This window comes from Rugamonas sp. FW305-51, from assembly GCF_058786935.1.
This window is the reverse complement of record NZ_JBYSZG010000010.1, coordinates 1-115343: the sequence shown is the minus strand read 5'-3', so window position 1 is coordinate 115343 and position 115343 is coordinate 1. Positions and strand designations below refer to the sequence as shown.

Below are 115343 nucleotides of genomic sequence, written 5' to 3'. Positions count from 1 at the left end.
CGCCGCGCCGTAGTTGCTGGCCAGCGTGCTGACGAACTCCAGGCCGCGGCTGCGGGTATCGACCGCATTCGAGAAGATGTTGATGCCGGTCTGCGACACGGACGGGTCCAGCACATTGCCGTTGGCCAGGATGGCCGCCACCACGGCCGGCGAATTGACGGCGTTGCCGGAACCGTAGATCTGGCCGCTGCCGACGATGCGGTCGCGGATCTTGATCTGGTAGGCGTCCAGCGTCATGGTCAGGTTCTTGAGCGGGTTGAGCACCAGTCCCAGCGACAGGTTGGTCGAGCGCTCCGGCTTGAGGCCGTTGATGCCCACCAGCGCGGCGCCGGCCGAATTGGGCGCCAGCTGCACGAAGGCGCTGCGCGGCGACACGTTGGTGGCCGAGTAGAACGATTCGGCCAGCGTGGGCGCGCGGAAGCCGTTGCTGAAGGTGCCGCGCAGGCCCACGTCGGGCGTGAAGTCGTAGCGGCTGGTCAGCTTGCCGACCTTGGCGTTGCCGAAGTCGCTGAAGTGCTCGTAGCGCGCGGCGAAGTCCAGCAGCCACTCCTTGACGGGCGAGGCGGCGAAGTCGATGTAGGCCGCCTCGTTGGTGCGGCGGTGGCTGCCCGCGTCCGTCAGCGAGAAGCCGGGATAGGACTGCGAGCCTTCCTTGTAGCGCGAGGCGGCGTCGCCGGCCACGATCTCGTACTTGTCGATGCGGTGTTCCAGGCCCATGGCCACGTTGAGCGGCGAACTGAGGCCGACGGCGAAATCGCGGCTGCCCTCGAGCGAGGTGGTGAGCTGGCTGGCGTGGAATTCGCCGGCGCTGAACTGGGTGGGCGTGTAGCCCGTGTCGTTGTACAGCGAGACGTTGCCGGAATCGGCCACCCCGATCTTGCTGGTGTCCTTGCCGTAGGTGGAGCCCAGGTCCCAGGCCCAGCCGGCCAGCTTGCCCTTGACCCCGGCCGTGAACGCATAGTCCTGTTGCTTGATGGTTTCCTTGGGCGAGAAGCCGAGCGGATAGATGGCCGGCAGCTTGCTGGGCATGCGGTAGTTCTCGTAGGCGCGCGCATCCTTCTTGCCGAAGGTGGCGATGCTGTAGACCGAGGTGTCGTCGTCGATGTCATAGCCGAAGTTGGCCGCCAGCGTGTTCAGGTGGTACTGGGCATCGCCCGAGATGTGGTTCAGGTTGGGGTAGCCGGGCGCCTGCAGCAGCGGCATGGATTTGATATTGGCCGGATCGCTCACGCGCGGGTCGATGCCGCCACGGTCGCTGAAGCCGTGGTACTTGGAGTCGGCCGTCAGGCTCAGGTAGGCCCGCTCGAACGGTTCCACGCCCACGTTGACGGAGGCGCCGCCCGTGTGGCCGCCGCCGTCCGGATAGCCGCCGCCCGTCACGCTGGCCGTGCCGCCATGGCTGTTCGACTTGAGGATGATGTTGATCACGCCGGCGATGGCGTCCGACCCGTACTGGGCCGCCGCACCATCCTGCAGCACTTCGATATGGTCGATGGCCGCCACCGGGATGTAGTTCAGGTCGGCTGCCGCGCCGCCCTGGTATGGCCCGCCCAGCACGGCCAGGTTGGCCGTACCGTGGCGGCGCTTGCCGTTGATGAGCACCAGCGTGTTGTTGGGGCTCAGGCCGCGCAGCCGGGCCGACAGGGTCAGGTTGGCCGTGTCGCCGCCCACCGCCTGGGCCGTAAACGACGGCAGGTTCTGGGCCAGCGCCTGGATCAGGTCCGGCTGGCCGGTGCGCTGCAGCGAGGACGAATCGAGCACCTGGATCGGCGAGGCGGAATTGGCCACCGTCAGGCCGGTGGAACGGGTGCCGGTAACGATGATGGCGCCGGCCGACGCCATCACGCCGGGATCGGCCGCATCGGCCGCGGGCGCCCCGGCCGGCACGGGCACCGGTTCATCGGCGGCCAGGGCATGGCCCGTGTGCAGCAAGGTTTGCAGCAGGACGGCAGCGGCGCCGGACTTCAGTATGGCCTTATGCATGGAGTTCCTCTTCAGATTAAAAAATCAAAACGGGAGCCGCCGTACCAGTGACGGATAACGGGCGACGGGAAATTTGCAATGCGTGCCGGAGGCGCCGCGCGTGCGCATCCGCGCGGCTGTGGGCACGAGGGCTGCGGCCGCGCACTGGCGCACGCGCGGCGGCGCTATTTTTTGGCGGCGACCACCTCGATCTCGATCAGCCATCCGGGGCTGTTGAGCGCGGCCACCTGCATCACGGCGCGCGCCGGCAAGTTGGGTTGGCTGCCACCGAAGTACTGGGTGTAGCCTTCCATGAAGCCCTTGATGTCGGCGCGCCCGCCCTTGGCCGGATCGCCCACCAGGAACACCTGCATCTTCACCACGTCGGGGATGTCCAGGCCCATGCCCTGCAGGACTTCGCGGATTTTCTTCAGCACGCCCAGGGTCTGTGTTTTAGTGTCGCCGTAGGCGGCCAGGGAATCGGGCGGCGCCGCCTGGTCGATCACGGGCGGCACCTGGCCGCTGATGAAATGCAGCGTGGTGCCGGGCGGGATCGTCACCGCCTGCGCGATGGGAAAGTCGGAACCGGGAATCTTGTGGCGCACGATGCCCTGGGCGCCGGCCGAGCCGCAGGCCAGGGCCAGCGCGACGGGAATCAACATGGCGGTAATGGTCTTTTTCATGGTTGCTCGCGGTAGTGGAAAAGGAAATCGGTGCCGTATCAGTGCTTGTTCGACAGCTCGCCGTTGCTGTAACGGGCCACCTGCAAGGCATCGCGCTGGGACAGCACCTCCTGCTCGGTGAGCGGCTCGGCCGCATTGCCCCAGCTGCTGCGCACATAGGTCAGCACGGTGGCGATGTCGCGGTCGCTGAGCGTGTCGCTGAAGTCGGGCATACCGCCCCGCCCCTTGAGCAGCACCGCCGCCACGTCCGCCCCCTTGCCCCGCACCAGCGCGCTGCCGGCCAGTGCGGGAAAGGCGCCGGGGATGCCGCGCCCGCTGGCCTGGTGGCAGGCCGCGCAGTTTTTCAGGAACAGGGCCCGGCCCGCGTCCTGCGGCCAGACGGTGGGCGTGGCGCACAGGCCGACGGCGGCCAGCAAGCCGGTCACGGTACGGGCGAAGGTGGCGCGGAGAGGCGTCGTCATGCGCTGGCCCTTTCATGGATGCGGGCGATCTGCTGCCACGCCGATTCGATGGCGCCGGCCTGCCAGCCGGTCAGGTAGCTCAGGTGCTCGCCCGCCAGCAGCACGCGGCCTTCCCCCTCCACCAGCACGGGGTAGGCCTGGGCGCGGGTCTTGTCGGTCCATTCGGCCCAGCCGCCCAGGTTGTACTGGATGCGGTGCCAGGCCACCGAGAAGGCCGATTCGAACGAGGAACGGTAGGCCGGGAAAATCTGCTCGCCCGCCGCCAGCGCGAATTCGGCCCGCTCCCGCGGCGACAGCCCGCTCACTTCGATGGCGGCGGTCTGGTAATTGTAGTAGCCGAGCAGCACGCCCTTTTTCTTCTGCCATCCGGAAGAAGGCAGGGAGATCGTATTGATGCCTTTGAGGTCGGTAAGTACGTGGCCGCCATAGATGTGGTCCTCCTCTTCCCAGAAACGGCGCTTCATCTGCAGGCCGATCTTGCCCACCGGCGCGTAGGCCACGGCCTTGACGGCCTGCTGGAAGCGGTCGGAAAAGTCGGTATCGATATTGCGCAGCACCGACAGCGGCAGCGCGCACAGGCAGTAGTCGGCGCGGATGGCGCCAGCCTTGCCGGTGGCCGTGTCCTGATAGGTCACGGTCACGCCTTGCCCGTCCTGGCGTAGGGTGCGCACTTCCGCGTGATAGCGGATGTGGCGGCCCACGCGCCGCTCGAACGCCTTCGCGATCTGGTCCATGCCGCCCACCGGCTGGAACATGGTGTTCTGCATGGGGAAGTCCTGCACGGCGCTGTAGACGTTGCCCACCTTGGACGCCAGCAGCTCACGCAGGCCCAGCGGATCGGATGGCGTGCCGGGACCGGGCACCACGCCGGCGCCAGGGTTGACGGCGTAGCCGCGGCCACTGCGGCCCTTGTAGCGCAGGTCGCTGCCCGACAGCTGCCCTTCGTGCGCCAGGTAATCGAGCAGCAGGTGCTGGTCGTCTTCCGTCAGCTGCTGGTCCAGCTGCTTGCCCTGCACCGACTTGGCCAACAGTTCGGCCACGTGGCCGCGCAGGTCGGCCTTGATCTGCGCCGGCCGCAGGCGCTGGCGCGACAGCGGGCCGCCGTTTTCCAGGTAGACGAAGGCATGGTCGTTATCGTTGACCATCACTTCCAGCGGCACTTCGAACTCCCGCGTGTAATGCAGCGTGGACTGGTGGTGCAGCGGGATGCGCCACGGACCGTGGTTGATATACAGGCCGTCGTCGAACTGGCAGGTCTGTTTTTCGCCGCCCAGCTCCGTGATGGACACCCCCTTGCGGGCCGTCTGGCAGCGGCCGCCGGCGAAACCGCGCGCCTCGAGGATCTGGCAATCGTAGCCCAGCTTGCCCAGTTCGTAGGCGGCAGTCATGCCGGCCAGGCCCGCGCCCAGGATCACCACTTTCTTTCCTTTGCCGCTGCCGCTCAGCTCCGGCGGGCCCGATGCCTTCGAGGTCATGCCCATGCCCCAGGCGTTCATGGTATTGAACAGCAATCCCGTGCCGCCAACGGCGGCGGCGCGATACAAGAAGTCCCTGCGTGTGATCGGCTTTGCGTTTGCACTATCCATCTGCTTCCTCACCATTTGCTGATAAAAAGTCGGCGGGCGATTGCTGGGCCCATGACTTCCTTCTAGCAATCCGCATGCCACAATCGCGGCCGATTACAGCCTTTTTTTTGCGCAAACAAAGATGGTTCATCGTTAAAGCGCACCTTATGGCATATGGCCTTCTTTAAATTGAACAAAGTCCGTTCCGCGTCCGATCACCGGCCGTTGCGGCGCCGCGCGGGAAGCGCCAGGCTATGCCGCCAGGCGGCATCCGGGACGCACTTTATTCAACCCCGACAGACTTTGTTTTGAGCGTCACTGAAAGCGGCTTGTAAGCTGCCAAGGCATGCGTCCCGACACGTGCCGGCTGTGCGCGCAGACGAAATGGTGCATCGCACCGCGAGGATGCGTGCACCGGAAAATGCGGGGGGAGGAAATGCACGGTGGCGGGCACCGTGCGGAGGACTAGCTGGTGACGGCGGGCAGGCGCAGGCTGGTGCTGCGCCGCAGGTCGTCGGCCACGGCCTGTTCGATGCGCTCGCGCAGGTAGCGGCGCCGTTCCTGCTGCAGGATGATCTCCAGCGCCGACAGGCGGCGGTGCGCGAGGCTGCGCTCGAGCAGGTGGCAGGCATGGAAATGCAGGGCGGCGCCGGTATCGGGCAGATAAACCACGTCCATGTCGGCCGGGTCGTAGCCGACCGTGATGCTCCACTGGCCGCGCAGGCGCGCCCGCTCGAACCAGCGCTCCTCGATGGCGCGGGCGCAGGTGTAGTAATTGCCGTGCAGGTGTATGCCCTCGGCCGTCACCGTCGCCACGGTGCGCGGCAGCAGGCAGCAACGCACCATCTGCTCCGGATACGGCCTGATGGCGGCACCGTGCTGCGCCACGCCCCATTCCCACAAGGCGGCGGGCGCCAGGGCCGGCGTCATGTTCGCAGCATCGGCATGGCCGACGGCGCCGGCCCCGCCAGGCGGCACGTTGTTGTGGAACAGCGCGCAGTCGATGACGATGCGGGTGAATTCCTCGAGGTCCAGCATGCCATCGAGCAGGCTGCCGTTGCCGGCGCCGGCGGCATCGGGCGCCAGCAGGCGAAAGCGCCGTTCCAGCGTTGCCTGCCACGCGGGCGGGACGGCAGTCGCCACCGCGCACCGCACATTGAAGTTGTTGAGCAGCGTTTCGCCGTTCCAGCTGCGTGCCAGCGCCGGCGGCGCCAGCAGACGCGCCGGCAAATGCCGCCCTGGCCACTGCGCCGGTTCGATGGCGCGGCCGTGGCGCTCGCAATAACGCTGCTTGTCGGCGCCGCTGTTGGCCAGCGCCAGCAGGCCTTCCGGTCCCGGCTGCGTCGCCAGGCTCACCGACAGGCCGGTGATCATGCCGCTGTAGCGGTCCACCGTGGCGTACACCAGGGGCCGCCCCAGCAGCTGCGCGCGGTCGGTGCGCGACACCAGCAGCACGTCGGCGCGCACCGCATCGAGATAATAGACGTCGCCGGGACGGCCCGGCGTCGCGCCGGCAGCCGGCTCGGCCAGCCGTGCGGGCGCGGCGGCAGCCGGTGCCGCCCCAAGTAATGGCAGCGGGGCGAACGGCGCCGCACCGCCGGCGGCAGCGTTGGCGACTTTGGCGGCGTTGACGGCGTTAGCGACTTTGGCGGTGTTGGCGACGTTGGCGGGTGCGCCGCCGGCATCGGCGACATGCGCGCTGCGGCGCGAGACGCGGCGGGCTGCGCTGGCGGGGCGGTCGCGATCCTGATCGAGCCAGTAGCTGAACTGGCCGAAGGTAGGCGCCGGCAATGGCGACGCCTCGCTCACATCGTGGACGCGCCCCGCCGCCACGTCGATGCGACGCGGGCGGAAGAATTCCCGCACCATCTGCTCATAGGCGGCGCGGCGCGAAAAGCGCGGGTTCTGGTCGGCGTAGCGCGCCGCGGCCACCCTGAACACGCGCCGGATCTCCTCGTCGGCATTGACGCCGGGATCGGTGCCGTCCTTGCGGGGCCGTCCGCGCTTGACGCCAGCCGATGCGGCCCGCACCTTGCCACGCGCGCCGGAGTTGGCGTAATCGGGCAGCAGTGCGTTGGGGGTCTGGCCCCGTTGCCAGTAGCGGCGCAGGTAGCGGTAGATGGTGGGGTGGGATACGCCATGCAGCTGCGTATAGCGGGCGATCAGCTGGCCGCGCCGGCGCGGTTCGTAGATGTCCGGCTCGTGCCGCACCAGCGGCTCGACGATGGACCAGGCGCGCGCGCGCAAGGCCAGGTGCTTGGCCGGAAGGCGCTCGTCGCCCTGCAGCACCAGGTAAGGGTCGGCGGCGAGCCTGCGCGCCCGGCCGCTGGCCAGGTCCTCTTCCAGCGCCGGCATCGGCACGCGCTCCACCTCGGCCGATGTGGCGTGCACGTCGAACACGCAGGCATAGCCACGGTTGGGGGCAATCCACAGCACGCGCACGGTGCGAGGCTGCGGCTGCTCGTAATGCAGCAGGTCGTTCCGAAGCAGCATCAGCGGCCCTCGCACGGGCACGCGCGCGGGTGCCGCGGCAGGATGGACAGGGACATTTCACGGGCTCCTAGGTGAAACCGGCATGGTGCAAGGCCGACAATCAGCGCATGCGTCATCCCGGCATGCCCCCACTCCGATGCAATATCCAGGCCAGCTCGTGCCAGCCGGCCCTCCCCTATGGCACGGCGGCGGCAGGCGCCTGATGGCCCGTCCGGCAAGCTTGGTTGTGGTGCAATGTGGCGCAGCGCGCACCGCCCCCGTGCGTCCGCACGGCACGCAGCGCATCGCGGCCGGCGTCCACCAACGACAACAGGGCCCGCAGGCCCTGTTGTTCGGTTCAGATCATGTCGCCGCCGGCACGCGGCCGGCACCAGCCGTCCAGGCTGCGGCGGCCCGTGGTGGCCCTGGCAGCCCTGGCAGCCCTTGCTGGCCCTTAGTAGCCCTTGGGGCCTTTGTGGCCCGGCTTGGCCTTGAACTTGTCGCCCTTGGCGCCCGGCGCCGGCTTCTTGGGCGGCGTGGACTTGCCCGATTCCGGCGGCATGCGGTCGGCGTGGCTGATGCGCAGCTGGGCGCCGCCCACCCACACCTTGCCCAGGTGCTGGAAGATATCGTCCGGCATTCCGGCCGGCAGCTCCAGCATGCTGTAGCTGTCGAAGATCTCGATGCGGCCGATATGCTTGGCCTCCAGCCCCGCCTCGTTGGCGATGGCGCCCACGATATTGCTCGGCGTGGCGGCTTGATTGCTGCCCACCTCGATGCGGAATGCGCTCATGGGCAGCTGCACCTTGCCCGGCTTTTCCTTTTTCTTCTTGGCGGGCGCCGCCTCCAGTTCGACCGGCGCCACCTGCACCGCCTTGGCCAGCGGCGAAGCCTTCTTCGCGGGCGCCGGTGCTGCCGGAGCTGCCGGAGCTGCGGCAGATGCGGCTGGCGCGACGGCCGGCGTCACACCGCCGTCGTCGCGGCTGATGCGCAGCTGCTGGCCCGCCACCTTGATCGAGGCCAGGTGCTCCAGCACGTCGGCCGGCAGGTCCTGCGGCATATCGAGCACGCTGTAGTCGTCGTAGATCTCGATGCGGCCGATATGCTTGGAATCGACCCCGCCTTCGTTGGCGATGGCGCCGACGATGTTGCCCGGCTTGACGCCGTGCTGGTAGCCCACCTCGATGCGGAAGGTCTGCATGCCGGGATCGGCGGCGCGCACGATGCGTTCCTTTTTCGGGAAGCGCTCGCTGCGGTCCGGCCGCTCGCCGCGCTCGGGACGGTCGAAGCTGGCCTGGCGCACGGGGCGCTCTTCCCACGACGTGGTGGCCTGCTGCTTCTTATCGAGCAGCAGCGGCACGTTCCCGCGCGCCATCTTGGCCAGCGCGGCCGCGATTTCGATAGCGGGGATGTTCTGTTCGCGCTCGTAGTCCTCGATCAGGCTCTGGAACTGTTCCAGCTCGCCCTGCGCCAGCGTCTCGGTGATCTGTTCCTTGAACTTGGCAATGCGCACGTCGTTCACGGCCTGGATGGTGGGCAGCTCCAGCATGCCGATGGGCTGGCGGGTGGCGCGCTCGATCGACTTGAGCAGGTTCTTTTCGCGCGGGGTGATGAACAGGATCGCCTCGCCGCTGCGGCCGGCGCGGCCGGTGCGGCCGATGCGGTGGGTATAGCTTTCCGGGTCATGCGGCACGTCGTAGTTGACCACGTGGCTGATGCGGTCCACGTCCAGGCCGCGCGCGGCCACGTCGGTGGCCACCAGGATGTCGATCTTGCCGTCCTTGAGCATCTGGATGGTGCGCTCACGCTGCGCCTGCTGGATGTCGCCGTTGATGGCGGCGGCCGAGAAGCCGCGCGCCTGCAGCTTGCCCGCCAGTTCCTCGGTACCGAGCTTGGTGCGCGAGAAGATGATCATGCCGTCGAAATTCTCGGCTTCCAGGATACGGGTCAGCGCGTCGAGCTTGTGCATGCCGCTCACCAGCCAGTAGCGCTGGCGGATATTTTCGGCGGTGCCGGTCTTGGCGGCCACCGTCACTTCCTTGGGCTGGCGCAGGTAGGTGTTGGCGATGCGGCGGATGGCCGACGGCATGGTGGCCGAGAACAGCGCCGTCTGGCGCGATTCCGGCGTCTCCTGCAGGATGCGCTCGACATCGTCGATGAAGCCCATGCGCAGCATTTCGTCGGCTTCGTCCAGCACCAGCGTCTTCAGCTTGGACAGGTCGAGCGAACCCTTGTCCAGGTGGTCGATCACGCGGCCGGGGGTGCCCACCACCACGTGTACGCCGCGGCGCAGGGCCGACAGCTGCGGGCCGTAGCTCTGGCCGCCGTAGATCGGCAGCACGTGGAAGCCGGGGATATGGGTGGCGTAGGTCTGGAACGCCTCGGCGACCTGGATCGCCAGTTCACGGGTGGGCGCCAGCACCAGCGCCTGCGGCGTGGTCTGCTTGATATCGATGCGCGACAGGATGGGCAGCGCGAAGGCGGCCGTCTTGCCGGTGCCGGTCTGGGCCTGGCCCAGCACGTCCAGGTTATCGAGCAGGAGGGGAATCGTCGCGGCCTGGATAGGCGACGGCGACTCATAGCCGACCTCGTTCAGCACCTTGATCAGCGGGGCACTCAGGTTCAGGTCGGAGAATAGGGAAACAGGGGTTGCAGACATGGCGTCACTCACAAGTATTGTTCGAATCGCCTAATTGCGAAAGAAATAGGTGCGTAGTTTACTCCCTCCCGGCCATTCAAGCCGAATTAAGGCGTTTTTTCAGCCCCATCCCAATACGCCGTCAAGAATCGCCCCCCCAATTTCAAAACCGCGTTACGTTCCCGATTTCCGAAAACCGTGTTACGTCCCCGTTTTTTTGCGCCCCTGTCTTCAAAGGCGGAGGGGGAAAAAGGGGTACGTCCCCATTTTTGAAAAAGGGGTACGTCCCCATTTTTGCTTTTTTGGAGCAGCAAGAAAAAAGGACAGGGTGCGAACCCTGTCCTGCTTCACTGCGATGCCGCTCTGCTTACTTGGTGGCGACCTGTGCTGCCGGCGCCGCAGGGGCGGCCGGTGCCGCTTGCGCTGCTGGTGCTGCCGGTGCCACGGGAACAGCCTGGGCGACCGGCGTGGCGGGGGCCACTTTCGCTGCGGGCGCTGCCGGCGCTGCCGCATCGCTCACCTTGGCCGCGTCCTTGGTCTCGGTCTTGGCCTTGGCTGCCTTGGCGGCCTTGTGGTGGTGCGCCTTGACCTTGGCTTCCTTGGTTTCGGGCTTGACGGCCTCAGTGCCGGCACCGGTCGCGGCGCTCACCTTGGTGTCCTTCGCTTCGGCCTTGACCGCGGTCTTGGCTTCCGTGGTGGCGACCTTGGCGGCAACCGGCGCGCTGCTGGCGGCATGGGCGCCGGTGGTGCTCGTTACCGGCGCCGGCGCCTGGGCGAAGGCGGCGGTGGCGAACAGGGAGGCGATCAGGGTGGCGATAATTTTGCTCATGGCGATATTCCTTTAAACTGTTATGGGTGCGTATTCGCGTGTCGTTGCGGGACGGTTCCCGCATATTTGTCTGTGCTGCGTTCGAATCCGGTGCTGCTTATTTGGTGCTTATTTGGTGCTTATTTGGTGATAATGGCTTCCTTGGCGGCTACCTTGCCTGCTTCGGCGGCCGGTTTGGCCTTGCCTTCTTCTGCCTTCTTGTGTTCCTTGGTTTCCTTGGCCTTCTCAACCTTGGCTTCGGTCTTCACTTCGGTCTTGGCGGCCTTGACGTCGGCTTTCGCTTCGGTCTTGGCGGCGGCCTTGGTTTCCTTGGCTTCGGTCTTGGCGGCCACCGTGGTCTGCTTGACTTCGGTCTTGGCGGCGGCCTTGCTGTCTTTCGCTTCGGCTTTCACCGCCACTGGCGCGCTGACGGCGGTGGTGGTGGCGCTGGCGGTTGGCGCTTGTGCGAAGGCTGCGGTAGCGAACAGGCCGGCGATCAGGGAAGCGATAATTTTGGTCATGATGTGTAATCCTTTTCTGGTTTTCGGCGCCGGGACAATTCCCGTGTCACTGAGCAGAAAACGGCGCCCGCCACGGTTCAGTTGACGGGCATTACAACCTCTTACCGAGTCTTACATTCGCTTACATCCTGAGGGAGACGAGAAAAACGGGAAAACGGATCGCGGCCAGCCCGCCGCGATCCGCCGGCAACACGGCAGCGGCTCAGGCGTGCGGCTTGACGTCGTCCTTCAGCGCGGCCAACGCCATGTTCTCCACCAGCCCCGGTGCGATCAGCTTGAGCCAGCGTCCCAGCTTGCCCTTGGCCGACATGACCACTTCGCGCTTGCGGCGCTCCATGCCCCGCACGATCAGGCCGGCGCACTGCTGCACCGACATGGCGTCGTCCTCTTTCAGGCTGCTGCTACCCAGCGCCTGGCCGGCCGCGTTGAAGCCGCGATGACGGATCTGGGTCGCCACCACGCCGGGATAGGCGATCGTCACGCTCACGCCGGCCGGCTTGAGCTCGGCCCGCAGGCCCTCGAAGAAGCCGCCCATGGCGAACTTGGTGGCGTTGTAGGCCGTGCGTCCCGGCACCCCGATCAGCCCGGCCAGCGACGACACGGCCACGATGCTGCCGCGCGACTGCTTCAGGTAGGGCAGCGCCGCATGGGTGCACCACACGCTGCCCCACAAATTAATCCGCATCAGTTCCTCGTACCAGCCCAGGTCCTGCACCTCCTCGAACAGCGCATGGGCCGAGCGGCCCGCGTTGTTGACCAGCGCGTCGATGCGGCCGAAGCGCGCCACCGTTGCCTCGACCAGCGCCTGGCACTGGGCCTGCACCGACACGTCCGTCGGCACCACCAGCGTCTGTGCGCCCAGCGCGCCGCACTGGCCGGCCACCTGTTCGAGTTGCGCGCGGTTGCGGGCGGCCAGCACCAGCGCCACCCCGTCCTTGTGCGCGGCGGCCAGCTGGCGCGCCATTTCCGCTCCGATGCCGTCGGAACTGCCGGTGATGATGATGACTTTCATAGGTCTCCTTGTTTTTCCGTTATCGCAAGATGCTAACTGAAACCGGCCGCGCCGGGCCAGTCGCCGCGCTGCCGATGCAGTAAGATGGCTGCCCATATCAACCACTGCACTGGAGTTGCCATGCGCCTCACCCCGTTCACCGTCGCCGCCGGACTGGTTCTGGCATCTGGCGCTGTCCACGCCCAACAACAGCAACAGCCGGTGGTCAGCGAGGCGCCGCTGCGCGCCCACCTGGCGTTCCTGGCCGACGACCTGCTCGAAGGACGCGGCACGGGCCAGCGCGGCGGCGAGCTGGCGGTGCGCTATCTGGAGACGCAGGCCGCCGTCATCGGCCTCAAGCCGCTGGCCGGCGCCGGCTACCGCCAGCCGGTGCGCATCGAAGGCAGCAAGCTGCAGGACGGCAGCGTGCTGCGCTTCGACACGGGCCTGCAGGTCATCACGCCGGCCATCGGCAGCGAGATCGTGTACGGCACGGCCAGCGGCAAGAGCGAGGTACAGTTCGATGCGCCGCTGGTGTTCGTCGGCTACGGCGTGCGCGCCGAGGAAGAGCACTGGGACGACTACAAGGGCGCCGACCTCAAGGGCAAGGTGCTGGTCATGATGGTCAACGACCCGCAACCGACCGCAGAGGAACCCAACCGCTTCGCCGGCAAGGCCTACACCTACTATGGCCGCTGGCTGTACAAGTACGAGGAAGCGGTGCGCCAGGGCGCGGCCGGGGTGCTGCTGATCCACACCACGGCGTCGGCTTCCTACCCATGGAGCGTGCCGGCCAACGGCTTTAGCCATGAACGCTTCCACCTGGCCGGCGCCGGCAATCCGGTCGAAGGCTGGCTGCAGGAAGACACGGCGCGCGCCCTGTTCGCCGCCGCCGGCCAGGACCTGGACGCGCTGCGGGCCCGCGCCGAAACGCGCGCCTTTGCGCCGGTGGACCTGAACATCAAGGTGCACGCCGAAGTGCGCAGCGCGATCCGCCAGATCGAGCAGTTCAACGTGGCCGGCGTGGTGCCCGGCACCGATCCCAGACTGAAGGCCGAGGCGGTGATCTACTCGGCCCACTGGGACCACCTGGGCATGGATGAAGGCGCGCGCCGCGACGAGCCCACCGACCATATCTGGAACGGCGCCATCGACAACGCCTCGGGCAGCGCCGCGCTGCTGGCCATGGCGGCCGAAGCGGTCAAGCATCCGACCCGCCGCAGCCAGATTTTCCTGTGGCCGGCCGCCGAGGAACAGGGCCTGCTGGGCAGCGCGGCCTACGTGCAGCAGCCGCTCTGGCCGCTGGCCGGCACGCTGGCCGACCTCAACCTGGACAGCATGAACTTCGTCGCCCCCACCCGCGACATCGGCGTGGCCGGCGCCGAACGCAGCAGCCTGATCGACACAGCCGGCCAGGTGGCGCGCAAGATGGGGCTGAAACTGGCGCCGTCCGTGCCGGACCTGTCGGGCGCCTACTTCCGCGCCGACCACTTCAACTTCGCCAAGGCCGGCGTGCCGGCGTTTAACGTCGGTTCGGCCGTGTTCTCGGGCGATGGCCACTTCGAGTTTGTGCGCGACCAGGAGCGCTCGAGCGCGAAGATGGTGGCCTTCAAGAAGGACTACCACCAGGTCAGCGACGAATACCATGCCGACTGGGACCTGTCGGGCATGGTGCAGCAAGCCCAGTTCACGCTCAACCTGGGCTATGCGCTGGCCAACGGCAACGCCATGCCGGTGTGGAAGGCCGGCGACGCGTTCGGCAAGGTCAAGCGCTAGCGCAATCGGGCGCGCGTCGTGTCGCAAATGCCACAGGGCAACGTGGGAATCAGCCTATAATCTGGGCAGGCCAGCCCACACGATCCCAACATGCTCCCATTTCTGTCCCGCGCCGTCCCGCGCGCGCTGTCCCCGGCGTTGCGCCTGGCGCTGTTGCTGGCGGCCTTGTCGCTGAGCGGCGCCGCCTACGCTGCCACCGATAGCTACGACGGCGGCGCCGTCGCCGGCTGCAGCTTTGACGGCGCAACCAGCACCTACACCTGCGGCACCCTGCCGAGCACGAACGACGCCGCCATCGCCAGCGGCTACACGGTCATCGTCAACAACACAATCAACATCGACTCGGCCCGGACCCTGACCATGGCCAGCGGCGCCAGCCTGCAGATCGCCGGTTCGCTCACCCTGGCCACCAGCAATCTGGCGCTGTCCGGCGCCAATCTGGCGGTGGCCGGCAGCCTCACGCTGAGCATAGGTGCGGCCAGCCCCACGGTCGACATCAGCGCCGCCACCGTCAGTATCAGCGGCAGCACCAATGCCGTCATCCATGGCAAGCTCACGGTGGCGGGCGCGCTCGCCTTCCAGTCCAGCATGCGCGTCACCGGCCTGGTGACGGCCGACGACACCAGCGTCGGCCAGAACATTGACGCCGTGGCCAACGTGCACACCCGCGCGCTGTACGTTGGCAAGCAGGCCAGCCTGACGGGCAACATCGTCGCCAGCGGCGACGTCGACATCGACAACCACGGCGCCGTTTATGGCGATCTGACGGCCCACAACGTGGTACTGGAAAACGCCTGCGCCTACATCAGCGGCAACGCGGCCGTCAACGCCATTTCGCTCGGTGCGCAAGGCTCGGTCGGCCAGACCATTACCTGCACCGGCCCCGGCGCCAGCGGCAGCAGCTGCGTAAGCGGCAAGAGCCACGGCAACGGCAACGGCAACGGCAACGGCAACGCCTGCCACCACGGCGGCGGCGGCGGCAACATCAACCTGGACCACATCCTGATCAGCCATACGGGCAGCGCCCTGACCTGCGAACCGCAGGCCGTCACCATCACGGCCTGCGCGGACGCGGCCTGCTCGGCCTACTACAGCGATCCGATCGACGTGACGCTGACGCCAGGCGGCCAGGCGTTCACCATCAGCGGCGGCGTCAACGACAACGCCACCGTGCAGCAGAGCACAGCGGGCAACGTTACCCTGTCGGCCAGCACGGCGGAGGCGGCCAATCCCAGCACCTGCTACAACCTGGTGACCGGCAGCAGCAGCTGCACCATGGTGTTTTCCGACGCCGGTTTCAGCTTCACCATCCCCGACCACCGCGCCGAACAGAGCCAGAGCTTCACGCTGCGCGCGCTCAAGGCCGGCAGCACCGGCAACGTCTGCGTGCCGCTGCTGGCCAACGTCACGCACAACGTCCAATTCACCTGCAGCTACAACAACCCGGCCACAGGCCCGATGCCGGTGCGGGTGAACGGCGTGCCACTGGCGGCCAACACCACATCGAGCTGCAGTGCCGGCGGCGCCACTGTCGGCCTGCGGTTCGACGACCAAGGCCAGGTCCAGGCCTCGTTGCAATATGCCGACGCCGGCCGCATGACGCTGAACGCCAGGCTGATCCCGCCCAGCGGCCCATATGCGGGCCTGGTACTCACCGGCGCCAGCAACTTCATCGCGGCGCCAACCAACTTCGGTTTCACCGTCAAGAGCAGCGATGGCAGCAAGACCAATCCGGCTGCCAGCGATTATACGGGCGGCGCCTTCATCGGCGCCGGCCAACCGTTCCTGGCCACCATGACAGCGCTCAACGCGGCCGGCGCCGTGACCGGCAACTTCGGCAATGAGTCGTCGCCGGAAAGCTATACGATAAAACAGACTCTGGTGGCGCCCATCCCGGGAGCCAACCCTGGCGTCGGCGGCAGCCTGGGCGCGATAACAAAAGGCACCACGGCGGAAGCCACCATGAACTGGGACGAAGTGGGCATCATCAATTTCGCCGCCACGCTGGCCAATGCCAACGGCTACCTGAATTCCGGCCTGGGCGTGACGGGCAATGTCAATATCGGCCGATTCATTCCCGACCATTTCGACACCGCCCTCAACGGCACGGTGCCCATGCCCTGCCCGCCCGCCGCCGCCAATCCCGCGATCGGCAATCCCTGCCCGGCGGCCGGCACGGGCAACAAGTTCGTCTACTCGAAGCAAGCGTTCGATGTTACCGTCAAGGCCTACAGTGCACACGACACCGCGACCACGAATTACGCGGGTTTGTACGCCAAGCCGGTCACGCTGGCCGCCTATAACGGTCTGGGCAGCGCCGGCACCACCCTCAATCCCAACGCCGACACCAGCGTCACGCCGCCCGGACTCAATTCCCCCACGGTCGCCGCCGCCCGCTTCGTCAAAGGCGTGGCCACGGCTGACCCGGCCGACGCGACCAGCCTGCATGCCTATCCGCTCGCCGTCGGCTACACGGCCCCCGTATCCGGGCAGCCGTTGCCGCCGGCGCCGACGCCGCCCACCAACATCTGGCTGCGCGCCAGCGACGCCGATGGCGCCACCTCGCTGCGCGTGGGCGTGCCTTCGAACGAGGCGCGGGTGACCGTGGTCAACGGCCGCCAGCTGGTAGGCAACAGCTACGGCTCGGAAGCGCTGCCCATGCCGGTGGTGGTGCAAGCCCAGTATTGGGGCGGCACTCATCCCGACGGCACCCCGATCGGCTGGCTCAACAATCCGGCCTACGGCAACGCCACGGCCATCCCGCTGAACGGCAAGGTCACTTTCAGCAACTGCCAGAAGAACCTGGCCAACAGCGGGACCAACACTTGCGCCGTGGCGTTCACGCTGGCCAACGACAAGCTCAGCTTCACGAACGGGGTCGGCAAGTTCATCGTGGCCGCACCCGGCAAGAGCGGTTCCGTCGACATCACACTGAACAAGAACGGCACGCAGGCCATCCCCTTCCTGCCCAGCACCACCGGGCGCGCCACGTTCGGCGTGTACCGCGCCGGCCCCGTGGTCTACCTGCGCGAAGTGTACTGACGCCGCACGCCGATCTGCGGTAGCATGGCCGCTTTCCAACTCACGGGAGCAGCCATGGACACCACTTCCAGCTGGATTGAGATACAGGCCGGCGACGGCAAATTCGGCGCCTACCTGGCGCTGCCGCGCGGCGACAAGGGACCGGGCATCGTGCTGTTGCAGGAAATCTTCGGCGTCAACAGCCACATCCGCAACGTGGCCGACCAGTACGCGGCCGACGGGTATGTGGTGCTGGCGCCGGACCTGTTCTGGCGCAGCGGCCCGCGCATCGAACTCGGTTATGACGATGCGAGCTGGCAACGGGCCGTCGAACTGATGAACGCGACGGACGTGGAAAAGGCCCAGGCCGACATCGGCCTGGCCGTGCATGCGCTGCGGACCCAGCCCGGCGTGCAGGGCAAGGTAGCTGCCATCGGTTATTGCTTCGGCGGCCGGCTGGCCTACCTGACGGCCGCCAACGGCCAGGTCGACGCGGCCGTGGCCTACTACGGCGGCGGCATCCACAACGCGCTGGCGCGGGCCGGCCAGGTGCGCATCCCACTGCAGATGCATTTCGGCGCGCTCGACGCCCATATCCCGGCCGAGGCCGTAGCCCGCATCGCCAACGCCTTCGACGATAACGACGCGGTGGAAATCCACGTCTACGACCAGGCCCAGCACGGCTTCAACTGCAACCAACGGGCCAGCTACCAGCAACGGGCGGCGGCCCAGGCCCACGGCAACACGCTGGTGTTCCTGAGCGAACACCTGTAGCACGGCCGTGCGCTCGACTAAGGGGGCCCGGTGCGACGGGGCGCGACGGCGCCGGGCCTGCTCTACAATGACGTTTTCCCCTCCACGCTTCCATCATGGCCCGCCTCGTACTCGACTTCCCTGCCCACCTGTTTTGCTATAGCACCCAGCTGACGGTGCGCGTCACCGACATCAACGGCGCCAACCACCTGGGCAACGACTCCATGATTTCCATGCTGTCGGAAGCGCGCGCCCGTTTCCTGTACGACGCCGGCGTGCCGGAAGTGCAGCAGGATGGCACCGGCATCATCGTCACCGACCTGGCCACCACTTACCGCGCCGAGGCCCATGCGCGCGACCAGTTGCTGTTCGAAGTAGGAGTGATGGACTTTAACAAGTACGGCGGCGACATTATCTTCCGCGTCACGCGCCCGCGCGACCAGGCGCTGGTGGCCATGGCCAAATACGGCTTCGTGTTTTTCAACTACAGCAGCAGCCAGGTCGTGCCCATGCCCGACAGCTTCCTGGCCCGCTTCCCGCAGGCCAACCGCCTGCCCTAGCCGGCCTTGTTGGCCGGGCCGAACTCCTGCTTGAACCAGTCGTCCATCATCTGCTTCTCGTAGCGCAGCGGATCGTCGCTGGCATAGCGGTTCATGCGCATCTGATAGCTCATGTTGGCCAGCTGGCTGTCGCCGCTGCGCACCACCTTGCCATTCTCTTCCAGCGTGAAACGCAGATGCATGTGCGGCCAGTCGGCGCCGCCGCGCAGCACGCGGATGTTGTCGGGACCCCAGCGGCGCGGATAGACCCAGCCCGCCAGGTCGACGTCGAGCACTTCCACCTTCAGCGTCTGGCCGGCCGGCAGCTGGCGGCCCAGCTCGTTGAAATGGGCCGTCAACTCCTTCATCACGGTTTCGCGCTCGCGCACACCGTAAGGCACGTCGCTGAACTGGTCCGGCTTGACGTAGGTGACGCTCACTTCCGCCTGCGCGGCCCCGCAGGTGGCCAGGGCCAGCGCCGCCGCGGCCACGATACGGTAACGGATAAGCATGATGCAGTTCCTTTCACGGTGCGGGGCGGCTGTCCCGCATGGTTTCAATATAGCGCGTTTCAACGCGACCGGTGCGAATTGCATAATCTTGTTACCAATGTCACGCCCATGTCATATCCGATTACTATCATCTCGCTCGTTGAGGCGCGCCACCGCCTCGCATGATGCCGCCGGCGCTGTGCAGGGCGGCACATGGAATGGCTTAACCACTACAGGATGCTTTTCATGAGCGAGTCTCCCGATCTGTCCCGCCGCCGTCTGCTGCAATTCTTGTCGAGCGCGCCACTGCTGCCGCTGGCCGGCGCGGGCAGCGCCTCCATGCTGCTGTCGGCCTGCGGCGGCGGTTCCTCCGCAGCCGACGCCGGCCCGGTCGCCCCCACTGTCAACCTGACTTCCGTGACGTTCTCGTCCATGCCGGCCCTGAGCCTGGCCGACGCGGCCAAGATGGCCACCACCACGGTCGGTTCGGCCCTGCAGGCGACCTACAGCGACGGCAGCAAGCGCAGCTACGACCTCAAGTACGAAACCTTCTTCATCACGGGCGCCCAGGTGCCCAACGGCAGCGGTGGCACCATCCTGTCGGGCGGCTACTACGACATCAACAACAAGCCCATCATCGACAGCACGGACGCTGGCAAGCGCCAGTTCTTCTCCGACTGCCCGGACGGTACCTCGCTGCTCAAGCTGGACGCGCCCACCGTGCCTGGCGTGAAAGGCAACACTGTGTTCGCCGTGGTGCAGTTCGAATACACCACCCGCAACGTGGCCGGCGCCTCCATGTACGGCATGCTGCCGTCGCCGATCGCCGTGCTGACGCTGGACCAGGACAAGACCACGGGCGCCCTGACCCTGGTCAAGTACCACAACGTCGACACCAGCGCCGTCAACGGCCTGTGGATCACCTGCGGCGCCAGCCGCTCGCCGTGGAACACCCACCTGTCGAGCGAGGAATACGAGCCCGACGCCAGCGCCATCGCCACCAACAGCCAGTTCGCCTCGTTCAGCACCAACCTGTTCGGCGACGCCACCCGCGCCAACCCCTACCACTACGGCCACCTGCCGGAAGTGACGGTCAACCCGGACGGCACCGGCAGCATCAAGAAGCACTACTGCATGGGCCGCATCTCGCACGAGCTGGTGCAAGTGATGCCCGACGAGCGCACCGCCCTGATGGGCGACGACGCCACCAACGGCGGCCTGTTCATGTTCGTGGCCGACCGCGCCCGCGACCTGTCGTCCGGCACCCTGTACGTGGCCAAGTGGACCCAGAAGACGGCCGACAACGGCGGCTCCGCCGACCTCAGCTGGATCAAGCTGGGCAGCGCCACCAGCGCCGAGATCAAGGCCCTGGCCGACAAGCTCAAGGCGGCCGACATCCTGTCCGTCAAGACGGCCGACCCGAGCGACGCCAGCTACACCCAGATCCCGTTCAGCGGCAAGAAGAACTGGATCAAGATCGTGCCCGGCATGGAAAAGGCCGCCGCCTTCCTGGAAACCCACCGCTACGCCGCCTTCAAGGGCGCCAGCATGGGCTTTACCAAGATGGAAGGCACCACCGTCAACGCCAAGGACAAGATCGCCTACTCGGCCATGAGCTACATTAACGGCGCCATGAAGGACGGCTCCGGCGGCATCAAGGTCACCGGCCCCAGCGCCGGCATCGTCTACGGCCTCAACCTCAAGGGCGGCCAGAAGGACACGGGCGGCACGGCCATCGACAGCGAATGGGTACCGGTCGACATGGCCGCCGTGCCGGCCCTGGTGGGCGAGGACCTGGCCACGCCGGACGCGCTGGGCAACCTGGCCAACCCGGAAAAAGTGGCCAATCCGGACAACATCAAGTTCTCGGAAAAGCTGCGCACCCTGTTCATCGGCGAAGACAGCGGCCTGCACGTCAACAACTTCCTGTGGGCCTACAACGTCGACAGCAAGAGCCTGACCCGTCTGCTGTCGACCCCGTCGGGCGCCGAATCGACGGGCCTGCACGCGGTGGACGACATCAACGGCTTCGCCTACATCATGAGCAACTTCCAGCACCCCGGTGACTGGGAAGTGAGCAAGGATGCGGCCGGCAACGTCACCGGCGGCCTGCACTCGAAAGTGATGACCACGCTCGATCCGCTGATCCGCGCCAACTACCGCGACCGTTACGGCGCGGCCGTCGGCTACCTGACCGGCCTGCCCGTGCTGAAATAAGCGCATCCACCCCGCTCAACCGGGGACGGAACACGGTTTTCCGGCCAGCTGGCCGGCACCCCGTGCTCCGTCCCCGGTTTTTTTATGGGCGTTCGCCACGCCAAAAATAGTTCAATTTAGGATAGCAATATTGCCAAAAACGAAGTATTGTTGCACTTGCATAGAGCAACAGAATGTTGTCATAAATAGCAAGTAAATAGCCAGTAATGAAACTTCTCCGGCGGCCATTGTTGTATGAGCAGCGGGAATCATTATTGCTTGTTGTTAATGATGACAGGTTGGGACTACAATCGAAAAAATGTGCCTTGAAAATGCACATGACAGAGCAGTGCCTGGTAGTGAAACGTCCTATAGGTCAGCGCCTTTAGCATTGAGTCAGTTGTGCCAATTTGCGGAACTCGTTCTTATGTCTTTTTTGTCTTCAGCATCGCCCAAGCTGCCGCCGTGGAAAATCCTGCTGGTGGACGATGAACCCGATATCCATGACATCACCAAGCTGACCCTGACCCGCTTCCGCCTCGAGGGGCGCGGCCTGACCTTCGTCCACGCCTACAGCGGCGCCGAAGCGAAACAGGTGCTGGCGCGCGAGAGCGACATCGCGCTGGTGTTCCTGGACGTGGTGATGGAGCGCGAAGATTCCGGCCTGGAAGTGGCGCGCTGGATGCGCGAAGAGCTCGACAACCAGTTCACCCGCATCGTGCTGCGCACGGGCCAGCCCGGCCAGGCGCCAGAAGAACGGGTGATCGTCAACTACGACATCAACGACTACAAGGAAAAGACCGAACTCGACCGCACCAAGCTGTTCACCACCACCTTCGCCGCCCTGCGCGCCTACCGCGACATCATGAAGGTGGAAGAAGCGCGGCGCGCCCAGCTCAACTACCGCGAAGGGCTGGAGCGGGTGATCGCGGCCTCGGCCCACATCTTCCAGCAACGCAACCTGAAGGACTTCGCCAGCGGCCTGCTGCAGCAAGTGGTGGCCCTGCTGCGGCTGGAAAACAGCATGCTGCTGCGCCTGCGCGGCGCCACCGCCATCAGCGGCGAACATGAATACGAAATCCTGGCCCAGATCGGCGACGAAGGCAGCGCCATCCTCAGCCCGGAAGTACTGGCCCAGCTCGACGAGGCCGAAAGCAACAAGATTTCGCGCGTGCAGGGCGACACCTACGTCGGCTACTTCCCCAACAGCAGCGGCAAGGCGTCGCTGCTGGTGCTCAAGGGCGTGGAGGAAATCTCCGAGATCGACGCCAAGCTGTTGGAAGTGTTCTGCTCCGGCGTGGCGATCGCCTTCGACAACATCCTGCTGACCCAGGAGATTACGGACACCCAGGCCGAGCTGATCCTGCGCCTGGGCGACGTGGTCGAATCGCGCTCGAACGAAGCGGGCAACCACGTGCGCCGCATGTCCGAGATCTGCCACCTGCTGGCCACGGCGGCCGGCATGCCGGACGAGGAGACGGCCGTGCTGCGCCACGCGGCGCCCATGCACGACATCGGCAAGATCGCCACTCCGGATGCGGTGCTGCTCAAGCCGGGCAAGCTCGACGCGGCCGAATGGGAAATCATGAAGCAGCACCCGGCCGTCGGCCTGTCCATCCTGGACGGCTCGCAGCGCCCCATCCTCAAGGCGGCCGCCGTGATCGCCCACCAGCACCACGAGAAATACGACGGCAGCGGCTACCCGCAAGGCTTGAAGGGCCAGGACATCCACCTGTACGCCCGCATCGTGGCCGTGGCCGACGTGTTCGACGCCCTCATGCACAAGCGCTGCTACAAGGATGCATGGCCGGTGGACCAGGTGGTGGCCCACCTGCGCGAAGTGGCCGGCCAGCACCTGGACCCGGTCTACGTCGAACTGCTGTGCAAGAACATCGACAAGGCGCTCGCCATCAACGAGCGCTTCCCCGACTAGCGTCGCGCCCCGTCAGCCCGGGCCAACGCCGGCCAGGGCGGCCGGCGCCGCGCTCAGCTCGGCCATGAGGAAGCGCTTCCACTGCCCTTGCCCGCCATTGCGCAGGTAGAGCGGCCCGAAATAGCGCCGCAGCAGCGTTTCCAGTTCCTCCCGTCCCGTCAATCCCAGGTCTTGCCACAGGAAGCGCTGCCCCAGGCAGGCGGCCGCCAGCGCGCGCGCCAGCCAGTCCGCGTGGCAGGGGTCGGCTTGCGCGCTGCGCCGGGCCAGCAGCAGCCCATGCAGGGCGCGGAACTGGGGCGGCGCGCACGCCATCAGCGCGGCGTATTTGCGTTCCGGGATGGGCTCGTGATAGTCGAGGGTGGGAAAACAGCAGCCCACCATTTGCAGCAGCGACGACTGGGGCATGCCGAGCGTGCGCACGAACAGGGGCAGCAAGCCGTCCTGGGCGCTGCGCAGCACGCCGGCCAGCGCGGCCAGGGCCAGCGGTTCGGGCTTGAGTACGGGGGCGGACGGCAACAGCACGGCGGCCACGAAGGGGATGCTCCCCGTCATGGCGCGGCACGCTGCGGGGTGGCGCGTGGGGTCATGGTGTCTCCTTTATTGTTGTCGCTCCATATATGCAGCCACGTATCAGCTACGTAGCGGATGCAGATTGGATGCGTTTCACAATCTTAATATACTTGCCACATATTTCGCGTAAAACGTGAAGCTTGCAATTGTGAACACAATCAAATAAACAACAAATGGCGGCCGCAGCCGCCACGGTCCGCTATATGCACCCGGCCATGTCGGGGCGCAACGGGAGCGGGAGCGTGCCTGGCAGCGGGCCCGGGAGCGGACCCGGGATCAGGCCTGGTCCGCCGCGTCTGCCGTGTCTGCTGCATCAGCCATCCCGGCCGCGCCCGGCTTGCGGCGGGTGCGGGGGAAGCGCAGCTTGTAGTGCAAGCCCATGCCCGGCGCGCTGACCACCTTGACCGTGCCGCCCAGCGGCCCCGTCACCAGGTTGTACAGGATGTGGGCGCCCAGCCCGCTGCCGCCGGAACCGCGCTTGGTGGTGAAGAACGGGTCGAACAGCTGGCCCAGCGTGGTGTGGTCCATGCCGATGCCGTCGTCGCTGTAGTCGAACAGGACGTAATCGTCCTCCAGCCGGCCCGTGATGCGGATCTTGCCCTCCTGCCCTTCGCCGTAGCCATGCACCAGCGAATTGACCACCATGTTGGTGACGATCTGCGACACGGCGCCGGGGAACGATTCCATGTGGATGTCGGGCGCGCAATCGATCTCCACCGCCACCGGCTTGCCCTTGAGCTTGGGTTGCAGCGACAGCAGCACTTCGTCCAGGTACTTGCGCAGGTTGAAGGAACGGATCTCGTCGGACGACTGGTCCACGGCCACCTGCTTGAAGCTGCGCACCAGGGCTGCCGCGCGCTGGGTGTTGGTGGTCATGATGCGCAGCGACTGGTCGATGATGTCGAAGAAGCTGTGCAGGCCATCCTCGTCCAGGGTGCCGGCTGCCAGGTCTTCGCGCGTCAGCTTCAGTTCCTGCACCAGGTGGCTGGTGGCCGTGACGCAGATGCCGAGCGGGGTGTTGATCTCGTGCGCCACGCCGGCCACCAGCCGACCCAGCGAGGCCAGCTTTTCCTGCCGCACCAGTTCCGACTGGGCTTCCTGCAAGGCCGTCAGGGCCGAGTTCAGGGCCGCGTTCTGTTCCTCGAGCGCTTCCTTGGCCTTGCGGATGGCGCGGTCGGCTTGCATGCGGGCGATGGCCACGGCCACGTGGTTGGCCATGAAGGCCAGGATGTCGAGGTCGGCCTGGGTGTAGAGCACGGCATTGTCGTAGCTTTGCACGATGATGACGCCATACACTTTTTCCCCCAGCAACATGGGCGCCCCCATCCAGCTGGCGATGTCGACGTTGCCCATCGGTTCCTGCATCTCGCCGCTGGCCACCAGGGCCGCGTAGCCGGCCCCGTCCAGCAGCACGGCCTGGCGCCGCTGCAGCACATAGGAACTCATGCCCAGGCCGTAGGCAAAGCGCTTGACGGGCGGCTGCGTGTCCTTTTCATCGACAAAATAGGGGATGGTCATTTCCTGCCGGTCCGGGTGGTACAGGGCCATGAGGAAGTTACGGGCCGGCACCAGCTCGCCGATGATCTCGTGCAGGCGGCGGTTCAGGGTGGCGCCGTCGGCCGTCGTGGCCGACAGGTCGGCCAGCTGGTACAGGCCGTGCTGGATGCTTTCGGCGCGGCGCCGCTCGGCCACCTCGTGCGCCAGCAGGGCGGTGCGCTCCTGCACCGCCTTTTCCAGCCGGTCCACGCTCTGCAGGCCCTGCAGGGCGCTCGACACGTGGCCGGCGATCAGCTCGAACAGGGCCTGGTCTTCCGCGCTGAAGGTATGTTCCTTGTCGTAGCTCTGGATTACCACGGCGCCCAGCGCCTGATGGTCCTGGTCCAGCAGCGGGCAGCCCATCCAGTGCTCGGCCGTCGTGCCCACGCCCCAGGTGCTGCCGGCGAACGACTTGGAGATGGCCTGCTCGGCCGTCATCACCAGCGGCACCCGGTGCAGTATCACCCACGCCGTGGGCGACTGCTCGGGCGACGCCAGCTTGAACCAGGTGTCGCGGTCGGGCGACGCGTCCGCCTCATCGACGAAATAAACAAAGCGCACCATGCTGGCGTCGCGGCCATGGCCGGTCAGCGCCACATAGAAATTGGCGGCGTACATGATGCGTCCCAGCGCCGCATGCACGCCTTCCAGGAATTCCGTGACATTGGTACAGCGGCTGGACAGGCGCCCGATTTCGAGCAGCATGGTCTGCACGGCTTCCAGGCGGGTGAGGCGACTTTCCATCGTTTTTCCTATGTTTGCAAATGCACACAGGAAATACTAGCAGGTCGCCGGAAAGTTGGGCCAGGAATCTTGCCCAGGCCGGCCGCCGCTTGACGCCCATGCCAAAAAAATATTTCCCAAAGAATAAAAAAATATCTATATGATAATAAATATTCTAAGAAAATACAGGCAACTGGGGGGGAGACGGATGAGCACAGGCAGACAGCGGTTGATGCGCCGCACCACGCGGCTGCTGGCCGCCATCAATGGCAGTTTCAGATTTACCATCGCGCCCCTGGTGCTGCTGTTTGCCGTTACCTACGGCAAGTACCGCTGCGGCTGGCTGTCGCTGCTGTTGCTGACGGCGGTGGTCGGCCTGAAGGCGGCGGAAGTGTGGCTGGACTTGCGGCCGGCCGCCACCGCGCACGCGCGCGACCGCCGCAGGGCGACGGCCGGGCGTTATGGCCGGCGGTAGTCGTTGGCCACCCACGCCTCGGCGCTGGCCACGGTCAGCTTGAAGGTGGGCGCCACGCGCACGCTGGCCAGCTGTTCGCCGTAGCCGTCCCACGCACTCAGGGTAGCGTAAGGATCGTCCTCGTCCGGCACGATGTCGAGGTTGACCTTGAGCTGGCCCGCCTCGCCGTTGACGAACACGCTCTTGTGCAGCTGGGCGTGCAATTGCTGCTCGTGGCGGCGCAGCACTTCGTTGGCCGTCTTGACCAGGGTATTGAAGGCGTTCACATCGAGCGGCTTGGGATTCTTCTTGTCGCGCCCCATGGTCCACGGTCCCACCAGGGCCGGTTCCGGCTCGCCATCCTTGATCATGGCCACGGCCCAGCCCTCGTCTTCCTCGTTCTTGATGACGCGCGCCGTCCAGCCATTGCCCTGCCACAGGCGGGCTTCCTGCACGGGGGTGTCATCGGGTTCCTGGCATGGTGCGGCATCGGTGTGCATGGCTTGCGGCTCGTGAAAAAAGTGAAGGGCAGCCATGATAGTCGAAATCGGCCGCCGCTGCCGCCGCCGGATGCGCCGCGCCGTCCCGTTGTCGCGCGCGCACGAACGCAGGATCAGGCCGGACGGCCTGGTCCTGTCGTGCCACCCGCGAAAGGATGTCGGTGCCGGTTCAGGCGCGGCCGCGTCTGCCCGCACACGACAGCGCGGGCCGGGGCGGCGGCGTGATCGGCGGACGCAAGGGCGTCACATGCGGATCGATGGCCGGTTCCGGCATCTGGTAGCTAAAGGGATTGATGATGATGGGCGGTATCGTGGGCGGCGCCGAAGGCGGCCCCTTGGGCCCGTTGGAGCAATACTGTGCGCTACGCTGGCGCTGTGCCCGGTTGCACATCGAGGATATCGATTGACCCTCGCTGATCTCTAGCCATGCCATGTTGCCCTCCCTAACATTAGTGAGACTTTTAGTATAGGCAGACATGTCATTAGTTCAAGGGAATATCCGGCAGCCCTGTCGCAGATCAAACCCCGGGCCGCGACCGCTGGGCGCCGCCCGGATGCCGTCCATCCCGCCAAAGCGGCACTTTGTCGCATGCCGCTGGCCCGCCGCGCGGCGCCGGCCTACAGTGGTGCCATGCCTGACGCGGCGCATGCCATCAGCGCACCGACCACCCAACGACCAGAGGACCGCCATGACCCCGACCGCCAAGAAACTGCTCCCCCTCGCCGCACTCGCCCTGCTGGCGGCCGCCGCCTGCTATGTGTTCGCCACGGGCGAGCTGCAAGTGAACGTGGACGGCGACCAGATCGACGGTCCGCTGGGCGCCCTGCTGGCCGTGCTGTTCGGCGGCGCCGGCATGGTGATCGGCGCCATCGCCTTGCTCTGCGCGGCCGTGTTCGTGAGCGTGCTGTGCGCCGGCCTGGGCGTAGTGCTGGTGGTGGGCCTGGCCCTGCTGGCGCTGGTGCTGGTGGCGGCCATCTCACCCCTGCTGCTGCCGCTGCTGATTCCGGCCGGCATCTTCTGGTACTGCTCGGCCCGCCAGCGCAAGCAGCGCCAGGCCCGGCTGCTGGAACACGCCGTCTGAGCGGCGACGGCCCGCCGTCAGGCCGCCGGCGGCATCCGCTCCACCCGGTTGCGCCCGCCCCGCTTGGCCCGGTACAGGGCCTGGTCGGCCCGGATCAGGGCCTGGTCGGCATTGCTGTCGGCCGCGCTGAGGGCGGCGATGCCCACGCTGACCGTCACCGGCAAGGCTTGACCATCGAGCTGCAGCGGGGTGTCGGCGATGCGCTGGCGCAGCCGCTCGGCGAAGGCGCCGGCCGCGTCCAGGTCGGCGCCGGGCAGCAGGATGGCGAACTCCTCGCCGCCCACCCGCCCCAGCATGTCGATCTTGCGCTGGCTGTCGCGCATCAGCCCGGCCAGGTGGCGCAGCACGGCGTCGCCCGTGGCGTGGCCGTATTCGTCGTTGACGTGCTTGAACAAGTCCAGGTCCAGCATCAGCACGGCCGCGCAGCCGCCCACGTCGCGCTGCAAACGGGCTTGCTCCTCGTCCAGCCGGCGCATGAATTCGCGCCGGTTCGGCAAGCCGGTCAGGAAGTCGGTGGTGGCCAGCATCAGCAGCTCGTCGTTCATGCGGCGCCGCTCCGTGATGTCGACCGTCGAGACGATGATGAAGTCCAGGCTCAGCGTGTGGCCCGGCATCACCAGCAAGGTCAGCTCGTTGAGGCGCGCCTTGCCATCCAGGCGCTGGAAACTGCCCTCGCAGGCGAACAGTTGCTGGCCCCCGGCCAGCGCCGCCACGGCCCGCGCGAAGGCCGGCATGGCGTCGCCGTCGAACAGCTGGGCCAGGCTGAGCGAGGCCAGGTCCTTGCCGCCCGGTAGCGCGCCCACCTGGGCCAGGGCGGCGCCGTTGGCGTCCAGGATGCGCACCAGGCCGGCCAGCCGGCGCAGCTCGCCCGGGTGGGCCAGCAAGTAGCGCGCCGGCTCCTCCGATCCGCCCAGCGCCAGCTCCGACAAGGCCGTGCGCACGGCCGACCAGTCCTGCTCCCACAAAGCCACGGGCGCGTTGTCGTACAGGCTGCGGAAGCGGGCCTCGCCGGCGCGCAGCGCCTGGGCCGCGCGGGCTTGCTCGATGGCGATCCCGGCCAGGCGCGAGGCCTGTTCGATCAGGGCGATGTTGGCCAGGCTGGGCCGGTGCGGTGCGCGGTGGTAGATGGCGAACGTGCCCAGCACCTTGCCGTTGGCGCCCAGGATGGGGTCGGACCAGCAGGCGCCCAGCCCGGCGCGCGCGGCCAGCGCCGCATGGCCGGCCCAGGACGGGTCGCGCCGGATGTCCTCCACGATCACCCGCTGGCCGGTCTGGGCCGCGCGGCAGCAGCTGCCCTCGGCGCTGTGGATGGACATGCCGTGCACGGCCGCGTTGAAGAAGGCCGGCAGGCTGGGCGCGGCCCCCACCAGCAAGTGCTCGCCCGCCTCGTCCAGCAGCAGGATGCTGCACAACATGCCGGGATGGTCCGTCTCCACCCCCAGCACGACGCTCTCGAGGATGGTTTGCAGCGGTGCCCCCGTGGCCAGCAGTTCCAGCACCTGGCGCCGGGTCTGCTCGCGCTGCTCGGTGTGGATGCGCTCGGTCACGTCGCGAAACGACCACAGCCGTGCCGCCTCGTTGCCCAGCACCAGGCTGCGCGTCACCTGCTCGATCACGCGCCCATCGCGGGTGCGCAGCAGCGTGCTGTGCGGGCCGCGCTGGTCGTACAGCTGGCCGCCCGGCGGCGCGCCCGCGTGGCGCAGGGGAACATTGTCGGCCAGCTGGGCCGCCATGTGTTCCAGCAGCACGGCGCCGTCGGCCTGCCAGTCCAGCTGCTCGGGCAAGTTCCACAGTTCGCGGAACCGCCGGTTCGAATCGAGCACCTGGCCCTCCAGGTTGTCGACCAGGATGCCGTCCACGGTGGCATCGAGGATGCTGCGCAACATGGTCTGGCTGCGCTGGGCCCGTTCGGCCAGCTGCTTCTGGGCCGACTCGCCGTCCTGCAGCTCGCTGGCCAGGCGGTGGGCCTGGGCCAGCGCCTCGCTGGCCCGGGCCCGGCTGCGCGCCAGCAGCCAGGCCAGCGCGGCCAGCAGCACGGTCAGGGCGGCGCCGCCGCCGCCCACCAGTGCCGCCTTGCCGCTGCCGTCCGCCACGGGCGCGACGGCGCCGATGCGCAAGGTCCAGCGGTGGCTGGCCAGCCGCATCGGCCGCACGGCGCTGTGCCGCCAGGGGGCATGACCGGCCCCGTTGGCGTACATCAGGGCGGCCGGCGCCACCGCCTCGCCATCGTAGATTTCCACTTCCAGGCCCAGGTCCCGGTCCAGCTCCCCCATTACCTCCACCATGCGGAACGGCGCGTAGACCCAGCCCCGGATGGCGGCCTGGCGCTGGGCCGGCGTGGCGTGCGGCAGGTGGTTGTGGTAATCGGGCAACATCACGACGAAGCCGGACTGGCCGGTGCCTGCCCCCTCCTGCAGCAGGCGGATGCGTCCGCTCATGGCCGGCTGGCCCGAGTCGCGCGCCTGCACCAGCGCCGCCCGCCGCACCGGTTCGGACCAGGCGTCGTAGCCGAAGGCCAGCAGGTTGTTGCCGCTGAACGGTTCCAGATAGACCACCGGCGCATACAGCGCGCGCGCGCCGGGCGGAAACAGACTGTAGTCGGGAAAACCCTCGCTGCGCACGGCCGCCACGTGGGCCGCCCGCTGGGAGCCGGCCACCAGCCGCATATAGCCCACGCCGTGGATGCCGGGCAAGTGCAGGCTCAAGCCCTGGCCGTCCAAATAGCGGTGGAATTCGGCCCGGCTCACCTCGTCGGAACTGACAAACAGTCCCTGCACGCCGTACAGCACTTGCACGTAGGCGTCGAAGCGGCGGGCGATGCTGTTGACCAGCTCGCGCGCGCGAAAGTCGAATTCGAGCCGGGCGTCCCGCTCCGCATCGGCGCGGGCGTCGCGCCACAGCCCGGCGGTCAGGGCCGTCCCGCCGGCCAGGATGACGCCGGCCAGCACGGCCGGACGCAACAAGGCCTGCAGCAACCGGCCAACGCCAGGTCGGAAAGCGGGAGGAGTCATCTGCGATCGTCGCCTCAGGTTGGGAGCGGGAGCAGCACGCCAGGGGCGGCCCTGGCCGCCCCGTTACCGATAGTACGTGAGAGACTGCCGCCATGCAACGCACTTAAACGCTGCCGGCGGAGATAGCTGGGTCAGGCGGCCGGCGCCTCGGTGCCGGCGAACTGGCGGTAGCCGCGCGCGCGCAGGGCGCAGGCCGGGCAGGTGCCGCAGCCATAGCCCCAGTCGTGCAACGCGCCCCGCTCGCCCAGGTAGCAGGTGTGGGTTTCATCGCGGATCAGCGCCACCAGGGCGGCGCCGCCCAGCTCCTGCGCCAGTTCCCAGGTCTGGCGCTTGTCGCGCCACATGAGCGGCGTTTCCAGCTTGAAGCGGCTGTCCATGCCCAGGTTGAGGGCCACCTGCAGCGCCTTCATGGTATCGTCGCGGCAGTCGGGGTAGCCGGAAAAATCCGTCTCGCACATGCCGCCCACCAGCACGCTCAAGCCGCGCCGGTAGGCCACCGTGGCCGCCACCGTCATGAACAGCAGGTTGCGGCCCGGGACGAAGGTGTTGGGCAGGCCGTTGGCCTGGGTTTCGATGGCGATGTCGTGCGTCATGGCCGTCTGCGAAATGGCCGAGATCAGCGACAGGTCGATCATGTGGTCCTCGCCCAGCCTGGCGTCCCAGGATGGATTGTGGGCCCGCAGCCCGGCCAGCACGGTCGGGCGCACGGTCAGCTCGACGGCGTGGCGCTGGCCGTAATCGAAGCCTATGGTTTCCACCCGCGCGTAGTGCTGCAGGGCCCAGGCCAGGCAGGTGGTGGAGTCTTGTCCGCCGCTGAAAAGCACCAGGGCGGTATCGGTAGGGAGCATGGCGGTCTTTCTGTCGAACTTGCGGTCGATGATAGGGTCTATGGGGTGGCGGCGCGGGACGCGGCGCAGTCAGGTGCAACATTATAAGTACGCCATCGGATTAGGCAATCCGGTAACATGCGCATAGCGCACATCCCGATGGAGTCCCATGTTACCGGCACCGCCCGCCCGCACTGCGGCAGGATCACGAATTTTGGCACAAGTGGCCGCAAAAGTATCGCCCCCGCCGGCGCGCTGCGCGCTGCTGCTGGCGGCAGCCGTGCTGGCCTGCGTGCCGGCCGCGGCCGAGGGCTTGCGCTACCGCGTGCGCATCGAGGCGCCGCGCCCGCTCGCCACGCTGCTGGAACAGAACCTGGACCTGGAGCGCTTTCGCGGCAATCCCCACATCGACCGCGAGCAGCTGCAGCGCATGGTGCGCGTGGCGCCGGCCCAGGTCCGCACCCTGGTGGCCACGGACGGCTATTACTCGCCCGAAGTGAGCGTGCGGCTCGACGCCGACCAGGAAGAACCAGTGGTGCTGGTACAGGTGCAGCCGGGCGAGCCGGTGCGGGTAGGCGACGTCGAGCTGGAACTGCAGGGCTTCGAGCCGCCGCCGGGCCAGCCGGCCGACCGCCGCTACGACCGCGACGCCCTGCTGGCCAGCTGGGGCTTGCCGCGCGGCGCCATCTTCCGCCAGGCCGACTGGGAACAGGCCAAGCGCGCCCTGCTGCGCCAGGTGGTGCAGACCCGTTACCCGCGCGCCCAGCTGGCCGACAGCCGCGCCACCGTCGATCCCGACACCCACCTGGCGCTGCTGCACGTGGTGCTCGACAGCGGGCCCGAAATGCATTTCGGCGAATTGCGCATCGAAGGGTTGAAGCGCTATCCGCCCTCCATCGTCGCCAACCTGAACCAGATCAAGCCCGGCGACGACTACAGCGAGGCGGCGCTGCAGGCGTTCCAGGGCCGGCTGCAGGACACGGGCTACTTCGCCACCGTGGAAGTGAGCGCCGACACCAGCGCCGTCATCGGCGAGCAGCTGGCGGCCGGCGCCGCCACCCAGGCCCAGGAAGCGGCGCCCGGCAGCGCGGCCGCGCCGCCGCCCATGCCGCCCTTGCCGCTCCTGGTGCGGGTGACGGAAAACAAGCGCAAGAACGTCAGCGCCGGTCTCGGTTACTCCACCAACACCGGCAACCGCGCCTCGCTGACCTATGACGACCTGTCCATCTTCGGCCTGCGCATGAAAAGCGCGCTGACGCTGGAGACCAAGAAGCAGAGCGCGCGCAGCGACTTCTACTACCCCGTCACGCCGCAGGGCTACCGCGACAGCATCGGCGCCTCGTTCGAGCGCAGCGACATCTCGGGCGAGATCACCAGCGTGTCGGCCATCTCGGGCAAGCGGGCCTGGGGCACGCCGCTGCTGGAGCGCAGCCTGACGCTGGAGTTCCTCAGCGAGACCAAGACCATCGGCAACGTGGAGACGGGCAGCAGCAAGAGCCTGCCGCTCACCTACGGCAGCACCTGGCGCCACCTGGACAGCCTGCTGTTTCCCACCAAGGGCTACGTCATCAACGCCCAGCTGGGCGGCGCCCTGCTGCCCATCCTGACGGACGAAGCGTTCGTGCGCGGCTATGCGCGCGCCGTGCTGTACCACCCGCTGGGCAGCCACGCCAACGTGATCGTGCGGGCCGAAGGGGGCGCGCTGGCCTCGCGCAACAAGCAGGGCGTGCCGGCCGTCTACCTGTTCCGGGCCGGCGGCGACCAGTCCGTGCGCGGCTACGCCTACCAGCAGCTGGGCATACAGGAAGGCACGGCCATCACGGGCGGGCGCTACCTGGGCACGGCCAGCGCCGAGTACCAGTACTGGTTCAAGCCCACCTGGGGCGCGGCCGTGTTCTACGACGTCGGCAACGCCGCCGATACGGTCAAGGACCTGCATCCCAAGTCCGGTTACGGCGTGGGGGCGCGCTGGAAGAGTCCCGTCGGCCCCATCAACGTCGACATCGCCTACGGCCACGCGGTGCGCAAATACCGCCTGCACTTCTCACTGGGATTTACGTTCTGATGTCCGATACCGACCACCTGCCCGCCAGCGCCACGGCCGGCGCCACGCCGCCCTCCCCGCCGCAGCCGCCCCGGCGCACGCGCCGCTGGCTGCGCCGCACGTTTATCGGCCTGGGCGCGGCGGGCGTGGTGCTGGGCGGCGCGGTCTGGCTGCTCGGTCGCGAAACCACCCTGCGCCAGCTGTTGCAGCGCATCGCCGCCGCCAGCGGCGGCCAGATCGAAGTGCAGGGCGTGAGCGGCTCGCTGTACCACCGCATGCGCATCGCGCGGCTGGTGCACCGCGACGCCGGCACCGTCATCACGGTGGACGGCATCGACATCAGCTGGTCGCCGCTGCAGTTGCTCTCGGAGGGCGTGGCCATCAGCGAACTGCATGCGGCCAGCCTGACCGTCGACAGCAACGGCCCGTCCACGCCGCCCGTGCTGCCTGCCTCGCTGGCCGCGCCATTTCGCCTGCACGTGGCGGATGCGCGCCTGGACCGGCTGACCGTGCTCGATCACGGCAGCCGCACGCAGCTCAGCCAGATCCGCTTCCGCCTGAGCGGCGACGGCAACGGCTGGCAGCTGGCGAACGGCGTAGCCATGAGCGACATCGGCCGGCTGCAAGCGCAGCTGGCCCTGGGCGCCCGGCGCCCGTTCACCGTCGACGGCAAGGCCAGCCTGACCCAGGTCGCCGGCGCCCCGCCCCACCCCGCCCAGCTGCACCTGCAGGCGCGCGGCAACCTGTCGCTGCTGCGGCTGGACGCCGACGGCGCCGCCGGCACGGCCAGCGGCACGGCCACGCTGGCGCTGGCGCCGTTCGATCCCGTCATCCTGCATGCGATCGAACTGAAGGCCGGCGGCATCAATCCGTCCGGCTACCGCGCCGCCTGGCCGCAGGCCCGGCTGGCCGTGCAGCTGGCCGCCAGGATCGACGGCAAGCAAGCCCTGTCCGGCCAGCTGAGCGTGCACAACGAAGGCCAGCCCGGCCCGCTGGACCAGCAACGCCTGCCGCTGCAAAGGGCCACGGCGCGCCTGGGCGGCACGCTGACGGCGGCCACCATCGACGCCATCACCATCGACCTGGGCGCGGCAGGCCGCTTCACGGGCGGCGCCCGCATCGCCCGCAGCGGGCCGCAGGCCGGGTTGGACCAGGCCCAGCTCGCGCTGCACACGGAGCGCCTCAACCTGCAGCACCTGTACGGCAGCCTGCACGCCACCGCCATCGCCGGCGACGTCACGCTGGATACCCGCGGCAAGCAGCAGACGCTGCGCGCCGCGCTGGGCCAGGACGGCCTGCGGCTGGACCTGCAAGCCACGCTGGCCGACGAGCTGCTGCAGCTGCGCCAGGCCCGCCTGCAGCTGCGCAAGGGCAGCGTGAGCGCCAGCGGCCAGGCCAGCCTGCGCGACGGCCAAGCGTTCAAGGCCGGCATCAGCGCCGAGCACTTCGACCCGGCCGCCTTCGGCAACTACCCCACGGCCGACATCAGCGCCGACATCAACGCCAGCGGCCATCTGTCGCCCGCGTGGCAGGTGGCCGCTGACTTCACGCTCAAGCCGGGCAAGCTGCTGGGCCAGCCCATCTCCGGCGCCGGCCGGCTGACGGCCGACGCCCAGCGCATCAGCGGCGTGCAAGCGCGCCTCGCGCTGGGCCGCAACACGGCCGAACTGCGCGGTGGCCTGGGCACGCCGGACCAACAGCTGGACTGGAAGATCGACGCCCCCGACCTGGGCGCGGCCGGCGGCAAGCTGCTGGGCGCCCTGGCCGCCAGCGGCACGGCGCGCGGCACGCTGGCCGCGCCGCGCACCAGCTTCGACGCCAGCTTGCGCGGCCTGGGGCTGGCGGCGGCGCGCCATCCCGTGCCCGACAGCCTGCTGCACGCCAGCGGCGACATATGGCTGGCCGGCCCCGCGCACCAGGTTGAACTGAAGGCGGCCGGCAGTGCGCAGCGCTTCAACCCGGCCGCCTTCGGCGCCTACCCCGCCGGCGCCGTCAACGCCGATTTCAGCGGCGACGCCGCCCTGGCCGCCGACTGGCGCGCCGCCCTCAACCTCAAGCTGCAGCCATCGACACTGTCGGGCGCCGCGCTGTCGGGCTACGCCAGGCTGGCGGCCGACCCGCGCCACATCGGCAGCGCCGACGTCAAGCTGCAGCTGGGACCGAACAGCTTGCAGGCCCAGGGCGCCTTCGGCAGCGCGCGCGACCGGCTGGACTGGAAACTCGACGCGCCCCAGCTGGCCAGCGCCGGCCCCCAGTTCGGCGGCGTGCTGCACGCGGCGGGCACGTTGGCGGGCAGCGCCGAGCGGCCCGCGCTGACGCTGACGGTAGACGGCGCCAACCTGCACGCACCGGGACAGCAGCAGATCAAATCGCTGCAAGGCAGCGCCAGCCTGGGCGCCAGCCCGGAAGCGGGCGCCGGTTCGCGCATGCTGGCGGGCGTGCGCGCGCTCGCGGGCGCGGGTGCGCGCGACGGCAGCGACGACCCGGTGGTGGCCGACCTCACCATCGCCGGCTACAGCTCGCCGTCCCTGACGCTGGACCGCGCGCACCTGCAAGCGAGCGGCACGCGCGCGGCCCACGTGCTGCAGCTGAGCGGCGGCAACCGCGACTTCGACGCGGCCGTGCGCTTCAAGGGCGGCTGGCGCGGCGACGCCTGGACCGGCGCCATCGACACGCTGCAGAATCGCGGCCGCTACGCCCTCACGCTGCAGGCGCCGGCGCCGCTGCGGCTGGCCGCGCCGTCCGGCAGCGGCGTGGCCGGCCTGCTGCACCCGGAGCAGATCGCGCTGGGCGCCACGGCCATCGCCCTGCCCACCGGTTCCATCCGCATCGACAGCGTGGAAAAGAACGGCCCGCAGTGGCGCAGCAAAGGCCAGGCGGCCGGCGTGCCCGTCAACTACCTGGCCCAGTTGTCCGACGCCTGGCGCGACAACATCAAGAGCGACATGACGGTCGGCGCGGCCTGGTCGCTGGCCGTGCAGGCCGCCCCGCCCGGCGGCGCGCCGGCCGTGGACGGCATGCTGCACCTGTACCGCGAACAGGGCGACATGATCGTGACGGGCGCCGAAGTGCCGCTGCCGCTGGGCCTGCGGCAACTGGACGCGCGCATCGACGCGGCCGCCGGCACGCTGCGTGTGCAACTGGCGCTGGACGGCAGCCGCGCCGGCCAGGCCCGGCTCGACGCCAGCGCCCACCTGATCGACGGCAAGCTGGCCGACGCCAGCGCCCTGACCATGAACGGCAGCGCCAACATGGGATCGCTGGCCTGGCTGGCACCCCTGGCGGGCCAGCCAGGGCTGGAGCTGGACGGCACGCTCAAGCTGGCCATGACCGGCGCCGGCACTTGGGGCACGCCGCAGCTGAACGGCGACATCACGGGCGACAAGCTGGTGCTGAACTGGGCCGAGCAAGGCATCCGCCTGCACCACGGCCAGCTGCAGGCGCGCCTGGCGGGCGACCAGCTGCTGCTGCAGAAACTGGCCTTTGACGGCACCGAAGGCCACGCCCAGGCGGAAGGGGCGATACGCTTCGCCGGCGCGCAAGCGAACATGGAGCTCAAGCTGACGGCCGACCGGCTGGAAGTGCTGGCCCGCCCCGACCGCACGCTGGTGGTCAGCGGCCAGAGCACGCTGGTGCGCGACGCCAAGCGCTTCCAGCTGGACGGCAAGTTGCGCGCCGACCGCGCCAACATCGAACTGGCCAGCCAGGACACGCCCACCATGAGCGACGACGTCGTCATCCTCGGGCGCGGCGCGGCGCCCGTCAAGGACAGCAAATCGATGCCGCTCAGCGTGGACATCGAGGCCGACCTGGGCGACGCCTTCACCCTGAAAGGCAAGGGGCTGGACGCCCAGCTGGCCGGCGCCGTGCGCATCCGGGTGGCGGACCGGCGGCCGCCGCGCGTGACGGGCAGCATCCGCGTGGCCAGCGGCACCTATGCCGCGTATGGCCAGAAGCTGGCGATCGAAAAGGGCGTGATCAATTTCACGGGCGCGTATGACAACCCGGGCCTGAACATCCTGGCCGTGCGCAAGCGTCCCGAAGGCGAAGCGCTCAACGAGAACAACGTGGAAGCGGGCGTAGAAGTGCGCGGCACGGCGCTGGCGCCGGTGGCCAAGCTGGTTTCCACCCCGGCCGTCTCCGACAGCGACAAGCTGGCCTGGCTGGTGCTCGGTCACGGCATCGACAGCACGGCCGGCAACGACATGGCCCTGCTCAGCACGGCCGCCGGCGCCCTGTTCGGCGGCGGCCAGGGCCGGCTGGCCAACACGCTGGGGGTGGACGAACTGGGCGTAAGCCAGGCCAAGGGATTGGAAACGACGGTCGTCACGGTCGGCAAGCGGCTCTCCTCGCGCGCCTACCTCAGTTTCGAGCAGGGCGCCAGCTCGGCCACCAGCCTGGTCAAGCTGCGCTACAAACTCAATCCCCGCATCACGCTGCAATTCCAGACCGGCACCAACAACGCGCTGGACGTGCTCTACACCTGGACCTTTGACTGAGTAAGGATGCATTGTTTGTCAGATTGGACCGGCCACGACGCTAACAGCGCCTCGAACGCATCGGCAGGCACCGGCCTGGACACCAGATAGCCTTGCCCGTAGTCGCAGCCGCCTGCGGCCAGCAAGGCATGCTGCGCCTGCGTCTCCACCCCTTCGGCCACCACTTGCATGCCAAGCCGGTGCGCCATGACGATGATGGTGTCGCACAGTGCCTGGGTGCTGGAGCCGGGTTCGAGCTTGCGCGTGAAAGACTGGTCGATCTTCAAGAAATCGATGTCGAATTTCTGGAGATAGGACAGCGATGAATAGCCGGTGCCAAAATCATCGAGCGAGATTTTGACACCCGCCGCGTGACATTGCTGCAGCGCGTCTTTCACCCCGGCGTCTTCGTTCAACAGCAAGCCTTCCGTGATTTCGATCACGATGCCTTGCCCAGGCACCTGCTGTTCGCGCAAATACGCCAGCCATGCCTGACATGGGCTGTCCCCACTGTGGAACTGCACCGGCGACACGTTCACGCTGATTTGAAACTGCGGGTCGTACAGGGTCCGCCAACGCCGGCACTGGCGCACCGCCTGCCTGAATATCCAGTCGCCGATATCGAGGATCAGGCCGGTTTCCTCGGCCAAAGGCACAAATTCGGCGGGGCTGACTAGTCCACGCGTGGGGTGCTGCCAGCGCACCAGAGCCTCGGCCTTGACGATGCGGTTGGTTGTCAATTCCACGATGGGCTGGTAGTACACACGCAGCTCCCCGCCCGACAATGCGCTGCGCAAGTCATTGGTCATGCGCAGCCGCAGTTGAGCCGCCTGCTGCATCGACTGCGTGAAATAGCAATACCGGTTGCGCCCGCCGCCCTTGGCCGCATACATGGCCTGGTCGGCGCTCTGGATCAAGGTCTCGATTTCGCTCGCATCGTGCGGATAGGCCGTGATGCCTATGCTGGCCGTGATAAAGGCATTCTCATCGCCCAGCTTGAACGGCACAGCCAGGGCGTCCAGGATGTTCTGCGCCAAAGCGGCCGCCTGTTGCACTTCGTTGAGTTTGCTCAGGATGATGATGAACTCATCGCCCCCCATGCGGGCCACGGTATCGGTTGCGCGCACGCAGGCGCTGATGCGCCGGCTTGCCTCCAACAGCAGGAGGTCGCCCACGCGATGCCCGCGCGTGTCGTTGACCTCCTTGAAGCGGTCCAGGTCCAGGAACAGCACGACGAAGGGCAGGCCGGCGCGTTCGGCGCGCTTGATCTCCTGCCCCAGCCGATCAAACAGCATGTGACGGTTAGGCAGGCCCGTCAAGGTGTCGAAGTTGGCTTGCCTCCAGATCAACTCCGCCGACTGCTTCTTCTGCGTGATATCGCGAATGAAGGCGCTGAATTCATAGCCTTTGGCCGTGGTGATCGGGGTCACCGTCAGTTCGATGGGAAACTCGCGCCCGCTGCGGTGCAGGCCCGTGATCTCGGTACGCGCGTTCAGGATAGCCCCCTTGCCGCCGAGCAGAAAACGCTGCAAGCCCTTGCTATGCGCCTCGCGGTATTGGGCTGGGATAGCGATTTCGGGTAACTGGCGGCCGAGCGCCTCGGCGCGGCTCCATCCAAAAATCGCTTCCGCCTGGGCGTTCCAGCCGGTAATGGCGCCGCTGGCGTCGATCTGCACCACCGCGTCCAGGGCGGTCTCGACAATGGCACGCAGCCTATCCTGGCTCTCGGCCAGCACCTGCTGCTCGCGCATGCGCTCGGCCAGCATGGCGCTGAAGCCGTCGGCCATGCGATTGAAGCTGTCGCCCACCAGGCTCAGCTCGTCGCGGGTGGGCAGCGTGACCCGCCGACTCAGGTCGCCCCCGGCCAGCGCGTGCGCGGAACCGACCAGCGAGCGGATGCTGCCGACAATGGCGTAGTAGCTGCTGACGGCAAGATAGACCGTCAGCAGGAACAGCAACGTGGCGCCGCCCACGGTCACCAGCAAGGCGTCTTTGGCACGCGCAATGCGCCGTTCGATCAACGTTCGAGCGGTCGGCAGCAAGGTGCCATACAATTGGGCATAGCTCTTGTCGATCTCGACAGTGGCCAGATCGAGAAAAACCGTCGGCGTCATCGTAAACCGGGCGCTCAGTATGTCCGACTCCACCAGTTCAGACACCTGCCGCGCCGAGTCGGCGATGCCCGCATAAGCGTTCCGCAGCGGCACCTGAAGCTCCGGCTGGTGATGCCCGATCTTCTCGATATTGTCCCTGAGCTCCTTGAGCGAGCTGGCCAACTCGGCACGCAGAGCGTGCAATTGCGCATACTGATTTTCGGTGATCGTTTGTTGGGTCAACACGACGGTACCGTAGGCGCGCAGCTGGCCAAGGTGTTCGAGTGCGTGCGGCATCCGGTTAATGGCGGTGTCGATCAGGTAGAAGGTGGCCAGTTCCGGGTCCAGGATCAGGCCATAGTCGTCGGCGACCGACACTTCGAACGACGCGACCTGCCCGATCAGACGCGTGTGCGCGGTGAAGTTCTCTTGCGCGGTCCATTCGAGTCCCTGGTCGCGCAGCCGGTTCCAGTCTTGCCTGATGCGGCCAAAGGCATCGCCCTTCGCCACGCCACGCGGCAACACGTGTACGAGCGCGTGCAATGCGCGCTCCAACTCGGCTTGCTGGGCGGCGCGCCGTTCGCGCAGCGCCGCGTCGCCGCCCAGCAGCGCCACCGAGAGCCCGCGGTGCAGCTGCATGGTCTGCGTGGTGCGCGACAGCGGCTCGATCAATGCCAAGCCCGCCAACTGTCGTCGCGAAGGCTGGATCACTCGGCTCAGGTTGACGAAAAGGCCATAAATCACCACCGCGATGGCAAGCAGGGACACCAGCCACAGCAGCGTAAATTTCCTGCTGTAACCCATGCGGTTCAACAGCGCAATGGCAGGGGCGAAGAATGCCCGCTGCATCGACGCACGATGATGATTCAGCCGAGGTAATACTGTCATGTGTCCTTTGACCTGGTACTTAACGCGCCCAAGATTGACCACGGCCTCTCGCCGACGTCCTCATGACGGGCAAATTCCGCTACACGCCGGCCGGATTATGGTCCGGCACCGGATCGTCCTGCGGTACGGGATGGGGCTGGTGCGGCGGCGGCTCGGGCACCGGGTCGTCGACCGGGGCCGGGTCCGGCGCGCGGTGGGCTTGGATAGCGGCACTGTGCATGATCTTCCTCCAGGGTGGCTGGCGATGTGCTTCCATTCTACGCCGCCCCGGACGCTTCCCTGCCCGATCTGATCACAATTTGATCTGGCCACCGCACGCGCCGCCCCCCGCCCTCACCTCAGGGCTCGGCGTGCTTGACGTACTTGTCCAGCCAGCGGTGCGTCTCATGCAGCATGTGCAGGATCGATTCGCGCGCCCGGTAGGCGTGCGCCTCGTTGGGCAGCATCACCAGCCGCGCCGTGCCGCCCAGCCCCTTGATGGCCTGGAACATGCGCTCGCTCTGCATGGGGAAGGTGCCGGGATTGCTGTCCTGCTCGCCGTGGATCAACAACATCGCGTCCTTGATCTTGTCGGCGTGGTTGAACGGCGACATGGCCTGGTACACCTCAGCCGCCTGCCAGAACGGCCGCTCCTCGGACTGGAAGCCGAACGGCGTGAGCGTGCGGTTGTAGGCGCCGCTGCGGGCGATCCCGGCCCGGAACAGGCGCGTGTGGGCCAGCAGGTTGCCCGTCATGAAGGCGCCGTAGGAATGACCGCCGATGGCGAGGCGGCGCCGGTCGGCCACGCCGCGCCGCACCACTTCCTCCACGGCCGCCTCGGCGTCGGCCACCAGCTGGGCCAGATAGCTGTCGTTCGGTTCCGCCTCGCCGCTGCCGATGATGGGGAACGAGGGATTGTCCAGCACCGCATAACCGACGGCCAGGAAGGCCGCCGGCCCCCAATAGCTGACGGCGTTGAAGCGGTATGGCGAACCCGTGGTCTGGCTGGCCGCGCTGGCCGACTTGAATTCGTGCGGATAGGCCCACATCAGCATCGGCAAGGGACCGTCGCGCGAGGCCAGGTAACCGGGCGGCAGCATCAGGGTTGCCGTCAGCTCGACGCCATCGTTGCGGCAGTAGCGGATCTGCTCCTTCTGCACATCCTTGAGTTCGGGCGTGGGATGGGGGAAGCTGGTCAGCGCGCGCAGCTGGTCTTGCGGCGGCAGGCGCAGGTCGCGCACGTAGTAATTGGGCCGCTCGGTGGGCGATTCGCGCGTGGTCAACAGCAGCGTGCCCTCCTCGTTCAGCACCGCCGCCACGTTTTCGTAATACGGCGCGGCGCTCTGGAACAGGCGCTCCTTCTTGCGCGTGGTCAGGCTCAGGCGGTCGATGAAGGGGCGGTCGCCTTCCGGCGTGGCGCCGGCGCCGTCGAGCAGGATGGTGGTTTCCGGGCCGATCACGAGGCGGGGGAAGCCGCTGGCGTCGGCCCGCATCACGGGCGCGCCGGGGCTGCTGTAGCGGTCCTCGTAGGAGCCTTCATAAATCAGTTCCGGCGCCAGCGCGGGATGGTCGGGCGCGATCATCCACTGGCGCACGGCGCGCGTCTTGTGCCACCGTTCGTTGAGCAGGGCCACGTCGCCGCGGCCCCAGGCGATGCCGCCGTAGCGCATGGCCAGCCGCGCCAGCACCTGGGGCGCGCCGTGGAATGGCGCCGCGTGCAGGTACAGCACGTCCCGGTGCTCGACGTGGCGGGCCGGGTCACCGCCGTCCTGGGCCTCCGCCCACAGCAGCGACGCGGGCGCGTCGGCGCGCCAGGACACATGGCGCACACCGGCCGACACGGCGTCGTTCCCCGGCGGCAGGCCTTCTTCCAGCGGCAGCATGGCCACCGTGTGCAGCAGCCTGGCGTTCATGTCGCGCACTTCGATCCGCTCGCCGAAGCTCGATGCCGGCACCAGGTAGGAATAGGGCCGCATGATGCTCTGGGTGAGCAGGTACTGGCCGCCCGGCGCGACCGACACGCGCGAGTACTGGTCCGGCTCACCGAGCAGGCGCACCGCGCCCTGCAGGTCGGTGTGGGCCAGCTGCACCGTGACGTAGTGCTCGAACAGGCGGGCGTCGTCCTCGCTGCGCAGCAGGTCCTGGTAGGTGCGCAGCTGGCGCACGGCGCCTTCGGCATCGCTGTCGAGCTGCACGGGGCCGGCGGGGACGGAGTGGACGGCCGGCGCCTTGCCCATGCCGTCCGGACGCAGCTGCAGCAGCAGGCCGCTGCTGTCGGGCAGCCATGAAAAGCCGCGGCTCAACACGGCCGACAGGGGCCGGCTCACCAGGCGCCGGGCGCGGCGGGCCGCGATGTCGATCAGCCATAGCTGGACTTCACCGCGCTCGCCCTTGTAGGCCACGTGGCTGAAGGCCAGGTGGCGCTGGTCCGGCGCCCAGCTCAGGTCAGCCACCCGCAAGGCGCGCGGCAGGCCGCCGATGCGACTCTCCTTGCCGCTGGCGATGTCGAGCAGGGTCAGGTCGGTGCCGTAGGCGAAGCGGCTGGCGGCGCAGGTGCGGGGATTGATGCGCAGGCCGGCCAGCTTCAGTTCCGGCTGCGCCACTTCCTCGATGCCGGGCAGCGGCGGCGTCTGCACCATGGCCGCCAAGTCGCGCCGGGGGCTCAGGCTCAGGGCCGGGGCGCGCGCCGCGTCCACGATCGCCTGCAGCGCGGGCGCCGGCAGCTGGTAGCGGCCATCCTGCGCGCCGCTGCGGGGCGAGGCGGCCATCAGGCCCATGCCCGGCGGCAGGGGCGGAATCAATGTACTCATGTGGGTGACAATCTGTGTGGATGCGACGGTCGCCCCATATTGCTGTTACCCCATGGGAAAGTCAATGCACCGCCGATCTGGCTTACAATCGCGGTGCGCAGCGCGTTGCTGCGGTTGACACGGCCGGCGACGGCCCCTGGAATGCTGATATGGAAATTACGACGATCATCCTGCTGTTGCTGGTGCCCCTGCTGGTGTGGCGCATCTACTCCCGCCTGAAAGCGGCCATGGGCCGCACCCAGTCCATCCTGTGGCGCCACTATGCCGTCGTGCTGCTGCTGGCGGCGCTGGTGGGCGGGCTGGCCGCCAAGGTGATCGACAGCCCGCTGGCGCTGGGCGCGCTGGTGCTGGGCCTGGCCGGCGGCATCGCCCTGGGCTACCGTAACAAGGCGCTGAGCCTGCTGGAAAACACGCCCCAGGGCTTTTTCTACACGCCCAACCTGCGCCTGGGCGTGCTGGTGTCCATGCTGTTCATCGCCCGCCTGCTGTACCGCGGCTTCGAACTGTATCTGCAGATGCACAACGGCACCGCGCTGGCGCCGGAGGAATTCCACCGCAATCCGCTGACGGTGCTGCCGTTCTGCCTGCTGGCCGGCTTCTTCGGCAGCTACCATTTGTTGCTGGCGCGCTGGCAACGGGGCCAGCAGCCCGTCCCGCGCGGCCCGCTGGACCGCCCGCTGTAACGGTTTTCGCTGCGCCCGATTGGCTCCGGCGGTACTATCATTGATACTGGAAAGCTGTAATTTGATGGTATGCTTCATGTATCCATGAGGCAACTTTATTTCCCGAAAAGAAATCCATGCAAATTTACACCAGTCGATGAAGACGTCCATCTACGACAAGACCGCCAAAGGGCGCGAGGAAATCGCCACCCGGCGCTACCAGCTGGCGCCGCGCCTGCGCACGCTGCTGGTGCTGGTCGATGGCCGCCGGCCCGAGGATGAGCTGTTGCGCAACGTGGCCGGCCTGGGCCTGACGGCCGACGCCATGCAGGAGCTGCTGCGCGAGCAGTTCATCGTCCTGTCGACCAGTTACAACACGATCGAGGCGCCGCTGGTGGACGCCGAGGAGATAACGGCCGTGCCCGCGCCGGCCATCGCCGCCTCCATGCCGGCCATGGCGCAGGCCGCGCCGCCCGTCATGCCGGCCCCGCCTCCCGTGCGACCGGTCGCTGCGGCGCCTGGCGTCGCGCCGGTTGCCGCGACCAAGGCCCAGCAATTCCAGGCACTGTACGATTTCTACAACAAGACCATCAAGAGCACGATAGGCTTGCGCGGCTTCACCTTGCAGCTGAAGGTGGAAAAAGCGGCCTGCGTGGAAGACTTCCGCGAACTGCGGCGCCCCTACCTGGAGGCGGTATTGAAAGCCAAGGGCGGCGAGATCGCCGAACGCCTGGGCGCACAGCTCGACGAGCTGCTGGGCGAGCGCACCGACGACGACCTGGTACATCCCCGCACCTGACAGCAAAAAAAACCGGGGGCAGTCCATCTGCCCCCGGTTGTTGGCGCCGTCAGGCTGCCTTGGCGGCGTCGCCGGCGCGGCGCTGCAGCACGAAGATCGGTTGCGCCCACTCCGTGTCCTTCTTCTTCTTGCTGGTGATGAGCGTCAGCTCCGAGGGGTCGTAGACGTCCGTGTTGTGCGTCAGCGGCGTCGTCATCAGGTATTGCGCCTCGGTGTTCTTGAGGAACTCGCCGACCAGCTGGATGTTGCGGATGTCCAGGTGGGCGAACGGTTCGTCGATGAACACGAAGCCGCCGGAACCGTCTTCCGACTTCAGCAAGCCTATCAGCAGCACCAGCGATTTCATCACCTGCTGGCCGCCGGACGCTTCGCCGTCGTTCATGCCGATCGGACCCTTGCCGTCGAACTTGAAGCGCACGTGCAGGCCAGCCTGGGCCAGCTGGGTGTCGTCGTTCTCCAGCCGCACCGGGTCGGCATGCACTTCGATGCCGGCCAGTTCGCCCAGCTCCTTGATGTTCTTGCTGTAGGTCTTGATGGTGTAGCGCAGCCGCTCGATGTAGGCGCCGCGTGCATTGCCCGTCGCTTCGATGGCGCGGTTGTTCTGGTAGCGGCGTTCCTCCGTTTCCGACTGGCGCCCATGCAGCTGCTCGTTGAGGCGCTGGTACTGGTCGATGACGGTGGCGTCCAGCTCCCAGTCGCTGCGGGCCAGGCTCGCTTCCAGGCTGTGGATGCGCAGCGCGACCTGGTGCGAGTTCTGGTGCTCGGCCACCAGGCGCGCACGGCGCGCCGGACGGCGCCAGCTCTTGGGCAGGTGGCGCCAGGCGCGGCGCAGCGCCAGCAGCGCGCGGGCGTGGTCGCCGCGCTGCTCGATCTGGCGCTTGTTGTTCAGGCGCAGGCCCGCTTCCGCCTCGGACAGGGCGAAGCGCGCGTTCTGCCATACGGTGTCGGTGCGGGTGCGCTGCACGGTGGCGTCCTTGATCAGCGTCTGCAGCTCGCCCAGGCGGGTGCCCACTTCCAGCCGCTCTTCCTTGAGCGGCACGGCGTTGCGCGCGGCCTCGTCGAATTCGGCCTGGCGCGCGGCCAGTTCCTTGGCCGCGTCCACGCCGGCGATGCGGGCCTTGAGCGCGCCCACTTCCGAGGCCAGCTTGCTGATGGCCAGCGTGAGCGCGTCTTCCTGCGCCTCCAGCGCCGGCAGCGCCTTCTGGATCGCTTCCATGCGCTGGGTACGGCCCGCGGAGCCGAAGCGGTAGCGCGACGCTTCCACGAACAGCGAGCGGCCGCCGCGGCGTTCGCGGTGGTAGGCCTCGGGCGTGATCCATTCCTCGTCCTTGCCCAGCTTGAAGCCGTCGTCCACCGTGTCGACGCGCTCGATGCGCGACAGCTGGTCCACCAGCCAGGCCGGCACCGGCGCCGAGAACTTCACCACCGACAGCAGACTGTCGTCCTTGATGCCGGGCGCCGTGACCAGTTCGGGCACGATGAAGTGGCGATAGCGCTCCTTCTCCGCCAGGCGGTAGGCGGCCGGCGCGTCCTTGGCCTTGTCGAGCAGCACGACGGAGGCATAGCCGCCCAGCACACCCTCGACGGCGCCCTGCCAGCGCGCGTCCGTCACTTCCACGATATCGGACAGCATGGCGTGGCCGATGCCGGCGTCGCGCAGCGCACGGCGCATGCCGCGCACCGCTTCCGGTTCCGGCATGGCGGTCTTGCCCTGCAGCGCGGCGATGGTGGCCAGTTCGCCCGCGATGCGGGCCGACAGCGCCTCGCGCGATTGCTTCTGGCGCGCCAGTTCCGCTTCCTTTTCCTCCAGCTGCTGCGCCACTTCGGCAATGTCGCTGCCGGAGTCGGCGGCCAGCTTCTGCAGGCGGGCCTTTTGCTCCAGCAGGCTGTCGAGCGGTTTCAACTTGCCGTTGATCTGGCTCAGGCGGCTCTGCAGCGCAGTCGATTCCTGCTCCAGCACCGTCTCATGCTGCTGCGCTTCCGTCAGCGCCTTGGCCTGCGCGGCCAGTGCATTGCGCTTGTCCGTCAGCTGCTGGTCGGCCTGCGCCAGCGGCTTGCGGGCGTCGCGCAGCTGGCGGCTGATGTTGCCGTGCTTTTCGCGCGCTTCGTGGTATTCCAGCGTCGGCAGCACTTCTTCCTGCAGGTTGCGGCGTTCCTTGTTCAGGTCTTCCCACTGGTGGTAGTTGGCCACGCGCAGGCGCAAGCCTTCCAGGTTGGTCTTCGACGCTTCCAGCTCCGTCTCGAAGCGCTTCAGTTCCTGCTCCGTGTCGCGCTGGTGGCGCTTGGCCTCGTCGTAGGCGTCCAGCACTTCCTTGTCGCCGAACACCTGGAACACCAGGTCGAGCAGCTGGCGCGGCGCGTATTCGCACAGCTTGTCCGTCTCGCCCTGCTCCAGCGCCAGCACCTTGGCCATGGCCGGCGACAGGCCGGCGTTGGCCAGGCGCTTGCGGTAGTTTTCCACACCCAGCCAGTCGTTGGCATCGGTGATGTCCTCGATTTGCACATTCCCGGGACGCATCAGGTACTGGCGCTTCCAGTCGCCGCCGTTCTTCTGGATCTGGCAGAACAGCGTCACCTCGTCGTCGCTGAAGAAGCCGGAGCTGCGGAACGGGCGGTTCGACAGCTGCTTGCCCACGTTCTTGTTGTCGACCACGGCGCGCAGCCAGGCCGTCTGCTGGCCGGAGTGGCGCGCGTAGTGCTTGTAGGTGCGGCCCATCGAGCAATCGAGGCCGAACAGGGTGCGCAGCGCGTCGAGCAGCGTGGTCTTGCCGGAGCCGTTCTGGCCGGCGATGGTGATGATCTTGGCGTCGAGCGGGATGTTCTTGATGCGCTGCCAGTAGTCCCAGTGCACCAGTTCGAGTGATTTGATGTGAAACATGGATTAATCCCTGGCTGGAGTGTCGTCGGACGGCGCGGCGGCGGCATGATCGCCCCCGGCTGCGCCATCGTGGGCGGCGTCTGGTTCGACGGCATGTTCTTCGGCGGATGCGCCGGTGGGCAGCACCTCGCGGTGGATGGCGGCCGGCACGTCGAAGGCCGGTACGTCGAAGGCCGGCACCTCGAACGCCGGCACCTCGTCATCCGCCACGTCGGCCGGCGGCTCGCCGGCGGCGGCATCGGCGTGGGTATCGGCGGCGGCGGCCGGCGGCGCGCGGCGCGGCACGGGGATGATCTGGGCCGGGGCGCGCTTGAACACGTCGGCCAGCGCGCCGTTGATGATGCGTTCCTTGAGCAGGTCGGTGTCCATCATCAGGTCCAGCAGCGGGCCTTCGACGATCACGTCGCCGCGCCGCTCGATGAAGCCCAGCTTGGCCAGGATGCCCAGGTTCATGTCGAGCCGGGTCTTCTTGCCCAGCTTGTCGCCGAAGTCGGCCAGCAGCGCCTTGTAGGCGATGCCGATCGAGGTGTCTTCGGCGCGCGGCAGCGGTTTCTCCACGCCGAACATGTCGTTCTGGTCGTCCTCGGCGTGCTGGTGGGTTTCCTGGCGCTCGCGCTTGGGCAGGATGATCTGCGCCCACAGCACCACCAGCAGGGCCACGCCGTCGCGCGACAGGCCGAAGTTATTGTTCTGCCAGACGTCGCGCGCGCCGAAGATCTTGGGCTCGATGGCGCGCGTGAGGGCCAGCGTGACGTGGTCGGCATAGACGTTGTCGAGCAGCTTGAGGCCGGTGGCCAGCAGGCGCGTGTCGATCTCGGCGCGGAACAGTTCGTCCGACAGCACGCGCTTGACCAGCTTGTCGTCGCGGCGCAGGGTTTGGTGCGTCAGCAGGCGCGCGATCAGGATTTGTGCATCGTCATTCATCGGTCTTGTCGCCTTGCGGATCGAGGGAGAGGGAGAGCGTGGCGAGCGACATGGCCGCCACGTGCAGGTCGGGCAGTTCGACCATTTCGTCGGAGGGCGTGAAGGTCACGGGCAGGCGGGCCAGTTCGGCCGTGGCGCCCTGCAGGCTGGCCTCGGAGGCGTCGCCCAGCAGCGGCAGCAGCGAGGCGCGGTAGGAGGCCACGGCAAAGCTGGCCGGCAGCAGCGAGTCCTGGATCGGAATCGATTTCGGAGCTTCCTCCGCGATGCTGGGGAAATTGCCCAGCGCCGCGAAGTCGGACAGGCGCGCCAGCCAGTCATCGAGTTCTTTTTGCATGGCGGGTGTGTCGTTGATGGTAGTGGGTGCATCCTGGCCGGTCGGCAGGCCGCCCGGCGCCACGCCGGACACGCGGTCCGACAGCAGCTCCGTCTCGGCCACGTCGATCATTTCGGCCGGCGTGATAAACAGCGGCACGACCGGCTGGTCGATGGCGCCTTCGGCCAGCGAGGCCAGGTCTTCATGTTGCAGCAGCCAGCGCTTGATGTCGGTGGTCGACAGGCCGGACTGGCCCAGGTGCACGCGCTGGCGTTCGATCTGGTTCAGGGCGCGCGAGAACATGCCCTGCATGTTGAGCAGCGCGCTCTGGGCGCGGCCGATGGCCTGGGCCGCCTTGTGGGTGGCGCCGTCGGCGTTTTCATCGGCCGTGATGGCGCGCAGGATCTCGGAGCCCTTCTCGACCCAGTCGCAGGCCATGTGCCACTTGGCTTGCGAGGCGCGCAGGCGGAATTCGGAACCGGAGGCGATGGCGTCGGCAAATTCCTCGGTCAGCTCGACCAGGCGGCCCAGCAGGTGCTGCAGCTGCTCGACGGTGACGCCGCCCACGGCCTGGGCCCCGGCCACCTGCGACAGCAGGAAGCCCATTTCCGCCTCGTCCTCGTTCTGGCCCAGCGCCAGCAGGCCGTCGATGGCCGACAGCACGTTGCGGGCCATGGGCGTGACGCGGTACACGGCTTGCTGGGCGTCCCAGGCCAAGAGCTGGTTTGAGCGCAGGCGCATCAGCACCGTTTCCAGGCTTTCCGGCAGCAGGTAGGCCAGGCGGGTATTGATGTCGGCGCGCGAGAAGGCCGACGTGGCCGTGTCGGACGCCAGTTCGCGCAGCACCAGCAGCCGCACCAGCACGCCGTCGAAGCCGCCGTGGAACAGGGCCGTAAACACTTGCAGCAGCGGTTGCGCGCGCTTCAGGTGGTAGACCTGCTCGATCTCGTCGGCCGATATATTGGGCTGGAAATGGGCTTGCAGCGTATCCTGGTGCTCTTGCTCGGTGATCGGTGCTTCCGCAGCCGCAGCTGCACTTGCCATTATTTCTATCATTCTGTGCCATTCTCGATGATGATTAAGATGACAACAGAAACCGCCCTCGCGGGGGCCGTCATCTTCATCGCGGGGGCGTCAGTATATCAGGCACGGCCATCGGTCAGGCTGGAGTGCGGAGCGGCTGGGCCGATATATTTCCCGGCCCGGGGCGCGGGCCTGATGGGCGGCGCGGACCAGGGATTTAACGGTGGGTGAACAGCGCGCTCGTCATGGCTGTTCCTCGCCACGGTTCTCCAGGCGCGCGCGGGAACGGACTATGGCCTCGTGCAGTTTTTGCTGCAGCAGTGACTTGGGCGGCAACTGGGTGAAATACTCGGCGACATGGATGCCGCTGGCACCCAGCTCCAGCAGTTCGATCTGCTCCTGCTTCTTGCCGCTGCACAGGATGATGCCCAGCGGCGACGCCTCGCCAGGCTCCTGCTCGTATTTGGCCAGCCAGCGCAGGTACAGCTCCATCTGGCCCTTGTCAGCGGCCTTGAAATCATCCAGCTTCAAGTCGATGGCCACGAGCCGCTTCAGGCGGCGGTTATAGAACAGCAGGTCGATATAGAAATCATCGTTGTCGAGCTGGATGCGTTTTTGCCTTGCGACGAAGGTAAAACCTGCGCCCAGCTCCAGCAGGAATTGCTCCAGCTCGCGCAAGATCGCGTCTTCCAGATCCTTTTCCACATAGCGATCCTGCAAGCCGAGAAAATCGAGAATATAGGGGTCTTTGAGTACCAGCGCAGGGCTGATCGTGCCACCTTGCCGCAAATTGGCCAGTTCGGCCAAGAGCAGCTCTTCCGGCTGACGCGAGAGCGCCGTCCGTTCAAACAACATGGAATCCAACCTCTCCTGCAGGACGCGAGTGCTCCAGTGCTCTTGCTGGCACATTTGCAAGTAGAAGTCGCGCTTGAGTGGATCGTCGATATAAATCAGCGTCTTGATATGCGTCCAGCTCAATTGTCTCCGCACTGCGGAGACAATGTCCTGATCCGGAAAGACTTCGACAAAGCGCAACATATGACGCAGGTTCTTGCTGGAAAACCCCCGTCCAAAATCCGCTTCCAATTGCCGTGCCAGCATGGAAACAATCTGTTCGCCATATCCCGCGCGTTCGCCCCGCAGCACCTCGTCGCGGATGCGCTGACCAATCTGCCAATACAACAGGGTCAGCGCACTGTTGACGACGCGTGCCAGTTCCCTGCGGCTGCTCTCGATAAGTTGCCGAATGTCACTGACCAATGCTGCCGGCGCCGCCGGCATGGCTGGGGGATGGATAGAGGGCATGCCGTCACCTTGTTCAAGAAGTGATGTGCCGGCACGTCGGCCAGTTGGCGGCTCTTTCTCAGGCCCGCGACGGCATGATTATTTTACAAGAGTTTTGATCTTGTCCAGCGTCTGATCGACAAAATCGCCGTCCGCATCGGCGAAGCGAATACGGACCGGATACCAGTCCAGCGACGGCGCCAGCCACAGGTCCACCTGCTGGCCCTGGGCGTCCGGCGGCGGCGCCTTGACCAGGTGCAGCGCGTTGACCTCGCCCTGGCCCGTGTGCACCGTCTCATGGTTGACCACCTTGAACACCCAAGGTTCCGCATCGCGCGAACCGGCCACGAAATAGGCCCACTCCGTGCCCGGCTTGAAACGCTCCGGGTTGGCCCGGGCCTGGGCCAGCAGCTGCCACGGGGCGCTGGTGCGGTCCTGTTCGCCGCCCTTGAGCGGGTAGCTGTCGTCGCCGTCCGAGAACACGATGGTCTTGCTGTCGCGCTTGAAAGTGGTGGTGCTGGGGTCCTTGCGGAAGCGCTTCTGGTAGAACGTGGACGGCGCCAGGCCGTACTCGTCGACCGCGCCTTCGCTGCGGTTTTCCAGGATCTTGCCGAAGATGACGGCGTGGCTTTCCGTGTTGATGCTGTACTTGCCCTCGCCCGTGTGCCAGGCCACGACGGCGTCGCCCGTGATGGGCAGGCTGCGCTGGCGCGCCTGGATGGTGTAGCGCAGCTCCGCCGACGGCGGCAGGCTGTAGGCGCGCCGCACGCTGGGGTGTTCGCTGGCGGCGGAGGCCCCGGCGCCGGCCGCCTGGCCGCGCTGGGCGGCCTGCGCCGGCGCGGCCAGCGCGGCGGCGGCCAGCAGCAGGGCCGCCATGGTGTTCAATGTCGTCATAGTCATGTTCCCGATGTTGTCATGGTGATCTTGGAGACGGTCTGCGTGGTCAGCGCGCCGCTCGCTTCGGTGTTGCGGATCTGGACCGGATACCAGTAATGCGACGGCGCCAGCCACACGTCCAGCCGCGATGAATAGGTGCCCGGCTTGGGCGGGCGGGTCAGGTGCCAGGTCTGCAGCTTGCCCAGCGCCGTGTCCAGCTCCTCCTCGCCCACCAGCTGGAAGCGGAAGATGTTCGCTTCCTTGTCCTCGCCCACCAGGATGTCGACGTCGCTGCCGAACTGGTTGGGGTCGGCCCGGCCGATGGCGCCCAGCTGGAACGGCACCGTGGCCTTGTCCTGCGCCCCCACCAGCAGCGGATAGCTGCGTTCGGATGCGGAAAACGTGATGGTGCCGTCGTCACGGTTGAAATGGGTGGCCGTCTGGGACCGGCCGCGCCGCCTTTCCGTCGAGGTGACGGGCGCGATGCCGTAATCGTCGATGGCGCCGGCGCTGGTCAGCACCAGCAGGTTGATGCGGGTGATCAGCATGCTGATGCCCGCTTCCACCGACAAGGTGTAGTTGCTGCCGTCAGTATGCCATGCCATGGCCGCCACGCCCGTCCATTTGGTGCCGTCCGCGTCCACCCGGTGCACGTCGAGCGCAAAGTCGGCCGACGGCGGCAGGTTGACCTTGTAGCGCCGCATGCCCTGGCCTGGCGCCTGCACGGGCGGGGCCGGCGGCGCCTCGCTGGTCTGGGCGGTCGGGGCGGGCGCCGCGCCCGGCGTGGGTTGGGCGGCGCCGGCCTGGGGCTGGGCGGCCGCAGGCGCGCCGTCCGTCCCCGCCTGCGATGGGGCGGATGGGGCGGACAGGGCGCTGCTGTCGGACGCGCCGCTGTCGGCCATGGGCGGCGCCGGCTCGGCGGCCGGTTCCGCCGCCGGTGCGGGCGGTGGCGGTGAAGGCCGGCGGGCGGGCCTGGCGGCCGGCTTGGGCGCCGCAGCGTGCAGCGGCTGCAATTCCGGCAGCGGCGGCGCTGCGCGGTGCTGCGGCAGGGCCAGGTGCAGCTGGGCCGTGATGAGCGACGGCGGCGGCCGGCGGCGCGCCTCGCGCTGGCCCAATTGGGTGCCGACCCAGTCTATCGCCAGGTAGTGCAGCGCCACGGTGGCGGCGCCCAGCAGCAGCCAGCGGCGGCGTGGGCGGAGGTAAGTGGCGATCGTCATAACGCTAGTTTAACGTGTCCGGGCCCTCCTCCGCTGACAGCGCCGGCGCGCGGCCAGGCCACGGTGCGTCAAGCAGGAACAAGAATGTTGCCAAAACCTTTTGAACGGCATCCCGATATCTGCTACGCTAATCGCTCACCCACAGGAGAAACCAGCCATGTCTAACCCTCAAATGCCCAACATCCCAGGTGCTGCAGTCATGACGGACACACTCGATTTCGTCAAGAACCTGTGGGGCAGCATGAGCGTGCCCGGCCTGACGGCGCCCACCCTGTCCGTGGACGAACTGGACAAGAAAATCAATGACTTGAAGGCCGTGGAAACGTGGCTGAACCTGAACATGAGCATGCTGCGCGGCAGTATCCAGGCGCTGGAGGTGCAGCGCGGCACCATCGCCACGCTCAAGTCGGTGGGCGCCAGCCTGGCCGCCGCCGTCAACCAGGGCAGCGGCGACACCAAATCCCTGCTCGACACGGTACCCTACGCCTCTGTCTTCTTCCAGCAGCCCCTGGCCGCCGCGCCCGCCAAGGCGACCGTGAAGGAAGCGCCGCCCGCGCCAGCCGCACCGGCCACGGCCACCCCACCGGCGGACGCCGCCACGGCCAACGGCAGCGCCGCAGCCGGCAAGCCGGCGGCCACCCCGGCCGCCGACGCGGCCGCGCAAATGGCCAACCCCGCCATCTGGTGGAATTTGCTGCAGGATCAGTTCAAGCAGGCCGTGTCCAGCACGCTGGGACCGGAAGCGATGACGAACGCGGCGGGCAAGATGGCGGCGGCAGCGACGGCCGCCACGGCAGCGGCGACGTCGGTGGCGAAGTCGGCGGCCAATGCCGCCACGGCCGCCAGCGCCGTCAAGCCGAAAACGAATGCGGATGCGGCCAAGCCCGCCGCGGCCAAGTCGCCCGCCAAGGCCGCCGCCAAACCGCGCGTCGCCAAGGCCAAGCCGGCCACCAAAGCATAACAGCGCGTCGGCATATCTGTCGTCGCGCAGGCGGGAATTGAGGCACTGCCTGGATTCCCCTGGCGCGCCGACAATGTGCGGTATTCGCTGACTGAAACCCTCAGGGAGCCGTCAATGGTAGGCCGCGCGGCTTGCCATCAGGACAGGCGCAGGATGCGGATCGCCTCGATCAGGCCGTCCTCCTGGCGCTGCACTTTTTCGATGTTGATCAACCCTTCTTCCGCCAGCTGTTTGGCGCTGTCGAGCGCGCCCTGGAAGCTCGACATGGTGTCGCCTTTGGCGGTCACCGGCCGTATCCAGGCCGTGCCGCCGATTTTCATTTTGTCGTAGACTTCTTTGGCGATATCGCGCATGGGTGTGCCCTTCTCTTGGCTAATGCTTGTTATGGGGCGCAGCGGCTTCGCACTCGTTGCGGGCTGCGCCGGTTTTTCAGTGTAATCATTTGACCGGCCGGAAACAAGCTGGCGCCGGGCGCCACCGTTGCGTCCATCCATCACTCGCCGGCCGCCTGCTCCAGTGCCTCGGCCACGGCGTCCAGCGCCACCACGGGCGCCGGCGCCAGCAGGGCCAGCTGCTCCATCAGCTGGGCGAAACGCTGCTGGCCGGGAGCGATTTTATCGACGTGCATCAGCACCCCGATGGCTTCCTCCGCCAGCTCGCGCACGTAGCCCCGTTGCTGCAGGTGGGAGATGATGATCTGGGCCGAATTGAACAGGATGCGCATGTTGTTGGGCAGCGCCAGGCGCGCCTCGCGCATCCACTCGACCGCTTCGTCCAGCTTGCCCGTCTTCCACAGCAGCACGCCCTTGTTCATCATGTCGGCCGCTTCCTTGCGCGATGACTTGATGAGCTCCTCGCCCTCCTCGCTCATGCGGGCCTTGTCGAACACTTTCTGGATATCGTCCAGCAGCGGTTCGTTGTCGTCGTTGTTGCGGGCCACGTAGCACAGCAGGTCCACCGGCGCTTCCTTGACGCCGACGGCAAACAGCAGCGTGGCCATCTCCATGCAGGTGGCCACGTCGGGGCGCAGCTGCTCCTCCACCAGCATCTGTTCCAGCTCGTCGCCGGACTTGCGGGCGCGCCGGAAGTCGCCGCTCTCGTGGTAGACCAGGCCTTCCGTGATCTTGGCCCGCAGGTTCACATGCTCGCCCGAGAACTGCTGCAGGGCCGAGTTGAGCAGGCGCAGCGCTTCCCGGGTGTCGTTCTTCAGGCCGTACACGCGGGCCAGGCCGAAATAGGCGTCCACCGTCTTGAGGATGGAATACTCGCCGATCTCGATGCACTTGCGGAACGCCCGCTCGGCCAGCGGAATATTGCCCAGCTTGAGGGCGGCCATGCCCAGGCTGCGCTGGCGCGGCACGGAATTGGGCGACAGCTTGGCCGCCTTTTCCAGCACGTCGCACGCTTCCTCCGTCTTGCCCATGCGCTGGTAAGCCTGGGCCAGCTGGTCGAAGGCATCGATAAAGAAGCGGTTTTCCGCGATCACGCCCTGGAACATCTGGCGCGCCGCTTCCAGCTCGCCGTTGTTCATGCGGATCTTGCCCAGGCCGGTGCGGGCCCAGTTGTATTCGCGCCCTTCCAGCACCCGCTCGTACACGGCGCGCGCCTGTTCCGGCTCGCCGGCCTTGAGCAGCAAGGTGGCCTTCATGCGCAGCAGGTCGATCTCGTGCAGCCTGTTGTGGGCGATCTGCTCGTCGCACAGCCGGGCCGCGCGCAGGAAGTCCTTGTCGGCAAAGGCCTGGTCGATGTCGCTGAAGATCTGCTTCTTGTGCCATACCCGGTTCAGGCGGGTCAGCAGCACGCCTTCCGTGATGGGCTTGATGATGTAGGCGTCCGGCTGGTGCTCGGCCGCGCCCATCACCGACTCCACGCTTTTTTCGGCCGACACCATCAGCCACACGCTGCTGGGCAGCATCAGGTGCCGGATGCGGGCCTCTTCCAGCACTTGCTGGCCGTTCTTGCCGTCGCCCAGGTTGTAGTCGCATAGCACCACGTCGTAGCGTGTCTTGGCCAGCAACATCATGGCTTCGCCGCCGCTGGCCGCCTGGTCGATATGCTTGGCGCCCAGGTTGCGCAGCGATTCGCGCAGCAGCTGGCGGATGCCGACAAAGTCGTCCACCAGCAGATAGCGTTTTTCGGCCCAGTCGACGGCGTCGATGGCGGCGGGATGGAGGACGGTGCTGGTCATGGTGTCCATGCTTTCTAAGGCAGGCGCAGCACGAAACAGCCGCCGCCCAGCGTGCCGCCGTTGGCCAGCGCGATGCTGCCGCAACGCTGGCGGTGCTTGTGCATGCGCGCCACTTCGCGCGAGAAGTACAGCCCCAGGCCACTGCTGTTGGTGAGGAAGTTGACCCGGCTCTGTTCCATGGGCGCCGCGCCCGCGGCCAGCATGGCGGGAGGGAAGCCGTCGCCGTTGTCCTCCACCCGCAGTGCCAGCTGGTCGCCGTCGGCGACGATGGCCAGCCGGATGCGGTCGCGCGTATAGCGGATGGCGTTGTTGATGGCGTGCACCAGCACCCCGATCACCAGGTCTTCATCGAAGCACCAGATCTGCTCGGGGTCGTAATCGAGTTCCAGCGTAATGCCGCGCGACTTGAGCAGGATACGGGCCTGCGACGCCACCTGCTCGACCAGCTCGCCGATCTGCTGCGGCGCCGGTTCGAACGGATAGCCGGGCTTGCCCACTTCCTTGTACAGGGCCAGCAGCTGGATCAGGTTGTCGTTCAGGCGCCGGGTCTGGTACAGCATGTGGGCCATCTGGCCGTAGGGGGTCGCTTCGCTCGCTTCAGCAGGGTCGGCGGGCGCGGCACCGGCCGGGGCGATGACCACCTCCGGCCCGGCCGACAGCAGCTGCTCCAGCGTGCCGCTCAGCACACCGATCGAGTTCTTCATGTCGTGCACGGTCGACGCCAGGAACAGGAACAGCTCGGGCGCACCCGCTTGGTCATCCATCATTCAGCTCTCCAAAAGGGGCCACGCGGCGCCCTTGGTGCCCGCATTGTTGAAGTTGAATTATATCCTGCGGACAAGTGCAAAAGGCATGGAATTGCGGCGGAGCAATATACAAGTTGGCGCGGATGCAACGCTTGCTTGCGTGCCGCACGCCCTACTGGCTGCGGCGGCGCTGCTTGAGCAGGAAGCGGCCCGGATCGAGCGCCGCCGCCAGCGACGCTTCCAGCGGCAACGGCGCGCCTTCGAGCTGCGCCACCAGCAATTCGGCCATCAGGGGCGCCCAGATCAGGCCCCGCGACGCATAGCCGAGCAGGCCGTACAGGCCGGGATGGCGCGGCACGTCGCTCAACTGCTCGAGCCGGCCGGCGCGCGCATAGTCGGGCAGCGGCCCGGCCAGCGGCAACCGGTCCGGCGCCGCGCAGCGGAAACCGACCCGGCCCGCCAGCGGCGCATCGGCCACCGCCACCCCGTCCAGGATTTCGGCCAGCCGCGCCAGGTTCTCCTGCTGGCACGACAGACGCAGGTCGGGATCGTCGTCGGTGCCGTAGGTAGCGCCGGCGCAGATCACGCCGTCCGAGGGCGGCGTCACATAAGCTTCGCGGCACACCACCAGCGACTGCGCCGGCACGCGCTCGGGCGCCAGGTGCGTGACCTGGCCGCGCAGGGACGACAGCGGCAGTTCGGCCGCCTGCGCCAGCCGCGTGGCACCGGTGCCGTTGGCCAGGATCAGCGTGGGCGCCTGCGCCAGCAGCGCGCCATCGGCCGCATGCACCTGCCATTGGCCGTCCACCCGCGCCAGCGTCAGCGCCTCGGCGCAGAACACGCGGCGCAGCCGCGCGCCGCATGCCGCCAGCATGGCCTGGCACAGCGACGACGGCCGCGCCCAGCCGCCCTGTCCGAACAGCCAGCCGCCGTGCGGCGTGGCCGAACCGAGCAAGGCGCTGGCGGCCGGCGCGTCGAGCCAGCGCACGTACTGCGGCGGATAGTGGCCTTGCTCCACCACCTCGCGCTGCACGCGCGCATGGCCGGCGTCGCGCGCCAGCTGCAGCACGCCGCAGCCGGCGCCCTTGAACGCGGTGCCCACGCCGCCCATGCGCTGCCATTCGCGCAGCGCGAACAGATAGGCGGCACGGCTCAAACGGGTGGGGATGTTGTCGTCCTTCGACAGCAGCGGCATGAAGATGCCGGCCAGGTTGCCCGACGCTTCCTGCGCCGGGCCGTCATGGCGCTCGATCAGGGTCACCTCCCAGCCGCGCGCGCACAGGCGCTGGCAGAGGGCGGAACCGGCCACCCCGGCGCCAATGACGACCGCCCGCCGCACCGGCTCCGGCGGCGCCGGCGCCAGCGGACGGCGGCTGGCGAAGACCGCGCAAATGTCGGGCAGATCATCCGTCTCCATTCCCGCTGCGGCGGCAGGCGGCTTGTCGCGGGCCATGCCGGCCTGCGCGACCGTCATCGCTTGAGGCGCGACCTTGCAGGCAAAGCCGGCGGCCGTCAGCGCCCACACCAGCGCCTCGTCCGGCGCCTGCGCCTGCAGCGTGGCGCCCGGCGCGGCCAGGCGCGCCAGCGCGCCGGCCAGCGTACGCGCAGGCAGCTGCCCGCCGGCGCCGGCCGGCAGGACAAAGGCCTGCACCCGCGCCACGACCTGCGGCAGCATGGCCTCCACCGTGCCCACCATCAGGTCGAGCGTGACGCGGCCCTCATCGAGCACGACGCGGTGCACGCCCGGCAAAGGCAGCGGCCATAGCGCGCGCAACTGCGGATCGGCGAGCGCGGATGCGTCGGGCAACCGCGGCGCGATGGCAATGTAGTGCAGCTCGTCCGGACCGGCCGCCCGCGCCTCCATGAAATGGGCGCCATCGCCGAACGCCGTGGCAAGGATGACGTGGCGTGCGCTCATGGGCGGTGCGCCGCGTGGCGGAAGCAGGCCGGATCGTGGTCGTCCACCATGCCTATGCCCTGCATGTAGGCGTAGATGATGGTCGAGCCGACGAACTTGAAGCCGCGCTTGGCCAGATCCTTGGAGATGCGGTCGGACAGGGCCGTCTTGCCGGGCCGGGGCAGCTCGGCGTTGACGATGGGCCGGCCGTCCACGTAATCCCACAGCAGGGCGTCGAGCGAACCGCCCGCTGCCCGCAGCCGCAGGTAAGCCTGCGCATTGCCGATGGCCGCCGCCACCTTGAGGCGGTTGCGCACGATGCCGGGATCGGCCAGCAGCTGGGCCACCTTGGCCGCGTCATACACGGCGATTTTTTCCGCATCCCAGCCGTCGAAGGCGGCGCGGTAGCTGTCGCGTTTGTTGAGGATGGTTTCCCAGCTCAGCCCGGCCTGCGCCCCTTCCAGGTTCAGCATCTCGAACAGGCGCAACTCGTCGTGGCAAGGTACGCCCCACTCGTGGTCGTGGTAATCGAGATAGCGGGGATTGGCCGGATTGGCCCAGCGGCAGCGGGTAAGTGTCATGGCGGCGGATGGCGGTGCGGAAGGTGGGCAGTATAAATTATTTGCAGCCTGCCGTACCTGTCCCGGCTCATGCCGCGCCCGCGCGCGCCAGTATCTGTTCCGCCGCAAATATCCCCGACAGCAGCGAGGTACTGACGCCGAAGCCAGGATAGGACGTCTGGCCCGCCTGGTACAGTCCGGGAATGGGCGTGGCGTGCGGATACTGGGCACGGCTGTCAGCCGCCGGAGAGAGGCCGTAGACTGCCCCCTCGTAAAGGAACATGCGGTCGCGGAAGTCGCGCGGCGAACGCACGCGGCGTACCGCCACGTCCATCGGATGCAACGCCGACAGGGCTTGCTGCGCCGCCTGCGCCACCTCGTCGCTGCGCGCGTCGGTCCAGGCGTCGGGGCCCCGCGACTGGTCGATGGCCGGGTACAGCTCGACGATGCTGCCGCCGCCGCGCGCCAGTTCCGGCATCGTCACGGTCGGCACGGTGTAGGCCAGGCAGGACATGTCGCCTGCCTGCAGGAAGCGGTACTGCTGTTCCATCAGCGGCGTGCGGTAGTTGAAGTGGCTGACGTCCTCGATGCGGTTGCGCAGCCCGAGCTGCACCGACATGGCCCGCTGCGACAGCGGTGCGCGCTGCGTCTTCCTGCGCATCGAAGCCGGCACATCGGCCGCATTGAGCAGCGAGGCAAAAGTGTGCATGCCGCTGATGGTGGAGACGATGGCGTCGTACGGCACGGCGCCCGCGCCCTCCACGGTCAGCCCCGCCGCGCGGCCGCGCGCCACGTCGATGGCCATCACCCGCGCACCACAAACGAGCTTGCCGCCCAGCGCGCGCAGGCGCTGCTCCAGCGCAGCGGGGATGGCGCCCATGCCGGCCACGGGCAGATAGAACTGGTCGAGCAACATGGCCATCGTGCCCACCATCTGCAGCGCCGGCGTGCGTTCCGGGGCCAGCCCCGTGTACAGCGTGACGTTGGCCAGCGCGGCGCGCAGCCTGGGGTCGGCGATATGGCGCGCCAGTTCCTTGCCCACCGTGCCGGCCAGCTTGGGCAGATGGCGCCAGGTGGCCGCCAGCAGGCGCGGCACGGACAGCGGCCGTACGATGATTTCACCCGTCAGCACGTCGTACAGGTCGCGCCAGCGGGCCGCCAGCCGCGCCAGCTCTTCCCGCAGGGCGTCGGCACGGCCGTCCAGGCCCGCGCCGTGCGCCGCCAGCGCGCCGCCGACGCCAAAGCTGATGGCGCTGCCGTCGGCAAACGTGGAGGTCTGCATGCGGCGGATCTGGCGCAGCGGCAGCAACGCCGCGCGGTCCATGCCCAGCCGCGCAAAGCCCGCGTCGAGTATGCCGGGAATGGCGAGATACATGGCGCCGTCGTTGAACAGGTAGCCGTCGAGCTCCGTGGTGCCGCAGCAGCCGCCCGCGCGGTCGGCGCGCTCATACAGGGTGACATCGAGCCCGCGCTGGGCCAGGTAAATACCCGCGGCCAGGCCGGACACGCCCGCGCCGATCACGGCAACCGTTGTCGTCTTCATGCACGTCCCTCGCAAAGAGCCCGTCCGCACATGGGTAGCAGCGGCCGTGGCGGCACATAATTTATCATTTTCTTGACAACGTTGCCTGCGGCAACCAGATGCAAAAACCGCTACACTGGGCACGCCCGATTTTTCTCCACAGGAGCTGTGATGCAATTTGAAGCAACCGTTGAATGGCAACGCCAGGGACAGGATTTTCTCGGCCAGCGCTACAGCCGCGCCCACCAGTGGCGCTTTGATGGCGGGCTCGCGCTGCCCGCCTCGTCATCGCCGCTGTCGGTGCCGCTGCCCATGTCCGATCCGGCCGCCGTCGATCCGGAAGAGGCGCTGGTGGCCGCCGCCTCCAGCTGCCATATGCTGTTCTTCCTGTCGATTGCCGCAAAACGGGGCCACACGGTCGACAGCTACCGCGACCGGGCGCTGGGCGTGCTGGAAAAGGACGCCGCCGGAAAAATGGCGATGACGCGCATCACGCTGCAGCCGGAGATCGTCTTCGCCGGCATGGCCTGGCCCGGGCAGGAAGAGCTGGCGCAGATCCATCACGAGGCACATGAAAAGTGCTACGTGGCCAACTCGCTCAAAACGGAAATCGTGGTGGCGCTGTAGCGCGCCGGCGGTTACGGTTTCGCGCACCGGCCGCGCCGGTGCCGGCATTCAGCTGCTAGGTTTCCAGGTCGCTCGACAGCCCCACGCGGCGCCGTTCGCCGCCCAGCACCAGCGGCCCGGCCAGGTTACTCAACAGGCGCACCTCGCCTTCGGCCACGGCCTGGTCGAGGTTGTGCATCAGGCGCGGGAACAGGCCGTCCGGACGCGCGCCCTCCGTGCTGTACAAGGCGGCCCAGGCGTTGCGGCCGGAACGCTTGGCGATGTACAGGCCCTGGTCGGCCAGTTCCACCACCTGCGGCCAGGGCAGCAGCCGCGGTTGCGCCGGCAGGAAGGGATAGCAGGCAAAGCCGATGGAACAGGTGCGCATCAGGCGCGTGCCGTCGGGCAGTTCGAAGGGGCGTTCGGCCACGGCGCGGCGCATGCGCTCGGCCACCACGCGCGCCTCGTCGCGGTGGGTGGCGCGCGCCAGCACCAGGAATTCCTCGCCGCCCCAGCGCACCAGGTAGTCGGACTCGCGGAACACTTCGCGCAGCCGCTCCTGCATCTGCACCAGCACCGAGTCGCCGGCCGCGTGGCCGTACTGGTCGTTCACTTCCTTGAAGTGGTCCAGGTCGACCATGAAGAACACCAGGTCTTTGGGCGCCAGCAGCTCGCATTCGGTGGGCGGACGGTGCTGCGGCTGGTCGTAGCCGCGCAGGCTCAGGGCCACGTCCGCGTCCACGTTCTGCAGGAAGAAGCGGCGGTTGCGCAGGCCCGTCAGCTGGTCCGTCAGGCTCACGTCCTCCAGCGCCTTGTAGGCCCGCTCCAGTTCCAGGTTCTTCTCCAGCAGCTGTTCCTGGGTCGCGCTCAGGGTCTTGAGGGTGGCCGCCACCTGGCGGTAGGCGGCCGCGTTGTCGAGCGCGATGGCGCCGTAGGCGCACAGCGTGCGGAAGATCAGCCGTTCCCGTTCGCCGTAGGCGTGCGCCAGCAGCGACTGCACCGTCATCACGCCCAGCACGCGCTCGCCCACGCGCAGCGGCGCGAACAGCAGGCTCAGGGTGGGCAAGGTGCCGGGGATCAGGTTGGGCGTGGCGCCGTCGTCGCCGATCTCGATCAGGATCTCGCGCCGTTCGCGCACGCAGCGCGCCGAATTGGCGTTCGACTCCGACAGCGGCACCCGCATTGCCGGCAGCGGCCGGCCCGCCTCCACCCCGAACACGCAATTGAGCGCGGCGCCGTCCGGCTCGAGCAGGAACACGGAAAAATGGGTGGCGTCGAGCAGGCCGTGCACGTGGCGGTCCAGCGCGCGGAACACGGCCGCCGCGTCCAGGTGGGCCGTGATCTCCTGGCCGATCGCGCTCAGGTGTTCCAGCGTGGCGCTGGTCTGTTGCAGCACCTCGGCCCGCTGCGCCTCGGCCGCGGCCAGCTGGCGGTGGTGCTCGCCCTCGGTCTGGGCCCGCTCCGTCTGGTACTGCACCTGCATCGCGATGGCGCGGTTGGTGGCCTGCTGATTGTGGATGCGTTCGCGCGCGGCGCTGGCCTGCAGCGCGATGTCGTAGGCGCGCGCATGGTCGCCGGTGGCCGCGTACTCGCGCGCGGCCGCGTCCAGCAAGGCGCCGGGCACGATGTAGCCGGCTATGGTGGCGGCGATGCCCAGCGCCAGCTGCAGGTAGTGCAGCACGGCGTTGGGCGCCGACATGGGCTGCGGGTCGGGCAGGTCGTGGCGGGCGTGGATGCGGGCCAGCACGTCGAGCGCGGCGATCTGGTTGGCCGCGTCGCCATGCTCGCGCGCCAGCGCCAGCGCGGCGTCGGCCGCGGCCACGGCGTCGGCCGGGCGGCCCAGCTGCGACAGCGCGTGCGCCTGGCCGCGCCGGGCGCTGCTCTGGAAGTCGGACTGGCACAGCGCGTCGCCCCGTTCGGCCAGGCGGGAAAAACTCTCGAGCGCGGCCGGGTAGTTGCCCAGGTCCAGCGCCAGGTCGCCCTGGTATTCCAGCGCCACGGCGTAGGCGCGCGAGCCGGACAGGGGCGCCAGCGTGTGCAGCGCCTCGCGCAGCAGGTGCTGGGCCGCCTCGCGCTGGCCCAGGTGGCGCAGCGTTTCGCCCGTCTGCATCAGGCACAGGCCCACGCTCATGGGCCAGCCCGTGGGGCGGGCCAGGTCCAGGCCGCGCTGCATCCATTCCAGCGCCGCCTCGTGCGCATTGAGGCTGGTGAAGGCATTGCCGATGTTGGTGGCGACGATGATGGCGCGCCGCAGCTGGCCGGTGGCCAGCGTCGCCTCGTAGGCCCGCATCAGGTGGCCGATGGCGCGCCCGAAATCGCAGGCCTGGTAGGCGCAGGTGCCGAGGTAGTCGTTGATCCAGCCGGCCGCCGCCGCCGGCTTGCCCTCCAGCGCCACGTCGAAATGGCGGGCCCAGCGCGCGCTGGCGCTCTGCCAGTCGGCGAACACGGCGGAGATGGCGGTGGCCGCGTCGATCACGTCCGTGCGGGCGGCGTCGCCGCCGGCGCGGGCCGCCGTTGCCGCCTGCGTCAGGCAGCCGTTGGCCGTGTCGGAACGGCCCCGGTCGTTGGCGATCCAGGCCAGCAGCCACAGCGCGTCGGCCTGGCCCAGGTGGTCACCGGCCTGCTCCAGCGCGGCCAGCGCGGTCCGGGCCAGGCGCTCGGCGCCGTCCAGCAGGCCCCGCAGCCACGTCGTTTCCGCTTCGATCAGTTGCAGCCGCGCGGCCAGGCCGGCGCCCGCCGTCGCCGGCACCAGGGCCAGTCCGGCTGTCGCCTCGGCCGACCAGGCGGCGGCGCGCACGGGGTCGCGCTGGCGCGCATGCCAGGCCAGCTGCGACAGCAGCTCCAGCCGCACCGCCCCCTGGGCGGCGGGCAAGTCCGCTTCCCACTGCGCCAACTCGTGATCGAGCGCAAACATGTCCACCAAATTCCTACCTCAACCTGTTCTGCCGGCCCCGGATCCCGGCGGCGCGGCGCTATTGCCTTAACGCATGTATGCGTCCGTCAGCATTATTTCACAGTTTGGACAGCCTGCCGCCGCCGCCGCGCGCCGCGCATGGCGGCGCCACCACAAGCCCTTGATTCACAAGGCGAATTTGATTCCATAAAAGAAACGAAGATTTACTCTAAGAACTATTTCAGCCAGTGTTGCGCCAGCGCCACGGCGGCCGAGAATGACAGGAACGACAAGGCCGTCGATACCAGGATGATACGCGCAATGCGGCCCGTGTCGGCCCCGAAACGCTCGGCCAGGATGGCCACGTTGCTGGCACTGGGCAGGCAGGCCACCAGCACGATGACGGCAAGCGCCTGCGGCGCCAGCGGCACGCCCAGCGCCCGCGCGCCCAGGCCCAGCCCCAGCATCAGCAGCGGATGGAGCAGTAGTTTCTTGACGGCCACCGGCACGTAGTCGCGCCAGTGCGTGGCGGCGGCGCTGCCCATCTGGGAGCGGGCCAGCACGGCGCCCATGGTAAACAGGGCCACGGGCGAGGCGGCGTCGGCCAGCAGGCCCACGGTGCGCATCAGCGGCCCCGGCAGCGACAACCCGGCGGCCGAGGCCAGCGTGCCGAGCGCGATGGCCCACGGCAGCGGATTGCGCACCATGCCGCGCAGGGCATTGCGCATGGCTTCGCCGCCATGGCCGCTGCCCACCCGCGACAGGGCGATGCACAGCGAACTGGTGATGACCATGTCGATGGCGATGGTGACGATCACCGGTCCCGACGAGGCCGGCCCCAGCAACGCCAGCAGCAGCGGCACGCCCATGAAGCCCGTGTTGGGAAAGGCCGCCACCAGGGCCCCGAAGGCGGCATCGTTCCAGCTGATGCGGTGGCTGAGGGTGACGGCCACCGTCAGCCCCACCATCACCAGCGCCCCCAGCAGGTAGACCCCGGCCACGCTGCCGTCCAGCAGCTGGCCGATGGGCGTGGCCGCACCGAAGCGGAACAGCAGGCACGGTAGGGCGAAATACAGCACGAAGGCGTTCAGGCCGGGAATGGCGGCCAGGGGCAGCAGGATGCGGCGGGCGGCCAGGTAGCCGCACAGCACCAGCGCGAAAAAGGGAAAGGTAACGGACAGGATGGCGAGCATGGGCTGCCATTGTAGCCGCTGGCGCCGGCGCCCGTGCGGCCGGGCCCGCCACGTACGCAAATGGCAACGGCGCGGAGCGCGGCGGCGGCTACAATATATTTGCCGTGGGCTGGAATAAAGGCCACCGCAGCTTCGTATACGTCAGTGCAAGTCCGCCCTAACGCTCCACTTCACCAACAATAAGGAAGCCATCATGCACACCATCACCCGTTCCACCCTGCGCCTGCTGCCCGCCGCCGTGGCTGCCCTGCTGCTGTCGGGCGCCGCCCTGGCCGACGACGTCCTGATGAAAAAGGACGGCGTACTCGTCACGGCCACCGGCATGGCCGTCTACACCTTCGACAAGGACGTGGCCGACAGCGGCAAGAGCGCCTGCAACGGCCCCTGCGCCGAGCTGTGGCCGGCCGTGTCGGCCCCGGCCAGCGTCAGCCCGCCCTACTCCGTCATCACCCGCGACGACGGCGCCAAACAGCTGGCCTACAAGGGCAAGCCCCTGTATGTGTTCCAGAAGGACGAGCCGGGCCAGCGCAAGGGCGACAACTTCAAGAATATCTGGCACGTGGTGAAGGACTAAACGCCCATGCAAGAGGACAGCGCCCGCCTGGTGGCCTGCATCCCGCGCCTGCGCCGCTATGCGCGGGCGCTGCTGGGCGAGCGCGCCGACGCCGACGACCTGGTGCAGGACACGGTGACGCGCGGCTGGGACCGGCTGGCCACGTGGCGGCGCGGCAGCGACATGCGGGCCTGGCTGTTCTCCATCATGCACAACCTGCATGTGGACCGGCTGCGCCAGCCCGGCCTGGCCACGGTGCCATTGGACGGCGACTTGCCGCAGCCGGCCGACCCGGCCCAGCCGTCCGACCGGCTGGCCGTGCGCGACCTAGACGCCGCCCTGCAGCAACTGCCGCCCGAACAGCGGGCCGTGCTGCTGCTGGTGGCGGTGGAAGAACTGAGTTACGAGGAAACGGCGGCCACCCTGGGCATCCCGCTGGGCACGGTCATGTCGCGCCTGTCGCGCGGCCGTGAACGGCTGCGCCTGTTAATGCTGGGCCAGCCTGTGCCCGCCACGCTGAAAGTGATCAAATGAGCGCACCCGTCGTCGAAGCCGAATTGCAAGCATGGGTCGATGGCTGCCTGCCGGCCGCCCGCCGCGCGGCCGTGGACGCCTACCTGGCCCTGCATCCGGCCGAGGCGGCCCGGCTGCAAGCGTACCGCCAGCAGAACGCGGCCCTGCGCGCCCGCTACAACCCGGTGCTCGATGAAGCCGTGCCGGCCGCGCTGGCCGCCCGCCCGCACGGCCCGCTGCGGCGCGCGCTGCGCGGCGCCTTGGCCGCCAACGGTGCGTGGCGCTATGCCGCCATGCTGGCCCTGACGCTGGCCGGCGGCGCCGCCGGCTGGCTGCTGCACGACCTGCAGCCGGGCGGTGCGCCGGCCGTGCTGGCCCGCAGCGGCAGCGGAAACGACGCGGCCGTTGCCGCTGCCATTGGTGGCGCGTCCCGTCATGCGGACCGCCGGGCGCCCGATAACGGCGCCAGCGCCCGGCTGGTGACAGCCGACGTCCCGCCCACAGCCGAGGGCCAGGCCCTGGCCCGCAGTGCGGCCGTGGCCCACGCCGTCTACAGCCCGGAGCAGCGCCACCCGGTGGAAGTGGGCGCCGACCAGCAGCAACATCTGGTGACGTGGTTGTCCAAGCGGCTGGGCGCGCCGCTGCATCCGCCACAACTGGGCGCGCTCGGTTATGAATTGATCGGCGGACGTTTGCTGCCCGGCCAGAGTGGCCCGGTCGCGCAATTTATGTATGACAATGCCGGCGGCAAGCGCCTGACCTTGTACGTATCGACGGAACAGCGCCACAACCGCAGCACGGCCTTCCGCTTTGCGCAGGAAGGCCAGGTGGGCGTGTTCTACTGGATAGACGGGCGCTACGGCTACGCCCTGTCCGGCGGGCTGGACAAGGCGGCGCTGGCCAAGCTGGCCGATGCCGTCTATGCCCAGCTGGAGCCGCCCGGTTGAGAGGGCGGCCCGGCCGGGAGGCCGTCCGGTCAAGGACGGTCAATGCAGGCTCAGGCGTGCTTGCCCACTTCGATCAGGCGCGAGCGCATCATCTCGGTGGCGGCCGGGCCCGGGGCGAACATATAGTCTTCATCGTTGATGGCCAGGCCACTGTTGGCATCAACCAGCACCTGGTCGGCCGGCTTGCCCGTCTCGCGGCTCACTACCAGCAGGCTGGCCCCTTCCGGCGCCAGGTGATCGTTGCCCCAGGCGATGAAGGCCAGCAGCACCGGCTTGAAGTCGCGCCCCGCCTTGGTCAGCACATACTCGTAGCGCGGGGGACGGGCGCTGTATTGGCGTCGCTCCATCAGGCCGCCTTCCACCAGGCCGGCCAGACGGCGCGTGAGCATGTTGGGGGCGATCTTCAAGCTTTTTTCGAACTCATCGAAGCGCGTCATGCCGTAGAAGGCATCGCGCAGGATCAGGATGCTCCACCACTCGCCCACCTTGCCCAGGCTGCGAGCAATGGGGCAAGGCATGCGGCCAAAATCAGTATGTTTCATAATTGACTCCGTAGCAGGTTCAGTCCAGGTGAGAATGACTAGGCGCAGGTGCGCCGCAATTCCATTATTGGACTTCTGCGAAAACCGTGCTTTTGCTGCAAGCGACGGGGCCTTTGCGGGCGGAGAAAACTATTAAATTTTTTAGAAAGATAGGCATAATAAGCAACAGCAAATGCTAGTCACCTACCGTACAGGCCCCTGACCACACTCCATGCAACCGACCAGCGAACCAGTCATGCGCAACATACTCGTCGTGGATGACTCCGCGTTCGAGCAGCGCATGCTGATGGACTTGCTCAGCGAGCAACCCTACCGCATCTCGGTCGCCTTCAACGGCCTGCAGGGCTACCAGCTGGCCCTGGCCAACCAGCCGGACCTGATCCTGCTGGACGTGCGCATGCCCAACATGGACGGCTACACGGCCTGCCGCCTGCTCAAGGCCAATCCGGCCACCCACAACATCCCCGTCATCTTCCTCAGCGGCGCCGGCGCCGACGAGGAGCGCATCATGGGGCTGTCAATCGGCGGCGTGGACTATGTCTCCAAGCCGTTCTCGCCGGGCGAGCTGGCGGCCCGCATCCAGGTCCACCTGAACCTGGCCCGGCGCAACAGCGCGCCGCCCGCCGCGCCGGGGCAAGCGGCCGTCCCGCCCGGGCTGCCGGCCGATCCGGATGCCGTGCTGGTGGCCGCCGCCAAGCGCCTGATCGGCGACAACCTGGCCGACGTGCCGGGCCTGGCCGACATCGCCCGCAGCGTGGGCACGTACCGCGAAAAGCTGTCGCAAGCGTTCCGGGCCCAGACCGGCATGACCGTGTTCGCCTTCATCCGCGAGGAGCGGCTGCGCCGCGGCGAACAGCTGCTGAGCGAGTCCGACATGGATGTCCAGGACATAGCGTTGCTAATCGGCTTCAACAGCGCCGGCAATTTCGCCACCGCCTTCCGCGAGCGCAACGGCGTCACCCCCAGCGCCTACCGCCAGGCCATGCACCAGAAAAAGACGCCGGACGCCTGACGGCGTCCGCACGCGAAACTGATAAACTGGGCGCCCTTTTGTTTCCACCCCGGCCACATCAATTCCGGGAAGCATCTTCAACCATGAAAAACAACGCCACCAGTGGCCTGGTCTACTCCACCGAAAGCGGCCGCATGTGCCCCGATTGCCGGCAGCCGCTGGCCGCCTGCACCTGCAAGGCCGGCGCCAGGGCCGTGCCGCAGGGTGACGGCGTGGTCCGCGTGTCGCGCCAGACCAAGGGCCGGGGCGGCAAGTGCGTCACCGTGGTCAAGGGCGTGGCGCTCGACGCCATCGCCCTTGCCGCCCTGGGCAAGCAGCTGCGTACCGCCTGCGGCAGCGGCGGCACCGTCAAGGATGGGGTGATCGAGATCCAGGGCGACCACTGCGAACTGGTCATGGCCACACTGCTGAAGCTCGGCCACCAGCCCAAGCGCACCGGCGGCTGATTGCACGGCGCCAGCCGGCCGGAAGCCGGGGCCAGACCCCGTCGCCACAGCCCTGAAGGTTCAGGCGAACAGCTGGCCGGCAAACTCCACGAAGGCCTTCACCTTGGCGGCGCGCAGGTGCTGCGGCGGGAAGATGATGGAGATGTCCGGTCCCGGCGCCTGCCACTGCTGCAGCACCGGCACCAGCGCCCCGCTGTGCAGCTGCTCGCGCAACGACACCGACAGATGCTGGATCATGCCCGCCCCCGCCACCGCCGCTTCGATCAAGGTATCGACATGGTCCATCGAAACGCGGCCAGCGGGCGTGGCGGCAAACCCGGCGCCATCGCGCTGGAACTGCCAGGGACGGACCTGGCGCGATTTCGGGTAGAGAAATTGCAGACAGGGATAGCGCGACAATTCGTCCGGCGAGGCCGGCGTGCCATGGCGGCGCAGGAAGTCCGGCGCGGCGCAGGTCACATATTCCGTGCTGCCCACCGTCCTGGCCACCAGGGCGGAGTCCTGCAGCCGGCCTATCCTGACCAGCACGTCGACACCCTCCTCGACCATGTCGATCATGCGGTCGGACGCCGTCACCTTGAGCGCGATCTCCGGGTACGCCGCCATGAACCGGGGCAGCGCCGGCGCCAGGTACAAGCGCGCCAGGATGCCGGGCAGATCGACGCGCAGGATGCCACTTGGCGCCTGCGCCGATTCGCGCAAGCTGCTTTCCAGTTCGCCCATATCGCCCAGCAGACGCTGCGCATGCTGGTAGCAGCGCCGCCCCTCATCCGTCAGCGACATGCTGCGCGTGGTGCGGTTCAGCAGCCGGACCTGGAAATGCGTCTCCAGCGCCGCCACCTGATTGGTGACGGAAGACGTCGACACACCCAGCCGCTGCGCCGCCCGCGCAAACGCGCCCGCCTCCACCACCGCGCAAAATACCTTGAGCGCTTCCAGCCTGTCCATCGCCACCTCTCCCTGATCCCTGCAGCGATTATCCACGGTTTCGCAATACTGTAACGGAGCGCGCCCTGTTTTTCCGGCGGCCGGACCTGCCTACACTGGGTACATCGATCAGCCACACGCGATCCCAATCTCCCGCAAAGGAAACCAGTCATGTCCACCACCTCCCTCATGCAAGCGGCCGTCCTGCACGCCTACAACACTCCCTTGACGCTGGAACGGGTCGCCCGCCCGCAGCCCGGGCCCGGCCAGGTGCTGGTGCAGGTCAGGGCCAGCGGCATCAATCCGCTCGATATCAAGATCGCGGCCGGCCTGGCGGGACATGCGCAGGCCGAACTGCCAGCCGTACTGGGGATCGACCTGGCCGGCGTGGTGACAGCCGTCGGCCTGGGCGTCCATGACTTCAAGCCGGGCGACGAAGTGTATGGCATGACGGGCGGCATCGGCGGCATCCAGGGCTCGCTGGCCGAGTATGCCGTCGTCGATGCCGACCTGCTGGCCATCAAACCGGGCAACCTCTCGATGCGCGAGGCGGCCGCCCTGCCCCTGATCTTCATCACGGCATGGGAGGGATTGGTCGATCGCGCCCGCATCGGCGCCGGCCAGAGTGTGCTGGTGCACGGCGGCGCCGGCGGCGTGGGCCATATCGCGGTGCAGATCGCCCTGGCCCATGGCGCACAGGTATTCGCCACGGGCAGCGCCGGCCAGCGCCAGATCATAGAGGGATACGGCGCGACGGCCATCGACTACCGCACGCACACTGTGGCGCAGTACGTGGCGCAGTACACGGACGGAGAGGGCTTCGATATCATCTACGACACGGTGGGCGGTGCCACGCTGGACGCCTCGTTCGCCGCCGCGCGCCAGTATCACGGCCATGTGGTCAGCTGCCTGGGCTGGGGCACCCATGCGCTGGCGCCGCTGTCGTTCCGCGCCGCGACCTATTCCGGCGTGTTCACGCTGCTGCCACTGTTGTCCGGCAAGGGACGCGCCCACCACGGCGCCATCCTGCGCGCGGCGACCAAATTGATCGAAGCCGGCCAGGTCAAGGTCATGCTCGACGATGCGCGCTACACGCTGGAGACGGTCAACGACGCCCACCGTGCCGCGCGCGAAGGCACGGCACGGGGCAAGCTGGTGGTGGAGATAGCGTAAATGCGGTGCGGCGGACGCCGCTTACGGGGGCGTCTGCGCAGCGCCGGTCTGCCGGCGCCGCTCAGTTGCTGCGGCAGTCCGGCGGCAACAGATTGGACGGGATGTCCTCGCTGCTGCAATGCCAGGCCACCTTCTTATTCTCATCGAGCCTGGGTGTGAATGCGATCGCCTTGCCGCGCAGCGTAGGTTCGGCCGGGAACACACGTACCACGCCATTGCCGGGGTCGACCCGCACATCCTGCACGGCGTGGCCGGGATCGGCCAGCGCAAAGCCGGCCTGCTCCAGCGAGGTAGGACCGCTGCCGTTGGCGTAGAAATAGCGCTCGACGGCCGCCGTGGCGTCGCGTCCCACAATGGCCGCCTGGGCCACGCGCGCCTTGGCCGTGTATTGCTGGTAGGCGGGAATGGCGACGGCCGCCAGCACGCCCACCAGGGCGACCATGGTGATCAGCGAACCGGCGCCGCCCACGCCCATGCGCGGCATGAACAGGGCCAGCACATAGGCCAGGCCGCTGCGGCCCGGCTGCTCGACCTCGTTGCCCTGCGCCAGCCCCCGCATCACGGCCATGCGCTTGACCAGCCACGGATAGTCGCTCACCAGCTCGTGGAACGACATCCAGAAGCCCGACGTTTCCTCGGCCTGCGCCGTGTAATGGGCCACATTCATCTGGCGCCAGCGCTTGCCGCCGGCCGCCAGCGCGGCCAGGCCCAGCTGGGCGCTCTTGATGTCGTCGCAGGCGTGGAAGCCGTGGCGGTCGCAGGTGTACTCGCGGGCCCGTGCATAGGCCGCGCCCAGCAGCGGAACGATGGAGGCCGGCATCAGCAGCGCCGACCAGCGCAGGTGGTTGCGTTTGATGTGGCCCAGCTCATGGCCGATGTAGAAGTTGATGGCGTCGGGCTTGTCTTCCAGCGCATCGACCACGTCCGAATACAGGACGATGAAATTGGTGCCCAGGAAGCGGGTGGCAAAGGCGTTGAACACGCCGCCCATCTGCAACAGGTAGGCGTCCGGCACCTGCTCCAGACCCAGGCGCTGGCAGCACTGGTCGATGCGTTCCTTCAGGTCGGGGAATTGCTGCCACGTGATCTTGACGGCCGTGCCCTTGAGGTAGGAAATCAGAGCCGACTGGGCAAAGCAGTAGGCGATGAAGAACAGCAGCAGATACAGCAGCGCCACGCCTACCGTGCCGACGATGAGCCCCAGCCAGATCAGCATGGAGATGCCCAGCATCAAGCCGAACAGCTTTTTTTCGTTTTTATAAATCAGTTCCATGTCGCCGCCAGCTTTCGAAAAGTTTCCACGCGGCTATTTTAATTGATATTTTACGAAAAAGACAACTATTTTTACTAACTTCAGGCGCGATGCCGATTGCGGGTGCTGACAATACCACTTCATATCTGGTCATTTAGTGGTATTTGATTCCCCATTGGCATGCTATTTCCCGGCGCCACAAATTGTTGCAGATCAAATAGTTTCTACTATGAAAATACGCTTCATCCTGATTCTGCGCGGATGGCCACTGCCATGATGAACGGAATTCACTTTCTTGATGAGAGTGACAATATTTTTCATTTTTCAGAACGGGTATTTTTGCACTGGTATTGGAAAATTTAGACATTTATAAAACCACTTGACCACCACTTTTATCGGTTCCATTCTCCCCCGGGCCATGCCGGAAAACCGCGCTGCGTCTGGTTTCCCGCTTCAGCAGGGCTAACAGTTCCAACGAATAAAGGGAGACGAGATGACTTATCAACGTAAAGCAGGCGGTCTGATCCTCATGCTGATCGGCACCGCGCTGACGGCATGCGGCGGTGGCGGGGACGAGCACGCCACGGCGTCCGGTACCAGGCTGCTGGCCGTCAGCGGCACCGACGCCGACGTCAGCTGCCCGGCCTGGGTGTCGAGCCAGATCTACACGGTGGGCAATTGCGTGACTTACCAAGGCAAGGTCTACACGGCCAAGTGGTGGACTCAGGGCAATGTACCGGGCACCGAGCAATGGGGGCCATGGCAGGAGACGACGGTGACGCCAACGCCAACGCCGACGCCGACCCCAACGCCAACACCGACACCGACGCCGACTCCAACTCCAACTCCGACTCCAACGCCAACGCCGACACCAACGCCGACGCCCACCGGCGGCCGCGAGATCGGTTCCTACTTCGCCCAGTGGGGCGTGTATGGCCGCGGTTACGAGGTGGCCGACATCCACACCACCAGGACGCCCGTGGGCGGCGTGATGACCAGCGTGGCCGACCAGCTCACCTTCATCAACTACGCTTTCGGCAACATCTACGCCAAGAACGGCGGCTACGAATGCGACATGGTCACCAAGCTGGAAACGGGCAACGACAGTCCGCCCCCGGCCGATGCCGGTACGGGCGGCGACGCCTTTGCCGACTACCAGCGCCAGCCTGCGCGCACGGTAGACGGCAAGACCATCTCCTGGGATGCGCCGCTGACGGGCAACTTCGCCCAGCTCAAGCTGCTCAAGGCCGCCCACCCCAACCTGAAGGTGTTCATCTCGCTGGGCGGCTGGACCTGGTCGAAATACTTCTCGGCCGCCGCCAAGACGGATGCGCTGCGCAAGCAGCTGGTGCGCTCCTGCGTCAAGCAATTCATCGCCGGCGACCTGCCCTTGCAGGATGGACGCGGCGGCGCCGGCGCGGCCAAAGGCGTGTTCGACGGCATCGACATCGACTGGGAATATCCGGGCGGCGGCGGCCAGCCCTACAACACGGTGGACGCGGCCAACGACAAGCACAACTTCACGCTGCTGATGGCCGAGTTCCGCGCCCAGCTCGACGCCCAGGGCACCACGGACGGCAAGCGTTATGCGCTAACGGCCGCCATCGGTGCCGGCGCGGAAAAGATCGCCCAGACGGAACCGGCCCTGTACAGCCAGTACATGGACTGGGTCAACCTGATGAGCTACGACTTCCACGGCGCCTGGGAAGCGTCCACCAACTTCCACGCGCCGCTGTACCACGACCCGGCCGACCCGGCCACCGGCAACCTGGCCAAGTACAACACCAACGACGCCGTCGCGGCATTGGTGGCGGCCGGCATGCCGCGCAACAAGATCCTGCTGGGCGTGCCGTTCTACGGGCGGGGCTGGAAAGGCGTGCCGGCCGGACCCAATGGCAATGGCCTGTACCAGGCCGCCGCCGGTGCCGCCAGCGGCGCCTACGAGGCGGGCATCGACGACTACAAGGTGTTAATGAACAAGGCCGGCACGCGCTGGTACCACCCCGTCACGCGGCAGCTGTTCCTGTACACCGCCACTGGCGAATGGTGGAGCTATGACGACCCCACCGTCATCGCCGTCAAGATGCAGTACATGCGCGACCAGGGCCTGCGCGGCGCCTTCTCGTGGGAGCTGGACGGCGACGCCAGCGGCGCTCTGACCAGCGAGGTGTGGAAGGGCCGCTGATCCCATCGGCCCTGCCGGCGGCGCGGGCCGCGCCGCCGGCTTTCCCTTCCCACCGGAGAGCAGCGCAATGAAAACACACCATCTGGCGGCACAACGCCCGCAGCAGCTGAGCGACGACTGGAAACGCTGGATCGCGGAAAACCTCATGCTGGGCGCCCAGCCGTCGACCTTGGCGCCCATCCTGCTGCAGGCCGGCGTGCCGAACGCGCGCGCCGAGATCGAGGCCGCCCTGCGCAGCCCCTATCTGCAAGGCGCGCGCCGCCTGCACAACCGCATCGCCAAGCGCGACTGGCTGCTGTCGATCCCGGCCCGGCTGGAGCGGCTGGGGCCGGCGCATATCGAACGCAAGCAGCGCCTGGACGGCGACGCCTTCCTGCACCAGCACTATCGCAGCAACACGCCCGTGATCCTCACCGGCCTGCTCGACGATTGCGCCGCGCGCACGCGCTGGAGTCTCGATTATTTCCAGCGGCAATTTGGCGAGCGCATGGTGGAAGTGCAGTTTGGCCGCAACGCCGATCCGCAATACGAGCAGAACAGCATCGCCCACAAGCGGCACATGCGCTTCGGCAGCTATGTGGAGCTGGTACGCGACGGCGGCCACACCAACGACTTCTACATGACGGCCAACAACGGCCAGCACAACGGCCAGGCGCTGCACGAGCTGTGGCAGGACGTGCCGCCGCTGGCCGACTACCTGGCGCCGCAGCCGGACAACCGGGGCTTTTTCTGGCTCGGCCCGGCGGGCACCGTCACGCCCTTGCACCATGACCTGACCAACAACTTCATGGTGCAGATCATGGGCCGCAAGCGGGTGCGCCTGGTCGCGCCGTGGCACACACCCAGCCTGCGCAACCATCGCCACTGCTTCAGCGAGGTGGACGGGCGCCGGATCGACGTGCAGCGTTATCCCGCCATGGCCGGCGTGCCGGTGCTGGACTGCGTGCTCGCGCCGGGCGAGATCCTGTTCCTGCCCGTGGGCTGGTGGCACTTCGTGGAAGCGCTCGACATCACGGTCACCATCTCGGCCACCCATTTCAAATGGGACAACGATTTCTACAGCAACTATCCCACCGACCACGACTTCTGACCCACCAACTGGAGACACACTATGACCTTTCACCCGAACCGGCTGCTGCTGGCCCTGCTGGGCGCCACGCTGGCGGCCTGCGGCGGCGGCGGCCCGGACACGGCCAGCACGGCCGCGCCACGCATGCTGGCCAGCGTCACCACCTCCTGCCCCGACTGGGACAGCTCGGCCGTCTACACGCAGGGCAACTGCGTGACCTATCATGGCAAGACCTACACGGCAAAATGGTGGACGCAAGGGAACGTGCCGGGCACCGAGCAGTGGGGGCCGTGGCAGGAAAGCAGCGTGACGCCGACGCCGACGCCGACGCCTACGCCTACGCCTACGCCTACGCCTACGCCAACACCAACACCGACTCCGACACCAACGCCGACACCAACGCCTGTGCCCTGCCGCCCTGACGGCCTGAGCTCCCCCGTCACCAACGTCCCCTATTGCAAGGTGTACGACAGCAGCGGGCGCGAGCTCATCGCCCATGGTCTCAAGCGGCGCATCGTCGGCTACTTCGCCAGCTGGCGCACGGGGGTGGACGGCAGCCCCACCTACCTGGTCAACGACATCCCGTGGGACAAGATCACCCACCTCAACTACGCCTTCGGCACGGTCGACAAGAGCACCTTCAAGATCCAGCTGGGCAGCGGCGCCGGCAATCCGGACACGGGCCTGACCTGGCCCGCCATACCCGGCGCGGCCATGGATCCGTCGCTGCCGTACCAGGGCCATTTCAACCTGCTGGCCCAGTACAAGAAAAAGTATCCGGACGTGAAAATCATGCTGTCCGTGGGCGGCTGGGCCGGCAGCACCGGCTTCTACACGGCCACCACCAACGCCGACGGCACGCTGAACCAGAACGGCATCAACACCCTGGCCGATTCCATGGTGGCCGTGCTGCGCCAGTACAGCTTCTTCGACGGCATCGACATCGACTACGAGCATCCCACCACCAACAACGAAGCCGGCAACCCGCTCGACTTCCCTCTGTCCAAACCGCGCCTGGCAGGGCTGATGGCCAGCTACAACGTGCTGCTCAAGACGGTGCGCCAGAAGCTCGACACGGCCGCCGCGGCGGACCAGAAGTACTACCTGCTCACCATTGCCGGCTCCGCGTCCGGCTGGGTACTGCGGGGCGAGGAAAACCTGTCCGGCCTGAAATACCTGGACTATGCCAGCCTCATGTCCTACGACCTGCACGGCGCCTGGAACCAGTATGTCGGCCCCAACGCGCCCCTGTTCGATGACGGCAACGACGCCGAACTCAAAGCCGGCAACGCCTACCAGTACGCCAACATCGGCTACCTGAACGTGGACTGGGCCTACCGCTACTATCGCGGCGCGCTGCAGGCCGGCCGCATCAATATCGGCGTGCCCTACTACACGCGCGGCTGGAAGGACGTGACGGGTGGCAGCAACGGCCTGTGGGGCAGCACGGCCCAGGTCAGCTCCACCACCACCTGCGCCGGCGTGGCCACCTGCGGCACGGGCGCGGTCGGCATCGACAACGTCTGGTACGACCTGGACGCCAACGGCCAGCCCGTGCCCGGCGGCGGCAATCCCCTGTGGCACGCGCTCAACCTGCAGCAAGGCATCGTCCCCGACTACCTGGACGCCTACAAGGTCAGCGACAAGACCCTGACCGGCAGCTACGTGGCCAACTACAGTGCCACCATGGCCGCGCCGTGGCTGTGGAACGCCGCCAAGCGCGTGTTCATCTCGACCGAGACGGCGCAGTCGATCGCGGCCAAGGCCAAGTACGTGGTGGACAACAACATCGGCGGCATCATGATCTGGGAGCTGGCCGGCGACTATGCATGGAACGCCGGCAGGAACGGCGGCAAGGGCGAGTACTACATGGGCACCACGCTCACCACCGCCATCTACAACGCCTTCAGCACGGCCGGCGCCTACGGCAACCTGCGGGCCGAGAGCGCCATGCCAGCCAGCAGCGCCCGGGTCGCCATCACGCTGGGCAGCTGGAAACTGGGCGACGACAACTACCCGATCAACCCCGTGCTCACGGTGACCAACAACACGGCCACCACGATACCGGGCGGCTCGGTGGTGGAATTCGACTATCCCGTCTCGGCCCCGGCCGACATGAGCGACCAATCCGGCGTAGGGCTGAAAGTGACGAGGGCCGGCTACAGCGGGCCGAACAACATCGGCGGCTTCAAGGCCACGTTCAACCACGCGCAGTTCACGCTGCCGGCCTGGCAGGCGCTGGCGCCGGGCGCATCGCTGGCCGTCACTCTCAACTACCGGCTACCGATCTCGGGCCCGACGGCCTATGTCATCACCATCAACGGCGTGCGTTACGCGCTGGCCTGCGACTACCCGGAACTGCCCGTCGGCCTACCCTAAACCTGCCCGCCGGCAAAGCCGCGTCCTCCTGAAGCGGCCGCAAAAATAACCGGGGACCTAACAAAATGGGGACGTACCCCTTTTTCAAAATGGGGACGTACCCCATTTTTTGGATGGTGGATGGTTGCCGGCGCTGGCGGGCCGGGGACGGGAAAAAATACGGCACAGCCTGTATGATGGGCCATCCCCCAACCATTTCTTACCCATCATGAGCCGTTTCTGGAGTCCCGTCGTCCATAGCCTTACCCCTTACACGCCTGGCGAACAGGTCAAACTGCCTAACCTGGTCAAGCTCAATACCAACGAGAATCCCTACGGTCCGTCGCCCAAGGCTGTGGCGGCCATGCAACAGGCCGTGGGCGACCAGTTGCGCCTCTATCCCGATCCGAACGGTAATGCGCTCAAGGATGCCGTGGCCCAGTACTATGGCCTGGCGCGCAACCAGGTGTTCGTCGGCAACAGCTCGGACGAGGTGCTGGCCCATACCTTCCACGCCCTGCTCAAGCACGAACTGCCCCTGCTGTGCCCGGACATCAGCTACAGCTTCTACCCCACCTATTGCAGCCTGTACGGCATCGACTACCGCACCGTGCCCCTCAACGCGCGCTTTGAAATCGAGGTGGACGACTATACCCAGCCCGGCGGCGCCATCATCCTGGCCAATCCCAACGCGCCCACCGGCTGCGCCCTCAGCCTGGCCGAGATCGAACGCCTGCTGGCCGCCCACCGCGACCAGGTGGTGGTGATCGATGAAGCCTATGTCGACTTCGGCGCCGACAGCGCCATCGCCCTGCTGGACCGTTACGACAACCTGCTGGTGGTCCAGACGTTCTCCAAGTCGCGCTCGCTGGCCGGGCTGCGGGTCGGCTTCGCGGCCGGCCATCCGGACCTGATCGCCGGCCTGGAACGGGTCAAGAACAGCTTCAACTGCTATCCGCTGAGCCAGGTGGCCCTGGCCGGCGCCGTGGCCGCGCTGGAGGACCGGGCCTGGTTCGAGCAGACCCGCAACGCCATCATCGCCACCCGCACCACCCTGACGGCGCAGCTGGCCGCGCTCGGCTTTGACGTGCTGCCCTCGTCCAGCAACTTCGTGTTCGCCCGCCACCCGCGCCACGATGGCGCCCAGCTGGCCGCCGGCCTGCGCGAACAGGGCATCCTGGTGCGCCACTTCCGCCAGCCCCGCATCGACCAGTTCCTGCGCATTTCCATCGGCACCGACGACGAATGCGCGCGTCTGGTGGCGGCACTGACTGTGTTGACCGCCTCCGCTTGACTTTCACTGCGGCACTGCCGAGTATGTGACTATCTTCCGGAAAGGATGTTCCATGGGTGGCCGCCAAGTCCTGCTTGCCGCCGCGCTGGCGACGCTGGCCACGCTGGCGCCGTCGGCGCCCGGCTGCGCGCTGAGCGTGGCGATGGAGCAGTGGCCGCCCTACGTCTACCTGGATGCCAGGGATAAACCAGCCGGACTGGACCTGGAGCTGGCCCGCGCCATCCTGCAGGAAGCGGGCTGCAGCCTGCGCATCCTGCCGGAACTGCCCACCGTGCGCCGCCAGCGCCTGTTCGAGCTGGGCGACATCAGCCTGCTGCTGGCCGCCACCGACACGCCGGAGCGGCAGCGGCTGGCCCGTTTCAGCAGCCCCTACCGCTATGAATCGGTGGCCGTGTTCACCACGGCCGGCAAGCTGGCGCGCTACCGCAAGCTGGGCAGCATGAACGCCATCGCGCGCCAGCGCGTGGGCTTGCTGGCGCCCCGGGCCGGCTGGTACGGCCGGGCGTACGAACAGGCGCTGCCGGCCCTGACCGCCTCCGGCCAGCTCAGCACTTTCAATTCCGTCCAGCAGGGCATGCGCATGCTGGCCGCCGGGCGCGCCGACCTGATCCTCGGCGACACGGGCGCCCTGCACCACGAGGCCCGGCTGCAGGGCGTGACGCTGGCGCCGCTGCCGTTCACGGTGCTGCGCGCGCCCGTGCACCTGATGCTCAACCGGGCCCGCACCACGGCGGCCGAGCTCGACGCCATCAACGCCGCCATCGCCCGCCTGGAACAGCAAGGGACGCTGGCCGCCATCCGGGCCCGCTACGATACGCATTGAGGCCTGTCACAAAAATGGGGGCAATTGTCAAATTCAATTTTGCAACTGTTCTAGAAATACCACATTGACAATGAGAAATATGTAAATGATAACGAAATGGCGGTATGATCGGTGCCTCCAGACGGTCCCGGCCTTATCGCACCCTGCGCCCTGCGCGGCGGCGGGCAGCATGGGACGGTCATCGCACCTTTTTACGACTGAAAGTGCTTGCTATGCCTACCTTCCGTTCTGCCCTCGCCAGCCTGGCATTCATCCTGGCTGCGCCGGCCGCCCTGGCCAGCAATCTCGTCAACAATGGCGATTTCGAGAACGCCGACCACAGCATGTGGCTGCAAACGGGCGATACCTCGGCCCAGTATTTCAGCTTCGACTACAGCGGTTCGCCCCTGTCCAACCTGAACAACACGGTGTTTGCCGATGGCGCCTATCCTGGGCCGGGCTACCTGGGCCAGCTGATCGCCACCCAGGCCGGGGCCCGCTACACGCTGGAATTCGACTTGCAGCGCATCGACACCAGCAATGCCGGTCTGGGCGAGCCCATGAACAATGAAGTGCTGGTCACCTTCGGCGCCAACACGGTATTCCACCAAACCAACACCAGCGGCGACTGGACCCATTACACGGTCACCAACCTGACGGCGGCCGGCAGCCAGACCCTGCTGCAATTTGGCGACAGCAACCAGTACGATTACAACCAGCTCGACAACGTCTCGCTGGTCATGACGGCCGTGCCGGAACCGGCCACCGCCGCCATGCTGATGGCCGGCCTGGTACTGATGGCGCTGCGCCGCCACCGCCGTCCGCCACCGTTCTGAATCCGGTCCGGACGCGCGCCTGAACGCCGTCCTCCCTTTCCCCATCCAATCAACGGCCCGTGCCGCCGCCCGGCGGGCGCGGCGCCGGCATCCACGAGGAGCGAGCAATGTCGGAACCCTTTCTCGGCGAAATCAGAATGGCCAGCTTCGGCTTCGCCCCGCGCGGCTGGGCGCAGTGCAATGGCCAGCTGCTGGCCATCAACCAGAACCAAGCCTTGTTCAGCCTCTTAGGCACCAACTACGGCGGCGACGGCCGCACCACGTTCGCCCTGCCGGACCTGCGCGGCCGCATGCCCGTCCATGGCAACGCGCAGCTGCCCATCGGCACCCAGGGCGGCGCAGCCCAGCACACCGTGACCCTGAGCGAAATGCCGGCCCATAGCCACACCATGCTGGCATCGACGGCCGTCAGCCATGCGTCCGACCCCACGGGGCGCGTGCTGGGGTCGGTGGAAGCGGGCGCGCTCAACATCTACCACGCGGCCGACGGCACGGCCGCGCTGCACCCGAGCGCCTTGAGCCAGGCCGGCGGCAGCCAGCCCCACAGCAATATGCAACCGTACAGCACCACCAATTTCATCATAGCGCTGCAGGGTATCTTCCCCTCGCGTTATTGAGCGGCCCATCCCAGGAGAGTACTCATGGCTGAACCTTTTGTCGGAGAGATCCGCATGTTTGCCGGCAACTTCGCGCCCGCCGGCTGGGCTTTTTGCGACGGCACCATCATGTCCATCGCGGAAAACGACGTCCTGTTCGCGCTGATCGGCACTACCTATGGCGGCGACGGGGTCGCCACGTTCGCGTTGCCGGACCTGCGGGGCCGGGTGCCCATCCACCAGGGCAGCCAGGGCGGCAACACCTATCAGCTGGGCCAGCAGGGCGGCAGCGAGGCGGTGACGCTGCTGCCGGCCCAGGTGCCGGCCCACACCCACCTGGTGGGCGCCAGCGGCGCCGTGCCGCCCGCCACGGGCAGCGGCATCAGCGTGACGGGCGCCGTGCCCTATGTGCCGGCCTCGCCCGGTGCCAAGCCCAAGCTGTACGCGGCCCCCGGCACGCCGGCGCCCATGTACGCGGGCGCGGTGACGGCCAGCGGCGGCAGCCAGCCACACAACAACATGGCGCCCTTCTTGGGCATCCATTTCATCATTTCGCTGTTCGGTATTTTCCCGAGCCAAAGCTGAGGAGTTCGTCATGGCCGATCCATTCGTCGCCGAGATTCGCATGTTCGCTGGCAATTTCCCGCCCGTCGGCTGGGCCATGTGCAATGGCCAGCTGATGCCGATCGCACAGAACACGGCCCTGTTCTCGCTGCTGGGCACCACCTATGGCGGCGACGGCAGGAGCACCTTCGGCCTGCCCAACCTGCAACAGCGGGTGCCGCTGCACGCGGGCGCCGCTCCCGGCCTGAGCGAGCGCCTGCTGGGTGAATCCGGTGGCGAAGCGAGCCATACGCTGAGCGCGCAGGAGCTGCCAGCCCACAGCCATGCGCCGCAAGCGTCGGGCGCGCCGGCAGCCAGCGGCGCGGCCAACGGTGGCCTGCTGGCCAGGACCACCTGCCCCACGCCGCCCTACCACGACGCGACGGCCCTGCAGCCGATGGCGCCGGGCGTCATCAACAGCGCCGGCGGCAACGCGCCGCACAACAACATCCAACCTTACCTGACGCTCAATTTCATCATTGCGCTGCAGGGCATTTTCCCACCACGCAGCTAGGCCACCATGGACAACGACCACGTCATCACGCTGCGCCCGCCCGTCGAGGCCGACCAGCCTTTCCTGCTGGAGCTGTACGCCAGCACCCGCGCCGACCTGGCGCAGCTCGATTCGGAAACGACGCGCCAGCTGATCGTACGCATGCAGTTCGAAGCCCAGCAGAGCTGGTACCGGGCCCAGTATCCGCAGGCCGACGTCAGCCTGATCCTGGCCGACGACGTGCCCGTGGGCCGGCTGTACGTGGCCCGCAGCACGGAAGAAATCCGCCTGATCGACATCTGCCTGCTGCCGGCATTCCGCCGCCACGGCATCGGCGCCGCCCTGCTGCGCGAGCTGCAGGACGAAGGGGCCGAAGCGGCATTGCCCGTGCGCCTGCTGGTGGCGATGGACAATCCGGCCATCGCCCTGTACCAGCGGCTGGGCTTCATGCCGGTCGACCTGCGCGGCATGCACCGGGCCATGGAATGGCAGGCGGCGCAGCAGGAAGCCGCCGCCGCCGTGCAGCGCGCCACCACCTCCACTTCGTAAAGGACATCATTATGGAACGGCGTACCTTCATCCTGGCCACAGGCAGCCTGCTTGGCGCCGCCGGCAGCGGCCATGCGGCCCCGCTGGCCGCCTTCGCGGCGCCCGCGCTGGCCGCTGCCGCCCCTGTGCGCGCGGCCAGCTTCGCGGCCCTGGTGCACCAGTCATTCAACGTCTACGCCAGCCAGCGCGGCGTGACCATGGAACTGGCGGCGATGCAGCAGCAGCCCTCGGCCGCCGGCCACGAACAGTTCCGGCTGACCTTCAGCGGCGCCGGCGCCACGCTCCCCAGCGGCACCTACACGGTGGAACATGCCGCCATCGACCAGGTGCCCATGTACCTGGAAGCGGCGGGATCGGACGCGCAAGGCGCCCGCTACCGGGCCGACTTCAGCCTGCTGGTCTGAGCCACGCCGGGGGTGCGCCTCGGCCTGGATCCAGGACCGTGCCGAGCTGGCGGAGGCGGAGACAGGGCCGGGGTCAGAACTTGGCGTTGAGCCCCAGTTTGAAGGCGCGCGGCGAACCGGGCGTGATGTTGTCGTTGCTGTTGGCCGACACGTAATACTTCCGGTCGAACAGGTTCTCGACGTTGAGCTGCAGCTGCAGGTTGCGGTTGACGGTGTAGTACAGCGCGCCGTCGAAACGGGTAAAGCCGGCCAGCGTGACGTTGTTGGCGGTGGACGGGAAGATGCTGCTGCGGTACACGATGCCGAGCGCGGCGCCCAGCGCGTCGCTGAAGTCGTAGCGGTTCCACAGCGAGGCGCTGTGCTTGGGCACCTGGGCCAGCACGGCGCCCGCGAACGGCCCCGTCTTGGCCACGTCGGCCGTCAGTTTCGCGTCCTGGTAGGCATAGCCGCCCATCACGCTCCAGTTCTTCCAGATCGCGCCGCTCAGGCCCAGTTCCACGCCCTTGCTGCGCTGGCCGTCGGCCAGCACGGACTTGGTGGAATCGGCGGGATCGACCACCGCCACGTTCTTGCGGTCCAGCCGGTAGACGGCGGCCGTGAACGCCAGCTTGGGCAGCACGTCCCATTTCACGCCCAGCTCCAGGTTCTTGAATTGTTCCGGATCGAAGGCGGCGTTGGTGGGCGTGAGCGAGGACAGCTGGTCGCCCGCGCGCGGCAGGTAGGCCAGGCTGTAGCTGCCGTAGATCGACACCGCCTCCACCGGCTTGTACACCAGGCCCGCCCGTGGCGAGACGGGGGTGTCGGTCACGGTGATGGTGCTGTTGTTGCGGTGGTTGAGGAAGTCCACCTTGAAGCGGTCGTAGCGCAGGCCGGCGATGGCTTGCCACTGCGGCGACAGCTGGATCTGATCCTGCAGGTAGACGGAAGCGACGGTCGAGGTGCCGTGGTTGTCCGCATCCGTGGCGCCTTGCTTGAAGGTGACCGGCGCCGTCAGCAGCGGATTGGAGGTCGGGACGTTGATCGAGGTGGCCGTCGGACCCACGCTCAGGAAGTAGCCCGTGTTGCGGAAGTTGTCCGTCACCTGGCGGCCCAGTTCCAGGCCCGTGGCCAGCTTGTGCTGCACGGCGCCCGTCTGCACGTTGAAACTCAGGTCGGTCTGGTTGAACAGGTTGCTGCGCTCGGTGGCGTTGTTGTAGGCCTTGATCTCCACGCTGGTGCCGGCCGCGTTGACGGCGCCGGGGAAGGTGTTCTGGTAGAACTTGTCGTAGTTGGCGTAGCGGGTGCGGTTGCGCAGCATGGCGCCCTGGCCCAGGTCATGCTCGATGGTGGCCGTGACGGCGTCCATGGCCACCTTGGCGCGGTTCAGGCGCGCGTTGCCGAAGAAGGTGGACGGGTCGGTGTCGAACGCCCTGCCCTGGTAGGACGGGATGCCGCGGTCGGCCGTGCGGTCGTCCTCGAAGTGTTCATAACCGAGCACCACATTGGTGTTGGCGCCGGCGCGGATGCCCAGCGTGGGGTTGATGCCGGAACGCTTGACGGTCACGCCGTTGCGGTAGCTGTCCGAATTCTCGACCATGCCGTTCACGCGCAGCGCCACGCTGTCATTGACGATCCGGCCCACGTCGGCCGTCGCGCGGCGGTTGCCCCAGGAGCCCAGCGTGAGCGACGCTTCGCCGATATTGTTCCACTCGGGCTGCTTGCTGACGCGGTTGATCACGCCGCCGGAACCGCCACGGCCGAAGATCATCGCGTTCGAACCCTTGAGCGCTTCCACGCTGTCGATGTTGTAGAAGTCGCGGTAGTACTGCACGTCGTCGCGCATGCCGTCGATGAAGAAGTCGCCCGTCGAGCTGTTGCCGCGGAAGACGGCCGTGTCGCGGTTGCCCTCGCCCTGGGCCGTCACCACGCCCGGCACGTAGCGGATCACGTCGGCCATGGACTGCATGGCCTGGTCGCGCATCAGTTCCTTGGTCACCACCGTGATGGCCTGGGGCGTGTCGCGCAGCGCCGTGTCGGTCTTGGTGGCCGTGCTGCTGCGGCTGGCGCCGTAGCCCGATTCCGCCGTGCCCGTGATCGTCACCTGCTGCATGGGCATCTCGTCGTCCGCCCGGGCCGGTGCGTGCGCCAGCAGGACCGAGGCGCACGCCGCCCCGGCGGCCAGCCGGACGGCATGGGCGATGGTGGACAGGCGGGGCTGGACGGCGGGAACGGCGGGGACGGCGGCTGCGTGGCGGAACATGGTCTTTTCCTTAATGCAAATGAGAATGACTCGCATTATCAATCAAAACTGAACAACTGGCAACCTCTATGGCTAGCTGGCACCCATGTGAAATCAAACCGGAGAAGCAAATCGGGCGCGGCGCACCCCGGGCAATGGCGCAAATAGTGACCGTCCTCTAGCACGTCGGCGATATCATGGCGTGCGCAACGCGGGCCTGGACGACGCGGCACCACGACTAACGAACTTGGGCAAAAAAATATGCCGGACTTATTGATGAAGTTGCACCGCAATCCCCTCAGCTCGCGCCTCGTCAAGGCGCTCGGCGTGCCCAACCCCGTCGTGCTGGCGCGCGCCGACGGCGGCTATGTGGCGCGGCCGTTTGACGGCCAGTGCGCGCTGCTGTGCTGGAGCGCCGGCGGCTACGCGGCCGACACCCTGCGGCGCGGCTTGGCCGAGGCCGGGGCCGGCGTGGTGGAACAGCTGCCGCCCGACGCGGCGCTGCGCCCCGCACTGGTGGCGATGGATGCCACGGGCTGCGTCACGCCCGCCGATGCCCGCGCGCTGTACGATGCGTTCCACCCCATCCTGCGGCGCATCGCCCGCAACGGCCGGGTACTGCTGGTGGCGGCCAACCCGGCCGGATGCGCCACGCCGGCGGCGGCGGCCGTCAGCCGCGGCATGGAAGGCTTTGTCCGCAGCCTGGCCAAGGAGCTGGGGCCGAAAGGCATCACCGTCAACCTGCTGTACGTCGCGCGCGACGCGCTGGACCGGCTGGACGGACCGCTGCGCTTCTTCTGCGGCGTACCGTCGACCTATGTGACGGGCCAGGTGCTGCAGGTAACGGCACAGGTCACGGCGCCAGCGGCCGCCCCGCCCAGCAAGGCGCTGGCCGGCAAGGTGGCGCTGGTCACTGGCGCGGCGCGCGGCATCGGCCGGGCGACGGCCGAACGGCTGGCGCAGGAAGGCGCCACCGTGGTGGCGCTGGACGTGCCGGGCGCGGCGCAGGAACTGCAGCGCGTGTGCGCGCAGTTCGACGGCGTGCCGCTGGCGATGGATATCGCGGCGGCGACCGCGCCGGTGGCGTTGGCCGGCTTCCTGGCCGAACGCTACGGCGGCGTCGACATCGTGGTCCATAACGCCGGCATCACGCGCGACAAGACCCTGGCCAACATGCAGCAACAGCAGTGGGACATGGTCATGCAGATCAACCTGGCGGCCGTGATGGCCATCGACGCGCAGCTGCTGGCGGCGGGCATCATCAGGCAGGACGGACGCATCGTCTGCCTGTCGTCCGTCAGCGGCGTGGCCGGCAATTTCGGGCAGACCAACTACGCCACCAGCAAGGCCGCGCTGATGGGCTACGTGGCCGCGCAGGCGCCGCTGCTGGCGCCGCGCGGCATCTGCATCAACGCGGTGGCGCCCGGCTTCATCCAGACCGCCATGACCGGCCAGATGCCGTTCCTGACGCGCGAGATCGGACGGCGCCTCAACTCGCTGAAGCAGGCCGGCCTGCCGCGCGACGTGGCCGAGCTGATCACCTTCCTCAGCACGCCGGCCGCCAGCGGCATCAGCGGCAATACGGTGCGAGTGTGCGGGCAGGGGCTGATCGGGGCTTGAGCGGCAGGCCCAGAGTCCCGGCCTATTCAGCCTCCAGGGCAAGACGGGACACGGTTGCGGGCGCGATGATGCGATGGGCCGGTGTGACGAAGAACATATACAGCCGCCCCAGGGCATTATGGACATGGACCACGGTGGAAACGGAGACCGTGGTGCCAGCCGGCGTATGCTGTTTGGCGACCGAGATCTTCACGTCCAGATGCTTGTCCGTTTCGCCGAGGATGACTTCATGCTCGTGCAGTTCCAATAGCCTGAAGATGCCGGCCCGGTCGCCGATGCGGTAGGCCTGCGCGGGCTTGCCGGGCGCGATCCCGCTCAAGGCACCCATGTTCTTGAGCCCGAGCCGGGCCACGATCGCGTTGCGCACATTCATCAGGAAATCGATCCAGCGCGGCGTGCGCGCGACGACGCGCAAATAGGTGTCCAACGGGCTGCTGTCGTCGGGCGGCAAGGCGATGCTGTAGCAATCGTAAAAGTAGGCGCTGCCCAGGCTGGGGCGCAGCGCGCTGAATGGGGGAACTTCGGATGCTCGTGCCTTCATCATGATGCAGACCTTAATCCAGGGGGGAACTCTTTTGTGTTACTTCGAACGCCAGGATTGACTACGCGGCATAGTTCAAGTCACCCTTTCGGCGCTGGCGATCAGCCCGCGCAAAAATACCAGAATCAACCGCCCTGACGGATCGGGCCTGGTCCCCGCGTTTTGCAGCGCCAAGCCATGAGTCAGCGCCATAAAAGCCGCCGCCAGCTCCTCCGGTTCGGCCTGCGGCGTGCGTCCGAGTGTAGCAAACAACTTGCCGAGCACGCGGCCGAGCCCTGTCCGATGCGCATCCCAAACAGCCTGGTACTTGCTGGCGAACGTCGGGCTGCGCTTGGCGTGCAGTTGAAGCTCAATCGACAGCATGCTCCAGCCTGCATCGTGGTTGAGGGTGGCGGCCCAAGACTCCAGCTCCCCAAATATCTGTTCAGCCGTGCGTCCGTCGCTGTCCATCACCTTGTAAAGTTGCGCAGCTTCCGCCTCCATATGCCCCCGCAGCAACTCCAACAGAACCTCCTCCTTGCTGGCAAAGTTCGAATAGAAAGCCCCCTGCGAGTAACCGGCTCGATCTGCGATATCGCGGATGGACGTCCCCCCATAGCCGTTTGTAACGAACAGCTGCTGCGCGGTTTCGATCAAACGCGCGCGGGTCTGTGCCTGGCTTTCCTCGCGGCTCAGCCGCTTTCTTGGTATGGATGCACTCATACCCGCAAAGATAGCACATGAACCTCCGATAGGACGATTCAGATTTCACTTGGCATCCGGATACTATCTCGTTACAATAAATTTCACTCGAACTTTGAAATTCAATTGATATGCAAAATACTATCCAACTGAAATCTGCGTTTGTTACCGGTGCGACTGGCCTGCTCGGCAACAACCTCGTACGAGAACTCATCGGCCGCGGCTACGCCGTCAAGGCGCTGGTCCGTTCATGGGCCAAGGGACAGCAACAATTCGCTGGATTGGCGGGCGTCGAGCTTGTGCTGGGTGACATGGCCGACGTGCCGGCCTTTGCCGGCAAGCTGCAAGGGTGCGATGTCGTGTTTCACACGGCGGCCTTCTTTCGGGACAACTACAAAGGCGGCAGCCACTGGCAGGAACTCAAGCGTATCAATGTGGATGGGACCGAGTTGCTCATCGAACAGGCCTACGGCGCTGGCATCCGGCGTTTTGTCCAAACCTCGTCCATTGGCGTGCTCAATGGCGAACCAGGCGTGCCGATCGACGAAACTTGCTTGCGCGAGCTGGGCGATGCCGATGATTATTACCGCAGCAAGATATTGGCCGATCAGGCAGTGCTGCGCTTTCTGGCGCGCCACCCGGACATGCATGCCAGCCTGGTTCTGCCCGGGTGGATGTGGGGACCGGCCGACATCGGCCCTACTTCCTCGGGGCAATTTGTCAACGATGTCGTGCGCGGAAAATTGCCGGGGCTGGTACCTGGCAGTTTTTCCGTGGTCGACGCGCGCGATGTGGCACAGGCACATATCGCGGCGGCGCTGCGCGGCAAACGCGGAGAGCGATACCTGGCGGCGGGCCGCCATATGACTATGCGACAACTGGTGCCATTGCTGGGCAAGATCGCGCACGTCAAAACGCCAACGCGCGAGTTGCCTTTATCGCTCTTATATACCTTGGCGGCGGTGCAGGAAATTTATGCGCGCATCAGCGGCCGGCCTATCCTGCTCAGCCTGGCCACTGTGCGGCTGATGGTCAAGGAAGCCGGGCGTACCCATTTCGACCACGCCAAGAGCGAGCGCGAACTCGCACTAAAGTTCAGGCCGTTTGAACAAACCGTAGCCGACACCCTCACCTGGTATCGCAACCAAGACTGGTTTTGATGCTCATGCGTCCCATCTCGATGCTATGCGTTCGCAGGTTCGCAATCTCATCTTTTATGAGACTTAACGGCAACATCCATGTCTCCGGCCTGGTCAGGCGAACCTGGAAAAGTCCGGCTTGCGCTTCTCGAAGAAGGCCGTGAATGCCTCCTTCGCTTCCGGCGCTTCCAGCATGGCGCCGAACAGCTTGTTCTCGGCCGCCATGGTTTGCGTGATGGCGGTATTGCGGCTGGCCTTCATCAGCTGCTTGGTGGCGCGCACGGAGCTGGCCGGCAGGGCCACCAGCTTGGCCGCTTGCGCGCGCGCGAACGCGGGCAGCTCGGCCACCGGCAGCACCTTCGACACCAGGCCCATCTCCAGCGCTTCCTGCGCCAGGAACGCTTCGCCCAGCATCAGCTTTTCCGCCGCACGGGGGTAGCCGGCCACTTGCGTCAGCAACAGGCTCGATGCGAATTCCGGGCACAGACCCAGCTGCGAGAATGGCATCGAGAACTTGGCGTTGTCGGCCGCGTACACCAGGTCGCAATGCATCAAGAGCGTGGTGCCGATGCCGACGGCGGCGCCGGCCACGGCCGCCACCACGGGCTTGGTGGCGCCGCTCAGGGCCAGCATGAAGCGGAACACGGCGCGCTCTTCCAGCGCCACGCCGTCGCTGCTGCGGGCGCTCTTGAGGAAGTCTTCCAGGTCGTTACCAGCCGTGAAAATCTCGGGCTTGCCGGTGATCAGGATGGCTCGTACGGCGGCGTCCTGCTCGCCGTCGTTGATGGCGTCGGCCATGCTCTGGTACATCGCGCTGGTGATCGCGTTCTTGCGCTCGGGGCGGTTGAATTCGATGGTCAGGATGCCGTCGGCCTTGCTGCTCACAATTTCCATGTCGTCTCCAGAATGAGGAAAGGGCGCCGGGGAAAATCCGCAGCGCCCTTGATGTTGCTATTTTATCGTGCCGCGTTTATACGCGCTCGAAGATACCTGCCGCGCCCATGCCGGCGCCGACGCACATGGTGACCATGCCGTACTTCAGGTTGTTGCGGCGCAGTGCGTGGATCACGGTAGCGGCGCGGATGGCACCGGTCGCGCCCAGTGGGTGGCCCAGGGCGATCGCGCCGCCCATCGGGTTGACCTTGGCCGTATCCAGGCCCAGGTCGCCGATCACGGCCAGCGCCTGCGCGGCGAAGGCTTCGTTCAGCTCGATCCAGTCCAGCTGGTCCTGGGTGATGCCGGCCAGGCGGCAGGCTTCAGGGATGGCGAACTTGGGACCGATGCCCATGATTTCCGGCGGCACGCCCTTGACGGCGAACGAGGAGAACTTGGCCAGCGGGGTCAGGTTGTGCTCGCGCAGGAACTTTTCCGACACGATCAGCAGCGCGCCGGCGCCGTCCGACATCTGCGAGCTGTTGGCGGCGGTGACGGAACCCTTGGCGGCGAACACCGGCTTCAGCTTGCCCAGCGACTCCACGGTGCAATCGGTGCGGGCGCCTTCGTCGGTGTCGACGGTGCGCTTCTTGATGGTGATTTCGCCCGTGGCCAGGTTAGGGGTGCGGGTGATGATCTCGACCGGGGTGGTCTCGTCCTTGAAGAAGCCGGCCTGCTGGGCGGCGATGGCGCGGCGGTGCGATTCGACCGAGAACGCGTCCTGCGCTTCGCGCGACACTTTCCATTGCTGGGCAACCTTCTCGGCCGTCAGGCCCATGCCGTAGGCCATGCCCACGTTTTCGTCGGTGAACATGTTCAGGTTCATCGATGGGTGGTGGCCCATCATCGGCACCATCGACATCGATTCCACGCCGCCGGCGATCATGGCGTCGGCCTGGCCCACGCGGATGCGGTCAGCGGCCATGGCGATGGCGGTGATGCCCGAGGCGCAGTAACGGTTGACGGTCACGCCGCCGATGGTCTTGGGCATGCCGGCCAGCAGCACGGACTGGCGGGCGATGTTGAAGCCCTGCTCCGCTTCCGGGAACGAGCAGCCGATGATGGCGTCGGTGATCAGTGCCGGATCCAGGCCAGGGGCCTGGGCCAGCGCGTTTTGCAGCACGCGCACCAGCAGGTCGTCCGGACGGGTCTTGTTGAACATGCCGCGCGGCGCCTTGCCGATCGGGGTGCGGGTAGCGGCGACGATGTATGCGTCTTGAAGTTGTTTGCTCATTTTATTCTTTCAAAAATTTTTGATCGAAGTTCTGTCGAAGTTCTGTCGAATCTGTTTCACCAGCCCGGGGCCGCCTTTATCAGGCGCGCTTCTCGGACAAATACCAGTCCACTTGTACCTGCGCGGCCAGCGTGCCGGCGGCGTCGAAAATGTCGACCTCCACCGGGAACGCCACCTTGCCGGCCGCTTTCAGCTCGGCCTTGAGCGCGGCCAGGTCGCCCGGCACCCGGCCTTCGGCGCGGGTGGCGCCCTTGGCTACCTTCTGGTACTGGATGCGCGACTCCTTGGCCACGGGGCGCAAGCCCACGATCAGGTCCGCGAAGCCGCCCGCCATGGCCGCGCCGGAAGCCGTTTCGGCCAGCGTGAACAGGGCCCCGGCGTGCTGCGTGCCCAGGTGGTTGTTGAGCTTCGGGTCTTCCGGCATCGACACCTTGGCGGTGCCGTTGCCGATTTCGTCGATCCGGATCCCCAGCAGCCGCACGAAAGGCAGGGTGTCCATCATTTGCTGCTTGATACGTTCATACACCATGCTAGGCCTCACGCGCAGTAACACTTTAAAAACCAGGGACAGGACCGACATGACCGCGATTAGTTGCGTACCGGCTTACCGGTCTGCATCATGCCCATGATCCGCTCTTGCGTCTTCGGATGGTTCAGCAGTTCCAGGAAGGCTTTACGCTCCATGTCCAGGAACCACTGCTCGCTGACGAACTGACCCTGGTCGATGTCGCCGCCCGACACGATCTCGGCGATCATCTCGCCCAGCTTGAAGTCGTGCGCGGAGATGAAGCCGCCGTCGCGCATGTTGACCAGTTGTGCCTTGATGGTGCCGTAGCCGTAGCGGCCCGTGACCTGGACCGGCGCCTGCAGCGGCGGACGGTAGCCCTTGTCGAACATGGCGCGCGCTTCCACCTTGGCCACGTGCAGCAGCTCATAGGCGTTGAACACGATCACGTCGTCTTCCTTCAGGTAGCCCATGGCCTGCGCTTCCAGTGCCGACTTCGACACGTTGGCGGTAGCGGCGTTGGTGAAACCGGCTTTCAGGAATTGCAGGATGTCGTTGCCCTTGGCTTCCTTGGCGGCGCGCACGGCCGCTTCTTTCAGGCCGCCGCCGGCAGGGATCAGGCCCACGCCCACTTCCACCAGGCCGATGTAGGACTCGATCGAGGCCACGCGCTTGGAGGCGTGCAGCGCCATTTCGCAGCCGCCGCCCAGGGCCAGGCCGGCCACGGCAGCCACCACGGGCACGTTTGAATACTTCATGGCCATGAAGGTGTCTTGCAGGTCGCGGATGATAGGGTCGACCGCTTTCGCGCCGCCCTGCATGAACGCAGGCAGTGCCGATTGCAGGTCGGCGCCGGCCGAGAAGGCGCCGCCTTCGGCTGCGTCGGCGCTCCAGATCACCAGGCCCTTGAAGTTCTTGGCCGCTTCTTCCAGCGCCATTTTCAGGCCCTTGATGACGCCATCGCCGATCACGTGCATCTTGGTCTTGAGCGAGATCACCAGCACTTCGTCGCCCGAGTGCCACAGGCGCACGGAGTCGTCTTCGAATACGGTGGTGCCGGCGGTCTTGCCGTCCACGGCGCCAGAACCGAATACCGGAGCGCGGAATTCCTGGCGCTGGTACACGGCCAGGTCCGAACGTGGCACGAACGATTTCGATACGGCCGACCACGAACCTTCAGGGGTGTGGACGCCGCCTTTTTCAGCGACCGGACCTTCGAATACCCAGGCTGGCAGCGGTGCGTTGCACAGCGCCTGGCCGGCGTCGATGTCTTCCTTGACCCAGGTGGCCACTTGCGACCAGCCGGCTGCCTGCCACGTTTCGAACGGGCCGACGTTCCAGCCGAAGCCCCAGCGCATGGCGAAGTCGATTTCGCGGGCGTTGTCGGCCACGGTGTCCAGATGGATGGCGATGTAGTGGAAGGCGTCGCGGAAGATCGCCCACAGGAACTGCGCCTGTGGATTGGTCGATTCGCGCAGGGCCTTCATCTTCTTGACCGGATCCTTTTCCTTCAGGATGCGGGCCACGATGTCGGCAGCCTTGGCGCCGCCCGTGACGTATTCACCGGTGGCGAAGTCCAGGCGCTGGATCTCCTTGCCCACTTTCTTGTAGAAGCCGGCGCCGCTCTTCTGGCCCAGCGCGCCCTTCTCGACCAGCTTGGCCAGCACGGCCGGGGTCTTGTAGACGGCGGCGAACGGATCGTTCGGCAGGTAGTCCTGCATGGTCTTGATGACATGGCCCATGGTGTCCAGGCCGACCACGTCCGCGGTGCGGAAGGTGCCCGACTTGGCGCGGCCCAGCTTGGCGCCGGTCAGGTCGTCGACCACGTCGCACGACAGGCCGAACTTCTCGGCTTCATGCACGATGGCCAGGATGCCGAACACGCCCACGCGGTTGGCGATGAAGTTAGGCGTATCTTTTGCGCGAACCACGCCCTTGCCCAGGGTGGTGGTCAGGAAGCCTTCCAGCTGGTCGGCGATTTCCGGCTTGGTGGACGCGGTCGGGATGATCTCGACCAGGTGCATGTAGCGCGGCGGGTTGAAGAAGTGCACGCCGCAGTAACGCGATTTCAGGTCGGCGTCGAAACCTTCGGACAGCTTGGTGATCGACAGGCCCGAGGTGTTCGAGGCGAAGATCGCGTTCGGAGCGATGTGCGGTGCGACCTTCTGGTACAGGTCGTGCTTCCAGTCCATGCGCTCGGCGATCGCTTCGATGATCAGGTCGCAGCCGGCCAGCAGGTCCAGGTTGTCTTCGTAGTTGGCCACCTGGATCAGCGCGGCGTGTTCCTTGTTGCCCAGCGGTGCAGGCGACAGCTTTTTCAGGTTCTCGATGGCGCGCAGCACGATGCCGTTCTTCGGACCTTCCTTGGCAGGCAGGTCGAACAGCACGACCGGCACTTTGGCATTGACGCAGTGGGCGGCGATTTGCGCACCCATCACGCCGGCGCCCAGGACGGCTACTTTTTTAACGATGAAATTGGTCATGTCGTATCCTTAGTCTCTTCTTAGAACAGGTCAGCGTCGAGTGCCATCAGGCTGGCGGAACCGGCGCGTGCCTGGCGAATCAAGGTTGCGGTTTCTGGCATCAGGCGGGCGAAGTAGAAGCGCGCCGTGGCCAGCTTGGCTTTGTAGAAGGTGTCGCCCGACGATTCTTTTTCCAGGGCGATCTTGGCCATCTGGGCGAACAGGTAGCTGTAGATCATGTGGCCCACCACGCGCAGGTAAGGCACGCAGGCGGCGCCCACTTCGTCCGGGTTCTGGAACGCCTTCATGCCGATTTCCATGGTCAGCTTGGTGACTTTGTCGCCCAGGTCGCCCAGTGGGGTCACGAATTCGCTCATGGCTTCATCGGTACCGTTTTCTTCGACAAATGCTTTCACTTTCTCGCCGAACTTGCGCAGCTTGGCGCCGTTGTCGCCCAGGATCTTGCGGCCCAGCAGGTCCAGCGACTGGATGGTGTTGGTGCCTTCGTAGATCAGGTTGATGCGGGCGTCGCGCACATACTGCTCCATGCCCCATTCGGAGATGTAGCCGTGGCCGCCGAACACTTGCATCGCTTCCGAGGTGGCGATCCAGGCGTTGTCGGTGATGAAGGCCTTGATGACAGGGGTCAGCAGCGCCACTTCGTCGGCCGCTTCCTTGCGCACGTCTTCGTCAGGGTGGTGCAGTTCGCGGTCGATCTGCAGTGCCACGTAGGACGAGAAGGCACGGGCGCCTTCGGCGTAGGCCTTGCCGGTCAACAGCATGCGGCGCACGTCGGGGTGCACGATGATCGGGTCGGCAGGCTTGTCCAGCGCTTTCGGGCCGGTCAGCGAGCGCATCTGGATGCGGTCCTTGGCGTAGGCCAGGGCGTTCTGGTAAGCCACTTCGGTCAGGCCCAGCGACTGCATGCCCACGCCCAGGCGGGCGGCGTTCATGAACACGAACATGGCGTTCAGGCCCTTGTTGGGCTGGCCGATGATCCAGCCGCGGGCGCCGTCCAGGTTCATCTGGCAGGTCGAGTTGCCGTGGATGCCCATCTTCTCTTCGATGGCGCCGCAGGTGATCGGGTTGCGCTCGCCGACGCCGCCGTCAGCGGTGGGCAGGTATTTCGGTACCAGGAACAGGGAAATGCCTTTCGAGCCTTCCGGTGCGTCCGGCACGCGGGCCAGCACCAGGTGCAGGATGTTTTCCGACATGTCGTGCTCGCCGGCCGAGATGAAGATCTTGTTGCCGGTGATCAGCCACGAACCGTCGTCCTGTGGCAGCGCCTTCGAGCGCAGCATGCCCAGGTCGGTGCCGCAGTGCGGTTCGGTCAGGCACATGGTGCCGGTCCACTCGCCCGATACCAGTTTCGGCAGGTAGGTCTTCTTCTGCTCGTCCGTGCCGTGTTCCAGCAGGCACTCGTAGGCGCCGTGCGACAGGCCGGGGTACATGGACCAGGCCTGGTTGGACGAGTTCAGCATTTCGTAGAACGAGTTGTTGAGCACGATAGGCAGGCCCTGGCCGCCGTATTCGGTGGAGCAGGCCAGCGCCGCCCAGCCGCCTTCCACGTACTGCTTGTACGCTTCCTTGAAGCCTTTCGGGGTGGTCACGGTATGGGTCGCCGCGTCGTGGTGGCAGCCTTCACGGTCGCCGGAGTGGTTCAGCGGGAACAGCACTTCCGAGGTGAACTTGGCGCCCTCTTCCAGCACCTGGTTGATGATGTCGGCATCGACATCGCCGTAGTGCGGCATTTGCTTCAGTTCATCTTCCACTTTCAGGAATTCGTGCAGCACGAATTGCATATCCCGGATTGGCGCGACGTATTGACCCATGATTTTCTCCTGATGGCGTATAGCTAAATAAGTGTTGAGTGGCTGCGGGAACCGCGGCCCCTTACGATTTCTGCGTTGCATCCGCCTGGTGGGGCGGCTGCGGATTCTGGTAATTCTCGATCAGCCGGTTAAAGCCGATGCTGGCGCGGTCCAGGCTGCCCGGGATGCGCAGGAAACGCGCATCATGGTGCAGGGCCAGGATCAGGCCGTACATCTCGTAGACCAGCTGCTGCGGGTCGGTATCCGGCTTGAGGTCGCCGCATTCGATGGCCTGGCGTACGCAGCGCAGCAAAGCGCCCTGCCACGCGTTGACCATCGACATCAGCTCCTCCCGGATGGGACCGGGGCGGTCGTCGTATTCCACCGCGCCGCTGATATAAATGCAGCCCGATGCGACTTCCACGCTCACTCGCTTGACCCAGCGGGCAAACATCGCCTTCAGGCGCTGCAGACCGCGCTGTTCCTTCACGCTGGGGAAAAACACTTCCTGCTCGAAGCGGTGGTGATACAGCTTGAGCACTTCCAGCTGCAAGTCTTCACGCGAACCAAAATGCGCGAACACCCCCGATTTGCTCATGTTCATCCTGTCCGCGAGCAAGCCGATGGTGAGTCCTTCGAGCCCGTCCCGGCTGGCCAGGTCCAGCGCCACATCGAGAATGGCTGCGCGAGTCAGTTCACCCTTACGCATAAATTTGATTGAAGTATTAATAAGTACACCCAAGGTAGAAATTCGTCTGTGAGGAGAAAAGAACATTCTCCCCCAGTTGAATTTACTTCGTGTGAAAAGAATTGCGAACGCTCGTACTATTATCCACCGGGTGGTAAAAGTCAAACAGTACCGTTAGAGGCGAGGTTCTATTGCTGCGACGCAGCAGATTTGTGTGGAAATAGGGCCGCAGCGGGGCCGCAAGCGGCTGCGCCGGGCGGCGACGGACGTGCGCTGTCGTGCCCGCCGCGCAGGCGCTACTCTGACAGAAAATTAACTAAACGGCAATCACGCGCATGCCTGGTCGACGGCGGACGGCACGGCGTGACGGCACGGCGCAACGGCGGGCCCAGGACCAGGCTCGCCGCTGACCACGCGGTCGCGGCCGCCCTGCTTGGCCGCATACATGCGCTGGTCGGCAAGCTCGACCAGCCGCTTCCAGTCGCCCACATTGTCGGCCCGGCGCTCGGCGATGCCGATGCTGGCCGTCACCGGGCCGCCTTCGGGGCGCTCGCCGAAACCGCTGGTCCGCAACCGCTCGATGGCCGTCCGTGCCTGCTCGAGCCCCGTGCCCGGCATGATCAGCAGGAATTCCTCGCCGCCCCAGCGCGCCAGCACGTCGCCGTGGCGCATGTGCTGGCTGACCCGTTCGGTCATGGTGATCAGCGCGCTGTCCCCCGCTTCGTGGCCAAAACCGTCGTTGATGCGCTTGAAATGGTCGAGGTCGAGGAAGGCCAGGGCGAACGGCGCATTGGCGCGCTGGGCCATCGTGAAGTGCAGGTCGATGATCTCGACCCCGCTGCTGCGCGAGAAGGCATTGGTCATCGGATCGCGGATGGCCTGGCGCACCAGCGCGATCATGAACGCCAGCTGGCAAATGCCGGCCAGTGCCGCCACCCCCGTGATCAGCACCAGCAGCCAGAATGCGCCCGTGAACGCGGGCCAGTCCATGGCCGTCCAGCGCAGGTAGCCGGACACGGCCTGGCAGATCAGGATGGGGCTGGCGACCACGAAGCTTTCGGCGATGGCGAGCGGGAACACGGCCAGTCCGCCCAGCAGCACGAAAGGCAGGAAGGCGTAACCGGCGCCGATGGCGGCCGACATGCCGGTCAGCTGGTAGTGCGTGAGCAGCGTGTGCGAGGCCACGTAGAACACGGTCGGGATCGCAAACAGCAGGGCCATGGCCCGGTACGCGTTGAACAGGTCGCCGTTGGAGCGGTAGTAGACCAGCAGGCTGGCGAAGGCGGCGCTGGCCGCAAAGCGCATGAACGCCAGCTGGCCCCACAAGGGAAAGGGAAACACGATGAAGTCGATGATGCTCCACATCGGGGTCAGCACGGCGAACAGGAAGGCGAACAGGCGGACGCGGTTGACGATCAGGGTGGCGCGGCGCCGCGCCAGCAGGCTCAGATGGCGGTGCGGGGAAAACAGCCAGCCGAGCTCGCTTTGCTTCAGCTCACCTGGCATCAAGCCCGTCAACCGGTGCCAGAGCATTTCCGTAACCTGATTCATGCATGCCTTTTCGACGTCGCCGCAACAGGGACGGCGGCGCCCCCTTCATTGCCGGCAATGGCTGGCCATCGGTGGATGACCGGCGCTTGCCTTTTTTGCCACTCGGCAATCCTATTCCATGTCGATGGCGCTGTCATCCCGGCGACAGGCTTTCTTGACGCATGACAGGTAAACCGTGGACGTTTGGCCGCAGGGCCGCCAAGGTGGCGTGGCGCCGCAGGGGCGCCCTCCCCTGGCCCGGCTAATCCGGGCCGCCCAGCTCGAAAAAGGGGTACGTCCCCATTTTTGTCCCCGAAGCCGGCTTAGAGGTCGTTTAACTTAACGGCACTAGCCCCTGGCTAGTCCGGGCCGCCCAGCTTGCCCAACTGGCGCCGGTCGCGCTTGGTGGGGCGGCCCTTGATGTCGGCGCCCGGCTCGCGGAACAGGCGGTGCCGTTCGGCGGCCGTGGCCCGGGCCGCCACGCTGGCCGCCGTTTCCTCGTACAGGGTGCGGGCGATGGGGGCGGCGGCCCGCACGTCCGACAGGCCCAGCACCAGCACTTCCCAGCGGTCCGAGCCGTTATCGATAAGCAGCCGGTCGCCTACCCGCAGGGCGCGGGCCGGCTTGACGTGGTCGCCGCCGACCTTGACCCGGCCGCTGTCGACGGCGTCCGTGGCCAGCGAGCGGGTCTTGAAGAAGCGGGCCGCCCACAACCATTTATCCAGTCTGACCGTCTCGTTCAAGCGTATTTCCCCACTGCAAAAATCCGCATCAGCAGCTTGTAGCCCATGTAGGCCAGGCCATAGCCGATGCGGCGGAAGCGGCCCACGTTGGCGAACTCGTCCGCATGCACCACCACCCCGTCGGCGATGGCTTGCTCGATGTGGGCGCGCAGGCTGCGGGCGAACACGGCGTCCTTGACGACCACGTTCGCTTCCTGGTTCAAAAACAGGCTCAAGCCATCCACATTGCTCGAACCCACGGTGGCCCAGTCGTCGTCGATCACGGCCACCTTGGCGTGCAACTGGGTCTTATGATATTCCACCACTTTCACGCCGGCCGCAAGCAGCTTGGGGTAGAAGGAATGGGCCACGGCGTCCTGCAGCCAGAATTCGCCCACGCCGATCAGCAGCACCACCTCCACCCCGCGCTCGGCCGTGGCGGCCAGGGCGCGGCGGAACTTGCGGCCCGGCGCGAAATACGGATTGGCCAGCAGCACACTCTTGCGGGCCCGGCCCAGCGCCTGCAGGTAGGCGCGCTGGATGGTCACGCGGTTGCGCAGGTTGTCGCGCACGACAAAGCCGGCCTGCACCATGGTGCGCGAGGCCGCCTTGTTCAGCTTGCGCAAGTCGCGGTACAGGCCGATGCGCTTGAAGAGGCCCAGCTTGCCCTGGCGCGCCCACTGGGCTTCGGCCTCGGTCTGGATGGTGGCCACCAGCGGTCCCCGCACGGAGACGGCGAAATCCCAGCGCGGCGCGGCCAGGCCGATGCTGTGGTCGTAGTCGCAGAACAGGTCGTCGTTGATGTTGATGCCGCCCACGAAGGCAATGCCATGGTCCACCACGCAGATCTTGCGGTGGGTGCGGGTCACGCCGCGCCGGAACCAGGGGTTGAAGATGCGGTGCTCGATGCGCGCCGCCACCAGCTGCGCATGCAGGCTGTCGACCTGGTGCCGGCCCGTGCCGAACCAGTCCGTGATCATGCGCACCTGCACGCCGCGGGCGGCGGCCCGCATCAGGGCGCCGCGCACGGCCTGGCCCGTGTCGTCGTCGGCGAAGATATAGGTTTCGAAATAGATTTCGTACAGGGCCGCGTCGATGGCCGCGATCAGGGCGGGAAAATACGCGGTGCCGCAATAGAGCAGCTCGATTTCGTTATCGGCCAGAAAATTGACGGAACGCATAAGTCCGGTCAGGCCAGGGCCAGCGAGGCGACGATGGGCGCGTGGTCCGACAGCTTGGCCCACAGCGTGCCGTGCATGACCTCGGCCGCCTCCACCTGGAAGCCGCGCACGTAGATGCGGTCGAGCCGGAAGAACGGCAGCGCGGCGGGAAAGGTGCGGGCCTGGGCCACGCTGTTCTTGCCGCGCAGGACGCGGCCCAGCTCGTCGAGCGTGGAATTGGAGCCGATCTGGTCGAACACTTCCACCACGCCCAGCTCGCGCCGCAGCTCGGCGCTGAGGGAATTGCGCCAGTCGTTGAAGTCGCCGGCGATGATGACCGGCTCGCCGTTGGGCGCCGAAGCCCGCACGGCCTCGATCAGGGCTGCCGTCTGGCGCTTGCGGCCCCCCTCGAACAGGCCCAGATGCACCACATAACAGTGTACGACCGTGCGCGCCATCTGCAGTTCGCAGTGCAGGATGCCGCGCTGTTCGAAGGCATGGTCGGACACGTCGTGGTTGCGGCTGTGGACGATGGGGAAGGCGCTCAGCAGCGCATTGCCGTGGTGGCCATGGTCGTAGACGGCGTTCATGCCGTAGGCCGTGTGCTCGTGGCGTGACTCGCCGGCCAGGAATTCATGCTGGGCCGTCTCCGGCCAGTGCTGGTGGCCGTGGTGCTCGGCGCCGTACTGGGCCGCGTTGAGGTCGTGCCGGCCCTGCACTTCCTGCAGGAACACGACGTCCGCATCGAACAAGGCGATAGCCTGCTTCAGCGCATGCACCCGCGGCAAGCTGCGGATGGCGCTGACGCCTTTGTGGATGTTGTACGTGGCGACGCGGATCTTCATGGTTTTTATTTTACCCCCATCCGTGCGCTTTCCCGTACAGCAGCCTCGGGCAGCGTCGCAGCCGTTGCTTTACCGTCAGCGCAAGGCGAGCTGCCGCGGCAGCTGCAGGATCGCTTCCGCGTTGGAGGACGAGAAGCATTTGTCGGCCGCCTCCAGGTAAGGCAGCCAGATGTGGGCGAGGTGTTCGCGCGGACTGAGCACGATGGGGATGTCGCGCGGCACCTGCACGGAAAAGACGTGTTCCGTGTTTTCCGTCACGCCCGGCGCGTAGCGGTGGCGCCACACGGGGTAGATGGTGTAGATGTTGGACAGCTGCCAGTCGCGCAGCGCGATGCCGGCGCCGTCGGCCACGATGCCCGTCTCCTCGTACAGCTCGCGCGCGGCCGTCTGTAGCAGCGGTTCGTCCGGGGCGTCCAGCGAGCCGGTCACGGACTGCCAGTAGCCGGGCCGGTCGGCCCGCTCGATCAGCAGCACTTGCAGGTCGGCCGTGTGGATCACCACCAGCACGGATTCGGGAATCTTGTAGGGCTTCATGGTCCGATAAAAGAAAAGGCGCAGTCGCCCGCGCCTTTTTGATCACACACTGCGCCCGCCGCGGCGGGCGCAGGGCGCTATCAGCCGGCGACTTTCGGCTCGGCGGCGCGCAAGCGGATGTGCAGCTCTTTCAGCTGCTTCTCGTCCACTTCCGACGGTGCCTGGGTCAGCAGGCACTGGGCGCGCTGGGTTTTCGGGAAGGCGATCACGTCGCGGATCGAATCGGAACCGGTCATCATGGTCACGATGCGGTCCAAGCCAAACGCCAGGCCGCCGTGCGGTGGCGCGCCGTACTGCAGCGCGTCCAGCAGGAAGCCGAACTTCAGGCGGGCTTCGTCGGCGTCGATCTTGAGCGCGCGGAACACTTTCGACTGCACTTCCTCGCGGTGGATACGGATCGAACCGCCGCCCAGTTCCCAGCCGTTCAGCACCATGTCGTAGGCCTTGGCGATGCAGGCGCCCGGATTGGTTTCCAGCATGTCCTCGTGGCCGTCTTTTGGCGCCGTGAACGGGTGGTGGGTCGCGGTCCAGCGGTCCGACTCTTCGTCGTATTCGAACATGGGGAAGTCCACCACCCACAGCGGCGACCAGACGTCGTCGAACAGGCCGGCCTTCTTGCCAAATTCGCTGTGGCCGATCTTCACGCGCAGCGCGCCGATGGCGTCGTTGACCACCTTGGCCTTGTCGGCGCCGAAGAAGATCAGGTCGCCGTCCTGCGCGCCCGTCAGTTCCAGCACCTGGGCCAGGGCCGCGTCGTGCAGGTTCTTGACGATAGGCGATTGCAGGCCGTCGCGGCCCTTGGCCTTCTCGTTGACCTTGATGTAGGCCAGGCCCTTGGCGCCGTAGATGGCCACGAACTGGGTGTAGGCGTCGATTTCCGAACGGGGCATGTCGCCGCCCTTCGGTACGCGCAGGCCGACCACACGGCCGTTAGGCATGTTGGCGGCGCCCGAGAAGACCTTGAAGTCCACGTCCTTCATCACGTCCGTCAGGTCGGTGAATTCCAGCTTGACGCGCATGTCCGGCTTGTCCGAACCGTACTTGCCCATGGCGGTGGCGTAGTCCATCACCGGGAACGGGTTAGGCAGGTCGATCGCCAGCGTGTTCTTGAACACCTTGCGGATCATGTCTTCGAACAGGTCACGGATTTCCTGCTCGTTCAGGAACGACGTTTCGCAGTCGATCTGGGTGAATTCGGGCTGGCGGTCGGCGCGCAGGTCTTCGTCGCGGAAGCACTTGGTGATCTGGTAGTAGCGGTCGAAGTTGGCCACCATCAGCAGCTGCTTGAACAGCTGCGGCGATTGCGGCAGCGCGAAGAAGTTGCCGGCGTTGACGCGCGACGGCACCAGGTAGTCGCGCGCGCCTTCCGGGGTCGACTTGGTCAGCATCGGGGTTTCGATGTCGATGAAGCCCAGTTCGTCCAGGTACTTGCGCACTTCCATCGTCACCTTGTAGCGCAGGCGCAGGTTGTTCTGCATCTGCGGACGGCGCAGGTCCAGCACGCGGTGGGTCAAACGCGTGGTTTCGGACAGGTTGTCGTCGTCCAGCTGGAACGGCACCGGCACCGAGGCGTTCAGCACTTCCAGTTCGGAGCACACCACTTCCACCTTGCCCGACTTCAGGTTGGCGTTGATGGTGCCTTCGGTACGGGCCGTGACCACGCCCGTGACGCGCAGGCAGAACTCGTTGCGCACTGCCTCGGCTACCTTGAACATCTCGGCCTGCTCAGGATTGCAGACGATCTGCACCAGGCCTTCGCGGTCGCGCAGGTCGATGAAAATGAGGCTGCCATGGTCGCGGCGACGATGTACCCAGCCGCACAGGCTGACGGTTTGGCCAAGCAGGGCTTCAGTGGTGAGGCCGCAGTAGTGAGTACGCATTGAGGACATGTTATTTCTCAGTTCAGGTTAAATTGCTCAGTTTTTATACAATCGGCTGCTGCCCGCCAGCGCGGCAGCGCGCCCTTCTTCTTATGCCTTGCCGGCCGTCTCGGCGCCGGGCACATGGTCCGGCGCCACCACGCCCATCGAGACGATGTACTTCAATGCCGCGTCGACCGTCATGTCGAGTTCGACCACGTTTTCCTTCGCCATCATCAGGAAGAAACCCGAGGTGGGGTTGGGCGTGGTCGGCACGTACACGCTCACGTAGTCGCCCACCAGGTGGTTCTTCACGTCGCCGCCCGGCGTGCCCGTCAGGAAGGCGATGGTCCACGAATCGCGGTGCGGATACGGCACCAGCACGGCCTTGCGGAAGGCGTTGCCGGAGGACGAGAACAGCGTGTCCGACACCTGCTTCACGCTCGAGTACAGCGAGTTGACGATGGGGATGCGCTGCAGCAGGCGCTCCCACAGCTTGACCACGTAATTGCCCACCAGGTTGTTGGTGAGCAGGCCGGTCAGGAACACGATCAGCACCGTCAGCATCGTCCCCAGGCCGGGGATGTCGAAGCCGAACAGGGTGCGCGGCTGCCACCGCAAGGGCACGAACAGCAGCGACTGGTCCATGGTGCTGATCACCAGGTTCAGCACCCAGGCCGTAATGGCCAGCGGCACCAGGATCAGCAGGCCGGTAATGAAATATTTACGCATCGTGCTCTCTAGAGTGAATAAGGGTGCCGCCAGGCGGCACTGCCGATCAATCCGCTTTGGTGGTCGACGCCGGGGCGGCCGGGGCGGCAGCCGGGGTGGTCCCCGCGGCGTCCGGCTTGGGCGCGGCCGGGCCGCTCGATACGCCCGTGGCCGGCGGCGTGCCGCCACGGAAATCGGTCGCATACCAGCCAGTCCCCTTGAGCTGGAAACCAGCGGCGGTCAGTTGTTTCTTAAACGACGACTTGCCGCAAGTGGGGCAAACCGTCAGCTGCGGGTCGGAAATCTTTTGCAAGACATCCTTGGCAAAACCACATTCCTCGCAGCGGTAAGCGTAGATCGGCATCTATTACTCCGCAAAAATCATCAAAAACCCTGAATTATAAAGCTTTTTTTGTCCGCTTCACCGGTTTCAACGGCGCCGCCACTGCAGCCACCGTTCCTTGCCCTGGAACACGGGGATGGAATCGGTCACGGCCAGGTCCGCCTCGCAGTCGAAATACGGCGCCAGCAAGGCGTCCAGCTGGGCGCGGGCGACGCCGAACGGGGGGCCCTTGGGGGCGTCGTCGAAGAAAAAGAAGCCGGCCAGCAGGCCGCCCGGCGGCAACAGCGCCGCCCAGCGGGCCGCCACGTCCGGCCAGCGGGCGCGGGGCATGGCGCACAAAAACGCCCGTTCGTAGATCAGTTGCAGGGGCCGGGCCGGCTGCCAGGTGAAGAAATCGGCCTCCACCACCCGGTCCGCGTACGGGCCCACGGCCGCCTTGCCGGCCGCCACCGCGGCGGGGGAAAAGTCGATGGCCGTCGCATCCCAGCCGGACTCGGCCAGGAAAGCCAGTTCGTAGGCGCTGCCGCAGCCGGGGATCAGCGTGACCAGCGGCGCCGGCGCCCCCGCCACAAAGTCGCGCAACGCTTGCGGCACCCCGCCCCGGTCCCAGGGCGTGAATTGCTTGTCGAATCGCTCATCCCAGAAGGCCGGCGATTGCGGATCACGTTCATTAAATTCCTGCATAGTACGGTTACCGTTCTATAAATTTAATGCATGTTATGCAAGCGCAGATAGAGCTGGAAACCGGCCACGCCCAGCCCGAAAGCGCCCGCGAAATAGACCACGAAACTGAGCAGGCGGTTGGTGCGCTGCTGCTCGGCGATCAGCACGCGGATCAGCTCCGTGTCGTTGGCGGGCGGCTCGCCGGCCTGCTCGAGCGCCCGGTGCAGCAGGCGCGGCAGTTGCGGCAGCACGTGGGTGTAGCGCGGCGCTTCCGCCTTCAGGCGCTCCAGCATGCCTTGCCAGCCCACCTGGGCCGCCATCCATTTTTCCAGGTAGGGCTTGGCCGTCTTCCACAGGTCCAGGTCCGGGTCCAGCTGGCGGCCCAGTCCTTCGATGTTGAGCAGCGTCTTTTGCAGCAGCACCAGCTGGGGCTGCACTTCCACGTTGAAGCGGCGCGACGTCTGGAACAGGCGCAGCAGGATCTGGCCGAACGAGATGTCCTTCAGCGGGCGGTCGAAGATGGGCTCGCAGCAGGCGCGCACGGCCGACTCCAGCTCGTCCACACGGGTGTCGCGCGGGGCCCAGCCGGACTCGATGTGGGCTTCGGCCACGCGCTTGTAGTCGCGCCGGAAGAAGGCCAGGAAGTTCTGCGACAGGTAATCCTTGTCGAAATCGTTGAGCGTGCCCACGATGCCGAAGTCGAGCGCGATGTAGCGTCCGAAGCTGGCCGGGTCGATCGACACGAGGATGTTGCCGGGGTGCATGTCCGCGTGGAAGAAACCGTCGCGGAACACCTGGGTGAAGAAGATTTCCACGCCGTCGCTCGACAGCTTCTTGAGGTCCACGCCGGCCGCTTCCAGGCGGTCGATCTGGGACACGGGAATGCCGTGCATGCGCTCCATCACGATCACGCTCGAGGAGCAGTAATCCCAGTACATTTCCGGCACCAGCAGCAGGTTGGAGTTGGCGAAGTTGCGGCGCAGCTGGCTGGCGTTGGCCGCCTCGCGCATCAGGTCCAGCTCGTCGTGCAGGTATTTGTCGAACTCGGCCACCACCTCTTTCGGTTTCAGGCGCTTGCCGTCGTTCCAGATGCGCTCGATCCAGTCGGCGGCGATGTGCATCAGGGCGACGTCCTCGTCGATGGACTTCTTCATGCCGGGGCGCAGCACCTTGACGGCCACTTCCTTGCCATCCTTGAGCGTGGCGAAGTGCACCTGGGCGATGGAGGCGGACGCCACCGGCGTGCGCTCGAAGGTGGAAAACAGCTGGTCCGGGTGGTCGCCCAGCGACTTGCGGATCTGGGCGATGGCCAGTTCGGAATCGAACGGCGGCACCCGGTCCTGCAGCTTGGACAACTCTTCCACCAGGTCGAGCGGGATCAGGTCGCGCCGGGTCGACAGCACCTGGCCGAACTTGACGAAGATGGGCCCCAGCTCTTCCAGCGCCATGCGCATGCGCTCGCCGCGGGGGGCGGAAATGTCACGCCAGAAGATGACGGTGTCGATCAGCTTGGCCGTGCGTGGCACTTTCAGGCCGGCGATGGCGATTTCATCGAGGCCATACTTGACCGACACCCGCAGGATTTTCAGCAGGCGTAAAAATTTCAATATCATCAAAGATCCAGTGCTTGTTGCTTGGCGGACCGGGCGGCCAGCAGTTGTTCCAGCTTGGCGATGCGCTTGGCGGCGCGCTCCACGTCATCGCGCAGGCGGACCACGTCGGACGAGAACTCCGCCACCACGGGCGGGCGCAGCAGCACGGGACGCTCCTCGGCGAGGAATTCCGCCACATTCTCGGCCAGCTTGCGGTGGCCATTCTGCACGGCCGCGAACGCGGCGCGGGCGCCGGCCACCATGCGCACGGCCGCTACCGGGCCCACCACCTTTTCCAGGTCGTGCTCGGCTTCCCAGCGCAGCGACTTGCTCAGGCCCGACAGGCAGTTGGCGAACTCCGCATCGCCCTCGATGCGCACGTAGGAGAAGGCCCGCTCGCGGTTCTGCGCGATCAGGGGCAAGTCCGCCAGCTTGACGTGGATGGTGACGCTGGCGGGCGCGTCGGCGGCGGCCACCTCCAGCAAGCCATCGGCCATCACGCGCAGGCGCAGCGCCACGGAGGCGGCATCGACGCAGGCGACCTTACCGGCATGCAAAGCCAGTTCGCGCCGCGCCCAGGGTTCCTGGGCCAGCAGATGGTTGAGGGTGGCAGCGAGGGGCGCCAGCAGCGCCGCTGCGGGGGAAACGGGAGAGGAAGTGGAAGAAGTCACGGTGGTGTCGATAGGTAGCCGCAGAAAAGCAAAAACCGCCCGAAAAGTCGGGCGGTCTTGATCTTACCAGTTTGCAGGAAAACTGCCGCGGCCCAACCCGCGAAAACCGCCGAAAACCTGCGCGAAAAAATGGGGACGTACCCCATTTCTGAAAAAAATGGGGACGTACCCCATTTCTGATTTCTGGCCGTTCTGTCTAAATTAATGGGGTACGTCCCCATTAATTAAACAAAACCGTGTTACGTCCCCGGTTTATTTGCCTGGATCAGGCCAGCTGCTGGATGCCGGCCAGCATCCAGCCGGTGCTGCCGTTGACGGGCTTGGCCAGGTTCCACACTTCGTGGAACGGCTCGGCCGCGGCACCCGGCGCGGAACGGATCATACCGGCGAACTTGACGCTGGCCAGGTAGTCGCTGTCGGACGTTTCGATGCCCAGCAATTCGGCGTCGATGCTGACCACGTCCGTGAAGTCGGCTTGCGCACCGCGTTCCGTGATTTGCATCTTCAACTCGGCAAACACTTCCGGCGTGGTGAATTCGCGGATGTCGGCCACGTCGCCCTTGTCCCAGGCCGCTTGCAGGCGGATGAAATTGCCTTTGGCCACGCGCAGGAAGGTGGCCGTGTCGAAATCGGCCGGCACGCCCCATGGCGTGTGCGGCGCGGCTACGGCGGCGACGCTACCGGCAGGCTGGGCATCAAACTGGGCCGGCTGCAGGCGCGCACCGATTTCCGGCGTGACGTTGGCCGCCTGGCCACCGGCGTGGCCGGCAAAATTGCCGCTGTAGACGTTGGCCGGCACCGGCTTGGCGCCACCCAGCCCGCGCAGCATGCGGATGATGAAGAAGGCCAGGCCGCCCAGCAGCAGCACCATCAGCAGCGAGCCGAACATGCCGCCGCCCAGGCCGAAGTGCGACATCAGCGCGCCCATGCCCAGACCCAGCAGGGCGCCGCCCAGGATGCCCTTCCACGGACTGGCCGGTTTGGGCGGCAATGCGCCCGCCGGCGCCACGGGCGCAGGGGCCGGCGCGGCGGCCTGGCGCGGCGCCGTGGGGGCCGGCGCGGGCGCCATGCGGCTCACGTTCTGCGACTGGCGGCCGAACGTGCGGCTGCCGCCCATGGGGCGGGCCGTCGCTTCGGCCATCAGCGACAGGGCGGACACGGCCAGCATGGCGCCGACCAGGATCTTCTTCATGTTCATGGTGTGTTGTGTTTCCTACAGTTTGATACCAGTGTGTAAAGCGGCCACACCTGCCGTCAGGTTGTAATACGTGACCCGCTCCAGGCCCGCCTCCTCCATCATCTTCTTCAGCGTTTCCTGGTCCGGGTGCATGCGGATCGATTCGGCCAGGTAGCGGTAGCTTTCCGCATCGCCGGCGATCTTCTGGCCCATCCATGGCAGCACGTGGAAGGAATACAGGTCGTACGGTTTCTGCAGCGGCGCCGCCACCTTGGAAAATTCCAGCACCAGCAGCTTGCCGCCCGGCTTGAGTACGCGCCGCATTTCCGCCAGCGCCAGGTCCTTGTGGGTCATGTTGCGCAGGCCGAAGGCGACGCTGACGCGGTCGAAATAATTGTCCGGGAACGGCAGCTTTTCCGCGTCGCACAACAAGGTGGGGGTCAGCAGGCCGCGATTCAAGAGGCGGTCGCGCCCCACGCGCAGCATCGATTCGTTAATGTCGGTCAGCCATACCTCGCCCGACGGGCCCGCCTGCTTGGCGAACACCTTGGCCAGGTCGCCCGTGCCGCCGGCGATGTCGAGCACCTTGAAACCGGGGCGCACGCCCGCGTTGGCGATGGTAAATGTCTTCCACAGACGGTGGAGGCCGGCCGACATGACGTCGTTCATCACATCGTATTTGGCGGCGACGGAGTGGAAAACCTTGGCAACTTCGTGCACTTTTTCGTCTTCGGAGACGGTCTTGTAACCGAAATGGGTGGTATTGGTCATGGTGGGCAGCCTGTTAGTTTGCCAGCATTATACAAGCGCAAGGGCCAAGCGCAGCGTGGGCGGCGTCAGGTCGGCCCCATTGCGGCTGTTACAGCAATCGCCGGGGCCGGTGCTCAGTGTTCGATGCCCAGTTCGCGCGCCAGCATGTGGCGCGAGGCAAAGTCGTACAGGGCCACCCGGTTGTTCACGCCCAGTTTGGCGTAGATGGCAGTCAGGTGATTGCGCAGCGTGCGCTCGCCGATGGCCAGGCGCTGGGCGATATCGGCCGTGCTGGCGCGTGGATCACGGACCAGTTCGGCCACCGCGAGGCGTTCCTTGCGTGTCAAACGAGTCAGCTTCTCATGGGCCGGGTCCTCGTTCGCCTTGCTGCGGGCGATGGTCGCCAGGATGCGCACCGTGGCCAGGCGGTCGAGCCAGAACTCGCCGCCCTTCACTTTTTCGATTGCCTTGACCAGCATGTCGACCGGTTCGCTCTTGCAGACCAGGCCATTGGCGCCGGCCAGCACCGCATCGTCGGCCAGGGTCGACTCGCGTGCGCTGGTGATGGCCAGCACCTTGCCGTGGAAGCCAGGCAGCAGCTCGCCGATCAGCGCCAGCGGGTTGGCGCCGTCCAGGTCGTACAGCACGACGTCGGCGCCATGGCTGCGCAAGTGCTGGCGCGCCTCGGCCACCGTGGCCACGCTGCCGGCCAGTTCCAGCGCCGGCCGGCGTGCATCGATCAGCTGGCCCAGGCCCCAGGCCGTGATCGGCAAGTCGCAAATCAGCAACACCCGGATGCCCTTGACGTGGCCGCTATGGGCAACTGCCATGTGCCCTCCCCCAGCCGCCGCTGCGCACTGTGCCGTAAGACTGCCACGGGTTCCCGATCATCGCCGCCTCCCATGATGTTTGTCACACTTTTATCACAGGAAATTTCAAATAGCTACCAAAAAAAAGAGCAGTTTCTCCCATGCGTAACTTGCAGCTTGAGCGTCAAATACGTGAGACGGAGAAACGAAAATTTCTTTGCAGCACTTCACCGAATAACCCCACAGTGAGAGCAAGAAGATCATGGCCACTACCCGTACCGTCTTTATCGATTCCGCCCTGTCCGATGCCGCGACACTTGCCGCGCAATACGATACGAATGTCTTCAACGTCGTCCTGCTCGACGCCGCCCTGCCCGGCCCGCAGCAGATCCAGGACTGGATGAGTTCTCACGGCGCCGTGGCCGCCGACATCAACGTGGTGTCGGCCAGCGCCAGCCTGAACGGGCTGTTCACGCCGCGCGTAGTCTTCGTCGACCCCGGCGTGGACGGCTACCAGGGCATCATCGCGGCCACGCCGGCCAACACCACCGTCGTCGTGCTGGACGCGGCCAGGGACGGCGTGCAGCAGATCCACGACTTCCTGGCCCACAATACGGGGCTGGTGGCGGCCATCGACATCGTCACCAACCTGGCCAGCGTGGATGTGGTGTCGCACGGCAGCCCGGGCGAGATCCACATCGGCTCGACCGTGCTGAACGCCAGCACCATGGCCGCCTACGGCAGCGAGCTGGCCGACATCGGCAGCCACCTGACGGCCGGCGCCGACATCCTGCTGTACGGCTGCGACGTGGCGGCCGGCACCACGGGCCAGCAATTCATCGCCAGCCTGGCCGCCGCCACCGGCGCCGACGTGGCCGCCTCGACCGACCTGACGGGCGCCAGCGCGGCCGGCGGCGACTGGGTGCTGGAAGCGAGCACGGGCAGCATCGAAACGGCGACGCTGGCCGACACCAACTATGACGGGCTGCTGGCAATTAACTTCAACAATGCGCCTACGCTTACCACCGTTGCCGCCGACAACAAGATCAATTCAACCGAAAGCACGGCTGGATTCGTCGTCAGTGGCGAATGGGCATATGGCGGCTCCGGGACCGTCCCCAGCACGCAGACGATGACAGTTAAATTCAGTGATGGAAGCAACACCTCGACCTATACCGGCACGGCTGCCCTGACCGATGTTCCAGCCAGCGGCAAGGTGACATGGACCATGACGGTTCCCAGCCTCCCTGGCGCGGCGACTTTGGCCCAGGGTAACCTCACGGTCACCGCGTATCAGGTTGCAAACAAAGCCTCGGCCGGTGTGACTGTCCTCAATGACAGTTCCGCCGACGTCTCGCCCTTCGCGACCCTGGCCGTGGCCGACAACCTGGTCAACAGCACCGAGAAATCCGCCCTGGCCTATACCGTCGCCGGCATGGATAGCGATGCCAGCGCCGTGGTCACCGTAACGGATGGCGTCCACAGCGCCACCCATACCTACGCCGTGAACGGTGCCTTCAGCTTCGACCTGAGCACGTTCAGCGACGGTATGGTGAGTTCATCGATGGTGATCACCGATGCGGCTGGCAATACCAAGTCGGTGAACGGCAACAGCACCACGCTGGACGCAACGGCCCCCACCGCAACCGCAGCAACAGCAGGCGGCAATGAAGACACCATCATCGGCATCACGCTCGCCGGCAGCGATGGGACCGGAAGCGGCGTCACGCAATACAAACTGACAGGGACGGGGCCACAACATGGCACGCTCTACAGCGATGCCGCGGCCACCACGCCGGCCGCGTTCAATGCGCTCAGCGCGGCTACCCAATATTGGTACAAGCCTAACGCGAACTATAACGGCAGCGACAGCGTCAGCTTCAGCGTCGTCGATGCCGCCGGCAATACCAGCGCTGCCGCCGCAACGATCGCCTTGACGATAGCGCCCGTCAACGATGCCGCCGTGGTCAGCGGCACGGTTGCCGGTTCCGTCGTCGAGGCAGGTGGCGTAGCCAACGCCAACGCCGGCACGCCAACGGCCACCGGCACCCTGACCGATACCGACATCGACAATCCCGCCAATACCTTCCAAGCCGTATCGGGAGCGAGCACCACCTATGGCAGCTATGCAATGACGGCCGCCGGCGTTTGGATCTACACGCTCGACAACAGCAACGTGATGGTACAGGCGTTGAATGCTGGCGGCAGCTTGAATGACAGCTTCATCGCCACTACTGCCGACGGCACCACACAAGTGGTTAGCGTCACCATCCACGGCACCAACGACGCGGCCGTCATCACGGGCACCAGTACGGCCGCGATGGACGAAACGAACGTCGTTCTCAACGCCAGCGGCAAGCTTGATGCCACCGACGTGGACAGCGCCGCCAACTTCGTTGCTCAAAGCAACGTCGCTGGCGACAATGGCTACGGCAAGTTCGGCATCGACGCCACCGGCGCCTGGACTTACGCTACCGATACCGCCCATAACGAATTTGCGGCCGGCACCGACTACACTGACAGCTTCACCGTGGCAACCGCCGACGGCACCACCCAGGTGGTTAGCGTCACCATCCACGGCACCAACGACGCGGCCGTCATCACGGGCACCAGCACCGCCGCGATGGACGAAACGAACGTCGTTCTCAACGCCAGCGGCAAGTTGAACGCCACCGACGTGGACAGCGCAGCCGACTTCGTCGCTCAAAGCAACGTCGCTGGCGACCATGGCTACGGCAAGTTTGGCATCGACGCCACCGGCGCCTGGACCTACGCCACCGACACCGCCCACAACGAATTTGCGGCCGGCACCGACTACACCGACAGCTTCACCGTGACGACCGCCGACGGCACCAGCCAAACGGTTAGCGTCACCATCCATGGCACCAACGATGCCGCTGTCATCACGGGCAGCAGCACCGCCGCGATGGACGAAACCGATGCCATCCTCAACGCCAGCGGCAAGTTGAACGCCACCGACGTGGACAGCCCGGCCGACTTCGTCGCTCAGAGTAACGTCGCTGGCGATAACGGCTACGGCAAGTTCGGCATTGACGCCACCGGCGCCTGGACCTACGCCACCAACACCGCCCACAACGAATTTGCGGCAGGCACCGACTACACCGACAGCATCACCGTGGCAACCGCCGACGGCACCACCCAGGTGATTAGCGTCACGATTCACGGCACCAACGACGCGGCCGTCATCACGGGCACCAGTACCGCCGCGATGGACGAAACGAAC

Annotated in this window: 91 protein-coding genes and 1 pseudogene (1 of these 92 running past the window's edge); 34 read left to right on the top strand and 58 right to left on the bottom strand. The window is 66.7% G+C overall.

The window, feature by feature from the left end; translation table 11 throughout:
• From AC3WOS_RS09780 to AC3WOS_RS09740, 9 genes are all read right to left on the bottom strand, one after another.
• A protein-coding gene (locus AC3WOS_RS09780; protein ID WP_492715727.1) for a TonB-dependent receptor plug domain-containing protein crosses the window boundary here: on the bottom strand, positions 1-1983 show its 5' portion. Its footprint begins 498 nt before the window's first position; the window shows 1983 of its 2481 coding nt (coding positions 1-1983); the start codon lies at positions 1981-1983; the stop codon falls past the left edge of the window.
• 164 nt (positions 1984-2147) lie between these two features.
• Entirely contained in the window at positions 2148-2645 is a 498-nt protein-coding gene (locus AC3WOS_RS09775; RefSeq protein WP_492715726.1) for a RidA family protein, read from the bottom strand.
• 38 nt (positions 2646-2683) lie between these two features.
• Positions 2684-3106 carry a c-type cytochrome gene (locus tag AC3WOS_RS09770; protein WP_492715725.1) on the bottom strand — a complete coding sequence of 141 codons (423 nt, stop codon included), beginning with the start codon at positions 3104-3106 and terminating at the stop codon, positions 2684-2686.
• Entirely contained in the window at positions 3103-4692 is a 1590-nt protein-coding gene (locus AC3WOS_RS09765; protein WP_492715724.1) for a flavin monoamine oxidase family protein, read from the bottom strand. The genes AC3WOS_RS09770 and AC3WOS_RS09765 overlap by 4 nt, the downstream gene beginning before the upstream one ends.
• Before the next feature lie 444 nt (positions 4693-5136).
• A complete protein-coding gene (locus AC3WOS_RS09760; protein ID WP_492715723.1) occupies positions 5137-7164 on the bottom strand; it encodes a Mu transposase C-terminal domain-containing protein in 2028 nt (675 codons plus the stop codon).
• Between the two features lie 433 nt (positions 7165-7597).
• On the bottom strand, positions 7598-9802 hold the full coding sequence (locus AC3WOS_RS09755) for a DEAD/DEAH box helicase (RefSeq protein WP_492715722.1): 2205 nt from the start codon (positions 9800-9802) through the stop codon (positions 7598-7600).
• A gap of 346 nt (positions 9803-10148) precedes the next feature.
• The gene (locus tag AC3WOS_RS09750; RefSeq protein WP_492715721.1) at positions 10149-10610 is read right to left on the bottom strand and encodes a hypothetical protein; all 462 of its coding nucleotides are present in this window, start codon (positions 10608-10610) and stop codon (positions 10149-10151) included.
• Between the two features lie 119 nt (positions 10611-10729).
• A complete protein-coding gene (locus AC3WOS_RS09745; RefSeq protein ID WP_492715720.1) occupies positions 10730-11110 on the bottom strand; it encodes a hypothetical protein in 381 nt (126 codons plus the stop codon).
• Positions 11111-11312: 202 nt separating this feature from the next.
• A complete protein-coding gene (locus AC3WOS_RS09740; protein ID WP_492715719.1) occupies positions 11313-12122 on the bottom strand; it encodes an SDR family oxidoreductase in 810 nt (269 codons plus the stop codon).
• A 120-nt stretch (positions 12123-12242) separates the two neighbouring features.
• Between AC3WOS_RS09740 and AC3WOS_RS09735 the strand changes: the two genes are divergently transcribed.
• The 4 genes from AC3WOS_RS09735 (at position 12243) to AC3WOS_RS09720 (ending at position 18211) form a co-directional block, all read left to right on the top strand.
• Positions 12243-13877, top strand: a complete 1635-nt coding sequence (locus AC3WOS_RS09735; protein ID WP_492715718.1) for a M28 family peptidase — start codon at positions 12243-12245, stop codon at positions 13875-13877.
• 90 nt (positions 13878-13967) lie between these two features.
• The gene (locus tag AC3WOS_RS09730; protein WP_492715717.1) at positions 13968-16919 is read left to right on the top strand and encodes a DUF6701 domain-containing protein; all 2952 of its coding nucleotides are present in this window, start codon (positions 13968-13970) and stop codon (positions 16917-16919) included.
• Positions 16920-16973: 54 nt separating this feature from the next.
• Entirely contained in the window at positions 16974-17672 is a 699-nt protein-coding gene (locus AC3WOS_RS09725; RefSeq protein WP_492715716.1) for a dienelactone hydrolase family protein, read from the top strand.
• 95 nt (positions 17673-17767) lie between these two features.
• Complete coding sequence (locus AC3WOS_RS09720) at positions 17768-18211, top strand: thioesterase family protein (RefSeq protein ID WP_492715715.1); 444 nt, start codon at positions 17768-17770, stop codon at positions 18209-18211.
• On the opposite strand, the gene AC3WOS_RS09715 is transcribed toward AC3WOS_RS09720, so the two are convergent.
• Positions 18208-18702 (bottom strand): DUF3016 domain-containing protein, encoded by a 495-nt coding sequence (locus AC3WOS_RS09715; protein ID WP_492715714.1) that lies wholly within the window; start codon positions 18700-18702, stop codon positions 18208-18210. The two genes, AC3WOS_RS09720 and AC3WOS_RS09715, sit on opposite strands and share 4 nt — an antisense overlap.
• 225 nt (positions 18703-18927) lie before the next feature.
• Between AC3WOS_RS09715 and AC3WOS_RS09710 the strand changes: the two genes are divergently transcribed.
• Entirely contained in the window at positions 18928-20898 is a 1971-nt protein-coding gene (locus AC3WOS_RS09710; protein ID WP_492715713.1) for a PhoX family protein, read from the top strand.
• Between the two features lie 406 nt (positions 20899-21304).
• On the top strand, positions 21305-22810 hold the full coding sequence (locus AC3WOS_RS09705) for an HD domain-containing phosphohydrolase (RefSeq protein ID WP_492715712.1): 1506 nt from the start codon (positions 21305-21307) through the stop codon (positions 22808-22810).
• Positions 22811-22822: 12 nt separating this feature from the next.
• Here AC3WOS_RS09705 and AC3WOS_RS09700 read toward each other — a convergent pair whose 3' ends face one another.
• Both AC3WOS_RS09700 and AC3WOS_RS09695 read right to left on the bottom strand, forming a co-directional pair.
• Positions 22823-23362: a nitrogen fixation protein NifQ gene (locus tag AC3WOS_RS09700; RefSeq protein WP_492715711.1), complete on the bottom strand. Its 540-nt coding sequence runs from the start codon at positions 23360-23362 to the stop codon at positions 22823-22825.
• A gap of 294 nt (positions 23363-23656) precedes the next feature.
• Positions 23657-25660 (bottom strand): GAF domain-containing protein, encoded by a 2004-nt coding sequence (locus AC3WOS_RS09695; protein ID WP_492715710.1) that lies wholly within the window; start codon positions 25658-25660, stop codon positions 23657-23659.
• A 187-nt stretch (positions 25661-25847) separates the two neighbouring features.
• Between AC3WOS_RS09695 and AC3WOS_RS09690 the strand changes: the two genes are divergently transcribed.
• A complete protein-coding gene (locus AC3WOS_RS09690; protein ID WP_492715709.1) occupies positions 25848-26114 on the top strand; it encodes a hypothetical protein in 267 nt (88 codons plus the stop codon).
• On the opposite strand, the gene AC3WOS_RS09685 is transcribed toward AC3WOS_RS09690, so the two are convergent.
• The gene (locus AC3WOS_RS09685) at positions 26099-26593 is read right to left on the bottom strand and encodes a hypothetical protein (RefSeq protein ID WP_492715708.1); all 495 of its coding nucleotides are present in this window, start codon (positions 26591-26593) and stop codon (positions 26099-26101) included. The two genes, AC3WOS_RS09690 and AC3WOS_RS09685, sit on opposite strands and share 16 nt — an antisense overlap.
• 689 nt (positions 26594-27282) lie before the next feature.
• On the opposite strand from AC3WOS_RS09685, the gene AC3WOS_RS09680 reads away from it, so the two are divergent.
• Entirely contained in the window at positions 27283-27675 is a 393-nt protein-coding gene (locus AC3WOS_RS09680; RefSeq protein ID WP_492715707.1) for a hypothetical protein, read from the top strand.
• A 17-nt stretch (positions 27676-27692) separates the two neighbouring features.
• Here the strand turns inward: AC3WOS_RS09680 and AC3WOS_RS09675 are convergent, their stop codons facing one another.
• Positions 27693-30686: a CHASE domain-containing protein gene (locus tag AC3WOS_RS09675; protein ID WP_492715706.1), complete on the bottom strand. Its 2994-nt coding sequence runs from the start codon at positions 30684-30686 to the stop codon at positions 27693-27695.
• A gap of 131 nt (positions 30687-30817) precedes the next feature.
• On the bottom strand, positions 30818-31534 hold the full coding sequence (gene queC, locus AC3WOS_RS09670; RefSeq protein WP_492715705.1) for a 7-cyano-7-deazaguanine synthase QueC: 717 nt from the start codon (positions 31532-31534) through the stop codon (positions 30818-30820).
• 202 nt (positions 31535-31736) lie between these two features.
• Between queC and AC3WOS_RS09665 the strand changes: the two genes are divergently transcribed.
• Both AC3WOS_RS09665 and AC3WOS_RS09660 read left to right on the top strand, forming a co-directional pair.
• Positions 31737-33578, top strand: coding sequence for an autotransporter assembly complex protein TamA (locus tag AC3WOS_RS09665; protein WP_492715774.1), 1842 nt, complete (start codon positions 31737-31739; stop codon positions 33576-33578).
• A complete protein-coding gene (locus tag AC3WOS_RS09660; RefSeq protein ID WP_492715704.1) occupies positions 33578-38056 on the top strand; it encodes a translocation/assembly module TamB domain-containing protein in 4479 nt (1492 codons plus the stop codon). The genes AC3WOS_RS09665 and AC3WOS_RS09660 overlap by 1 nt, the downstream gene beginning before the upstream one ends.
• On the opposite strand, the gene AC3WOS_RS09655 is transcribed toward AC3WOS_RS09660, so the two are convergent.
• The 3 genes from AC3WOS_RS09655 to AC3WOS_RS09645 form a co-directional block, all read right to left on the bottom strand.
• Positions 38035-41016, bottom strand: coding sequence for an EAL domain-containing protein (locus AC3WOS_RS09655; protein ID WP_492715703.1), 2982 nt, complete (start codon positions 41014-41016; stop codon positions 38035-38037). The two genes, AC3WOS_RS09660 and AC3WOS_RS09655, sit on opposite strands and share 22 nt — an antisense overlap.
• A gap of 79 nt (positions 41017-41095) precedes the next feature.
• A complete protein-coding gene (locus AC3WOS_RS09650) occupies positions 41096-41236 on the bottom strand; it encodes a hypothetical protein (protein WP_492715702.1) in 141 nt (46 codons plus the stop codon).
• Positions 41237-41354: 118 nt separating this feature from the next.
• A complete protein-coding gene (locus AC3WOS_RS09645; RefSeq protein WP_492715701.1) occupies positions 41355-43805 on the bottom strand; it encodes a S9 family peptidase in 2451 nt (816 codons plus the stop codon).
• 149 nt (positions 43806-43954) lie between these two features.
• On the opposite strand from AC3WOS_RS09645, the gene AC3WOS_RS09640 reads away from it, so the two are divergent.
• Together AC3WOS_RS09640 and AC3WOS_RS09635 are read left to right on the top strand one after the other, a co-directional pair.
• Positions 43955-44488 (top strand): CcdC protein domain-containing protein, encoded by a 534-nt coding sequence (locus AC3WOS_RS09640; protein ID WP_492715700.1) that lies wholly within the window; start codon positions 43955-43957, stop codon positions 44486-44488.
• Between the two features lie 136 nt (positions 44489-44624).
• Positions 44625-45266, top strand: a complete 642-nt coding sequence (locus AC3WOS_RS09635) for a hypothetical protein (protein ID WP_492715699.1) — start codon at positions 44625-44627, stop codon at positions 45264-45266.
• A gap of 49 nt (positions 45267-45315) precedes the next feature.
• Here the strand turns inward: AC3WOS_RS09635 and AC3WOS_RS09630 are convergent, their stop codons facing one another.
• From AC3WOS_RS09630 to AC3WOS_RS09605, 6 genes and pseudogenes are all read right to left on the bottom strand, one after another.
• Positions 45316-48144 (bottom strand): ATP-binding protein, encoded by a 2829-nt coding sequence (locus AC3WOS_RS09630; RefSeq protein WP_492715698.1) that lies wholly within the window; start codon positions 48142-48144, stop codon positions 45316-45318.
• Positions 48145-48309: 165 nt separating this feature from the next.
• Positions 48310-49068: pseudogene (locus AC3WOS_RS09625) on the bottom strand (hypothetical protein); the annotation flags it as partial.
• Positions 49061-50425: a hypothetical protein gene (locus tag AC3WOS_RS09620; RefSeq protein WP_492715697.1), complete on the bottom strand. Its 1365-nt coding sequence runs from the start codon at positions 50423-50425 to the stop codon at positions 49061-49063. The gene AC3WOS_RS09620 and the pseudogene AC3WOS_RS09625, both read right to left, overlap by 8 nt.
• A gap of 222 nt (positions 50426-50647) precedes the next feature.
• The gene (locus tag AC3WOS_RS09615; RefSeq protein WP_492715696.1) at positions 50648-51709 is read right to left on the bottom strand and encodes a PDDEXK nuclease domain-containing protein; all 1062 of its coding nucleotides are present in this window, start codon (positions 51707-51709) and stop codon (positions 50648-50650) included.
• Positions 51710-51787: 78 nt separating this feature from the next.
• Positions 51788-52582, bottom strand: a complete 795-nt coding sequence (locus AC3WOS_RS09610; protein WP_492715695.1) for a DUF3108 domain-containing protein — start codon at positions 52580-52582, stop codon at positions 51788-51790.
• A 2-nt stretch (positions 52583-52584) separates the two neighbouring features.
• On the bottom strand, positions 52585-53781 hold the full coding sequence (locus AC3WOS_RS09605) for a DUF3108 domain-containing protein (protein WP_492715694.1): 1197 nt from the start codon (positions 53779-53781) through the stop codon (positions 52585-52587).
• 157 nt (positions 53782-53938) lie between these two features.
• On the opposite strand from AC3WOS_RS09605, the gene AC3WOS_RS09600 reads away from it, so the two are divergent.
• On the top strand, positions 53939-54742 hold the full coding sequence (locus AC3WOS_RS09600; RefSeq protein WP_492715693.1) for a PhaM family polyhydroxyalkanoate granule multifunctional regulatory protein: 804 nt from the start codon (positions 53939-53941) through the stop codon (positions 54740-54742).
• A 137-nt stretch (positions 54743-54879) separates the two neighbouring features.
• Here AC3WOS_RS09600 and AC3WOS_RS09595 read toward each other — a convergent pair whose 3' ends face one another.
• The 6 genes from AC3WOS_RS09595 to AC3WOS_RS09570 form a co-directional block, all read right to left on the bottom strand.
• A complete protein-coding gene (locus AC3WOS_RS09595) occupies positions 54880-55095 on the bottom strand; it encodes a hypothetical protein (protein ID WP_492715692.1) in 216 nt (71 codons plus the stop codon).
• 140 nt (positions 55096-55235) lie between these two features.
• A complete protein-coding gene (locus AC3WOS_RS09590; protein WP_492715691.1) occupies positions 55236-56930 on the bottom strand; it encodes a tetratricopeptide repeat protein in 1695 nt (564 codons plus the stop codon).
• Between the two features lie 14 nt (positions 56931-56944).
• Complete coding sequence (locus tag AC3WOS_RS09585; RefSeq protein ID WP_492715773.1) at positions 56945-57694, bottom strand: sensor histidine kinase; 750 nt, start codon at positions 57692-57694, stop codon at positions 56945-56947.
• A 154-nt stretch (positions 57695-57848) separates the two neighbouring features.
• The gene (gene mnmC1 / locus AC3WOS_RS09580) at positions 57849-59594 is read right to left on the bottom strand and encodes an FAD-dependent 5-carboxymethylaminomethyl-2-thiouridine(34) oxidoreductase MnmC1 (RefSeq protein ID WP_492715690.1); all 1746 of its coding nucleotides are present in this window, start codon (positions 59592-59594) and stop codon (positions 57849-57851) included.
• On the bottom strand, positions 59591-60154 hold the full coding sequence (locus tag AC3WOS_RS09575; protein ID WP_492715689.1) for a DNA-3-methyladenine glycosylase I: 564 nt from the start codon (positions 60152-60154) through the stop codon (positions 59591-59593). The genes mnmC1 and AC3WOS_RS09575 overlap by 4 nt, the downstream gene beginning before the upstream one ends.
• 67 nt (positions 60155-60221) lie before the next feature.
• The gene (locus AC3WOS_RS09570) at positions 60222-61676 is read right to left on the bottom strand and encodes a phytoene desaturase family protein (RefSeq protein ID WP_492715688.1); all 1455 of its coding nucleotides are present in this window, start codon (positions 61674-61676) and stop codon (positions 60222-60224) included.
• Between the two features lie 150 nt (positions 61677-61826).
• Here AC3WOS_RS09570 and AC3WOS_RS09565 point away from each other — a divergent pair, with 150 nt between their 5' ends.
• Positions 61827-62282 (top strand): OsmC family protein, encoded by a 456-nt coding sequence (locus tag AC3WOS_RS09565; protein WP_492715687.1) that lies wholly within the window; start codon positions 61827-61829, stop codon positions 62280-62282.
• A 55-nt stretch (positions 62283-62337) separates the two neighbouring features.
• Here the strand turns inward: AC3WOS_RS09565 and AC3WOS_RS09560 are convergent, their stop codons facing one another.
• On the bottom strand, positions 62338-65175 hold the full coding sequence (locus tag AC3WOS_RS09560; RefSeq protein ID WP_492715686.1) for a diguanylate cyclase: 2838 nt from the start codon (positions 65173-65175) through the stop codon (positions 62338-62340).
• 215 nt (positions 65176-65390) lie between these two features.
• Positions 65391-66347 carry an AEC family transporter gene (locus AC3WOS_RS09555; protein WP_492715685.1) on the bottom strand — a complete coding sequence of 319 codons (957 nt, stop codon included), beginning with the start codon at positions 66345-66347 and terminating at the stop codon, positions 65391-65393.
• Positions 66348-66540: 193 nt separating this feature from the next.
• Here AC3WOS_RS09555 and AC3WOS_RS09550 point away from each other — a divergent pair, with 193 nt between their 5' ends.
• The 3 genes from AC3WOS_RS09550 to AC3WOS_RS09540 are packed head-to-tail and all read left to right on the top strand — an operon-like array spanning position 66541 to position 68360.
• Entirely contained in the window at positions 66541-66921 is a 381-nt protein-coding gene (locus AC3WOS_RS09550; RefSeq protein WP_492715684.1) for a COG4315 family predicted lipoprotein, read from the top strand.
• 6 nt (positions 66922-66927) lie between these two features.
• The gene (locus AC3WOS_RS09545; protein WP_492715683.1) at positions 66928-67434 is read left to right on the top strand and encodes an RNA polymerase sigma factor; all 507 of its coding nucleotides are present in this window, start codon (positions 66928-66930) and stop codon (positions 67432-67434) included.
• Positions 67431-68360: an anti-sigma factor family protein gene (locus AC3WOS_RS09540; protein WP_492715682.1), complete on the top strand. Its 930-nt coding sequence runs from the start codon at positions 67431-67433 to the stop codon at positions 68358-68360. Before AC3WOS_RS09545 ends, AC3WOS_RS09540 begins: the two co-directional genes overlap by 4 nt.
• Before the next feature lie 50 nt (positions 68361-68410).
• Here AC3WOS_RS09540 and AC3WOS_RS09535 read toward each other — a convergent pair whose 3' ends face one another.
• On the bottom strand, positions 68411-68902 hold the full coding sequence (locus AC3WOS_RS09535; RefSeq protein WP_492715681.1) for a winged helix-turn-helix transcriptional regulator: 492 nt from the start codon (positions 68900-68902) through the stop codon (positions 68411-68413).
• Between the two features lie 235 nt (positions 68903-69137).
• Here AC3WOS_RS09535 and AC3WOS_RS09530 point away from each other — a divergent pair, with 235 nt between their 5' ends.
• Both AC3WOS_RS09530 and AC3WOS_RS09525 read left to right on the top strand, forming a co-directional pair.
• Positions 69138-69914, top strand: a complete 777-nt coding sequence (locus AC3WOS_RS09530) for a response regulator transcription factor (RefSeq protein ID WP_492715680.1) — start codon at positions 69138-69140, stop codon at positions 69912-69914.
• Between the two features lie 83 nt (positions 69915-69997).
• On the top strand, positions 69998-70360 hold the full coding sequence (locus tag AC3WOS_RS09525) for a translation initiation factor Sui1 (protein WP_492715679.1): 363 nt from the start codon (positions 69998-70000) through the stop codon (positions 70358-70360).
• Positions 70361-70420: 60 nt separating this feature from the next.
• Here the strand turns inward: AC3WOS_RS09525 and AC3WOS_RS09520 are convergent, their stop codons facing one another.
• Positions 70421-71308 carry a LysR family transcriptional regulator gene (locus AC3WOS_RS09520; protein WP_492715678.1) on the bottom strand — a complete coding sequence of 296 codons (888 nt, stop codon included), beginning with the start codon at positions 71306-71308 and terminating at the stop codon, positions 70421-70423.
• A 150-nt stretch (positions 71309-71458) separates the two neighbouring features.
• On the opposite strand from AC3WOS_RS09520, the gene AC3WOS_RS09515 reads away from it, so the two are divergent.
• Positions 71459-72460, top strand: a complete 1002-nt coding sequence (locus AC3WOS_RS09515; protein ID WP_492715677.1) for a zinc-dependent alcohol dehydrogenase family protein — start codon at positions 71459-71461, stop codon at positions 72458-72460.
• Positions 72461-72521: 61 nt separating this feature from the next.
• On the opposite strand, the gene AC3WOS_RS09510 is transcribed toward AC3WOS_RS09515, so the two are convergent.
• Complete coding sequence (locus AC3WOS_RS09510) at positions 72522-73733, bottom strand: M48 family metalloprotease (RefSeq protein ID WP_492715676.1); 1212 nt, start codon at positions 73731-73733, stop codon at positions 72522-72524.
• 472 nt (positions 73734-74205) lie between these two features.
• Here AC3WOS_RS09510 and AC3WOS_RS09505 point away from each other — a divergent pair, with 472 nt between their 5' ends.
• The 11 genes from AC3WOS_RS09505 to AC3WOS_RS09455 all read left to right on the top strand — a co-directional run bounded on the left by AC3WOS_RS09505 (position 74206) and on the right by AC3WOS_RS09455 (position 84901).
• Positions 74206-75897 carry a glycosyl hydrolase family 18 protein gene (locus tag AC3WOS_RS09505; RefSeq protein WP_492715675.1) on the top strand — a complete coding sequence of 564 codons (1692 nt, stop codon included), beginning with the start codon at positions 74206-74208 and terminating at the stop codon, positions 75895-75897.
• 67 nt (positions 75898-75964) lie between these two features.
• Positions 75965-76987, top strand: coding sequence for a cupin-like domain-containing protein (locus tag AC3WOS_RS09500; protein WP_492715674.1), 1023 nt, complete (start codon positions 75965-75967; stop codon positions 76985-76987).
• A gap of 21 nt (positions 76988-77008) precedes the next feature.
• Positions 77009-79345, top strand: a complete 2337-nt coding sequence (locus AC3WOS_RS09495) for a glycosyl hydrolase family 18 protein (RefSeq protein WP_492715673.1) — start codon at positions 77009-77011, stop codon at positions 79343-79345.
• A gap of 208 nt (positions 79346-79553) precedes the next feature.
• Entirely contained in the window at positions 79554-80618 is a 1065-nt protein-coding gene (gene hisC, locus AC3WOS_RS09490; RefSeq protein WP_492715672.1) for a histidinol-phosphate transaminase, read from the top strand.
• 52 nt (positions 80619-80670) lie between these two features.
• Positions 80671-81441 carry a substrate-binding periplasmic protein gene (locus AC3WOS_RS09485; RefSeq protein ID WP_492715671.1) on the top strand — a complete coding sequence of 257 codons (771 nt, stop codon included), beginning with the start codon at positions 80671-80673 and terminating at the stop codon, positions 81439-81441.
• 212 nt (positions 81442-81653) lie between these two features.
• Positions 81654-82256 (top strand): PEP-CTERM sorting domain-containing protein, encoded by a 603-nt coding sequence (locus AC3WOS_RS09480; protein WP_492715670.1) that lies wholly within the window; start codon positions 81654-81656, stop codon positions 82254-82256.
• 107 nt (positions 82257-82363) lie between these two features.
• Entirely contained in the window at positions 82364-82873 is a 510-nt protein-coding gene (locus tag AC3WOS_RS09475; RefSeq protein WP_492715669.1) for a phage tail protein, read from the top strand.
• Between the two features lie 24 nt (positions 82874-82897).
• Entirely contained in the window at positions 82898-83437 is a 540-nt protein-coding gene (locus tag AC3WOS_RS09470; protein ID WP_492715668.1) for a phage tail protein, read from the top strand.
• 10 nt (positions 83438-83447) lie between these two features.
• Positions 83448-83969 carry a phage tail protein gene (locus tag AC3WOS_RS09465; RefSeq protein ID WP_492715667.1) on the top strand — a complete coding sequence of 174 codons (522 nt, stop codon included), beginning with the start codon at positions 83448-83450 and terminating at the stop codon, positions 83967-83969.
• Positions 83970-83975: 6 nt separating this feature from the next.
• On the top strand, positions 83976-84497 hold the full coding sequence (locus AC3WOS_RS09460; RefSeq protein WP_492715666.1) for a GNAT family N-acetyltransferase: 522 nt from the start codon (positions 83976-83978) through the stop codon (positions 84495-84497).
• Between the two features lie 11 nt (positions 84498-84508).
• Positions 84509-84901, top strand: a complete 393-nt coding sequence (locus tag AC3WOS_RS09455; protein ID WP_492715665.1) for a DUF6916 family protein — start codon at positions 84509-84511, stop codon at positions 84899-84901.
• Between the two features lie 73 nt (positions 84902-84974).
• On the opposite strand, the gene AC3WOS_RS09450 is transcribed toward AC3WOS_RS09455, so the two are convergent.
• Positions 84975-87140 carry a TonB-dependent receptor gene (locus tag AC3WOS_RS09450; RefSeq protein WP_492715664.1) on the bottom strand — a complete coding sequence of 722 codons (2166 nt, stop codon included), beginning with the start codon at positions 87138-87140 and terminating at the stop codon, positions 84975-84977.
• Positions 87141-87380: 240 nt separating this feature from the next.
• Here AC3WOS_RS09450 and AC3WOS_RS09445 point away from each other — a divergent pair, with 240 nt between their 5' ends.
• Positions 87381-88739 carry a 3-oxoacyl-ACP reductase gene (locus AC3WOS_RS09445; RefSeq protein ID WP_492715663.1) on the top strand — a complete coding sequence of 453 codons (1359 nt, stop codon included), beginning with the start codon at positions 87381-87383 and terminating at the stop codon, positions 88737-88739.
• A 22-nt stretch (positions 88740-88761) separates the two neighbouring features.
• Here AC3WOS_RS09445 and AC3WOS_RS09440 read toward each other — a convergent pair whose 3' ends face one another.
• Both AC3WOS_RS09440 and AC3WOS_RS09435 read right to left on the bottom strand, forming a co-directional pair.
• Entirely contained in the window at positions 88762-89283 is a 522-nt protein-coding gene (locus AC3WOS_RS09440) for a DUF2867 domain-containing protein (protein WP_492715662.1), read from the bottom strand.
• 72 nt (positions 89284-89355) lie between these two features.
• Positions 89356-89982, bottom strand: a complete 627-nt coding sequence (locus AC3WOS_RS09435) for a TetR/AcrR family transcriptional regulator (protein ID WP_492715661.1) — start codon at positions 89980-89982, stop codon at positions 89356-89358.
• Positions 89983-90092: 110 nt separating this feature from the next.
• On the opposite strand from AC3WOS_RS09435, the gene AC3WOS_RS09430 reads away from it, so the two are divergent.
• A complete protein-coding gene (locus tag AC3WOS_RS09430) occupies positions 90093-91121 on the top strand; it encodes an SDR family oxidoreductase (protein WP_492715660.1) in 1029 nt (342 codons plus the stop codon).
• A 93-nt stretch (positions 91122-91214) separates the two neighbouring features.
• On the opposite strand, the gene AC3WOS_RS09425 is transcribed toward AC3WOS_RS09430, so the two are convergent.
• From AC3WOS_RS09425 to AC3WOS_RS09330, 20 genes are all read right to left on the bottom strand, one after another.
• On the bottom strand, positions 91215-91994 hold the full coding sequence (locus AC3WOS_RS09425) for an enoyl-CoA hydratase (RefSeq protein ID WP_492715659.1): 780 nt from the start codon (positions 91992-91994) through the stop codon (positions 91215-91217).
• A gap of 76 nt (positions 91995-92070) precedes the next feature.
• Positions 92071-93267, bottom strand: a complete 1197-nt coding sequence (locus tag AC3WOS_RS09420; protein WP_492715658.1) for an acetyl-CoA C-acyltransferase — start codon at positions 93265-93267, stop codon at positions 92071-92073.
• Between the two features lie 79 nt (positions 93268-93346).
• On the bottom strand, positions 93347-93796 hold the full coding sequence (locus AC3WOS_RS09415; protein ID WP_492715657.1) for a PaaI family thioesterase: 450 nt from the start codon (positions 93794-93796) through the stop codon (positions 93347-93349).
• A 59-nt stretch (positions 93797-93855) separates the two neighbouring features.
• Positions 93856-96255, bottom strand: coding sequence for a 3-hydroxyacyl-CoA dehydrogenase/enoyl-CoA hydratase family protein (locus AC3WOS_RS09410; protein ID WP_492715656.1), 2400 nt, complete (start codon positions 96253-96255; stop codon positions 93856-93858).
• Between the two features lie 20 nt (positions 96256-96275).
• Entirely contained in the window at positions 96276-98066 is a 1791-nt protein-coding gene (locus AC3WOS_RS09405) for an acyl-CoA dehydrogenase C-terminal domain-containing protein (protein WP_492715655.1), read from the bottom strand.
• Positions 98067-98127: 61 nt separating this feature from the next.
• Positions 98128-98754, bottom strand: a complete 627-nt coding sequence (locus tag AC3WOS_RS09400; RefSeq protein ID WP_492715654.1) for a TetR/AcrR family transcriptional regulator — start codon at positions 98752-98754, stop codon at positions 98128-98130.
• A gap of 306 nt (positions 98755-99060) precedes the next feature.
• Positions 99061-100284: a GGDEF domain-containing protein gene (locus AC3WOS_RS09395; RefSeq protein WP_492715653.1), complete on the bottom strand. Its 1224-nt coding sequence runs from the start codon at positions 100282-100284 to the stop codon at positions 99061-99063.
• A gap of 338 nt (positions 100285-100622) precedes the next feature.
• Complete coding sequence (locus AC3WOS_RS09390) at positions 100623-101006, bottom strand: RNA-binding S4 domain-containing protein (protein WP_492715652.1); 384 nt, start codon at positions 101004-101006, stop codon at positions 100623-100625.
• Positions 101003-102166: a phospholipase D-like domain-containing protein gene (locus AC3WOS_RS09385; protein ID WP_492715651.1), complete on the bottom strand. Its 1164-nt coding sequence runs from the start codon at positions 102164-102166 to the stop codon at positions 101003-101005. Before AC3WOS_RS09385 ends, AC3WOS_RS09390 begins: the two co-directional genes overlap by 4 nt.
• A gap of 8 nt (positions 102167-102174) precedes the next feature.
• Positions 102175-102990, bottom strand: coding sequence for an endonuclease/exonuclease/phosphatase family protein (locus tag AC3WOS_RS09380; protein ID WP_492715650.1), 816 nt, complete (start codon positions 102988-102990; stop codon positions 102175-102177).
• A 75-nt stretch (positions 102991-103065) separates the two neighbouring features.
• On the bottom strand, positions 103066-103524 hold the full coding sequence (gene nudB, locus AC3WOS_RS09375; protein ID WP_492715649.1) for a dihydroneopterin triphosphate diphosphatase: 459 nt from the start codon (positions 103522-103524) through the stop codon (positions 103066-103068).
• 80 nt (positions 103525-103604) lie between these two features.
• On the bottom strand, positions 103605-105404 hold the full coding sequence (aspS, locus tag AC3WOS_RS09370) for an aspartate--tRNA ligase (RefSeq protein ID WP_492715772.1): 1800 nt from the start codon (positions 105402-105404) through the stop codon (positions 103605-103607).
• 90 nt (positions 105405-105494) lie between these two features.
• On the bottom strand, positions 105495-106115 hold the full coding sequence (locus AC3WOS_RS09365) for a DUF502 domain-containing protein (RefSeq protein WP_492715648.1): 621 nt from the start codon (positions 106113-106115) through the stop codon (positions 105495-105497).
• 46 nt (positions 106116-106161) lie between these two features.
• Entirely contained in the window at positions 106162-106458 is a 297-nt protein-coding gene (locus AC3WOS_RS09360; protein ID WP_492715647.1) for an FmdB family zinc ribbon protein, read from the bottom strand.
• A 66-nt stretch (positions 106459-106524) separates the two neighbouring features.
• Positions 106525-107121, bottom strand: coding sequence for a methyltransferase domain-containing protein (locus AC3WOS_RS09355; protein ID WP_492715646.1), 597 nt, complete (start codon positions 107119-107121; stop codon positions 106525-106527).
• A gap of 23 nt (positions 107122-107144) precedes the next feature.
• Positions 107145-108713, bottom strand: coding sequence for a ubiquinone biosynthesis regulatory protein kinase UbiB (gene ubiB / locus AC3WOS_RS09350; RefSeq protein ID WP_492715645.1), 1569 nt, complete (start codon positions 108711-108713; stop codon positions 107145-107147).
• The gene (locus tag AC3WOS_RS09345) at positions 108713-109363 is read right to left on the bottom strand and encodes a ubiquinone biosynthesis accessory factor UbiJ (protein ID WP_492715644.1); all 651 of its coding nucleotides are present in this window, start codon (positions 109361-109363) and stop codon (positions 108713-108715) included. The genes ubiB and AC3WOS_RS09345 overlap by 1 nt, the downstream gene beginning before the upstream one ends.
• Positions 109364-109628: 265 nt before the next feature.
• Positions 109629-110561: a Tim44 domain-containing protein gene (locus AC3WOS_RS09340; protein WP_492715643.1), complete on the bottom strand. Its 933-nt coding sequence runs from the start codon at positions 110559-110561 to the stop codon at positions 109629-109631.
• A 15-nt stretch (positions 110562-110576) separates the two neighbouring features.
• Entirely contained in the window at positions 110577-111311 is a 735-nt protein-coding gene (ubiE, locus tag AC3WOS_RS09335; RefSeq protein WP_492715642.1) for a bifunctional demethylmenaquinone methyltransferase/2-methoxy-6-polyprenyl-1,4-benzoquinol methylase UbiE, read from the bottom strand.
• A gap of 113 nt (positions 111312-111424) precedes the next feature.
• Entirely contained in the window at positions 111425-112120 is a 696-nt protein-coding gene (locus AC3WOS_RS09330; RefSeq protein WP_492715641.1) for a response regulator transcription factor, read from the bottom strand.
• Between the two features lie 241 nt (positions 112121-112361).
• On the opposite strand from AC3WOS_RS09330, the gene AC3WOS_RS09325 reads away from it, so the two are divergent.
• Positions 112362-115343: VCBS domain-containing protein (locus tag AC3WOS_RS09325; RefSeq protein ID WP_492715640.1), on the top strand; the 2982-nt coding region annotated here is incomplete at its 3' end.

Bases quoted from the DNA above. Each gene is read 5' to 3' on its own strand.
- AC3WOS_RS09775 (WP_492715726.1), bottom strand. From the start codon at position 2,645: ATGAAAAAGACCATTACCGCCATGTTGATTCCCGTCGCGCTGGCCCTG.
- AC3WOS_RS09770 (WP_492715725.1), bottom strand. From the start codon at position 3,106: ATGACGACGCCTCTCCGCGCCACCTTCGCCCGTACCGTGACCGGCTTG.
- AC3WOS_RS09765 (WP_492715724.1), bottom strand. From the start codon at position 4,692: ATGGATAGTGCAAACGCAAAGCCGATCACACGCAGGGACTTCTTGTAT.
- AC3WOS_RS09760 (WP_492715723.1), bottom strand. From the start codon at position 7,164: ATGCTGCTTCGGAACGACCTGCTGCATTACGAGCAGCCGCAGCCTCGC.
- AC3WOS_RS09755 (WP_492715722.1), bottom strand. From the start codon at position 9,802: ATGTCTGCAACCCCTGTTTCCCTATTCTCCGACCTGAACCTGAGTGCC.
- AC3WOS_RS09750 (WP_492715721.1), bottom strand. From the start codon at position 10,610: ATGAGCAAAATTATCGCCACCCTGATCGCCTCCCTGTTCGCCACCGCC.
- AC3WOS_RS09745 (WP_492715720.1), bottom strand. From the start codon at position 11,110: ATGACCAAAATTATCGCTTCCCTGATCGCCGGCCTGTTCGCTACCGCA.
- AC3WOS_RS09740 (WP_492715719.1), bottom strand. From the start codon at position 12,122: ATGAAAGTCATCATCATCACCGGCAGTTCCGACGGCATCGGAGCGGAA.
- AC3WOS_RS09735 (WP_492715718.1), top strand. From the start codon at position 12,243: ATGCGCCTCACCCCGTTCACCGTCGCCGCCGGACTGGTTCTGGCATCT.
- AC3WOS_RS09730 (WP_492715717.1), top strand. From the start codon at position 13,968: ATGCTCCCATTTCTGTCCCGCGCCGTCCCGCGCGCGCTGTCCCCGGCG.
- AC3WOS_RS09725 (WP_492715716.1), top strand. From the start codon at position 16,974: ATGGACACCACTTCCAGCTGGATTGAGATACAGGCCGGCGACGGCAAA.
- AC3WOS_RS09720 (WP_492715715.1), top strand. From the start codon at position 17,768: ATGGCCCGCCTCGTACTCGACTTCCCTGCCCACCTGTTTTGCTATAGC.
- AC3WOS_RS09715 (WP_492715714.1), bottom strand. From the start codon at position 18,702: ATGCTTATCCGTTACCGTATCGTGGCCGCGGCGGCGCTGGCCCTGGCC.
- AC3WOS_RS09710 (WP_492715713.1), top strand. From the start codon at position 18,928: ATGAGCGAGTCTCCCGATCTGTCCCGCCGCCGTCTGCTGCAATTCTTG.
- AC3WOS_RS09705 (WP_492715712.1), top strand. From the start codon at position 21,305: ATGTCTTTTTTGTCTTCAGCATCGCCCAAGCTGCCGCCGTGGAAAATC.
- AC3WOS_RS09700 (WP_492715711.1), bottom strand. From the start codon at position 23,362: ATGACGGGGAGCATCCCCTTCGTGGCCGCCGTGCTGTTGCCGTCCGCC.
- AC3WOS_RS09695 (WP_492715710.1), bottom strand. From the start codon at position 25,660: ATGGAAAGTCGCCTCACCCGCCTGGAAGCCGTGCAGACCATGCTGCTC.
- AC3WOS_RS09690 (WP_492715709.1), top strand. From the start codon at position 25,848: ATGAGCACAGGCAGACAGCGGTTGATGCGCCGCACCACGCGGCTGCTG.
- AC3WOS_RS09685 (WP_492715708.1), bottom strand. From the start codon at position 26,593: ATGCACACCGATGCCGCACCATGCCAGGAACCCGATGACACCCCCGTG.
- AC3WOS_RS09680 (WP_492715707.1), top strand. From the start codon at position 27,283: ATGACCCCGACCGCCAAGAAACTGCTCCCCCTCGCCGCACTCGCCCTG.
- AC3WOS_RS09675 (WP_492715706.1), bottom strand. From the start codon at position 30,686: ATGACTCCTCCCGCTTTCCGACCTGGCGTTGGCCGGTTGCTGCAGGCC.
- queC (WP_492715705.1), bottom strand. From the start codon at position 31,534: ATGCTCCCTACCGATACCGCCCTGGTGCTTTTCAGCGGCGGACAAGAC.
- AC3WOS_RS09660 (WP_492715704.1), top strand. From the start codon at position 33,578: ATGTCCGATACCGACCACCTGCCCGCCAGCGCCACGGCCGGCGCCACG.
- AC3WOS_RS09655 (WP_492715703.1), bottom strand. From the start codon at position 41,016: ATGACAGTATTACCTCGGCTGAATCATCATCGTGCGTCGATGCAGCGG.
- AC3WOS_RS09650 (WP_492715702.1), bottom strand. From the start codon at position 41,236: ATGCACAGTGCCGCTATCCAAGCCCACCGCGCGCCGGACCCGGCCCCG.
- AC3WOS_RS09645 (WP_492715701.1), bottom strand. From the start codon at position 43,805: ATGAGTACATTGATTCCGCCCCTGCCGCCGGGCATGGGCCTGATGGCC.
- AC3WOS_RS09640 (WP_492715700.1), top strand. From the start codon at position 43,955: ATGGAAATTACGACGATCATCCTGCTGTTGCTGGTGCCCCTGCTGGTG.
- AC3WOS_RS09635 (WP_492715699.1), top strand. From the start codon at position 44,625: ATGAAGACGTCCATCTACGACAAGACCGCCAAAGGGCGCGAGGAAATC.
- AC3WOS_RS09630 (WP_492715698.1), bottom strand. From the start codon at position 48,144: ATGTTTCACATCAAATCACTCGAACTGGTGCACTGGGACTACTGGCAG.
- AC3WOS_RS09620 (WP_492715697.1), bottom strand. From the start codon at position 50,425: ATGGCAAGTGCAGCTGCGGCTGCGGAAGCACCGATCACCGAGCAAGAG.
- AC3WOS_RS09615 (WP_492715696.1), bottom strand. From the start codon at position 51,709: ATGCCCTCTATCCATCCCCCAGCCATGCCGGCGGCGCCGGCAGCATTG.
- AC3WOS_RS09610 (WP_492715695.1), bottom strand. From the start codon at position 52,582: ATGACGACATTGAACACCATGGCGGCCCTGCTGCTGGCCGCCGCCGCG.
- AC3WOS_RS09605 (WP_492715694.1), bottom strand. From the start codon at position 53,781: ATGACGATCGCCACTTACCTCCGCCCACGCCGCCGCTGGCTGCTGCTG.
- AC3WOS_RS09600 (WP_492715693.1), top strand. From the start codon at position 53,939: ATGTCTAACCCTCAAATGCCCAACATCCCAGGTGCTGCAGTCATGACG.
- AC3WOS_RS09595 (WP_492715692.1), bottom strand. From the start codon at position 55,095: ATGCGCGATATCGCCAAAGAAGTCTACGACAAAATGAAAATCGGCGGC.
- AC3WOS_RS09590 (WP_492715691.1), bottom strand. From the start codon at position 56,930: ATGACCAGCACCGTCCTCCATCCCGCCGCCATCGACGCCGTCGACTGG.
- AC3WOS_RS09585 (WP_492715773.1), bottom strand. From the start codon at position 57,694: ATGGATGACCAAGCGGGTGCGCCCGAGCTGTTCCTGTTCCTGGCGTCG.
- mnmC1 (WP_492715690.1), bottom strand. From the start codon at position 59,594: ATGAGCGCACGCCACGTCATCCTTGCCACGGCGTTCGGCGATGGCGCC.
- AC3WOS_RS09575 (WP_492715689.1), bottom strand. From the start codon at position 60,154: ATGACACTTACCCGCTGCCGCTGGGCCAATCCGGCCAATCCCCGCTAT.
- AC3WOS_RS09570 (WP_492715688.1), bottom strand. From the start codon at position 61,676: ATGAAGACGACAACGGTTGCCGTGATCGGCGCGGGCGTGTCCGGCCTG.
- AC3WOS_RS09565 (WP_492715687.1), top strand. From the start codon at position 61,827: ATGCAATTTGAAGCAACCGTTGAATGGCAACGCCAGGGACAGGATTTT.
- AC3WOS_RS09560 (WP_492715686.1), bottom strand. From the start codon at position 65,175: ATGTTTGCGCTCGATCACGAGTTGGCGCAGTGGGAAGCGGACTTGCCC.
- AC3WOS_RS09555 (WP_492715685.1), bottom strand. From the start codon at position 66,347: ATGCTCGCCATCCTGTCCGTTACCTTTCCCTTTTTCGCGCTGGTGCTG.
- AC3WOS_RS09550 (WP_492715684.1), top strand. From the start codon at position 66,541: ATGCACACCATCACCCGTTCCACCCTGCGCCTGCTGCCCGCCGCCGTG.
- AC3WOS_RS09545 (WP_492715683.1), top strand. From the start codon at position 66,928: ATGCAAGAGGACAGCGCCCGCCTGGTGGCCTGCATCCCGCGCCTGCGC.
- AC3WOS_RS09540 (WP_492715682.1), top strand. From the start codon at position 67,431: ATGAGCGCACCCGTCGTCGAAGCCGAATTGCAAGCATGGGTCGATGGC.
- AC3WOS_RS09535 (WP_492715681.1), bottom strand. From the start codon at position 68,902: ATGAAACATACTGATTTTGGCCGCATGCCTTGCCCCATTGCTCGCAGC.
- AC3WOS_RS09530 (WP_492715680.1), top strand. From the start codon at position 69,138: ATGCGCAACATACTCGTCGTGGATGACTCCGCGTTCGAGCAGCGCATG.
- AC3WOS_RS09525 (WP_492715679.1), top strand. From the start codon at position 69,998: ATGAAAAACAACGCCACCAGTGGCCTGGTCTACTCCACCGAAAGCGGC.
- AC3WOS_RS09520 (WP_492715678.1), bottom strand. From the start codon at position 71,308: ATGGACAGGCTGGAAGCGCTCAAGGTATTTTGCGCGGTGGTGGAGGCG.
- AC3WOS_RS09515 (WP_492715677.1), top strand. From the start codon at position 71,459: ATGTCCACCACCTCCCTCATGCAAGCGGCCGTCCTGCACGCCTACAAC.
- AC3WOS_RS09510 (WP_492715676.1), bottom strand. From the start codon at position 73,733: ATGGAACTGATTTATAAAAACGAAAAAAAGCTGTTCGGCTTGATGCTG.
- AC3WOS_RS09505 (WP_492715675.1), top strand. From the start codon at position 74,206: ATGACTTATCAACGTAAAGCAGGCGGTCTGATCCTCATGCTGATCGGC.
- AC3WOS_RS09500 (WP_492715674.1), top strand. From the start codon at position 75,965: ATGAAAACACACCATCTGGCGGCACAACGCCCGCAGCAGCTGAGCGAC.
- AC3WOS_RS09495 (WP_492715673.1), top strand. From the start codon at position 77,009: ATGACCTTTCACCCGAACCGGCTGCTGCTGGCCCTGCTGGGCGCCACG.
- hisC (WP_492715672.1), top strand. From the start codon at position 79,554: ATGAGCCGTTTCTGGAGTCCCGTCGTCCATAGCCTTACCCCTTACACG.
- AC3WOS_RS09485 (WP_492715671.1), top strand. From the start codon at position 80,671: ATGGGTGGCCGCCAAGTCCTGCTTGCCGCCGCGCTGGCGACGCTGGCC.
- AC3WOS_RS09480 (WP_492715670.1), top strand. From the start codon at position 81,654: ATGCCTACCTTCCGTTCTGCCCTCGCCAGCCTGGCATTCATCCTGGCT.
- AC3WOS_RS09475 (WP_492715669.1), top strand. From the start codon at position 82,364: ATGTCGGAACCCTTTCTCGGCGAAATCAGAATGGCCAGCTTCGGCTTC.
- AC3WOS_RS09470 (WP_492715668.1), top strand. From the start codon at position 82,898: ATGGCTGAACCTTTTGTCGGAGAGATCCGCATGTTTGCCGGCAACTTC.
- AC3WOS_RS09465 (WP_492715667.1), top strand. From the start codon at position 83,448: ATGGCCGATCCATTCGTCGCCGAGATTCGCATGTTCGCTGGCAATTTC.
- AC3WOS_RS09460 (WP_492715666.1), top strand. From the start codon at position 83,976: ATGGACAACGACCACGTCATCACGCTGCGCCCGCCCGTCGAGGCCGAC.
- AC3WOS_RS09455 (WP_492715665.1), top strand. From the start codon at position 84,509: ATGGAACGGCGTACCTTCATCCTGGCCACAGGCAGCCTGCTTGGCGCC.
- AC3WOS_RS09450 (WP_492715664.1), bottom strand. From the start codon at position 87,140: ATGTTCCGCCACGCAGCCGCCGTCCCCGCCGTTCCCGCCGTCCAGCCC.
- AC3WOS_RS09445 (WP_492715663.1), top strand. From the start codon at position 87,381: ATGCCGGACTTATTGATGAAGTTGCACCGCAATCCCCTCAGCTCGCGC.
- AC3WOS_RS09440 (WP_492715662.1), bottom strand. From the start codon at position 89,283: ATGATGAAGGCACGAGCATCCGAAGTTCCCCCATTCAGCGCGCTGCGC.
- AC3WOS_RS09435 (WP_492715661.1), bottom strand. From the start codon at position 89,982: ATGAGTGCATCCATACCAAGAAAGCGGCTGAGCCGCGAGGAAAGCCAG.
- AC3WOS_RS09430 (WP_492715660.1), top strand. From the start codon at position 90,093: ATGCAAAATACTATCCAACTGAAATCTGCGTTTGTTACCGGTGCGACT.
- AC3WOS_RS09425 (WP_492715659.1), bottom strand. From the start codon at position 91,994: ATGGAAATTGTGAGCAGCAAGGCCGACGGCATCCTGACCATCGAATTC.
- AC3WOS_RS09420 (WP_492715658.1), bottom strand. From the start codon at position 93,267: ATGAGCAAACAACTTCAAGACGCATACATCGTCGCCGCTACCCGCACC.
- AC3WOS_RS09415 (WP_492715657.1), bottom strand. From the start codon at position 93,796: ATGGTGTATGAACGTATCAAGCAGCAAATGATGGACACCCTGCCTTTC.
- AC3WOS_RS09410 (WP_492715656.1), bottom strand. From the start codon at position 96,255: ATGACCAATTTCATCGTTAAAAAAGTAGCCGTCCTGGGCGCCGGCGTG.
- AC3WOS_RS09405 (WP_492715655.1), bottom strand. From the start codon at position 98,066: ATGGGTCAATACGTCGCGCCAATCCGGGATATGCAATTCGTGCTGCAC.
- AC3WOS_RS09400 (WP_492715654.1), bottom strand. From the start codon at position 98,754: ATGCGTAAGGGTGAACTGACTCGCGCAGCCATTCTCGATGTGGCGCTG.
- AC3WOS_RS09395 (WP_492715653.1), bottom strand. From the start codon at position 100,284: ATGAATCAGGTTACGGAAATGCTCTGGCACCGGTTGACGGGCTTGATG.
- AC3WOS_RS09385 (WP_492715651.1), bottom strand. From the start codon at position 102,166: ATGCGTTCCGTCAATTTTCTGGCCGATAACGAAATCGAGCTGCTCTAT.
- AC3WOS_RS09380 (WP_492715650.1), bottom strand. From the start codon at position 102,990: ATGAAGATCCGCGTCGCCACGTACAACATCCACAAAGGCGTCAGCGCC.
- nudB (WP_492715649.1), bottom strand. From the start codon at position 103,524: ATGAAGCCCTACAAGATTCCCGAATCCGTGCTGGTGGTGATCCACACG.
- aspS (WP_492715772.1), bottom strand. From the start codon at position 105,404: ATGCGTACTCACTACTGCGGCCTCACCACTGAAGCCCTGCTTGGCCAA.
- AC3WOS_RS09365 (WP_492715648.1), bottom strand. From the start codon at position 106,115: ATGCGTAAATATTTCATTACCGGCCTGCTGATCCTGGTGCCGCTGGCC.
- AC3WOS_RS09360 (WP_492715647.1), bottom strand. From the start codon at position 106,458: ATGCCGATCTACGCTTACCGCTGCGAGGAATGTGGTTTTGCCAAGGAT.
- AC3WOS_RS09355 (WP_492715646.1), bottom strand. From the start codon at position 107,121: ATGCAGGAATTTAATGAACGTGATCCGCAATCGCCGGCCTTCTGGGAT.
- ubiB (WP_492715645.1), bottom strand. From the start codon at position 108,713: ATGATATTGAAATTTTTACGCCTGCTGAAAATCCTGCGGGTGTCGGTC.
- AC3WOS_RS09340 (WP_492715643.1), bottom strand. From the start codon at position 110,561: ATGAACATGAAGAAGATCCTGGTCGGCGCCATGCTGGCCGTGTCCGCC.
- ubiE (WP_492715642.1), bottom strand. From the start codon at position 111,311: ATGACCAATACCACCCATTTCGGTTACAAGACCGTCTCCGAAGACGAA.
- AC3WOS_RS09330 (WP_492715641.1), bottom strand. From the start codon at position 112,120: ATGGCAGTTGCCCATAGCGGCCACGTCAAGGGCATCCGGGTGTTGCTG.